Annotated in this window: 87 protein-coding genes and 2 pseudogenes (1 of these 89 running past the window's edge); 26 read left to right on the top strand and 63 right to left on the bottom strand. The window is 39.0% G+C overall.

Translation table 11 applies throughout. The features are described from left to right. Positions 1-1,459 carry the 5' portion of an AMP-dependent synthetase/ligase gene (locus ACSQ7D_RS03285; RefSeq protein WP_437135373.1) on the bottom strand. Its footprint begins 314 nt before the window's first position, so the window shows 1,459 of its 1,773 coding nt (coding positions 1-1,459); its start codon is at positions 1,457-1,459; the stop codon falls past the left edge of the window. A gap of 433 nt (positions 1,460-1,892) precedes the next feature. On the opposite strand from ACSQ7D_RS03285, the gene ACSQ7D_RS03280 reads away from it, so the two are divergent. Next, complete coding sequence (locus ACSQ7D_RS03280; protein ID WP_437135371.1) at positions 1,893-2,249, top strand: DUF6567 family protein; 357 nt, start codon at positions 1,893-1,895, stop codon at positions 2,247-2,249. A 182-nt stretch (positions 2,250-2,431) separates the two neighbouring features. Next, entirely contained in the window at positions 2,432-2,683 is a 252-nt protein-coding gene (locus ACSQ7D_RS03275; protein WP_437135369.1) for a hypothetical protein, read from the top strand. A gap of 235 nt (positions 2,684-2,918) precedes the next feature. Here the strand turns inward: ACSQ7D_RS03275 and glmS are convergent, their stop codons facing one another. The 9 genes and pseudogenes from glmS to ACSQ7D_RS03230 form a co-directional block, all read right to left on the bottom strand. Continuing rightward, positions 2,919-4,760, bottom strand: a complete 1,842-nt coding sequence (glmS, locus tag ACSQ7D_RS03270) for a glutamine--fructose-6-phosphate transaminase (isomerizing) (protein WP_437135367.1) — start codon at positions 4,758-4,760, stop codon at positions 2,919-2,921. A gap of 53 nt (positions 4,761-4,813) precedes the next feature. Beyond that, complete coding sequence (gene coaD, locus ACSQ7D_RS03265) at positions 4,814-5,266, bottom strand: pantetheine-phosphate adenylyltransferase (protein ID WP_009412969.1); 453 nt, start codon at positions 5,264-5,266, stop codon at positions 4,814-4,816. A 17-nt stretch (positions 5,267-5,283) separates the two neighbouring features. After that, entirely contained in the window at positions 5,284-6,261 is a 978-nt protein-coding gene (locus ACSQ7D_RS03260) for a D-alanine--D-alanine ligase (protein ID WP_308766469.1), read from the bottom strand. A gap of 14 nt (positions 6,262-6,275) precedes the next feature. After that, positions 6,276-7,580, bottom strand: coding sequence for a ribosome biogenesis GTPase Der (gene der, locus ACSQ7D_RS03255; protein WP_437135365.1), 1,305 nt, complete (start codon positions 7,578-7,580; stop codon positions 6,276-6,278). Between the two features lie 59 nt (positions 7,581-7,639). Beyond that, complete coding sequence (locus ACSQ7D_RS03250; protein WP_437135363.1) at positions 7,640-8,563, bottom strand: DUF4300 family protein; 924 nt, start codon at positions 8,561-8,563, stop codon at positions 7,640-7,642. Between the two features lie 4 nt (positions 8,564-8,567). Further along, positions 8,568-9,113 (bottom strand): protein adenylyltransferase Fic, encoded by a 546-nt coding sequence (fic, locus tag ACSQ7D_RS03245; protein WP_437135361.1) that lies wholly within the window; start codon positions 9,111-9,113, stop codon positions 8,568-8,570. A 2-nt stretch (positions 9,114-9,115) separates the two neighbouring features. Next, positions 9,116-9,643, bottom strand: a complete 528-nt coding sequence (locus ACSQ7D_RS03240) for a GNAT family N-acetyltransferase (protein WP_437135359.1) — start codon at positions 9,641-9,643, stop codon at positions 9,116-9,118. Positions 9,644-9,740: 97 nt separating this feature from the next. After that, positions 9,741-12,209 (bottom strand): M1 family aminopeptidase, encoded by a 2,469-nt coding sequence (locus ACSQ7D_RS03235; protein WP_437135357.1) that lies wholly within the window; start codon positions 12,207-12,209, stop codon positions 9,741-9,743. A 264-nt stretch (positions 12,210-12,473) separates the two neighbouring features. After that, a pseudogene (locus ACSQ7D_RS03230) lies at positions 12,474-12,886 on the bottom strand (carboxypeptidase-like regulatory domain-containing protein); the annotation flags it as partial. A 617-nt stretch (positions 12,887-13,503) separates the two neighbouring features. Here ACSQ7D_RS03230 and ACSQ7D_RS03225 point away from each other — a divergent pair. Next, a complete protein-coding gene (locus ACSQ7D_RS03225; RefSeq protein ID WP_437135355.1) occupies positions 13,504-14,478 on the top strand; it encodes a lytic transglycosylase domain-containing protein in 975 nt (324 codons plus the stop codon). Positions 14,479-14,494: 16 nt separating this feature from the next. Here ACSQ7D_RS03225 and murI read toward each other — a convergent pair whose 3' ends face one another. From murI to ACSQ7D_RS03195, 6 genes are all read right to left on the bottom strand, one after another. Beyond that, complete coding sequence (murI, locus tag ACSQ7D_RS03220) at positions 14,495-15,304, bottom strand: glutamate racemase (RefSeq protein WP_437135353.1); 810 nt, start codon at positions 15,302-15,304, stop codon at positions 14,495-14,497. 102 nt (positions 15,305-15,406) lie between these two features. Next, a complete protein-coding gene (locus ACSQ7D_RS03215) occupies positions 15,407-15,940 on the bottom strand; it encodes an OmpH family outer membrane protein (protein WP_016479699.1) in 534 nt (177 codons plus the stop codon). 30 nt (positions 15,941-15,970) lie between these two features. After that, the gene (locus ACSQ7D_RS03210) at positions 15,971-17,065 is read right to left on the bottom strand and encodes an OmpH family outer membrane protein (protein WP_437135351.1); all 1,095 of its coding nucleotides are present in this window, start codon (positions 17,063-17,065) and stop codon (positions 15,971-15,973) included. A gap of 69 nt (positions 17,066-17,134) precedes the next feature. Continuing rightward, the gene (locus tag ACSQ7D_RS03205; RefSeq protein WP_437135349.1) at positions 17,135-19,669 is read right to left on the bottom strand and encodes a BamA/OMP85 family outer membrane protein; all 2,535 of its coding nucleotides are present in this window, start codon (positions 19,667-19,669) and stop codon (positions 17,135-17,137) included. A gap of 4 nt (positions 19,670-19,673) precedes the next feature. After that, entirely contained in the window at positions 19,674-20,396 is a 723-nt protein-coding gene (locus tag ACSQ7D_RS03200) for an isoprenyl transferase (protein ID WP_009411260.1), read from the bottom strand. Between the two features lie 15 nt (positions 20,397-20,411). Beyond that, the gene (locus tag ACSQ7D_RS03195) at positions 20,412-21,107 is read right to left on the bottom strand and encodes a DUF6089 family protein (RefSeq protein ID WP_437135347.1); all 696 of its coding nucleotides are present in this window, start codon (positions 21,105-21,107) and stop codon (positions 20,412-20,414) included. A gap of 299 nt (positions 21,108-21,406) precedes the next feature. Here ACSQ7D_RS03195 and ACSQ7D_RS03190 point away from each other — a divergent pair, with 299 nt between their 5' ends. Continuing rightward, a complete protein-coding gene (locus ACSQ7D_RS03190; protein ID WP_437135345.1) occupies positions 21,407-21,538 on the top strand; it encodes a hypothetical protein in 132 nt (43 codons plus the stop codon). A gap of 444 nt (positions 21,539-21,982) precedes the next feature. Then, the gene (gene trxB, locus ACSQ7D_RS03185) at positions 21,983-22,924 is read left to right on the top strand and encodes a thioredoxin-disulfide reductase (RefSeq protein ID WP_128091709.1); all 942 of its coding nucleotides are present in this window, start codon (positions 21,983-21,985) and stop codon (positions 22,922-22,924) included. 111 nt (positions 22,925-23,035) lie between these two features. Here the strand turns inward: trxB and ACSQ7D_RS03180 are convergent, their stop codons facing one another. The 12 genes from ACSQ7D_RS03180 to ACSQ7D_RS03125 form a co-directional block, all read right to left on the bottom strand. Beyond that, positions 23,036-24,958, bottom strand: a complete 1,923-nt coding sequence (locus ACSQ7D_RS03180) for an LTA synthase family protein (protein ID WP_437135344.1) — start codon at positions 24,956-24,958, stop codon at positions 23,036-23,038. Positions 24,959-24,969: 11 nt separating this feature from the next. Beyond that, on the bottom strand, positions 24,970-25,272 hold the full coding sequence (locus tag ACSQ7D_RS03175; protein ID WP_009411254.1) for a hypothetical protein: 303 nt from the start codon (positions 25,270-25,272) through the stop codon (positions 24,970-24,972). Next, positions 25,260-26,030 carry a 5'/3'-nucleotidase SurE gene (gene surE / locus ACSQ7D_RS03170; RefSeq protein WP_009422604.1) on the bottom strand — a complete coding sequence of 257 codons (771 nt, stop codon included), beginning with the start codon at positions 26,028-26,030 and terminating at the stop codon, positions 25,260-25,262. Before surE ends, ACSQ7D_RS03175 begins: the two co-directional genes overlap by 13 nt. 100 nt (positions 26,031-26,130) lie before the next feature. Next, positions 26,131-28,458, bottom strand: a complete 2,328-nt coding sequence (locus ACSQ7D_RS03165) for a glycoside hydrolase family 20 protein (protein ID WP_437135343.1) — start codon at positions 28,456-28,458, stop codon at positions 26,131-26,133. A 17-nt stretch (positions 28,459-28,475) separates the two neighbouring features. Beyond that, positions 28,476-29,942 carry an aryl-sulfate sulfotransferase gene (locus tag ACSQ7D_RS03160; RefSeq protein WP_437135342.1) on the bottom strand — a complete coding sequence of 489 codons (1,467 nt, stop codon included), beginning with the start codon at positions 29,940-29,942 and terminating at the stop codon, positions 28,476-28,478. A gap of 49 nt (positions 29,943-29,991) precedes the next feature. Continuing rightward, complete coding sequence (locus ACSQ7D_RS03155) at positions 29,992-30,789, bottom strand: hypothetical protein (protein WP_437135341.1); 798 nt, start codon at positions 30,787-30,789, stop codon at positions 29,992-29,994. 584 nt (positions 30,790-31,373) lie between these two features. Beyond that, positions 31,374-32,903: a hypothetical protein gene (locus ACSQ7D_RS03150; protein WP_437135340.1), complete on the bottom strand. Its 1,530-nt coding sequence runs from the start codon at positions 32,901-32,903 to the stop codon at positions 31,374-31,376. 128 nt (positions 32,904-33,031) lie between these two features. After that, on the bottom strand, positions 33,032-34,531 hold the full coding sequence (locus tag ACSQ7D_RS03145; RefSeq protein ID WP_437135338.1) for a toxin-antitoxin system protein: 1,500 nt from the start codon (positions 34,529-34,531) through the stop codon (positions 33,032-33,034). An 18-nt stretch (positions 34,532-34,549) separates the two neighbouring features. Then, positions 34,550-36,223 carry a RagB/SusD family nutrient uptake outer membrane protein gene (locus ACSQ7D_RS03140; RefSeq protein WP_437135337.1) on the bottom strand — a complete coding sequence of 558 codons (1,674 nt, stop codon included), beginning with the start codon at positions 36,221-36,223 and terminating at the stop codon, positions 34,550-34,552. Positions 36,224-36,235: 12 nt separating this feature from the next. Then, positions 36,236-39,280: a SusC/RagA family TonB-linked outer membrane protein gene (locus tag ACSQ7D_RS03135; RefSeq protein WP_437135336.1), complete on the bottom strand. Its 3,045-nt coding sequence runs from the start codon at positions 39,278-39,280 to the stop codon at positions 36,236-36,238. A 295-nt stretch (positions 39,281-39,575) separates the two neighbouring features. Beyond that, positions 39,576-39,701 carry a FeoB-associated Cys-rich membrane protein gene (locus tag ACSQ7D_RS03130; protein WP_002675350.1) on the bottom strand — a complete coding sequence of 42 codons (126 nt, stop codon included), beginning with the start codon at positions 39,699-39,701 and terminating at the stop codon, positions 39,576-39,578. Positions 39,702-39,709: 8 nt separating this feature from the next. After that, positions 39,710-40,393 (bottom strand): SIMPL domain-containing protein, encoded by a 684-nt coding sequence (locus ACSQ7D_RS03125; RefSeq protein ID WP_308766181.1) that lies wholly within the window; start codon positions 40,391-40,393, stop codon positions 39,710-39,712. Positions 40,394-40,552: 159 nt separating this feature from the next. On the opposite strand from ACSQ7D_RS03125, the gene ACSQ7D_RS03120 reads away from it, so the two are divergent. The 3 genes from ACSQ7D_RS03120 (at position 40,553) to uvrA (ending at position 44,952) form a co-directional block, all read left to right on the top strand. Further along, positions 40,553-40,750, top strand: a complete 198-nt coding sequence (locus ACSQ7D_RS03120; RefSeq protein WP_437135335.1) for a hypothetical protein — start codon at positions 40,553-40,555, stop codon at positions 40,748-40,750. Positions 40,751-41,186: 436 nt separating this feature from the next. Continuing rightward, entirely contained in the window at positions 41,187-42,191 is a 1,005-nt protein-coding gene (locus ACSQ7D_RS03115) for a virulence RhuM family protein (RefSeq protein WP_009419174.1), read from the top strand. A gap of 4 nt (positions 42,192-42,195) precedes the next feature. After that, positions 42,196-44,952 carry an excinuclease ABC subunit UvrA gene (gene uvrA, locus ACSQ7D_RS03110; RefSeq protein WP_437135333.1) on the top strand — a complete coding sequence of 919 codons (2,757 nt, stop codon included), beginning with the start codon at positions 42,196-42,198 and terminating at the stop codon, positions 44,950-44,952. 55 nt (positions 44,953-45,007) lie between these two features. Here uvrA and ric read toward each other — a convergent pair whose 3' ends face one another. Together ric and ACSQ7D_RS03100 are read right to left on the bottom strand one after the other, a co-directional pair. Next, on the bottom strand, positions 45,008-45,733 hold the full coding sequence (gene ric / locus ACSQ7D_RS03105) for an iron-sulfur cluster repair di-iron protein (RefSeq protein ID WP_128091697.1): 726 nt from the start codon (positions 45,731-45,733) through the stop codon (positions 45,008-45,010). Positions 45,734-46,605: 872 nt separating this feature from the next. Continuing rightward, positions 46,606-48,063, bottom strand: coding sequence for a leucine-rich repeat domain-containing protein (locus ACSQ7D_RS03100; RefSeq protein ID WP_437135332.1), 1,458 nt, complete (start codon positions 48,061-48,063; stop codon positions 46,606-46,608). 274 nt (positions 48,064-48,337) lie between these two features. On the opposite strand from ACSQ7D_RS03100, the gene ACSQ7D_RS03095 reads away from it, so the two are divergent. Further along, positions 48,338-48,556, top strand: coding sequence for a hypothetical protein (locus ACSQ7D_RS03095; RefSeq protein WP_437135330.1), 219 nt, complete (start codon positions 48,338-48,340; stop codon positions 48,554-48,556). A 494-nt stretch (positions 48,557-49,050) separates the two neighbouring features. Here the strand turns inward: ACSQ7D_RS03095 and ACSQ7D_RS03090 are convergent, their stop codons facing one another. Further along, positions 49,051-61,212 carry a T9SS type B sorting domain-containing protein gene (locus ACSQ7D_RS03090; protein WP_437135328.1) on the bottom strand — a complete coding sequence of 4,054 codons (12,162 nt, stop codon included), beginning with the start codon at positions 61,210-61,212 and terminating at the stop codon, positions 49,051-49,053. Positions 61,213-62,692: 1,480 nt separating this feature from the next. Between ACSQ7D_RS03090 and murD the strand changes: the two genes are divergently transcribed. From murD to ACSQ7D_RS03040, 10 genes are all read left to right on the top strand, one after another. Beyond that, positions 62,693-64,027: a UDP-N-acetylmuramoyl-L-alanine--D-glutamate ligase gene (murD, locus tag ACSQ7D_RS03085; RefSeq protein ID WP_437135327.1), complete on the top strand. Its 1,335-nt coding sequence runs from the start codon at positions 62,693-62,695 to the stop codon at positions 64,025-64,027. Between the two features lie 2 nt (positions 64,028-64,029). After that, positions 64,030-65,259 carry an FtsW/RodA/SpoVE family cell cycle protein gene (locus tag ACSQ7D_RS03080; protein ID WP_437135326.1) on the top strand — a complete coding sequence of 410 codons (1,230 nt, stop codon included), beginning with the start codon at positions 64,030-64,032 and terminating at the stop codon, positions 65,257-65,259. Beyond that, on the top strand, positions 65,252-66,112 hold the full coding sequence (locus ACSQ7D_RS03075; RefSeq protein WP_437135325.1) for a hypothetical protein: 861 nt from the start codon (positions 65,252-65,254) through the stop codon (positions 66,110-66,112). Before ACSQ7D_RS03080 ends, ACSQ7D_RS03075 begins: the two co-directional genes overlap by 8 nt. A 2-nt stretch (positions 66,113-66,114) precedes the next feature. Next, the gene (locus tag ACSQ7D_RS03070) at positions 66,115-67,113 is read left to right on the top strand and encodes a DNA adenine methylase (RefSeq protein WP_308766752.1); all 999 of its coding nucleotides are present in this window, start codon (positions 66,115-66,117) and stop codon (positions 67,111-67,113) included. 44 nt (positions 67,114-67,157) lie between these two features. Next, positions 67,158-68,189: a ferrochelatase gene (gene hemH, locus ACSQ7D_RS03065; RefSeq protein ID WP_437135324.1), complete on the top strand. Its 1,032-nt coding sequence runs from the start codon at positions 67,158-67,160 to the stop codon at positions 68,187-68,189. A gap of 85 nt (positions 68,190-68,274) precedes the next feature. Further along, positions 68,275-68,820: a CopD family protein gene (locus ACSQ7D_RS03060; RefSeq protein ID WP_437135323.1), complete on the top strand. Its 546-nt coding sequence runs from the start codon at positions 68,275-68,277 to the stop codon at positions 68,818-68,820. Between the two features lie 175 nt (positions 68,821-68,995). Next, on the top strand, positions 68,996-70,705 hold the full coding sequence (locus ACSQ7D_RS03055; protein ID WP_437135322.1) for a 1-deoxy-D-xylulose-5-phosphate synthase: 1,710 nt from the start codon (positions 68,996-68,998) through the stop codon (positions 70,703-70,705). A 541-nt stretch (positions 70,706-71,246) separates the two neighbouring features. Further along, the gene (locus ACSQ7D_RS03050; RefSeq protein ID WP_181831709.1) at positions 71,247-72,266 is read left to right on the top strand and encodes a DUF3078 domain-containing protein; all 1,020 of its coding nucleotides are present in this window, start codon (positions 71,247-71,249) and stop codon (positions 72,264-72,266) included. A 3-nt stretch (positions 72,267-72,269) separates the two neighbouring features. After that, positions 72,270-72,863, top strand: coding sequence for a thymidine kinase (locus tag ACSQ7D_RS03045; RefSeq protein ID WP_009417664.1), 594 nt, complete (start codon positions 72,270-72,272; stop codon positions 72,861-72,863). Positions 72,864-73,006: 143 nt separating this feature from the next. Beyond that, entirely contained in the window at positions 73,007-74,290 is a 1,284-nt protein-coding gene (locus ACSQ7D_RS03040; protein ID WP_437135321.1) for an MFS transporter, read from the top strand. Positions 74,291-74,402: 112 nt separating this feature from the next. Here the strand turns inward: ACSQ7D_RS03040 and ACSQ7D_RS03035 are convergent, their stop codons facing one another. Further along, entirely contained in the window at positions 74,403-75,845 is a 1,443-nt protein-coding gene (locus ACSQ7D_RS03035; protein ID WP_437135320.1) for an arylsulfatase, read from the bottom strand. 572 nt (positions 75,846-76,417) lie between these two features. Here ACSQ7D_RS03035 and ACSQ7D_RS03030 point away from each other — a divergent pair. Next, positions 76,418-78,709: an inorganic phosphate transporter gene (locus ACSQ7D_RS03030; RefSeq protein ID WP_128091687.1), complete on the top strand. Its 2,292-nt coding sequence runs from the start codon at positions 76,418-76,420 to the stop codon at positions 78,707-78,709. Between the two features lie 67 nt (positions 78,710-78,776). Here ACSQ7D_RS03030 and ACSQ7D_RS03025 read toward each other — a convergent pair whose 3' ends face one another. Beyond that, complete coding sequence (locus ACSQ7D_RS03025; protein ID WP_002675311.1) at positions 78,777-79,967, bottom strand: phosphoglycerate kinase; 1,191 nt, start codon at positions 79,965-79,967, stop codon at positions 78,777-78,779. A gap of 187 nt (positions 79,968-80,154) precedes the next feature. Here ACSQ7D_RS03025 and miaB point away from each other — a divergent pair, with 187 nt between their 5' ends. Next, positions 80,155-81,603 carry a tRNA (N6-isopentenyl adenosine(37)-C2)-methylthiotransferase MiaB gene (miaB, locus tag ACSQ7D_RS03020; RefSeq protein ID WP_437135319.1) on the top strand — a complete coding sequence of 483 codons (1,449 nt, stop codon included), beginning with the start codon at positions 80,155-80,157 and terminating at the stop codon, positions 81,601-81,603. 76 nt (positions 81,604-81,679) lie between these two features. Here miaB and ACSQ7D_RS03015 read toward each other — a convergent pair whose 3' ends face one another. The 27 genes from ACSQ7D_RS03015 to ACSQ7D_RS02885 form a co-directional block, all read right to left on the bottom strand. Further along, positions 81,680-82,183 (bottom strand): metallophosphoesterase family protein, encoded by a 504-nt coding sequence (locus tag ACSQ7D_RS03015; RefSeq protein ID WP_437135318.1) that lies wholly within the window; start codon positions 82,181-82,183, stop codon positions 81,680-81,682. Further along, positions 82,180-82,938: a ribonuclease III gene (gene rnc, locus ACSQ7D_RS03010; RefSeq protein ID WP_437135316.1), complete on the bottom strand. Its 759-nt coding sequence runs from the start codon at positions 82,936-82,938 to the stop codon at positions 82,180-82,182. The genes ACSQ7D_RS03015 and rnc overlap by 4 nt, the downstream gene beginning before the upstream one ends. A gap of 7 nt (positions 82,939-82,945) precedes the next feature. Further along, positions 82,946-84,193 (bottom strand): beta-ketoacyl-ACP synthase II, encoded by a 1,248-nt coding sequence (gene fabF, locus ACSQ7D_RS03005; RefSeq protein ID WP_437135315.1) that lies wholly within the window; start codon positions 84,191-84,193, stop codon positions 82,946-82,948. A 97-nt stretch (positions 84,194-84,290) separates the two neighbouring features. After that, the gene (locus ACSQ7D_RS03000) at positions 84,291-84,527 is read right to left on the bottom strand and encodes an acyl carrier protein (protein WP_002675303.1); all 237 of its coding nucleotides are present in this window, start codon (positions 84,525-84,527) and stop codon (positions 84,291-84,293) included. Positions 84,528-84,702: 175 nt separating this feature from the next. Further along, the gene (locus tag ACSQ7D_RS02995) at positions 84,703-85,791 is read right to left on the bottom strand and encodes a beta-ketoacyl synthase N-terminal-like domain-containing protein (RefSeq protein ID WP_437135314.1); all 1,089 of its coding nucleotides are present in this window, start codon (positions 85,789-85,791) and stop codon (positions 84,703-84,705) included. Then, entirely contained in the window at positions 85,788-86,663 is an 876-nt protein-coding gene (locus ACSQ7D_RS02990) for a hypothetical protein (RefSeq protein ID WP_437135313.1), read from the bottom strand. The genes ACSQ7D_RS02995 and ACSQ7D_RS02990 overlap by 4 nt, the downstream gene beginning before the upstream one ends. A gap of 4 nt (positions 86,664-86,667) precedes the next feature. Next, entirely contained in the window at positions 86,668-87,525 is an 858-nt protein-coding gene (locus tag ACSQ7D_RS02985; RefSeq protein ID WP_437135311.1) for an NAD-dependent epimerase/dehydratase family protein, read from the bottom strand. Positions 87,526-87,626: 101 nt separating this feature from the next. Further along, positions 87,627-87,998: a DUF2809 domain-containing protein gene (locus ACSQ7D_RS02980; RefSeq protein WP_437135309.1), complete on the bottom strand. Its 372-nt coding sequence runs from the start codon at positions 87,996-87,998 to the stop codon at positions 87,627-87,629. Positions 87,999-88,036: 38 nt separating this feature from the next. Continuing rightward, positions 88,037-88,693 carry a DUF2461 domain-containing protein gene (locus ACSQ7D_RS02975; protein WP_437135308.1) on the bottom strand — a complete coding sequence of 219 codons (657 nt, stop codon included), beginning with the start codon at positions 88,691-88,693 and terminating at the stop codon, positions 88,037-88,039. A gap of 294 nt (positions 88,694-88,987) precedes the next feature. Next, positions 88,988-89,518 (bottom strand): hypothetical protein, encoded by a 531-nt coding sequence (locus ACSQ7D_RS02970; RefSeq protein ID WP_053581868.1) that lies wholly within the window; start codon positions 89,516-89,518, stop codon positions 88,988-88,990. Positions 89,519-89,570: 52 nt separating this feature from the next. Next, positions 89,571-90,017: a hypothetical protein gene (locus tag ACSQ7D_RS02965; protein WP_009417604.1), complete on the bottom strand. Its 447-nt coding sequence runs from the start codon at positions 90,015-90,017 to the stop codon at positions 89,571-89,573. A gap of 52 nt (positions 90,018-90,069) precedes the next feature. Continuing rightward, positions 90,070-90,513 (bottom strand): hypothetical protein, encoded by a 444-nt coding sequence (locus ACSQ7D_RS02960; protein ID WP_009417717.1) that lies wholly within the window; start codon positions 90,511-90,513, stop codon positions 90,070-90,072. A gap of 10 nt (positions 90,514-90,523) precedes the next feature. Beyond that, positions 90,524-92,146 carry a C10 family peptidase gene (locus ACSQ7D_RS02955; RefSeq protein WP_009417613.1) on the bottom strand — a complete coding sequence of 541 codons (1,623 nt, stop codon included), beginning with the start codon at positions 92,144-92,146 and terminating at the stop codon, positions 90,524-90,526. Positions 92,147-92,228: 82 nt separating this feature from the next. Then, positions 92,229-93,362 carry a clostripain-related cysteine peptidase gene (locus tag ACSQ7D_RS02950; protein WP_437135307.1) on the bottom strand — a complete coding sequence of 378 codons (1,134 nt, stop codon included), beginning with the start codon at positions 93,360-93,362 and terminating at the stop codon, positions 92,229-92,231. A gap of 15 nt (positions 93,363-93,377) precedes the next feature. Continuing rightward, positions 93,378-93,692: a hypothetical protein gene (locus tag ACSQ7D_RS02945; RefSeq protein ID WP_437135306.1), complete on the bottom strand. Its 315-nt coding sequence runs from the start codon at positions 93,690-93,692 to the stop codon at positions 93,378-93,380. Positions 93,693-93,741: 49 nt separating this feature from the next. After that, positions 93,742-94,194, bottom strand: a complete 453-nt coding sequence (locus ACSQ7D_RS02940; RefSeq protein WP_437135305.1) for a hypothetical protein — start codon at positions 94,192-94,194, stop codon at positions 93,742-93,744. A gap of 51 nt (positions 94,195-94,245) precedes the next feature. Continuing rightward, a complete protein-coding gene (locus ACSQ7D_RS02935) occupies positions 94,246-94,734 on the bottom strand; it encodes a hypothetical protein (RefSeq protein ID WP_002680322.1) in 489 nt (162 codons plus the stop codon). Next, positions 94,721-96,361, bottom strand: coding sequence for a C10 family peptidase (locus ACSQ7D_RS02930; protein ID WP_437135304.1), 1,641 nt, complete (start codon positions 96,359-96,361; stop codon positions 94,721-94,723). Before ACSQ7D_RS02930 ends, ACSQ7D_RS02935 begins: the two co-directional genes overlap by 14 nt. Positions 96,362-96,460: 99 nt before the next feature. Beyond that, positions 96,461-98,623: a TonB-dependent receptor gene (locus tag ACSQ7D_RS02925; RefSeq protein ID WP_437135303.1), complete on the bottom strand. Its 2,163-nt coding sequence runs from the start codon at positions 98,621-98,623 to the stop codon at positions 96,461-96,463. A gap of 230 nt (positions 98,624-98,853) precedes the next feature. After that, positions 98,854-100,158, bottom strand: a complete 1,305-nt coding sequence (gene brnQ / locus ACSQ7D_RS02920) for a branched-chain amino acid transport system II carrier protein (protein WP_437135302.1) — start codon at positions 100,156-100,158, stop codon at positions 98,854-98,856. Between the two features lie 39 nt (positions 100,159-100,197). Beyond that, positions 100,198-101,079, bottom strand: a complete 882-nt coding sequence (locus ACSQ7D_RS02915) for an SDR family oxidoreductase (RefSeq protein ID WP_264860896.1) — start codon at positions 101,077-101,079, stop codon at positions 100,198-100,200. Positions 101,080-101,156: 77 nt separating this feature from the next. After that, on the bottom strand, positions 101,157-101,447 hold the full coding sequence (locus tag ACSQ7D_RS02910; RefSeq protein WP_437135301.1) for a hypothetical protein: 291 nt from the start codon (positions 101,445-101,447) through the stop codon (positions 101,157-101,159). A gap of 291 nt (positions 101,448-101,738) precedes the next feature. Continuing rightward, positions 101,739-102,542, bottom strand: coding sequence for a CPBP family intramembrane glutamic endopeptidase (locus ACSQ7D_RS02905; protein WP_264853543.1), 804 nt, complete (start codon positions 102,540-102,542; stop codon positions 101,739-101,741). A gap of 591 nt (positions 102,543-103,133) precedes the next feature. Then, positions 103,134-104,306 (bottom strand): helix-turn-helix domain-containing protein, encoded by a 1,173-nt coding sequence (locus ACSQ7D_RS02900; RefSeq protein WP_264860901.1) that lies wholly within the window; start codon positions 104,304-104,306, stop codon positions 103,134-103,136. A 358-nt stretch (positions 104,307-104,664) separates the two neighbouring features. Then, positions 104,665-105,927 carry a site-specific integrase gene (locus ACSQ7D_RS02895; protein WP_009411198.1) on the bottom strand — a complete coding sequence of 421 codons (1,263 nt, stop codon included), beginning with the start codon at positions 105,925-105,927 and terminating at the stop codon, positions 104,665-104,667. Beyond that, entirely contained in the window at positions 105,924-106,373 is a 450-nt protein-coding gene (locus ACSQ7D_RS02890; RefSeq protein WP_016479749.1) for a hypothetical protein, read from the bottom strand. The genes ACSQ7D_RS02895 and ACSQ7D_RS02890 overlap by 4 nt, the downstream gene beginning before the upstream one ends. Further along, the gene (locus ACSQ7D_RS02885) at positions 106,370-106,774 is read right to left on the bottom strand and encodes a hypothetical protein (RefSeq protein ID WP_009411196.1); all 405 of its coding nucleotides are present in this window, start codon (positions 106,772-106,774) and stop codon (positions 106,370-106,372) included. Before ACSQ7D_RS02885 ends, ACSQ7D_RS02890 begins: the two co-directional genes overlap by 4 nt. Positions 106,775-106,912: 138 nt before the next feature. Between ACSQ7D_RS02885 and ACSQ7D_RS02880 the strand changes: the two genes are divergently transcribed. The 5 genes from ACSQ7D_RS02880 (at position 106,913) to ACSQ7D_RS02860 (ending at position 110,069) form a co-directional block, all read left to right on the top strand. Then, on the top strand, positions 106,913-107,155 hold the full coding sequence (locus ACSQ7D_RS02880) for a hypothetical protein (RefSeq protein ID WP_009751022.1): 243 nt from the start codon (positions 106,913-106,915) through the stop codon (positions 107,153-107,155). A 294-nt stretch (positions 107,156-107,449) separates the two neighbouring features. Beyond that, positions 107,450-107,776, top strand: coding sequence for a DUF3853 family protein (locus ACSQ7D_RS02875; protein WP_016479750.1), 327 nt, complete (start codon positions 107,450-107,452; stop codon positions 107,774-107,776). Then, positions 107,769-108,050 carry a DUF3853 family protein gene (locus ACSQ7D_RS02870; protein ID WP_016479751.1) on the top strand — a complete coding sequence of 94 codons (282 nt, stop codon included), beginning with the start codon at positions 107,769-107,771 and terminating at the stop codon, positions 108,048-108,050. Before ACSQ7D_RS02875 ends, ACSQ7D_RS02870 begins: the two co-directional genes overlap by 8 nt. 2 nt (positions 108,051-108,052) lie before the next feature. Continuing rightward, on the top strand, positions 108,053-108,742 hold the full coding sequence (locus tag ACSQ7D_RS02865; protein WP_278589544.1) for a transcriptional regulator: 690 nt from the start codon (positions 108,053-108,055) through the stop codon (positions 108,740-108,742). Next, positions 108,735-110,069 (top strand): replicative DNA helicase, encoded by a 1,335-nt coding sequence (locus ACSQ7D_RS02860; protein ID WP_278589545.1) that lies wholly within the window; start codon positions 108,735-108,737, stop codon positions 110,067-110,069. Before ACSQ7D_RS02865 ends, ACSQ7D_RS02860 begins: the two co-directional genes overlap by 8 nt. Before the next feature lie 74 nt (positions 110,070-110,143). On the opposite strand, the gene ACSQ7D_RS02855 is transcribed toward ACSQ7D_RS02860, so the two are convergent. The 3 genes and pseudogenes from ACSQ7D_RS02855 to ACSQ7D_RS02845 all read right to left on the bottom strand — a co-directional run. Further along, positions 110,144-111,268: an ankyrin repeat domain-containing protein gene (locus ACSQ7D_RS02855; protein ID WP_016479754.1), complete on the bottom strand. Its 1,125-nt coding sequence runs from the start codon at positions 111,266-111,268 to the stop codon at positions 110,144-110,146. Positions 111,269-111,283: 15 nt separating this feature from the next. Further along, complete coding sequence (locus ACSQ7D_RS02850) at positions 111,284-112,852, bottom strand: hypothetical protein (protein WP_437135300.1); 1,569 nt, start codon at positions 112,850-112,852, stop codon at positions 111,284-111,286. Between the two features lie 6 nt (positions 112,853-112,858). Then, positions 112,859-115,343: pseudogene (locus ACSQ7D_RS02845) on the bottom strand (hypothetical protein); the annotation flags it as partial.

The following is a 115,343-nucleotide window of genomic DNA, read 5'->3' as shown; positions in this document are numbered from 1 at the left end:
CGCCTACTACCATTACATTCTCGATGAAACGAGAGAGTTTCAACTGGTTTTCTATCAGCTGAGGCGATACGTACTTACCGCCTGAAGTTTTGAAGATTTCCTTCTTGCGGTCGGTGATTTTAAGGAAGCCATCAGCGTCAAGCTCGCCTATATCGCCTGTGTGGAAGAAACCATCGGTGATGTTTTGATCCGTTTGCTCGGGGTCTTTATAGTAGCCTAACATTACATTCTCGCCTTTCACAAGTATTTCACCGTCTTCAGCAATTTTTACATCTACATTCACAATAGGTTTCCCTACGGTACCTATTTTCCAATATCTACCCGATTCGCGGTTTACAGCAATGACGGGAGCGGTTTCAGTAAGTCCGTAACCTTCCATAATTTTCAGCCCTGCGGCAGAAAACACTTTCGCCAAACGCGGTGAGAGGGCAGCACTACCTGAGACAATCATCTGTATGCGTCCGCCTAAGGCTTCACGCCATTTACTAAAAATGAGTTTGCGTGCTAATTTTAGCTTGAACTGATACCAAGCCCCATTGGCTCCATAAGGTTCGTACTTGAAGCCCAAATTGAGTGCCCAAAAGAAGAGTTTGCGTTTAATGCCTTTAAGTTCTGCGCCTTTTGCGAAGATTTTGTCGTAAATCTTCTCTATGAGTCGGGGTACTACTGTAATGATATGCGGTTTTACTTCGCGTAAGTTATCACTGATTTTATCGAGAGATTCGGCAAAATAAATGCTTAGGCAATCGTACTGATACAAATAGGTGAGCATACGCTCAAACACGTGGCACACAGGCAAAAAGCTGAGAGCTGTAGAACCTTCGGTAATAGGCAAACGGTCTTGACAGTTCAGTATGTTAGAAATGATATTCCAGTGAGAGAGCATTACCCCTTTTGGACGGCTGGTAGTGCCCGAAGTGTAGATGATAGTCGCCAAATCGTCTTTCTGTATGCTATCTTTGCGCGCTTCCACTTCTGCTTGATTGCTCTCATCGGCACCTAAATCGAGGATTTCTTGCCAATGGTGGGCATAAGGTACATCGTTGAAGGTAAAAATAGTTTTTAGATGAGGCAATTTATCTTGGATAGAAGAGATTTTCTCCCATAGTTCTTTATCGGAAACGACACAGTATTTACATTCCGAATGGTTGAGGATATACTCGAAATCCTCTAAGTTGATAGTGGGATAGATAGGTACATTCTGTGCGCCTACTTGTAAAATCCCGATGTCGAGCACGTGCCATTCGGTGCGGTTAGTGCTTGAAATGACTGCTATTTTATCATTTTTTTCAATACCTAAGCGCAATAAGCCTCGGCTTACGGTATTCACTTTTTGGATATATTCAGCGGTAGAGGTTTTTTCCCACTCTCCGTTGTATTTGGTAGCAAAAGCGACCTCTAAAGGGTGTTTAGATTGTTGATAATAAGGTATATCGAATAAACGATTTACGGTATTCATTGGTTTAAATTTTTGTTACAGAGGGCAAAAGTAATAAATAATTACGAAATACGAAATACGAATGACGAAAAAAGGGAAAAACTTTATTTTTCTGGAAAAAAATTGTCTTTTATCATTTGTAATTTACAATTAATTCATACTTTTGCACCAAATAAAAACAATTGAGATATAGAAGAATAGAAAAATACACATAAGATTTAAAGAGAAAGTTGTTAATATTCCTTTTAAAAAGAATCTGGTAAATTCAATAAAAAAGCAGAGGTAAATTAACAAAAGGTTTCTCGCCCCACAAGGGCGTGAACTGTTTTTGTTACATACCTGTTTTTGGGCATACCAGAGCCTTTTTAAAAGTGTGAACAAAACATTCACGCTTTTTTTATGCTCAAAGGTTGCCCTTATTCGTTTTGTAATATTAAAATTAAATCAATAACAAATGAAAAAAATCGTATTATTCAGTGCTTTGGCACTACTGTTAGCAAGTTGTGGAGGTACAAGAGAGTTATCACACAATGTAAATAACCATACTACTCAAGTGGTATTGGCTAAAAATAACTTTAAAGTAGTAGAACACGTTAAAGGAGAAGCTTCTAATCAATATTTCCTTATAGTAGGAGGTGGAAGACGTGGCTTGGTAGAAAAAGCAAGAGCTAAAATGCTTCAAAATGCCAATTTGGTAGGCTCTTCAAAAGCCATTATCAATGAAACTGTAGAAATACATTCTTTCTTTTTCTGGTTTGGTATGCAATACACAGTAACTGTTTCAGCTGACGTAATCGAATTTACTGAATAGTAAAACACAAAAAAGAAGCTGTTCTAAAAGTTTTATTTTTATAGGGGCGTTTACAAGCGCCCCTATAAATGTGATGTAAATGAGATTGACTATCAATGATTTCAACTTTGAAAAAGCCATAGCACAACAGGGCGTGAGCTATACGGGGAACGGAAACTTTAGCAAGGTATAACGGCAGTAAGATGAACGAAGAGTGGCTCTACAGTGGGTCTACAGTGGCTCTACAGTGGGTCTACAGTGGGTCTACAGTGGCTCTACAGTGGGTCTACAGTGGGTCTACAGTGGCTCTACAGTGGGTCTACAGTGGGTCTACAGTGGGTCTACAGTGGGTCTACAGTGGGTCTACAGTGGGTCTACAGTGGGTCTACAGTGGGTCTACAGTGGGTCTACAGTGGGTCTACAGTGGGTCTACAACGAACAAAAAACGAACCTAAATAGGAAGTAAGTTAAAGCTAAGATAGAACTAAAAAGAAGGTAGTTAAGGGATTTCTATTTTTGGTAAGAGTCGTAGCGCGAAGAGCGAACAGAAACTTTGGCAAGGTATATATTACAAAAGCAATTAAAAAATAGTATTTTGTTATATCGAGCTCACTTCAAACAAAAAAAGAGTCAATTTGTATACTTACAAATTGACTCTTTTTCTAATTGACAAATTGGCAAATTACCAAATTATTCTACGGTTACTGATTTGGCTAAATTACGAGGTTGATCGACATTGCAACCGCGCTTGATAGCGATATAATAGGACAACAACTGCAAAGGTACGGATGCTAAAATAGGGGTGAGTGCCTCACTGATTTCGGGTATTTCAATCACGTGGTTTGCTAAGCCCGCCATTTGGGTATCGCCTTCGGTTACTACGGCTATAATTTTACCTTTGCGCGCCTTTATCTCTTGTGCATTGGAAACTACCTTATCATAATGTCCTTTAGACGGTGCGATGAATATCACCGGCATATTCTCATCGATAAGGGCGATAGGCCCGTGTTTCATCTCGGCAGCTGGATAGCCTTCGGCGTGAATATAGGATATTTCTTTGAGTTTTAAAGCCCCTTCCAAAGCGGTAGGGAAATTAAAACCACGACCTAAATACAAGCAGTTGGTAGCTGTTTTATAGCTTTCGGCTATCTCGGCTATCTTGTGATCGGCTGATTTGATAGTGGTTTCAAGCAACTGAGGTATGCGTTCCAATTCCTTGCAGAGGCGGTGATAGGTTTCTGTACTGAGGGTACCCTTTTTATGTCCTAAATGCAAAGCGATAAGGGTAAGCACCGTAAGTTGGGTGGTAAAGGCTTTGGTAGAAGCTACCCCTATTTCAGGGCCTGCGTGGGTGTAAGTACCTGAATGGGTGATACGCGCAATTGATGAACCTACCACATTGCAAATGCCATAGATAAAAGCCCCTTTTTCTTTCGCTAATTTGAGGGCTGCTAATGTATCGGCGGTCTCACCCGATTGTGAAATAGCGATGACTATATCCCCTTTATCAATAATTGGATTGCGATAGCGGAACTCTGAGGCGTACTCCACTTCCACAGGAATGCGCGCGTATTCTTCTAACAGATATTCACCTACCAGGCCTGCGTGCCACGAAGTGCCACACGCTACAATAACAATGCGTTTGGCATTGAGGAAGGTCTCTAAATGATTATCTATTCCTGATAGTTTGGTAGAGTGGTTGGGCAAGAGGCGACCGCGCATCGTGTCTTGGATAGACTTAGGCTGCTCGTAGATTTCTTTGAGCATAAAATGGTCGTATCCGCCTTTTTCAATGGCTTCGAGGTTGAGTTTGAGTTGTTGTACAAACGGACTCACCTGCTCATTACTACCTATTTTTATCACTTTCAACGGTTTGTTGAGGTGAATGGTAGCCATTTCGCCATCTTCTAAATATACAGCATTCTGGGTATACTCTATAAAAGGAGAGGCATCGGAGGCGATGAAGAACTCACCATCACCTACCCCTATTACCAACGGACTACCCAAGCGGGCAACGACTATTTCCTCAGGTTTGCTTTCCTCCATTACAGCAATGGCAAAAGCACCCACCACCTCGTTGAGAGCATAGCGCACGGCAGTCTCTAAATTAACGTTTTCTTTTTCTTTGAAGTATTCGATGAAGTTTACTAATACTTCGGTATCAGTATCAGAATGAAATACAAAACCCTCTTTGATGAGGTTTTGCTTGATACTTTCATAATTCTCGATAATACCGTTGTGTACAATAGCAATCTTGCCAGAGTTGGAACGGTGAGGGTGTGAATTAATATCGTTAGGCACTCCGTGGGTAGCCCAACGGGTATGCCCCATACCGCAGCCATAAGTAGGAACATTTTCTCCTGCTTTGGCTACCAAATCGGATACTTTGCCTTTGGTTTTTTCTCCGTAAAAACTCTCAGCGTTTAAGATAAAACCTGCGCTGTCGTATCCGCGATACTCTAAGCGTTTTAACCCATCAATCACGATGGGAAAGGCAGCACGTTTGCCTAAATAACCTACAATTCCACACATATTTTTAAATTTTATTATTATTTCTTCTTTTACTGAGTTCTAATTCCTAATGGCTAAACTCTCACACTTTCGGGGACTAACACCGTGTAATCACCGTGATTGCGAATAACATCGCGCACAATAGACGATGATATAAACGAAGTGCGTGCTGCCGTAAGTAAAAAGACAGTTTCTATTTGAGATAATTTGCGGTTAGTATGTGCAATAGCTTTTTCGAACTCAAAGTCGGCTGGGTTGCGCAAACCTCTGAGGATAAATTGCGCATCAATTTCTTTGCAAAAGTCTACCGTAAGTCCTTGGTAAGTAGTAACTTTTACTTTAGGTTCATCGGCAAAGGCTTTTTCGATAAACTCTTTGCGTTGTTCTACCGTAAACATATAGTTCTTATCGCCATTAACACCTATGGCAACCACAATTTCATCGAATAGGTCTAAAGCACGAGTAATAATATCGTAATGACCTAAGGTAATGGGGTCGAACGACCCTGGAAATAAAGCTCTTTTCAATGATTAACGATTAATGGTTAGTGATTCAATACTCGTTCTATTTCGCTTTCGAATAGTTCTTCAAGACTGATACCTGCTACTTTAGCTTGTTGAGGCAGTAAACTAGCTTCTGAAAGCCCTGGTGTAGTATTCATTTCGAGCAAATAAGGTGTATCGCCTACGATGATGAACTCACTTCGGCTGAAGCCTTCCATTTTCAACAATCGGTATACACGTTCCGCCAAGGCGTTAATTTTAGCAGTCATTTCGGCAGAAAGACGCGCAGGAGTAATTTCTTGCGACTTGCCGTTATACTTAGCATCATAATCGAAGAAATCATTTTCGGATACAATCTCAGTCATTGGAAGGACTTTTATTTTACCGCGATAGTTGATTACCCCGATAGAGATTTCAGTACCTTTTAAGAAACTTTCGATGAGGATTTCGTCATCTACTTCAAATGCTTTGTCTATATACATAGGCAGTTGAGCCTCTTCATATACTTTATACACTCCAAAACTACTCCCTGATTTATTAGCCTTCACAAAGCAAGGTAAGCCTACTTTGGCTACAATATCAGCAGTGTTGTAGTCTTCTCCTTTGTTGAGATAGTAAGAAGGGGCTGAAAGAATGCCAAAAGGTTTGAGTACCGATAGCATATCACGTTTGTTGAACGTAAGAGCCGAAGCATACATACTGCACCCTGTGAGCGGTAAGCCAATCAAACTGAAATAGGCTTGTAAATAACCGTCTTCACCTGGGGTGCCGTGAATGGCATTGAATACGGCATCAAAAGTAATTTTACGTCCGTTTACTGTTACCGAGAAGTCGTTTTTATCAATAGGGTGTTCGTTGTTTTGAGCATCTACGTACACCCATTTATCGCGGTCGATACGCACGGGGTAAGGTACATATTTATCTTGGTTGAGGTTTTTGGCTACTACTGCAGCACTTTTTAAAGAAACGGGAGCTTCATTAGAGTATCCTCCCATTATGATTGCTATATTCTTTTTCATTTTTTTCAATAGTATTACTTCTGACGGAAATACACATCAATTGGAACACCGTTAAAATCAAAGTTCTCACGGAGTTTGTTCTCAATAAAACGTCGGTAAGGGTCTCTTACGTACTGTGGCAAATTAGCAAAGAAAGCAAACTGTGGCATAGGTGTAGGCAACTGGGTACAGAATTTTATCTTGATGTATTTTCCTTTGATAGCAGGAGGGGGATAATTCTCAATAATAGGCAACATCACCTCGTTGAGTTTGCGAGTAGGGATACGCTTAGTGCGATTGTTGTAGACTGCTACCGCAGTTTCTATGGCTTTGTAGATGCGTTGCTTATTCAATGCCGATATAAACAAGATAGGCACATCGGTGAAAGGTTCTATTTCTTTGCGGATAGAAGCTTCGTACTGTTTAGCCGTATTGTTTTCCTTCTCTACCAAATCCCATTTGTTTACTAATATCACTATGCCTTTGCGATTGCGTTGTGCCAACCAGAAGATATTAGCATCTTGGCTTTCAAAACCACGTGTAGCATCAATCATCAAAATGCACACATCGGAGTGCTCAATGGCACGAATAGAACGCATTACCGAGTAAAACTCTAAGTCCTCTTTCACTTTGGCTTTACGGCGGATACCTGCGGTATCAACTAAGTTGAACTCAAAGCCAAAACGGTTGTACTTAGTATCGATAGCATCGCGTGTAGTGCCTGCAATATCAGTAACAATATAGCGGTCTTCGCCTATAAGAGCATTGATAAATGATGATTTACCCGCATTAGGTCTCCCTACTACGGCAAAGCGCGGTAAGGTGGTTTCTTCTTGTTGTTCTTTTACGGGCAGAAGTGCCACCAAGTCGTCTAACAATTCACCCGTACCGCTACCATTTACACTTGATAGGGTGTAGAGATGTTCAAAACCTAAGGCATAAAACTCGTGCATATCGTTGCGACGGTTGTTGCTATCTACTTTGTTTACCGCTACTAATATCGGTTTACGGCATTTACGCAACAACTCAGCCACTGATTCGTCCATACCGGTAAGTCCTTCTTCTACGTTTACCATAAAGATAATCGCATCGGCTTCGTCTATGGCTAAGGCAACTTGTTTGTTGATTTCTTTCTCGAAAGAATTGTCACCTCCCGCTAAGTAACCACCTGTATCAATAACTGAAAAAGAGACCCCGTTCCAGTCGGTTTTACCATAATGGCGGTCGCGTGTTACGCCACTTACAGCGTCCACGATAGCCTCACGGCGTTTTATCAAACGGTTAAAAAAAGTGGATTTACCTACATTCGGTCGTCCCACAATGGCTACTATAGCACTCATAATACACCTACTTATTTTTTGCAAAGATAGAAATTAATTGACAAATGACAATTATCTTCTTACAATCGCTGTTCTTTTTTATATGGATTGGGGCGATAACCGTCCATTAGCACATCGTTTTCCATTATAAACGGAATAGCATTAGGTTGCTCCCATTCTACATCATATCGGTTCATTAAGTAATCGCTGAGCTGGGTGCGATTCTCAAATTTTATTGCTTGATAGGGTTCTTGAAAAGCGAGTTTTTCTATAAAGAGCAGCTTGCCGTCAAAAGGTACTAATACCCCTACGTGTCCTACAAAAAGAGTGTTCTCCTCTGGGGTGATTTGGGAATGGAAGACTGCCGAGATAAGCGATGCCTTAGTAGGGTCGTTTTTATAACGGAAGTTGATACCGCGCTCTTTCCACGCTTGTTGCATCACCCGCAAATGGGTTTTTATATCTTTGGTATTAGTAGTGGGCACCTCGGTAAAGAGGGTAAAAAAGTTATTTTCTTCCTCAGGGGTAAAGAACTTCTTAGGAGTATTATGCAAGGACTCACGGTCTATAAAAAGCACCTCGTCTTCCTCTTTGGTAGCAAACTTTTTATCCGTAGGGAAAGAAATTAAATCACGCAAGAGGGTGAAAGAGGTAAGACGGCAATTATAGCCTTGAAACATAGGGTATTTAGCCGTCCAAATGTTTTGTATAGCAACCTCATCATACTTAGGTAGCAAGCTGTCAATAGTAACAAATCCTTTGGGTACTAAGCCTGCTTTATCACCTACTGTTTCGTTGAAAAGGGCTACACTCTCCAAAAAAGAGGCTACATTTTGCTGAGATATCCCCGCTGCTGTAAGGGCTTTTTGCACTTCATCTTGGGTAGCGGTATCTACTAAATTAGAATAAGTGAGAGTAACTGCTATTTTTTCAGTTGTTGCTTTCTTCTGTTGGCAAGAAATTGCTACCAAAGAAAGAATAGTTATCAATAGAAGTCTTTTCATTGTTTTAGTCATTACTTTCATAATAATAAGATTGCTCTATACCTTTAAAAATTACTTCACGGTCGTTTACTTTATCAGTAAGAGCAGGTTGCAACAAAAAGCGTAATTCCAAATCATTGATAGGGCTACGCTCCATTGCTTGGAGGTAAGGAGCTTTATCTATTAGTTGCCAATTCACTACTTTGCCTAAGCGTTTTTTGAGTATCAAGTCGAGCCATATACGAGTAGCTCGCCCATTGCCTTCCATAAAAGGGTGGGCAATATTCATCTCCACGTATTTGGCTACAATTTCTTCAAAAGTATTTTCAGGCATTTGGTCTATTACGGGTAGGATAGCATCCAAAAACATCGCATTGGCAAACTTAAAACCGCCCTTGCTAATATTTAGCCGACGTATCTCACCTGCAAAATCGTAAAGCTCCTCAAAAAGATAGCGATGTATCTCGCATAATCCTTTAATGGTACCTACTTCTATCTGCTCTATAGTCCCACTCTCAAAAAGACGATAGGCATTTTGCAAACTTTGTGCGTCGATTTCTTGAGTATTCATCTTCAATTTTCTCTGTTTAAAGTATATACTAAGCTTGTATGTCTCTCTCCTATAAGTGGAAACAAGAAATCTTCAAGGGTATGATGATAACCAAACCCACATTTTTCAAGTACTTGTTGTGAGGCAACATTTTCCTCATATGCACCTGCCCATAGCTGGGTAAGGTGCAACTCTTCAAAAGCATATTGTATTACCCTTAGGGTAGCTTCAGTAACATAGCCCTTACCCCAAAAGTCTTCTCCAAGCCAATAGCCTATTTCAGCTTCATTTTCGCTTACAGGAAGATTGCTCTCTCCTTGTAAAAGCAAGCCTATACTTCCTATGGGAATGTTGTTTGCTAAACAAATAGCAAAACTATGAGACTTGGTAAGGACAACCTCAATAATCTTTTGGCTCTCTTCTACACTTTTGTGAGGTAGCCAACCGCACATCTTGCCTATAATAGGATTGTGCGCTTGTGTGTATAAGGCTTCGGCATCTGTTATTTTCCAAGGACGAAGCAAAAGGCGCATTGTGTGAAGTGTTTCCATAAACTTAAATATTTTATAAATAGACTTTACCAAAGTTATCTGCCCGTGTGGCTCGCACCTTTGGCAAAGTCTATCATTAACCATTAAGCACTAACCACTACTTAAACATTTCTTTAATCTCTTCCAACATCTTAATCTGTTTCTTTACCGATTCAGTTTGGTTTAAGCCACGTTTGATAGTAATACCTTCGTCCAATACGTTTTTAAGCATCTCTTTAGCAGCAGGGTTCTCCATATCTTTAGCGATTTCTTTGAGTGATTCAGCCAATAGCTCCACGTGTGAAGTATTGTCTAAGTGCATTGCCCACTCATAGCCTTTTTTGAAGTTGACAGCTGTTTCAGGATTGTCCTTTTCAAAGAAAGGATAGTATATAAAATAAGGAAGTATCGCAGGGAGATACTGCTCCATTTGGTTGTCTACAATTACTCCTGATAATCCCGCTAATTGGTCGGTATCAAAGTCTTTAACACTTCCTTTTTCAAGTATACTCTTAGCGCGTGCGGGCTCAGTACGAGCTATCCCATTGATAGCAGCATTCTTGATAGCTCCCGAAGGAGTTCCAAGGTATTTTTCAAATAAAGAAACGTATTTGTTTTTGTATTTTGAGGTAGCTAATACCCATATCGCTGCCGATTTAGCCAAGTTCTCAGGGTCAGAAGACGCAATCTTTTCTACCATTGCCATTTCTTTGGCATTCAGTTCATAACTAGCGAGTTTTTGTAATGCTTGTATACGCACTTGGAAAAAGGGGTCTTTAAGAGCAGCGAGCAAAATATCTTTGCCGTCAGGAGCCATTGGCGCACTTACCGCTTGCATTCTGCTCTTGAGCGATTTAGCGCGTTGCATTTGGTACAAATACTCCGCCCACGTTTTTTGGTATTGCTCATCTATCAGCACCACACCTTCGGGATTGATATCTATCAGCTCTGGGGCTTTCTTCATTGGGAAAGTAAAAGTATTTTCTTTACGAGCATCTACCCAAACACTATGACGCTCTGCCTTGCCATTTCTGTAAATATCTATATCCAACGGAAACTGAAACAAGAGGTCTTCGCTTTGTGTTTGAATGATTTTTAAGGTCAATTTACCATTGCTAAACGTCTTTTCTACATTCACAGTAGGATTACCATTGCCAAAGTACCATTGGTTGAAGAACCAGTTCAAGTCTTTACCGCTCACTTTTTCTAACGAAAGACGTAATTGGTGAGCTTCCCCCGTGCCGTATTCATTCGTTTTGAGGTAATCGGTAAGCCCTGCAAAGAAAGCCTCATCACCAAGATAATTACGCAACATATGCAAGATAGCCCCGCCTTTGTTGTAAGATACCAAATCGAACATATCCTCACGTGAATCATAGCCAAAGCGCACCAAATCTTTTGCAAAATCATTGGCACGGTGTTGGTATTGAAGGGTGTTATTGCTAAGGTGGTATTCTGCGGCATCTTTGCCGTATTTGTGTAGCAACCACAAGTATTCGCTATAGTTGGCAAACGACTCGTTTACGGTGAGATTCGACCAGCTTTCGGTAGTTACTAAATCGCCAAACCAGTGGTGTGCCAACTCGTGTGCGATAATAGGCTCCCAATAGTTTTGGTCAGCCAAAGCTTCTGCGCTCTGATAAGCACTCTCGGCGTGGCTTACAGCCGTAGTGTTTTCCATTGCTCCACTCACAAAATCGCGCACTACCATTTGGGCGTATTTAGCCCACGGATAGTCATAGCCAAAACGCTCAGAGAAGAACGTAATCATCTCGGAAGTATTTCCAAATATCTGTTTTGCAACAGGCTCGTATTCCTTTTCTACATAGTATTCAATAGGCACCTTACCGCGCCAAGGCGTATCTTTTACTACGGCAAACTCTCCTGCCCCCATAAAGAAAAGATAAGGTGCGTGAGGCTTGTCCATCACCCAATAGTCGGTGCGCATATTGCCTTTCTTATCACTGCTTTTTAGCACTCCGTTAGAGAGGGTAACAAAGCTATCGGGCACTGTCATTTCTATTTCTTGAGTAGTCTTTTGGTTGGGCTTGTCGATAGTAGGGAACCAGCACGAAGAGCCTTCTGTTTCACCCTGCGTCCATACTTGGCGCATAGGCTTGTCGGCTTCTCCGTTAGGGTTGATAAAGTAAAGCCCTTTGGCATCGGTAATCGCACGACTGCCCTTATCGGTTACCTTTTCAGGCTGTGCCGTATAGCGAATGTACACGGTATAGGTCTCCCCTTTTTGGTAAGTTTTGTTGAGTTTTATTCTCAACATATCATTCTTATAGCTATAAGAAAGAGGCTGTTGCTTGCCGTTCTGCTCCAAAGCCACCTTGTGGATAAGCATAGCCTTTGCATCGAGGATAAGGCTATCGGTAGCATAAAAATAAGGAGAAGCAGTAAGCCATTCTTCGCCGTTGAGAGTTTGGTTAGTGAAGTTAAAATCTACCTTCAATTTCGTGTGCTTTAAGGCAGTTTTCTTCTCAGGAGTAGCACGATAGAGGCTTCGCCCCGAAGTATCCGTCTGTGCAAAAGTGTAGCCCGAAAGTAACAGGGCAATAATAGTAAAAAGTGTTTTTTTCATTAGCTTATTTTATTGCCTTGAAAAATATATTTCCAAGAGATAATTTCAAGTGCAAAGATATAGCTTTTTGCCATTATAGCGAAATAAAACACCAAAAAATCACAACCGTTGTACCTCTTCCAGTTCATTTACGTGTGCCTCTTTAGCTTTTCCAAATTGGTAAGTGAGGTTCAGTCTAAGCTGTCGGCTTTCGCTATTGCCGTAAGCATAAAGGTCTAAGTTAGGCAAATGGCTCTCGCTGTCCCAACGTTGGGTGTGGAAAATATCGGTAGGACTTTCGTAGCGCAAGCCATTTTGTAGGCGCTCACTGCCGTAATCCATTGCGTAATGCCCCAACTGATGATTATAACCCAAACGCAAAATACCCTTCTTCACGCTGTGTTGCAATTGGAGTTCTGTGTTCTGTCGCAGATTCCACCAATACGACACAGATAATCACCCGTACTTTCAATATAAATGCGCAACTTACGAGGAGGAGAAGTAAAGCTAAAGAGTCCGTTAGCTCCCGTAAGAGGTTCGCTTACAATAAGGTTCGTATCAGCATCTAATACTTTAATAGCTACTTTGGGAATTCCCTCAAGCGAAGCGTTATGGACGAAGCCTTTTACAGTGTATTGTGCTTGAGCAGAAAGGGTAAGCTCACAAAAAAGAGCAAGAAAGAAAATAAAACTTTTCATTAAAATATTGTTTATGGCGAATAATGGTGCAAATGTAAAATAAAAAACACACTCCATAAAAAGAATTAACTTATTTTATTGTTTTACTTTAACAAAGTTTCACATTCGTCTTTCGTCCCTCCTCATTTGTCATTTCTCCTCTTTTCCCTCGCCACACTCCCCCTTTTCCCGTCGCCACATTCCCCCTCTCCTTGGGAGAGGGCAGGGGTGAGGATTCCTCTTTCTTTCGCCTCGAAACCCCGTTTTTACCGTTTTTTGCATTGCTGTATTATACTATTAATCAATTTTTTATACACCCTTTCTATACCAATCGTCCAAGATTCGTATAAGCTTCCTATAAGCTCTCTATAAGCTAACTCCACCCTTCTCATAGCCTTTTTTCATCAAAATTCCTCTTAACCTTCTTCCGAATCTCTCCGTTTTCTTCCGAATCCTCCTAACAGTCTCAATACATCGCTTTTGCGGTACACACTTTGCCAAAGTTAATAGCCCGCCGTGCTACGACTGCCTGTGCGGCTCGCACCTCATTTTCTAATTCTCTAATTTTCTCATTTCTAACACTATTTGGTATTAAAGAATTATTTACTATCTTTGCCCCAATCTATACAAAAGAAAAAATGATGAAAAGAACGATACAATATTTGCTCACAGGTGGAGGAGTAGTTTTGCTCTCTGGTTTTTTGGTCAATGCAATGTCAGTTAAAAAAGAAGAAAACAATATCTACGAACAAGCAGAAGCCGAAGTAGCCCAGAACCCTCTTTCAGCTCAGGAAACTCATCATAAAACCGATTTCTCTAATGATTACAGAGTTTTTGCCATCGATTTACCCGAAAAATTAGACTTTGCTGGCGAAAGAGTACCTTTGGAAGACCCCGATGTACACGAGCGCTTAGACCGAGAGCTTATCGTAAATACCTATTGGCAATCCAATACTTTGTTGGTGCTCAAGCGTGCTAATAAGTACTTCCCTATCATCGAACCTATTCTCAAACGCAATAATATCCCCGATGATTTCAAATATTTAGCCATCATAGAAAGTGGACTCACCAATGCGGTATCACCCTCCGGTGCAAGTGGCTTTTGGCAACTTATGAAACCCGCCGCTCAAGAATACGGCTTAGAAGTAACCGACCAAGTAGACGAGCGTTATCACATAGAAAAAGCCACCCAAGCTGCCTGCGATTATTTAAACAAAGCCAAGCGCAGTACAGGTTCGTGGACGATGGCTGCCGCTGCTTATAATGCCGGTATCTCAGGAATGAATAAGCAAACTTCTTTTCAAGAAACTAATAATTATTATGATTTATGGCTAAGCTCCGAAACTTCACGCTATGTATTTCGTATTTTAGCCCTAAAAGAGATAATGAAGCACCCTAAGAAGTACGGCTTCATCTTCGAGAAGAAACATTTGTATAACGAACTGCCCACTTACAATGTAATGGTAGATTCTACCATTGAAAATCTCACCCAATTCGCCAAGAGCCAGAACATCACTTATAAAGACCTAAAACTATACAATCCTTGGCTACGCGATAAAAGGCTAGATAATATAGATGGCAAAGCGTATTATATCAGGATTCCCAAGAAATAGTTTTTAAGAATAAATATTAGAAAGTAGAAATTTTCAAGTGTTTGACATTCTTGGGTGCAAACTGTTGCAATACTTCTACCTTGCCATTAGCAAGCCAAAGGTGTTGTGCCTCTGCAGTAGCATCATCATTCAGTAAATGATGTTGAGAAAGTATATTGCGCGTTTGTTTAGCTACCGCATACCCCGAATCTATTACCTTTATGTGTGGAGGAATGAGCTCTTGTATTTGTGGTAACAAATAAGGGTAATGAGTGCAACCTAACACCAAATAATCAATCCCTTCGGCAACCATAGGTAAGAGGTATTTGCGTAATAATAGCGTCATTTCAGGACTCTTTATACGTCCCGCTTCTATAAGGTCTACTAGTCCCTCCCCTACTTGTTCTATAATTTCCACTTGCTCTTCTTGTTTAAGGTGCTCACTGGTTTTAGCAAAAAGGTCGCTGGCAAGTGTACTACGGGTTGCTAATACCCCTATTTTCTTAGTAACACTCTGCAAACTCGCAGGCTTTATAGCAGGTTCTATCCCTATAAAAGGTACTTCTTTATATTTATTCCTCAAATACGATATAGCATTGGTAGTACCCGTATTGCACGCTACTACTATAATTTTTGCATTATTTTCTAACAGAAAACGCGTATTGGTATCGCATAATGCAATGATTTCCTCCTTAGTCTTCTCACCATAAGGGGCATTTTTATTATCTGCTATAAACAGGGTATTCTCATTAGGCATTAATGCGTTTACTTCTTTCCAGATAGTAGTCCCCCCTACTCCAGAGTCAAACAAACCAATAGGTGCTGTACGTGATGTTGAGTGAGTCATTTTAAAATAAGGTTCTTTTCAGTTGCAAAAATAAAAAAAAGTGTTCACTTAGCGAACACTTTTCATAAGAAAAAATATCTAATAATTTTAAAAACCTACGAACTAAAATCCTAAGTCCTTTTTAACTGTACTGTAAAGGTCATCTCCTGTAGCTACAATCACGCTTGAGCCTGCACTTGAATCCAATACGTACTGAAGTCCTCTTTGCTTAGCAATTTTCTCAATAGAGCTTTTTACCTTTTTAAGCAATGGCTCTACCAATTCTTGTTGCTTTTTCTGTAAATTCTCAGCAGCAGTTTGTTGTGTTTTACGGATATTTTCTTCCATAGTTTTAATTTCCTCTGATTTTTTGAGGAATTCTGCTTCACGAGCTTTAAGTTGTGCCTCTGTAAGAGCAGCAGCTTCATTCTGATACTTTTGAGCCTTAGCTTGCAATTCTTTAATAGCTGCTTGAATATCGTTCATATATCCTTGCTCCATTTTCTTTAATTGTGACTCTATTGATTTTCTTTCAGGCATTTCTTCTAAAAGTTTTTGCACATCAATATGAGCGATTTTCACTTGTGCAGTAAGCATTGTAGTAGCTCCTAAGAATAGAGCCAATGCAATCATCAACGTTCTAATGTTTCTCATCATCTGTTTGTAATATTAGTTATTTAAAAATTTTTACTGATCTGTCGTAGGCGTTTGAGTTCTCGCCTCTTGTTGTTTTTTAAGGCGCTCGGCTTGTTCTTTTTCACGTTGCACCCTTTGTTCTTCAAGTTTCTTTTGGCGTTCAGCTATTTCCTTCTCACGCTGTTCTTTCTGTTCTTGTAACTTCTGTTGGCGTTCGGCTTGCTCTTTGTCCCGTTGTGCCTTTATAGAATCGCGCTGTTGTTGGAACTTCTGCTGACGCTCAGCTTGCTCTTTCTCGCGTTGTGCTTTAAGAGCATCGCGCTCTTGTTGGAACTTCTGTACACGTTCAGCTTGTTCTTTTTCGCGTTGCGCTTTAAGGGCATCTCGTTCTTGTTGGAACTTCTGCTGACGCTCGGCTTGCTCTTTCTCGCGTTTTGCTTTGAGCTGTTCGCGCTGTTGCTTCATTTCTTCAGTTTTGCGCAAACGTTCTTGTTCGTACTGTACTCGGCGTTGCTCACGTGCTTTTTCAGCTTCTTTACGTTTCTTAACGCGTTCTTCTACAAACTCAAAATCATAGCTTTCTTTTAAGAGCTGAGCCATATCTTTGTTCCTATCTTCGGCATTGTCTTTCTTCTTCAAGGCACGAAGCACTACTTTACTCAAGTTATGTTGCTCATTAGAGAATAACATAGTGGCGTCACTCTTTTCAAAGATAAAGTCGTATTTACGCATCTTGCCTATCTCTTGCACTATATTGAACACTTGGTCTTGGATAGGCTTAGCAAGCATAAACTTTTGGGTGATATACTCTCCTTCCTTAGCATCAAACTTCTGCTGTTTATAGGCATTCAAGTTGTATTCTAACAGAGCTATTTCTTCTTCTTTATCTTTGATAAGCTCGGGAGTAAGCAAAGCTTTCTCAGCTTCTAACTTCTCTTTTTCAGCCTTTATCTTTTCTTGGCGTTTGGCTATTTCAGCCTCCCATTGCTCTACTTGTAAGGCAAACTGCTGGCTTGCTACTTTATAATCTTCGAGGTGTGATAATATGTAATCCATATCCACATAGCCAATACGAGATGGCTTTTGTGCATAAGTAAAACAGGCACTACACAATAGTACTATAAATAACGCTTGTAGTTTGTTCATAACATTTATCAAATGTATATACTACTTTTTAGCCTTCTCTTTTCATAAAAGAAAATATCGTGCCAAAAATTAGAATTGTTGTCCAAAAATAAAGTGTGTTTGCCAGCCACTGCGGTTATTGCTATTAGCAGGGTTATCGAAACCATACCCAAAGTCAATACCCAGCATACCGAACTGTGGCATAAAGAGTCGCAATCCTAAACCTGCTGAACGCTTAATCTGGAAAGGATTAAAGTTCTCTAATCCATTGTGTACATTACCTCCTTCGGCAAATACTAAGCCATAGATAGACGCCATTGGTTTAAGAGTAATAGGATAACGCAATTCCAGAGAGAATTTGTTAAACACAGTCTCGCCATCATCGGCGGAAAGGGCATAGTTTTCATACCCGCGCATTTGTATGTTTTCACGTCCGTCCATCGAGTAATAGCCTAAGCCATCGCCTCCCATAAAGAAACGTTCAAAAGGTACTATACCGCGTTTGCTGTTATAAGCTCCCAAATAACCAAAATCAGCACCAAACTTTAATACAAATTTACTGTAAATATTGGTATACCAAGCTGAGGTAAACTTGAGCTTATAAAACTCTAACCAGTGGAAACGCTCTTGGTCTATTTGTGCTATTCTTTCAGAATCTTTATTGGTAGATGCTGTTTCACGTTCTTCAAGTAGTTTGCCATAATCTACCTTATTGAACAATGAGTAAGGAGGGGTAAGCTTCGCACTAATAGTAAAACTACTTCCTGACATTGGATAGATAGGGTTAGGACCACTTGAGTTACGCGATAACGAAATGGTATAAGCTAATGAATTAGAGTTACCATCTTTAAAAGTAAAGAGTCCTAAATTAGGATAATTCTTCAAATCATAATGCTGATAGCTTAAAGTATGAGCGATTTGGAAATAATCATCGGGAACTCTCAAACGTTTGGCTAAACCTACGCTTATTCCTGTGATATACACACGTTTACTCTTATCTACATCATAGCTCCTGTAACTATACCCGAACTGTTCGGTTCTACTGAATGACACTGAGAACTGCACAGGCTGTTTACCACCCATCCAAGGCTCGGTGAATGAAAACCCATAAGTGCGGTAGTACCTACTTATTTGGAAACTGAGTGATAGTGCTTGACCGTCGCCCATAGGCACTGGGCGATAGGCTTTGGGGTTGAACAAGTTGCGAATAGAAAAGTTATTGAATGAAAGGGCAAGTGTACCTATGAATGAGCCTCCACCATACCCTCCTTGCAACTGCACTTGGCTTGAACCTGTTTCGGTGAGTTTATATTCTATATCTACGGTTCCTGCATTAGGATCGGCATTTTTAAACTCTGGATTGATGTTTTGAGCATCGAATAGTTGCAACTGTCCTAACTCACGAACGGTACGCACTACGGCATCTTTGCTATATAGATAACCAGGACGTGTGCGCAACTCGCGATAAATTACATAGTCGTTAGTCTTTTCGTTACCTGTTACTGATATTTTATTAAAATAAGCAGGCTTCCCTTCTACCACGCGTATTTCGAAATTGATAGTATCATTTACTACTGAGGTTTCTACAGGGTGTATTTGCGAGAAGAGATAACCACTATTTTGATATAAGTTGGTTATATCTTCGGCATCGGGTTTGGTATTGTCTTGAATGCGTTTTTTGAGCAATACTCCGTTATATACATCGCCTTTTTTGATACCCAATACTTGATTGAGCACACGGTCGTTATAGACTGAGTTTCCTAAGAAGCGAATATCACCGAAATAATAACGCTTCCCTTCTTCTACTGCTATATTAAGACTTACGTTACCGTCCTTATTTTTAATAAGCGTATCGTTTACCACACGAGCATCGCGATAGCCTTTTTCTTTATAGAAATCTACGAGGTTTGTTAAATCTTCGTCGTAGTCTTTCTTAACATATTTGGAGCGTTTCCAGAAACGACCGAAACGCACTTGTTTTGTCTTTTTGAGCTTCTTGCGCAACTTGGCTGAGGTAAATTGCTGATTGCCTTCAAAAGTAATTTTATCGATTTTTACCTTATTACCTCTATCGATGTGAATGAGCATATCTACACCATTGGCATCGGTAGTATCTATTTTGGTATCGATAGTTACTTTGGTGTTGAGATAACCATCTTTTCGATATTTATTAGTGATATAGTTTTTAGTATTAGCAATAAGGCTTTCGTTTACCTTTACTCCTTTTTTAATTTCGGCATCTTTAAGGAGGGTTTCTGCTTTTTTCTGTCCGATACCTGTTACTTTTACATCGACTAATGAAGGTGTTTCTTTGATAGCTAACTCTAAGAATACGGTATCACCTTCTACGCGCTTGATATAAATATTAATATCGCTAAACAACTTATAGCCCCATAGCTTATGAATGATGGAGCTGAATTTTTCACTGGGGATTTCGATTACATCACCTACTTTCAAACCCGAAGTAGTGAGGATAGTTTGTTCGTTATAACGTTTTGCGCCAGTAACTTCAATGCCACCAATTGTATATTTTCTTCCTTTTCCTAATGATATTCTATCTTCTTCTTGTGCACTTACAAGGCTTACAAAAGCCAAGAAAGCAAGCAATAAAAATTTTTTCAGCATAGTTTTACGTAAGTTGTTCGCTTGTTTTTCCAAATCGTCTTTCTCTATTTTGATAGTTTGATAGGGCTTCTTCTAAGTGTTTTTTTGTGAAGTCAGGCCATAATACTTCAGTAAAATAGAGTTCGGCATAGGCTATTTGCCATAATAAAAAATTGCTGATGCGCTCCTCACCGCTGGTGCGGATAAGTAAGTCTACATCGGGTAAGTCGTAGGTGTATAGGTGTTTTTGTAGTGTTGTTTCGGTAATTGTATTAGCAATAAGTGTGCCTTCTTTTACTTTTGCTGCAATTTCTTTTATAGCAGTTAGGATTTCTTCACGTGCTCCATAGTTGAGGGCTAAGGTAAGGGTAAGCCCTGTATTGTTTTTGAGTTTATCGATAGAAGCAAGTAGGGCTTCGCGTGGTTTAGGAGGGAAACGGTCTAAATTGCCAATGGTTTTGAGTCTTACATTATTTTTGTGCAAATTATCAACTTCCTTTTTTAGGAACTTTACCAATAGCTCCATTAGGGCTTTTACTTCTAAGGCGGGTCGTTTCCAATTTTCGGTAGAAAAGGCAAAAAGGGTGAGGTATGGAATACGGTGTTCCACACAATATTCCACTACTTGTCGCACAGTTTGCACTCCCTTTTCGTGACCATAGGCTCTGAGCAAGCCTTGTTTTTTTGCCCAACGCCCATTACCGTCCATTATAATAGCCAGATGCTTTGGATAGTTTGTAATCTCCATTGGTTTTAAGTGAAATTATCTACAATAGCAAGGCCATTCGCCGAAGGTGTAGGTAAGGGTAAGACCTGAGAAGGCGTACCAGTCGTAACTTCTTCCTATGTTACCAAATGTAAAGGATTTTCTTTCGGGCGCACTACCATCGACGTTGTTAGTAAGGGCAAAACGGAAAGCTACTTCACCTCCTAAAACAAGCCTTCGAGTGATTTTAGCTTTAAAACCGAAAGCTACGGGCACAGCCACATCGAAGTCGCGACGTGTAGTATCGCTAGCTTCAACGGGTTTGGGAGAGGAGGGGTCGAAGTACAAATCGTCGTGCCAAAGCCCAGCTATACCTACGAACACATAGGGGGTCATAGGCATATCGAGCAAATTGCCGATTCTGTAGCTAAAGAAATTGAACTCGGTGCCTACTGCCAAATCGGTAATATCACTTGAATAAGCGAACCCTCGGTTGCGTTTACCAGGGATATCGGATTGGACGTCGTTAGCTCTAAGTTCGGACTTAGTAACCTGCACACGAACTGCCATACGTTCGTGGAAATTCCATTTATATATCCCACCAAAAGCGATTTTGTTAGGATATAAATAATAGGTTCTACCAACATCTGAAATGGGGTTGCTTCCACCTAAGAAAACACCGATTTCGTGTTGCTGTGCCGATGCCATATGCATCGCCAATAGTATCAATGTAATGTGTATAAATCTGTACATACGCTATTCTATGCAAGGCGCAAATATACGTGTTTTATATGAAATAACATTTATTATTTCCTATTTTTTTATTTTGGATTTTTAAATTAGCTACTAAAATTCTTTATACATCACTGATTATTAACACGATATAAGTATATTTATTTTTATAAAGAATTATAAGTTATCGGGAGCAATTTGTGAAAAGTGCGTAGATGAAAGGTGCTTGTGAGTAGGTAGCAAGAAGTACCTTGTGGTTGCTCTGTGAGACATCTGACGGACTTTAAATAAACTTTAAACGGCACTACAGTGGTCTTATAGTGGCTCTACAGTGGGTCTACAGTGGGTCTACAGTGGGTCTACAGTGGGTCTACAGTGGGTCTACAGTGGGTCTACAGTGGGTCTACAGTGGCTCTACAGTGGGTCTACAGTGGCTCTACAATGAAGACTAACCGAAGATCAATCGAATAGTAACTGAATACTGATTGAACTTATGGTGCTACTATCTGCTTATATCATTGGTTCTACTTTTTAGACTTATCGGGCATAAAATAAGTAACGCGAGCTCGACGTAAAATAGCGAACGAATACTCGGAGTGGGGTATGCGAGAGATTGTGTTTCAGAAATTAAACAAAATTGATTTCAAAATTAAAATAGCATCAAGACTGCGCCTTGTGAAATAACAATGCAAGATTCAACTTTGCCAAAGGTCGTAGCACGACAGGCGATTAACTTTGGCAAAGTGTATACTGCAAAAAAGACTCATCATCAGAATTATTTATCAAACTGATATTAACTTTTTATTTTGTGCATTTGCTCTAATTGACAAATTGGCAGGTTTGTAGATTGGTATTATTTTTGTAGTTTTGCACCCTAATTAAAAGAAAAAATTACTATGGCAAACATTGAAAAGATAAAATGCCTAATTATAGGCTCAGGTCCTGCGGGCTATACTGCTGCTATTTACGCTTCGCGCGCGAACCTAAGCCCTGTGCTTTACCAAGGAGAACAACCTGGTGGACAGCTCACTACTACTAACGAAGTAGAGAATTTCCCCGGATATCCTGAGGGAGTAATGGGCAGCGAAATGATGATGCAGTTAGAGCAACAAGCTAAACGCTTTGGGGCTGATATTCGCAACGGCTGGGTGACTAAGGTAGATTTTTCGGCTCACCCACACAAAGTATGGGTAGATGACCAAGAGCTCCACGCCGATGCCGTGATTATCGCTACGGGTGCTTCGGCTAAATACTTAGGGTTACCCTCCGAACAGCACTATTTGCAAACAGGAGGAGGCGTATCGGCTTGTGCTGTGTGCGACGGTTTTTTCTACCGCAATCAACACGTGGCTATTGTAGGGGCAGGCGACTCGGCTTGTGAGGAAGCGCTTTACTTAGCGAACATTTGCTCGAAAGTAACAATGCTGGTGCGTCGCGATGAGTTCCGCGCTTCACAAATTATGAAGGAACGCGTGCTCAATTCGCCAAAAATAGAAGTGCTATTTAATACTGAAACTGAAGAGATATTAGGTGACGGACAAGTAGTTACGGGCATTAAAGTGCGCAACAACAAGACAGGGGAGATAAGCGAAATAGCTATCACAGGTTTCTTTGTAGCTATCGGTCACAAACCTAATACCGATGTGTTTAAACCTTATATCGATACTGATGAGGTGGGCTATATTAAGAATGTAGCGGGCACTTCGCTCACCAATGTAGCGGGGGTGTTTGTAGCCGGTGATGCTGCTGACACGCGCTACCGCCAAGCTATTACCGCAGCAGGTTCGGGCTGTATGGCAGCGTTGGACGCAGAGAAATACCTTCTTACTCTTGAATAGCTAAGAGGTAAGAGATAAGAGATAAGAAAGCGCGATGTTTAGAATAATAAACATCGCGCTTTGCTATTTAACCTGCCAGCTATCGCTAAATTTGTTTCTTACTTTTTACCTTTATTTTAAACTAAGCTTATGGTTGATAATTCTATCCATATAATCTTGCATAAAGGCTTTTAAATCTTTAATACCTTTTTGTATTTCGGCATTGTCTTCTTTGCCCAAGAGATTGTTTTTGAGAGCACCGTCTTCTTTCTTGTACACTCCGTTTACCTTACCTGTTTCGTCGATGATATAGATGTAATTACCTTGCATCATTTGATACATAAGCGCATCGGAGATAAAAGCGCGGGGCGTTTCATCAGGAAGATTGGCAAACACACTGCGCCCCCAAGAGCGGAAAGGCTTATGGTAACCCATTAGGTCTACTAACGAAGGATAAATATCTATTTGCTGAGTAATATCTGAATTTACCCCCTTTGGCACTAAATTAGGGTTAGGGCTGTAGAACATAATTGCTGCTCCTTTGCCTGTAATAGGCTCTTTGTAAAGGTCGTAATAGATTTGGTTAGGGTGGTCATTGACAAAAGCAAAGATAGTATTGTTATACCAAGGTTGTTTTTTAGCACACTCAAAGAATTGTTTGAGAGCGTAATCGGTATAGCCAATACATTGGTGAATTTCTAAGTTGCCTTTAGGGAATTTGCCCTCATATTGCTTAGGAATTTGAAAAGGGTGGTGGGAGGAGAGTGTGAAAATAGTGCCTAAGAAAGGTTGTTTCTTTTGAGAATAAGTCCTGCACATATATTGGAAAAAAGGTTCGTCCCAAATCCCCCAGTGTCCATCGTCATCAGCATCGTTATTGTACTCATTCTTACCATAGTAATGGTCGAAACCTAAGATATTAGAAAAACCTAAGAATCCCATAGAACCATTGGGTGCTGAATGGAAGAAAGAGGTATCGTAGCCCATTTCTTTGGCGATAGACACCAAAGACTGTGTGGGTTGTTTCACATAAGGTGATGAGGTGTAAGCGACTTGAAAAGAGGGGATTCCTGCCAGCATTGACGACATTCCGTGTATTGACTGGCGACCTGTGCAATAAGCATTGTCGAGCACAAGTGAATGTTGTGCTAACGAGTCTAAGAAGGGTGTATATGATTTAAAGTTAGGAATATGAGTTTTAGTATTCATACAGCCCCAATACTCTTTGCCGAAACTTTCTAAAATAAAGAGGACGACATTGGGCTTGGTAGCTACTTCGCGGTTGTACTGCTTAATAGGTTTTAAACTCTCATTGATGTAGGCTTCATCTACAAAGTGATATTCCTTAAATCCTTTGTTCTTACCCATACTGCGAATGAGACAAAAAGGCGTGTTTAGTATCGCATCAGCCTGAGGAGCTGTATTTACGTGTCGGCTAGCATCGAGCATATTGATGGGGCGTGTATCCGAAGTAAAACCACCGCCTCGTATAGCCATCATTATCAGAGTACCAAAACCTAAGAAAAATAGAGCAGACCAACCAAAATAAGATTTCTTTTGAGCAATAGGCTCTTCGACGTTTTTCACGCGTTTATAAAGGAAAACCCAAAGAGCTATCAGTAAAAAGAAGCCTACGAACATATACCAATAGCCTCCTAAAAAGCTACTGAATATTTTCATTTTGTTGTTTTCGTGTTCTATAACTGCAAACGATGCCGAAGTAAGACGAGACTTGCTAAAAGGGTAGTATGCCATATCAATAAAATTGGTGGCATAAGCAATGGTGTTAGGTATAAAGTACGACCAAAAAACTACTTTCTGAAACTTCTTATGGGTATTTACCCACAAAGGTAGTAAACTGAGCAGTATGAACAGCAAATTAGTGTACATTATAGCACAGTTATCAAACGCCAATCCATAATAGAAAAGGTCGGATGTGTTATAATCACCCATCAGTCCGCGATTCATATAGATAAACAAACCACGTGCAATGGTATAAAATAAGTATACCAAGAAGATACGGTATAAGAAAACTACATATTCTCTGATTCTCATTGTATTTAATTTTAAGTGAATTGTAATAGCAGAATTATAAAGGCTAATACGCACGAAGCGATAAGTACACCACGTGCGCGTTCGTTTTCATAACGATTGATAAAAAAGAAGAAGATAGCAAGGTCTAACAGGGCTCCTAAGAGTATGAGTTTCCCTAAATATCTCTTGTAATAGGCATCTTGCAAGGTAGTAGCAATACTAAATTTAGAGAAGATAAGCACATAGGCTATCACCCCTATTACATTTACAACAATACCTGCTATAAAACCAATGATTTGGTCTTTGCGTTTTTGATTTATATTTAAAAATCCCATTGCTTTAACTCTTGAATATTTTGGTGAGCCGTAAGGTCAAATTGAATAGGCACTACTGAAATGTAGCCGTTTTCGAGAGCCCATTGGTCAGTATCAGTACCTTGGTCTTCATTCACAAAAGTACCTGTCATCCAGTAGTACACTCTCCCTTGCGGGTTCACACGTTTGTCAAAACTTTCTATCCAGCGCGAACGTGCTTGACGGCATACTTTTACGCCTTTTATTTCTTCCTTCTTGATATTAGGTATATTCACATTCAGCACTGTTCCTTTGGGCAACCCATTAGCGAGTACTTTTTCAGCAATACTTTTGATATAAGAGCGCGCTTGCGAAAAGTCGGCATTCCAACTGGAGTCTAATAATGAAAAACCAATAGCAGGAATGCCCTCAGTACCCGCCTCGATAGCAGCACTCATCGTTCCTGAATATATCACGTTGATAGAAGCATTGGAACCGTGATTGATACCACTCACACAGAGATCGGGCAGACGACCGTTCAACACTTCGTGTTTGGCTATTTTCACACAATCGGCAGGTGTACCACTACAAGCGTATTCGCGAGTAGCTCCGTTATGTGAGGGCATAGGGTCGCAGTACATAGTAGTATCGAGGGTAACGGCGTGCCCTTTACCGCTCTGAGGCGAATCAGGGGCTACTACCACTACTTCGCCTAATTCTTTCATTATGTCTATCAGATAACGGATACCAGGAGCGGTAATACCGTCGTCGTTTGTTACTAATATTAAAGGTTTTTGCATACTAAAAAGTAAAGACGCGTTTTGTAGTCGCGTCTTTACGATGTGCAAAAGTACACAAATTTTAAATAAAAGCAATATTACATATGAAAAATATATATTTTTACATCAGTTGGATTTCATCTACAAACAATAAGGCTGGTGTGCCTTTACCCTCGTGCCATTCAGGGATTACGGTACCTTTGAGCACTACTTTCACATAGCGAGTTTTAGTTTTAGCAAAGTTCAAACTGATAGGCACGCGCTTGATAGGGTCGGTCTTCTGGGCTATCTTCAAAGGTTGCTGAGTGATGAGCTGAAAGTTTTTTCCATCAGCAGAGCTGTAAATAGCGACTTCTGAGGCTGGGAATATCCAGTTAGGCGTATCGGACAAAGAACCTGTTTTGAGATTGCTAATTTCTTCTTCTTTACCTAAATCGATTATTGCTTCCACTCCCACTCGACCAGGAAAGCCCACCCAATGCCCATCAATATAAGAATCTTCACCTATTTGGGCATCTACTAAGGCAGTAGCCCCTCCAAAAGTGTATTTAGGGTTGGTTTCGGTGAGTAATTGTATAGGCTTGTAAGTAGCCTTATTAAATAACGACTGGTAGCTAAACACTCCACTTATGGTATCTTTATGCACAGCTACAGCTTTTAACAGCACCTCGTTGCTGAGTTTGATAGGCTGGGTATAAAGCGTTTTGGTAGCATCAGGAGTAGTGCCATCGGTGGTGTAGTACACCTTACCATCGCCTACGGTGAGGAGTTCTACCTGAATACCATCTTTCTTAGGAGCGGGCTGAATCACAGGGGTAACGCCCAAGATGTGTTTGGCATAATGATATCCCTCTTTTTGGTAGTAATTGAGTAAGTTGCCTAAACGCTTCAAAAAGTCGGCATAGTTCTTTTTCTCTGGGGCTGTCCATTGTACCTCAGCTAAGGCAGCCAAGCGAGGCAAGAGCATATACTGGGCGTGTGCAGGACTCGCGATGTACTCTGTCCACAAATTAGCTTGTGTTCCTAAGATGTATTTACCTTGTTCGGGAGTGAGTTTAGGGTCGATAGGTTCGTAGTCGTACACCTTTTTCACGGGGAGGTATTCGCCTATGGACAGTGGTTCCTTACTAGGGTCTTCGCCTTGGTTATAGTCGAAATACAAACTGTAATGCGGAGTCATAATAGCGCGGTTGTGGCGTTGTGCTGCGGCGATGCCTCCTTCGGTACCTCGCCACGACATTACAATCGCGTCTTGTGAAATGTTATCTCCCTCCAAAATCTCGTCCCAGCCTATTACCTCTCTACCTTTCTTCTTGAGGAACTGCTCTACGCGCGATACTACATAGCCTTGTAGTTTCTGTTCGGCAGTGTGTTCACCGTCGCCTTTTAAGCCCAATGCTTTAATTTTAGCCTGACATTTAGGGCACTCTTTCCAACGTGTTTTAGGACATTCATCACCTCCTATATGAATATATTTAGAGGGGAAAAGTTCGGTAATTTCGTCGAATACGCCTTCTAAGAAGTCATAAGAAGCCTCATTGCCAGCGCAAAGTACATCGTCGAACACACCCCATTTGGTACCTACTGCACAGTCCTTGCCTGTACAACCCAACTCAGGGTAAGCCGTTAGCACAGCTAAGGTATGTCCAGGGATATCTACCTCGGGAATAATCGTAATATAGCGGTCTTGGGCGTATTTTACAATCTCTTTAATCTGTTCTTGGGTGTAGAACCCACCATAAGGTTTGCCGTCGAATTGGTGGGGTTTATCTTTGAGCAAATGCCCAATAAGCGTTTCTTTGCGCGTTGAACCTACCTCAGTAAGGCGAGGGTATTTTTTGATTTCTATACGCCACCCTTGGTCATCGGTGAGGTGCCAATGGAACTTATTGAGGTTATGAAGTGCAAGTATATCAATGTACTGCTTGATAAAATCTACTGTAAAGAAATGCCTGCTCACATCAAAATGCATTCCCCGATAGGCAAAGCGGGGCGCATCGTCTATCACAGCCGTAGGGAACGCTAAGGATTTAGGTTCTGTTACGTCAATCGACTTGCGCAAGGTTTGTATGCCGTAGAACACACCTGCGGGACTTGCTCCATCAATAGTAATTTGTTCACTTGTTACGGTAAGTTGATAAGCCTCTTGGTTAGGTTTTTTAAGGTCGGTTTTAAGACGAATAACCTTTCCACTGTTCACATTAGGCTCAGTGGTAAGGGTGAGCCCTGTGATTTCTTTAAGATAAGAGGCGAGGAATTGGGCATTCCTTTGTAGTAAGGCATTACCTTGTGGATAGGTAATCACGGTTTGAGCATCGAGCTCAAAAGGTTTTTGATGGGTATAACTAATGGATTGTGGTAGCGGAATTACCTCGTAATGTATTACAGGCTCAGTGCCTTTACAAGCCATAAGACATAGTGTTACTAAACTAAATATAAGTTTTTTCATTGGTGGTGGTTTAATTTTTAATATTTAATAGTTGGGATATATTGTGCTCGATAGAAAGTAAAAGGCAACATAAAAGAACGTTTTATGGTGGGTGTTTCATTGCGGTCGGTAATGATTATTTGTTTTTTGGTACTCAACGTGATTAGTAGCAAGTCCTCACCTATAAATTGTGCATTGCTACGGTTTGATGAGGCTAAGTCTTTGGGAAGAGCTACTGCCATAGGAACTGTTACTGTTTTGCTTTGTTCATTTACTTTATACAAAATAGCTCTTGAGCCCGTATCGGAATCTGAACGCGCATTGTCAATCACTAACACCTCGTTAGGTGCTTTCGGGTTAGCACAGTGCATTCCGTGAGTAAAGTATTTTTTCTCAGGTTTTATGGTGCCATTTTCGCCTATGCGATATAGTAACTTCCCTGTTTTACTGTCAATTTTCCAAAGTTCTCCATAACGATTAAACGTCATATAGTAATTACCTTCGCTATCGTAGTTAAAGGAGTTGGCGTGTAGCCAATCTTTTTTTACCCCTTGTATTTTTATATTAGGGTCGGTAGTGGGGTCTACATAATCAAAACAACTCCATTGCTGGGTGATTTCTCCTCTTCTATTCATAATCACAAAACCATCACCCTTTACAATATCGGTAGTTGTACCGCCTTGTGCAGTGAGGTCGAAAGTTTTATCAATATAGGTTACTAATCCTATACTGCCATCGGGCATAGGGCGACACTCGTGATGCACTTCCCGTCCGTTAAGTGCGGGAACGGTGGCAAAGTCTTTTTGAAATACTACCTCACCAAAGAGGTCTATAATTTTAATACTTTTAGCATTGAAAGTATAAGGACTTCCAACAGGGTAAGCAGGATTGGTAAGAATGTAAAACTGCTGACGCTGTGCATCGTAATTTACGACCAAAGGCTCTTCGGGCACTTGCTCATACCATACTACTACTCCTTTAGTATCTGTCAGATAGATGGCTTTTGTACCATTCATACGGGCATTTGCAAAAAAATAACCGCCTATATCTTCTTTTAGGTCGTCTATCAGTAATGTTGCATTAGGAAGAAAAGCCTCCACACTTTTTGTTTTAAAGGTTTTCACTGCCGACTTATCTCCTTTCTCGGTAATGATTTGGCAACTGTATTGCGTATCGGGTTTGAGGAACAATAGCGTTTTACGTTCTATCCCTTTGCCCTGATAGATATTGGTTTGCTGTACTTGTGCCGGATGGTTCACTTCCCAATAAGCTATATGGAAGGACGTTTCCCCGCTGAAAGTAGCAGTTACTTCCGCGCGAAGGTTATTCGTCTTACTCAAAGACACCTCAAAATCGGTAAGATTACCCTGATACGGAGGGCTAAGAGAATCTTCTTTTTTAGGGGGAATAGGGTCTTCTTTTTTAGGGATAAAAGGTTCATCTTTTTTACAAGAAACTAATACCCCCCCTATGATTAAAAACAAAATAATAATCGATTTTCTCATATTTTAAATCTTTCTTGTTTCTCTATGTTATTTCAATAAGAAAAAAGCGTTAGTCTTTATCGGGATTTACAGGCTCAATAGCATTACTAAAAGGTTCATATGTCACATAATCCCACAAGGCATAATGGTCTCTGGTAGGGATACGGTCTCCTATAAAATCTATATTCTCTACACTGCAAAAGATACGAAAAGGATACTGTTGCCCATAGTTGAGCTCTTTATGAAGGTATTGCACCCCATCGATGAGCCACGTAGCAATATAATGGTTATTCTGCGGATTGATAGCTAATTTAATCTGAAAAGTATGCCATTGGTCGCTGTCTATAAGCACCTCAGCATTTTGCGCCCAAGGATTATTCTGGCTGGTCATAAACACCACTACCTGCCCCTCTTTTGCGCCCAACTTCTTCCTGCGTTTAGCATCGCCTGAGCCCACTTCAAAATCTATCTCGTGCCCCTCACTGTTATACAAGAAAGAGCCTATACTTGCCCAAGCACCTGTTTCCATCGGCGGAATGTAAGCGCGCCAAGTGTAAATACCTGCCCCGTAACGGTGTACTGTTTTTTGTTTTTTGCGTTGTTCAGTATGAGCTTTCGTCCATATTTTCAGTGCCCAACCATCTTCGGCGTAAGAATCACTTACCACTTTGGCATAAGTTTCTTTGTCCTTCCCTTGTGGGTAATCCTCGTCCTGATTACCTAATAACCAACCGTCAAGCGTTTTAAAATCCCATCGCATCACTTTGGTTTTATCAATGGTCACCTCAGGAATATCACTCGATTGTTTGCTACAGCTTACAAAAGCTGTCAAACACACTGCCATTAAAAATAGATTTACTCGTTTCATATGCTTTTATTTTTTCGTTTTTGCTTTATTTAAAATTCTCTTTTGCTTTATTGTTTCTTCGCTATTCCTTCTCCGTTTCTTCGTTCTTTCTTCGTTGTTTCTTCGTTCATTATTCGTTATTGCGTCGCCACAGTTCCCCCTTTTCCGTCATACTTCCCCTAGTGCCTATCGCCTAAGGCCTATTACCTATTCCTCTTTCTTTCGCCTCGAAACCCTGTTTTTACCGTTTTTTGCTTTGTTGTATTATATTATTAATCAATTACTTATACACCCTTTCTATACCAATCGTCCAAGATTCGTATAAGCTTCCTATAAGCTCTCTATAAGCTAACCACACCCATCTTACACCCTTTTTTCACCAAAACCTCTCTCAGCTCTCTTCCGAACTTTTCCGATATCTTCCGAAAAGCTCAAAACTCTTTATCCCAATAATTTCTCACTTTTCACTATACAAACTGGTGTGAGGGTTGTAATGAATACCGTTTTAACTAACAACAAAGCAATTCTATTAATATTCTATAAAGGTAGATAATTACAACCCCTTTACCAGCCATTTATAAAAGCAATATGTAAGTCTCGTTTTATTAGCGAGGTTTATAAGAATAAGGATATGGTTGATAAGTTACATAATCCCATAAGCCTACAACATCTTCTGTAGTAGGACGTTCTCCTAAAAAGTCTAGGTTCTCTACACTACAAAATATATGAAATAATTTTTCTTGTCCATAGTTTAGTTTTGACTTATAACGGTCTACTCCATCTATAGCCCAAGTAATGATATAGTTCTGACCATTAATAGCTTGATTTATTTCCAATCTTATCTGAAAAGTATGCCACGATCCTTTATTTCTCTCATCAACTGTAACAATCTCAGTATCGTGATGTAGTTCTGGATTATTTTGGCTTGTAATATAAGCTATCAACTGATTGTTTTTCGTTGCGTGAGCTTCTTCTCTTTTTTTAATAGTCCCTGAACCAACCTCAAAATCTACTTCGTGTTGGTCATCGTTATAAAGCCAAGAACCTACGCTCACTCTTTCACCAATATTCATTGTAGGAATGAAAACACGCCAAGTGTAAATCCCTGCACCAAACATTTGTTTTGTCTTTAATTTTTTCCGCTCTTTTGTCCCTGTATTTGTCCATATCTTCAAAGCCCTACCATCGTCGCAGCCATCTTTATAAACTGATGAACAATGGTCTACATTCTTATTAGGTTCTTGGTTGGCTAAAACCCAATCTGAAAGAGGATAAGAACCAAAGTGCCATCTGTAAGTTCCAACAGGATTATCAGGCTTAGGGTCAGGTGTAGGCTTAGGTGTAGGAACTACAGCTCCACTATTGGGCGTATACTTAACATTATCCCATACACCCGTTGTAGGAGTGGTAGCAGGTCTATCACCTACTTTTGGTAAGTTCTCTACACTACAAAAGATATTGAAAAGGTTGTCTTGACCATAATCAAGTGTTCCTTCCAATTTATCCTTTCCTTCTCTTCCGTCTACTGTAAGGATAGCGTGATAATTACCATTCACTAACTTCAATTCTATCTTAAACCTATGCCAATCTTGTTGGGTAATAGCTATCTTTTTAGTTGCCATTCCATAACCACCTAATTCTGCGATTACTTGATTATCAGTAAGTCTCATTTGAGAGCGTTCTGCATTCTTTCCTGAATAGACTTTGATAGACAATTCGTGATCGTCATCTTTGTAAAGAAAGCAATTCACACTTGTTTGGGCTCCTTTCTCCAATTTAGGAACATACAATCTCCACTCATATACTCCCGCTCCATATTGTCTTACAGTTTTGAGTTTGTTGCGTTGCAAAGTATTCACCTCTGTGTGAATAATAAGTCCACCGTTTGTACAGCCAGGGCTATGTTGTATCTTATAGCAATTAGGCTTACTGTTCTGATTGGCTTCTATCCAATCATTAGAAGGAGCATCAAACTCCCAAAACATTACCCCTTTTTGAGCTTGTTGTGCAGCATTAAGCGATTGCCCATCGCTTGATGTAGTTGTTGCGTTGCGGGTAGTTTCCTCAGAATCTATCTTACAACCAACATAGATGAACAAGGTCATCACCAATGAAAAAATAAATGTTTTTTTCATACTAAAATCATTAAGTTGTATGCTTTATTCTTAGTTTTCTTTTTAAGAAAAAGAGGCTGTCTCGTTGTTGGAGGTGAGACAGCCTCAGAAAAATCAATTTGCCATTTATAGATAAACATCGATTACTACTAATAGGCGGTATATTCAATAAAGTTAAACTTCGTTTCTAAGTGTTTTGTAAGAGCTTTATCGAGTTTAGCCCATTTCATCCAAGGTCTATTAGCAGCTGCTTCGGCTATAAAGAAGAACTTAAATTCATCTTCACCATAATTTGCAACTAAAGTTTTTAATACGTTACCATCAATAGAGTAAACAATAGTATACTTGTTATTTACTTTTTTAAGGTCGATGGTAAGTTTGTAGTCTTTGTTAGCATCTAATAAGCCAACATATTCATCTACCGCAGGTTCAGCTCCTTGTATATATAGCAATAACTGATTGGGTTTAGCTCCTAAACGAGTGCGATCCTCTTCTGAGCCTATACGAGCCATCATTAAAAAGAGGCGTTCAGTTACTTTCCCTTTTTCATCTTCTACATAATAATAAAGATTAGCTCCTGATTGGAATTGAGTACCCGCAGGAATGGTTGATACATCGGGGAAGCGGACAGACCACGTATATTTTCCATAGCCCATTTTCATACCCAACTTGTATTGTACCTTAGCAATAGTATTATCACTATCTACTCCTAACACCAATTTACCACTATCTACTTTTGCAATACCCCATTTCAACCAATCGTCGGGGAAGCTGTTGAAAGTCCATTTCTTTACTTCTCCTGTATCTGGTTCCGGTTCTGGGTCAGGTGGGTTAAGTTGATTTTGAGGTTCTGTAGGTTCCACAGAATATGGATAAGGTGTATAGGTTACATAATCCCACAAGCCATAATTATCCTTATAAGGCCAGCTATCGCCTACAAACTTCAAGTTTTCTGTACTACAAAAGATATAAAAAGGGTGCTCTTGTCCATAATTAAGTTGCTGAGTAGCACATTTCACATTATCAATAAGCCAAGTAGCAAAATACTTTCCTCCTGCTAATTTTAGGTCAATTTGGAACGTATGCCAAGCATTCTTCTTGATTTTTACCTTTTGGTGTAAAGCTGGGTTATCCTGGCTGGTAATATAAGCAATCACTTCATCATCAGCAGCTGCTAAGGCATCACGGTCTTTAGTCGTACCAGAACCTACCTCGAAGTCCAATTCGTGTTTATCGCTATTCCACAACCAAGAGCCTATGCTCACACGTTCAGTAGTTCCTAAATCAGAGATATAGGCACGCCAAGCGTAGAGTCCTGCTCCGTATTGTTTTTTAGTTTTGAGCTTTTTACGCTCTTTGGTACCTGATTTAGTGAATATCTTCACTACTTTGCCATCTTCAGCTTCAGTATTGCTTTCCACTGAAGTTTGTGAGATATTAGCCTGTTCTCCTTGACTGGCATTAAGCCAATCATTGGTATTATCAAAGTTCCACTTCACTTGCTTAGCAGTAACCAAACTGCCTTCTTGTGGAGTTCCTATCTCACTGCGTGGGTTATCGCTAAAACGCCCATCTGCATCGCTCTTGTCGCAGCTTATCATACTAAGCATCGCAACAGCCATCAGTATTGGTTTTGTATAGGTTTTCATATGAGTTTACATTTAAGATTATTGTTCTCTAAAAGAACGGTTGTTTTGTAGGTCAGGGAATTTGTTACTATACACTCCTGGTATAGGGTAATACCTACGTTTGTCATAAGGTTTAAACGGATTGCTGAACTTAGGATACACTTTCCATTCAGGACTCAAATCATAAGGATTCTTTACTACATTAGGGTCTCTTCTGGCATTTAAATTGGCTTCTTTAGTTTCCAATTTTTGTTTAACAAGATCCATATAAGCATCTAAGCGGTCTTTCCATAATCCCATACGGATAAGGTCTACACGACGGACTCCCTCCATATTAAGCTCAAACAAGCGTTCATCACACAATTTACTACGCAAATCTTCTTTGGAAGCAAAGTTTGCCAAGGTATAATTGTGGTTGCTATTTTCAAAAGCTCTCTCACGAATTTTATTAATCAAATCCACTGATTCTTGAGTAGGTCCATTGAGCTCATTAAGAATTTCAGCTTTGCAAAGCAATACATCAGCATAACGCAATAAGATGAGGTTATTAGGTGTATTATAATTATAGGTTCCTGGTTTGGTATATTTGTACTTTTTAGTATATATCGCATCATTCTCTACTATTTGCGGATTACTTTTTTCATTCCTAAGCGTTCCTACTTCATTAAGTTTAGGAGATATGTATTTTATAGGTTTTCCGTACACGTTGTCGAAGGAAGTTACAATAAGCTCTTTGAGGCGTTGGTCATCACTATTAAACTTCCAGTACAATTCCAGAGGCATATTGATATTGTTCCAGCCCATATCATATTCCCAAGGAGTGAAATACAAAGCTAAATCTGAAGAACCTGAGGGCACTTTATCACTTGCTCGTATAGCAAAGATAATCTCGTTATTATTTAAGGTTTCTGGCTTAGAAGGGTCGAACACATCAAACACTTTAGCTTGTAAGGCGTATTTACCTGAGGTTATCACTTGGTCGGCATACATTAAAGCAGCTTGCCAAGCAGCGGTAGCATCTTTACCTTCTTCACGCAAACGCCCTGCTTTACGCATATTAAGACGCATCAAATAGCCATAAGCCGCGCCTTTGGTAGGACGACCTGAAGCTCCCTCTGTTGTAGTACCCCATTCATCGGGAAGGTTATTAGTAGCAATGAGCAAATCTTGTTCTATTTGGTCATCTAATTCCTCAACAGTAGCCAAAGTAGGATTAGCATCAGCTTCGTAGTAACCGTTTGTTATCAAAGGTACTCGATAAAAAGCATTAGTAAGCTGATAGAAAGCAAAAGCGCGCAAAAAGTGGGCTTCGGCTAAGAGCTCTGGTTTTCTATCGGCGGTTTTGAAACGAGATTCGGGAATCATTGAGATATTGTCAATAGCAGTATTGGCACAACCAATCATTTGCCAGTTACCATTGTAGCATCTCGCAAGTTCTACGTTGCCAGAGAGACCATTTTCATTGTATATCTCAAAAGCAATACCATCTTTAAAACAGTCATCAGTAGACATATCGTTGATATAGAAGTTGCTTGTGTGTGTAGCCCCAAGAAGATAACGGTAAATTCCGTTTACACCTTCTTGTGCATTTTCTTCGGTAGTATAGGCGTTATTGGCATTGTAAACAGAAGTTAAATCTTCTTTGAGTTCACAAGCGGTAAACGAGAGTCCTAAAAGACCTACCAATGTATATAGTTTATAATTCGTTTTCATTATTCTTCTGCGTTAAAAAGTTAATTTCACTCCAAAGTTAATGGTTCTGTAAGCAGGATAAGAGTTCAAATCCAAACCTTGTGCAATAGCACTACTACCATTGGTACTGATATCGGGGTCGAAACCTTGGTATTTAGTGAAGGTAAGCAAGTTTTGGCCTCCTACAAACACACGCATTGTTTTAAGAGTTTTCATATTCCATTGACTGCCTGTGAAGGTATATCCTAACTCAACATTGCGCAATTTTACGAAATCGGCATCTTCTACAAAACGAGAGTTCACATAAGAACCATATTGCAATTTGGCTGTTTTTTGATAACCATTACGAGGCACACTGTTAGAAGCGTGCGCTTTTGTCCAACGGTCAGCTGAATCTGAAAGGCGGTTATTATCTTCCAAATAAATACGAGTTAAGTTAAGCATCTTGGCTCCTAATGAGGCTTCAAAGAAGAAAGAGAAGTCAAACCCTTTATAGGTAAAACTATTGTTAAGACCTATGATAGTTTTAGGGATACCAGTACCCAATACAGTACGGTCTTTTTCGTCTATTTTACCATCACCATTGAGGTCTTTAAACTTAGGGTCACCGGGTGCTGAGTTAGGCTGTGGTGCATAAGTTTCACCTTCTTGAAGGATACCATCGAACTCATAACCATAGATAGCACTGAGAGGTTCACCTTCTTTGAGCATCATATATTCTTTTTCGTCATAAGAACCGTGAGGACGTATATACTGAAAACGTGGTTTTCCATCGTTGAGTTTCAATACCTCACTGCGGTTATGAGAGAAGTTAAATGCTGTAGTCCACACAAAATCGTTTTTATTGATATTGGTAGATTTGATAGCCACTTCAAAGCCTCGGTTTTCAATCTCACCATCGTTTACCATCATTGCGGTATACTCAAAACGGCGACCGTCATTCACATAGTTAGGGAAACCTCCTGAAGGGTGAATAGGGTCAGGGTTTAACAAGTCGTGAGTGCGTTTGATATAATAATCGAAGCTGGCTTCTACTCTACCAACCACTAAATCGATACCGGCATTCCATTGTGCAGTGGTTTCCCAGCGGAGTTTTGGATTGTAGGGATTAGAAGGATACATACCTTTAGAGTTCACATCATTACCAATATACACATCGCGTACAGAGTATTGGTATTGTGACAAACCAAAGCGGATACCATCGTTACCACTAAGTCCATAGCTAGTGCGCAATTTGATACGAGAGAAAAGAGGTTTAGCAAATTTCATAAACTCTTCTTCACCTAAGTGCCAAGCGATAGACCCCGCAGGAAATATACCCCAACGATAGTCAGCTCCAAACACTGATGAACCATCGGCACGAACTGAAGCGTTGATAATATAACGGTTATTGAAGATGTATTCGGCACGACCAAAAACAGAAGCCTTTTTGATAGAGGATTCACCTGAACCTATCCAATCTAAATGTTGGGCAGCTCCAATATTTTTGAAAGAGAATACATCGGAAGCAAAACCATAGGCTTGCACTTCATCACCTTTACCTCTTTGATAAATATAGGAAGTACCTGCGGTTACTTTTACATCGTGTTTACCTTCCATTTTAGGGTGATAAGTAGCCACACCTTCTATTTGGTGTTTTACATTTTCTTCGTGACTGAGAAATGCTTGTCCTTTGTAAGACTGACCTATAGAAGTAGAACGGTCATAATACTTTTCAGTTTTTAAATGGTCATAAGCATAGGTATAACGACCATTGATAGTAAGTGAAGGCAACAAATCTATATCGGCATAGGCGGTTGCATACATTGTATTAAAATGGCGATAGAGTTGCGCTCCGCTCATTTCTTCGAACACAGCAGGACGACGGTCTTTAGTTCCAAACACATCGAAACCTTCTTTATTTTTCCAAGGTTCCAAATTAAAGATGCGGTACATAATATTTTTATCAGAAGAGACTGTACCCATATCTAAGAATTTCTTTTTAGATTTGGAAAAACTCATATTAGCCCCCGCTCTTACTTTCGGACTTATCTTGTACTGCAAATTGATACGTCCTCCATAACGATTATAATCGGTATTGAGCAGAATACCAGGTTCAGTAAGGTAGTTACCTGACATAAAAGCGGATAAGCGGTCAGTACCACCTGATACGGAAAGCTGGTGTAACACAGTGAAGGCATCGTGAGTGGTTTCTTTGAGCCAATCGGTACCTTTACCGCGATAGGTAGCTTGTTGAGCTGTCCATTTGCTATAAGCGGCGTCTTGGGTTTGTTCATATAAGCGACGGGTAAGTGCTATGGTTTCTCCAGCATCGAGCAAATCCCAAGGATTGTACATATTCTTATAAGAAGTTTGGTTAGAATACTCTACATTAAAGCTACCTTCTTTACCTTTTTTAGTAGTAATGAGGATAACCCCGTTAGCACCACGAGCTCCGTAAATAGCAGTAGTAGAGGCATCTTTTAAGATTTCGATTGATTCGATGTCGTCTATACTGATTTGCGACATATTATCTGTTTGGAATCCATCGATTACATAAAGAGGTTCGTTATCGGCACTTACTGAAGAAGCACCACGCACACGGATAGATACATTACCACCAGGCTCGAGTGAGTTTTGGCGCACTTGTACTCCTGAGGCACGACCTTTTAACATCTGTGACATATCGGCTACCACCCCTGCTTTTACATCATTGGTTTTGATGGAGGTAATAGCACCTGCTAAATCACGTACTTTGGTAACGCCATAACCTACGACCACTACTTCGTCTAACTTTCTTTGCTCTTCGGCAAGAGCAATATTCAAAGGTGAAGGTGTATTAGCGGTTACTTTTACATTTTGAGTTACATAACCCATAAATGAGACTTCTAAGGTTTGCCCTACCGATACCTCTATGGTATATTTACCGTTCATATCGGTACTGACACCCTTACTAGTTCCTTTAATTACTACCGAAGCACTCATTAGGGGCTCTTTGGTAGTAGCATCGCTGACAGTTCCACGGATAGTGCGTTGTTGCGCATAGCTCCAACTCACTAATAAGAACAACAGAACTGATAAAAATAGATTTCTTTTCATACAATGGTTGTTTGTTCGTTTGTTTTCGTATGGTTTTGATGGTTCAAAAGTACAAAATAGATGAAGAAATAGAGGTTTAAAATCGTCTATAAAAGGTTTAAAATCGTCTAATGAGTTTTAAGACATTCATAATCAAAGGCTAAAAAGAAGCTCTAAGAAAGTAATAAAAAGAAAAATAGCCTATAACAAATAGAAAAAAGATAAAAACAAAAGAATAAAAGATAAAAAAAGCCCCCAAAAAGGGGGCTGCGCAATTTAAAAATATATTACAATGCCGAGAAAAATCTCGTTATTTTTATCCACACTTACAATCAGTTCCTCCTCCACAACTTTTCTTTTTCTTTTTAAAAAAAAGTGTTTTTACGAGATAGCCTACTGCTATAACAACTAATATATAAGCGATGATTTCTTGTGTATTCATAGAAATATCTATTTATTGAGTAATTCAAAAGCTACATTTATTTGTGCTTCTACCGCTATTTTGCCTATTGCTAAGGTGTCGTCGTTAGCTTCTGCTCCGCTACTACCTAAGCTCACTTTACTGGATCTGAAAGTAGGTTGTACATCGTTAAAGTTTGATGAAAGTTCTTTAACAGCAATGGCTTTGCCTATATTTTGGTCTAAACTTACCGCATAGAGTAGTGCTTTTTTACGAGCATCTTCAATGGCAGCTACACGAGCGTCTTGTAAATGCTTTTCTTTATTCTTCACATCGAAACTTACACTGTTGATACGGTTTACGCCTGCATCGAAAATAGCGTTCATTAAACTATCGTATTTGCTAATATCTTCTAATTTGATAGTAATATTTTGTAAAACGCGGTATTTATTAATCTTGTTATAATCGTCTTTATAAAGTGAAACATAGCTGGTTTGGAAGTTTTCCTTTGGCAGTTCTTTACTCAAAGTCTCCAAGACTTTGGCTACTTCTTCACTGTTTTTTTGTCGCAAATTTTTAAGGTCAAGTCCTTCTCTTTCTATACTGATGGAGATGTTTACGACATCGGGGGTAACATATACAATGCCTTCACCCACCACTTGCACTGAAGGCGTTTGGGTTTGTGCTATTGCCATTGTCGAGAGCAATGAGAATAATAAAATGTACTGTTTCATATGTTTGTTTTTAGTTTATTATATGCAATTTATATGCCAAAGGTGCAAGGTCGCATAGGCATTAGCTAATGATTAATGGTTAATGATTAATGGTTAATGGTTAATGGTTAATGATTAATGGTGAATTTGGGAGAGGATTATACAAAGCTTATAGGATAGATGGACGAAGAGTGGTTCTACAGTGGCTCTACAGTGGCTCTACAGTGGCTCTACAGTGGCTCTACAGTGGCTCTACAGTGGCTCTACAGTGGCTCTACAGTGGCTCTACAGTGGCTCTACAGTGGCTCTACAGTGGCTCTACAGTGGGTCTACAGTGGCTCTACAGTGGCTCTACAGTGGCTCTACAATGAAGACTAACCAAAGATTAACTGAATACTAACTGAATACTGATTGAGTTTAGAATGTTACTAATAGCAATCAAGGGTTGAATTAACCTATTGATTATAAATATTCCCCTTACAATACCTTTCTCTCGCTGGTTATCTTCAAAAAAAGACCGTACAAAGCACACGAGGAGGTATAAAATTAGCAAATGAAACAGAAAATTAATTGAAGAAGCTCGGAGGCACGAGCTACAAGAAACGCATTAGCGGAGGGATTCATTTAATTCACGGATTTTAGTAACAAGTTGCTTAGGTTTTACAAAGACATTCTTCAAAAGGATACTGTAAATCAGAATTATATATAGAAATGATATTAACTTTTAATTTTGTATGTTTGCTATAGTAAGAATTTTTCCTATTAGCCTATTTGTTAATTATTTTGTACCTTTGCCCCCTCGATAGATAAAACAATGAACACACAACAAAAAATCATCATTTATAAGACCGACGACGGTAAGGTGAAAATCTCGCTTTTTGCCAAAGACGGCTCGGTATGGTTGAACCAAAATCAGCTTGCTGACCTTTTTGACACCTCTGTTCCTAATATCAGTATGCACATATCTAATATACTAAAGGATAATGAATTATCTCCAAATTCAGTTATTAAGAATTACTTAACAACTGCCTGTGATGGGAAGAATTATGAAGTTACCTTTTACAGTTTGGATATGATTCTGGCTATTGGATTCAGGGTACGCAGTAAGCGAGGAGTTCAGTTTAGGCAATGGGCTAACCAGTACTTGAAAGAATTTATGGTAAAGGGATTTGTGATGGACGATGAACGGCTGAAAAACCCCGATGGGCGACCTGATTATTTCGACGAATTACTCGCCCGTATTCGCGACATTAGAGCTTCGGAAAAACGCTTCTACCAAAAAATAAGAGACTTATTTATGCTCAGTAGCGATTATGATAAAACCGATAAGGCGACCCAGATGTTTTATGCACAAACTCAAAATAAAATTCTATACGCTATCACAGGTCAAACGGCTGCTGAACTGATTGTCAGTCGTGCTGATGCTTCGCAAAACAATATGGCACTTACCTCGTGGGAGGGAAACATTGTGAGGAAAGGGGATATTTACATAGCTAAGAATTACCTTACTGATAATGAGATTGATAGCTTAAATCGGTTTGTAATGGTATTCTTAGAATCGGCGGAATTAAGAGCTAAAAACCGACAAGACATTACTATGGATTTCTGGCGTGAGAATATCGATAGGATTATTGAATTCAACGATAAAAAAGTACTAAAAGGCAATGGCTCAGTGAGCAACGAACAAATGAAAACAATAGTGAGAAAAGTGTATGACGAGTTTGAAGTGAAACGGAAACAATATGATGCTCAGCAAGCTGACTTAGAAGATTTAAAAGAAATAGAAGAATTAGAAGCGCATATAAAACTGCTAAAATAAACAAATGAAAACCAAAGAGATACTTATAAAGGGTGCTAAATTACACAACCTTAAAAATATAACTGTAGGGATTCCTCGTAATAAGTTAGTGGTGATTACAGGACTTTCGGGCTCGGGTAAATCATCATTGGCGTTTGACACGCTTTACGCCGAAGGACAGCGCCGTTATGTGGAGAGCCTATCGTCGTACGCGCGTCAGTTTTTGGGTAAGTTAGACAAGCCCAAAGTAGATAATATCATAGGAATTGCGCCTGCCATTGCTATTCAGCAGAAAGTAAACACTTCGAACCCACGTTCTACTGTGGGCACTTCTACCGAGGTGTACGACTACTTGAAACTGCTCTTCGCTCGTATCGGAAAAACATATTCTCCTATTTCAGGTCAAGAGGTAAAAAAACATACGGTTACCGATGTGGTTGATGCGGTGATGCGCTATCCAGAAGGCACAAAACTGTTGCTTTTAGCCCCTGTGAGTATCCCCAAAGACCGTACCGTAGAGCAAGTGCTCAAACTCCTATTACAACAGGGCTATGCACGCATTCTATACAAAGAAGAAATCATTCGTCTTGAGGAAGACAATTTGCCTAAGAATCTCGACAATTTCCAATTGGTAGTAGATAGGGTGATTGTGCGTCACGACGAAGACTTTCAGCACCGTCTTGCCGATGCCGTAGACACGGCTTTCTTTGAAGGAAAGGGTGAATGCTACATTCAAGAAATGGACGGAGTGGTACAAACGCATTTCAGCAATCGGTTTGAGTTGGACGGTATCACTTTTTTAGAGCCTAACGTACACTTATTCAGCTTTAACAACCCTTATGGGGCTTGCCCAAAATGCGATGGTTATGGTGATACTATCGGACTTGATGAAGACCTTATCGTACCTAACACAGGTCTTTCGGTCTACGAGAATGCTATCTATCCTTGGCGTGGCGAGACGATGAGTTGGTTTCGTGACCAATTGGTGAATAACGCCTATAAGTTTGATTTCCCGATACACAAGCCTTGGTTTGAGCTCACCGATGAGCAGAAACAATTGGTTTGGGACGGCAACAAGTATTTCACAGGACTCACCGATTTTTTCAAAGAGTTAGAAGAAAAAAGTTACAAAATTCAAAACCGAGTACTCTTGGCGCGCTATCGCGGAAAAACGCGTTGTCACGAATGTCACGGCAAGCGTTTGCGCAAAGAAGCTAACTACGTGAAAATAGCAGGCAAAAGCATTTCGGACTTGGTAGAATTGCCTATTGAAGAACTACAAGTCTTTTTCAAAGAACTCAAACTCACCGACTATGAGCAAGAGGTAGCTAAACGATTGCTTTTAGAAATTAACAACCGCTTGCAATTCCTTGCCGATGTGGGCTTAGGTTACTTAACCCTCAACCGAAAATCAAACACGCTCTCAGGGGGGGAAAGCCAGCGCATTAACTTAGCAACCTCGTTGGGCAGTAGTTTGGTAGGCTCTATGTACATACTCGATGAGCCTAGTATTGGTTTGCACCCGCGCGATACCGAACGACTGATAAGCGTACTAAAATCCTTGCGCGACTTAGGCAATACGGTGATTGTGGTGGAGCACGACGAGGATATTATGAAAGCTGCCGACTACATCATCGATATAGGTCCTGAAGCGGGCACGCACGGTGGCGAAGTAGTAGCGACAGGCACTTACAACGAACTTCTAAAAGCCAACACCCTTACGGGGAAATACCTCAGTGGGCGCTTAACAATTGAAATACCCAAAAAGCGACGCACTTCGCCTCACTACATCACTTTGGTAGGTTGCCGTGAGAACAATCTCAAGAACATCGATGTTACTTTTCCTTTGGATATGCTCACGGTAGTTACAGGGGTATCGGGTAGTGGAAAATCTACTTTGGTGAAAAAGCTACTCTATCCTGCTATTCAGAAAGAATTAGACTTAGGGGGAGAGAAAATCGGTCAGTTTACCAAAATAGAGGGCAAATACAAGCACTTGCAAAGTGTGGAGTTTGTAGACCAAAACCCTATTGGAAAATCCACCCGTTCAAATCCTATTACCTATATTAAGGCTTACGACGATATTCGCGCTCTCTTTGCAAATCAGAAATTGGCAAAGATGCGGAATTTCCAATCCAAACACTTCTCATTCAACGTTGATGGTGGTCGTTGTGAAGTGTGTAAAGGCGAAGGTGAAGTAACCATAGAAATGCAATTTATGGCTGATGTGCACCTCACTTGTGAGGCTTGTGGAGGCAAACGCTTCAAAAAAGAAGTGCTTGAAGTGATGTACGAAGGCAAAAACATAGATGACCTGCTGAACACTACTATTGACGATGCCGTAGCCTTCTTTCAAAAGCACAAACAAACCAAAATAGCTGAAAAACTCAAACCTTTACAAGATGTAGGTTTGGGGTATGTAACACTGGGGCAGTCCTCCTCTACCCTATCGGGTGGGGAAGCCCAACGGATAAAATTAGCGTCGTTTCTATCGAAATCGGACAGTAAAGAAAAGGTGCTTTTCATCTTCGATGAGCCTACCACCGGTTTGCACTTTCACGACATTCGAAAGCTCTTAGACTCGCTGCAAGCTCTTATAGAAAAAGGGCATTCAGTAATTATTATAGAGCACAATGTAGAGATGATAAAATCGGCTGACTACGTGATAGATTTAGGCTTAGAAGGCGGTGCTAAGGGAGGCAAGCTCGTAGCGACAGGCACGCCCGAAGAAATCGCTAAAAACAAAAAGAGCTACACAGGAAAATACTTAAAACTGAAATAAAAAAGAGTTCGGCATTCTTACCGAACTCTTTTTTATTGATAATCCTAATAATAAACTACGCTTGACGAAGTTGCTTTTCCAAAGCAATAGCTTTAGGGAAAAGAATATTGTTTTCGAGGTGAATATGACGATTTAAATCGGTTTCAAACTCTTGCAACATTTGATACGTTACCTTGTAAGTATTACAAGCGTCGGCAGGAGGCGTATAGTTATTGGTAAGCTTTACTATTTCCTCGAAACGCTCACCTTCTGCACTGTGTTCGTGCATCATCATTGCGATAGGGTTCTCTACCGTACCGAAAGGTATATCGCCAAGAGGTTGCCCTGATTGTTGTGCTTTTACAAGGCTTTCGATAAAAGGGAAAAGCACTCCTTCTTCTTTTTTAAAATGCGACTCGAGGTCACGAGCACTCTCATTAAAAATACGATTGATTTCAAAAAGCTCAGGGTGACGCTCGCCGTGCACACGACATAGCTTATCGAGGAACTGCAAAAGCATAGGGGTTTTGTCGTGCACGTATTGATGATGAATGCGCACAATATAGTTAGCAAGCAAGTCGAGAGGCCAATCGCGTACATCGACCTCGTTGCTATTGCCTTTGGGGAGCGCTTCTAACTCGCTAATAAGCGCGTTTTTCTCTACTTCTTTTTTCTCACAGGCTTCGTCGATAGTACGACCGCCTTTGCAGCAAAAATCAATACCGTGTTTTTTAAATATAGCGGCAGTGCGAAAATCGTCGGCTACGATTTCGCCAATGGTTTTGTTTGTTGTTATACTCATAATGATTTAATTTGAGAGGGCAAAGGTACGAAAAGTATCCGGATAATAAAAGTGTATTATATCTTTTTTATTTATTATACAAATACTATACCTTAGAAATAAGGTAGTTTCCGCTTTTAACATTCCTTTTACATTAACAAATATTTAAGACCTTTATTTTAACATTAAGAAAATGTTTGAATCCTTTTATCGTTCTAAAATGAATAAAGGAAAGGGTAGCACAATAGCTTTTTTATAAGGATTTTGGACATTTTAAAGAAGATAATATTGTCTTAAAATGGCAAAAGTAAAATTTTAACATTCATTGCGTTATTCTCGGGATTTTAACATTTTCTTTGCGTTTTATCTGTTAAAAACGATTTTTTAACAGATAAAACGCAGTGTTTTTAAAGATTTAGTGTGTAATTATTAACAGTAAAATAAGAATTTCAGCGACAATAGTTATATTTTTTTGCATATTTTTTTGAATATTTTTTGGTAGTTACATTTTTTAACGTATCTTTGTGCCATCAAAAAAGATAAGAGACTTTTTCATAACCAACAACAAAGAAATAAACAAACTACAAGTTGTGTATAAAAACAAGAATGTAATTGTAAACAAAAAGTTTTTTTCATAATTTTTATTTTTAAGTTTTCTTTTTTATTATTAAATTCAAGAGGCTTCTAAGGGGTTAGAAGCCTCTTTTTATTTAAGCCGGCCGTAGCACGGCAGGCACTTTAAACTAAAAAGAGTGAAACTATGCCTCAGAAAGTAGTAGCACGGCGGGCAATTGATTTCAGAATTGGAGTGCTTGAAAGATTATACATAAAAAACCGTTATAAGCTATACTTATAACGGTTTTTTTATAACTATTATTTTAAATATTTAATTCTTATGGGATAGGAAATGGTGTATAACCATTATTTTGCAAACCTCTGAAATTAGAGGTTAATTCACCACTCCAAACTGTTTTATAGGCTTGTATACTTGAAGCTGGAACATATAGTACTAAGTTTTGAGCAGTTCTTATACCTCCAAAACTACTATCAACAGCAGGAGGAGTTGTAGCTCTACAAGTTACTTTTACAAGGCTTGTACCTGAAAAAGCAGCTCTTCCTATTTTCTGTAAAGTAGCAGGAAGGTCTACTTCTTTTAATTGTGTATTTACATCGAAAGCTCGTTGTCCTATAATTTTAACTTTAGGCATTTCTACTTTGGCTAATTTAATAGCACCTTGGAAAGCGTTCAACTCTATTTCTTCTACATTATTTAAGTTGATACTTTCCATCACGCTTTGATCTTTAAAGGCTTCTGTAGCTATTTTCTTCACATTTGCAGGGATTATAACTGCTCCTGTGAGTGTTACTCCGGCTTTCACGCCTTTAAGTACATCTCCTTCGATAATAAAGTTAGAGGTATCTACTTTGCTTACTGTAATAGTTAGGCTAAGTTCACGACCTTTACCGTTATCACCATCGCTATTAGTGAGTTTAAATGTAAAAGTACCCTCTTTTTTACCTGTTACTTTTATACCTGTAAAATTACCATTAGAAAGTTCTTTTCCTACACCGTCTAATTCTTTTGCATACTCAACAGTGGCAATATCATTATTTACACCTTCGAAAGTAAAGGCATTGTTATAGATATTGGTTAAATCAATACGTTTGGTTTGCCCAACTCCTACTTCACCGCTTTGTACTGCAAGGAAAGGAGCTCGTACGTGTACAATAAAACTTCCTTTAGGGAATCCCTTCTTTTTGTCGTTCTCACCTGCGGTATCTTCAAAGTATACTTCACCGGTTAGTCCCTCGCCTATTCCTGTTACAAAGAATCTGTTTCCATCTTTGCGAACTTGTGCTAAAGCAGTGGAAGTAGATTTGATATTTACTTTATCTATAGTACCATTATATTTCTTTAGCAAATTGGTAACTTCTACTTCTACGTCTCTATCAACAAATACGGTTTTACCCAAAACGGCTATACCTCTATCTGTTTTCATTTCGTCTTTTACAGTTACATTGATATAGGCAACTCCACCAGTTTTACTTTCTATTTTCACACGGGTTTCGCCTACTTTACCGCCTACTTTTTTGCTAGAAATAATAACATTAATATCTTTTCCCATATTAGCGATAGCCACGTCTACATCTTCAGATTCGGGCTTTAGGATACCGTCGGGGGCAGTTACTTTCACGGTTGTTTGCCCTCCTAAGTTAAGGGTCACAGCCGTTTTCTCTAATATGATATTAGAGTCTCCCTCTTTATCGTCTTTTTTGCAGCTAAACAGGGTTGCTGAAGCCAACACTAATAAAGCTAACATCATTAGTCTAGTTTTCATTGCTAAATACATTTAATTAAATTTCGCTACAAAAATAGGTATTTTTACAATACAAAACAAACTTTTAGAGATATTATTATCTACTATTTTGTGTTATTTGTAACATTATATATTTAAACATCTGACAATCAAGTGATATTATAAGAATTTTATTAGAGTAAAATTATTGTTTAATAAGAGAAGTATAGGTTAAACGCACGAGGGTTTCTTTAAAGAAAATCAAACAAATAGGTAAAAGTCTTTCAATTGACAATTGATAATTGATAATTGACAATTGATAAATGTGATGTGTACGGAGCTACAGTGGCTCTACAGTGGCTCTACAGTGGCTCTACAGTGGCTCTACAGTGGCTCTACAGTGGCTCTACAGTGGCTCTATAGTGGCTCTACAGTGGGTCTACAGTGGCTCTACAGTGGCTCTACAGTGGCTCTACAGTGGCTCTACAGTGGCTCTACAGTGGCTCTACAGTGGCTCTACAATAGCTCTACAATAACGATTAATTAAATTATAATCGAACATTAATTGAGTTTATAGTGTTTTAAGTTAATGCGAGATTGGTGTAAGAAAAAAATGTAGCTTACGCTACAGAAATCTTACAAATCTTAAAATAATCAAACAAATAGGTAGCAAGCCTGGAAGTCTCGCGCAAATTTCACGGATTACTCAGCTAAAGCTGAGGAATTTCACGGAACAGTAATGAATAAATTGTAACTGATGTTAATTATGATGCATAAGATAGGGGATAAAACTGATAACACCAAAATAAGCCAATAATACCAGAAGTGAGGAAATGAGAGAATGAAGAAATTAGCAAATGGGGAGTGTGTATAAGATAAAAATAAAAGGCAAAAGGTAATAAATAAAGTGAAGGAAAATACAATGACCATTATAGCTGGGATAGCAATAAAATTTTTAAGAAATGAAAAAGGGCTACCCTTAACGGATAGCCCTTTCGAAATAAATATTAATTAATGTATAACCTATGAAGCAAACAAATCTTAACGATATAGTGTGAAGTTACCGTTGAAGGTACGAGTATCGTGTTCGTCGCTAAGTTCTACGAGGTACCAATAGTCGCCTGTTGGCATATCTCTACCGTCGTACTTACCATCCCATTCTTCGCCTGCTCTAAGCGTTTTGAGACGACGACCGTAGCGGTCGTAAATAGTAGTACGAATGAACGGATACTTATCTACCCTGCGTGGTGCCCACGTATCGTAGTTGCCATCGCCGTCAGGAGTAAAGAAGTTCGGTATGAATACATCGAAGTATTCTTCATAGAACGTTTTGGAGAACGTACAGCCTGCTGCATCGTGTACTACTACATCTACAATTTTGAGTTTCTTACCGCTCACTGGATCGGTGTATTCACGGTCGTTCATTCTCAATTCGTAGACGTTATTGGTATCGTAATCCTCGCCATTGAATTCATAACGATAAGGTTTCACACCGTTTACACCTTCTACTTGTAGTGTATTGATAACGGTAGTAGGTGATTTCACGATATTGTTCAACTGGCGATACTCTACCACAGTTACTAATTTGGTAGCCATTTGAGTACATTGTTTAATAGCTCCGGTAACTGAATGGACATCGGTATAGATAATCTCTAAGGTTTGAGTTGCTATACTCATATTAAACCTGTTCTGGTCGATATAGCCGACATTCAAACCGTTGTTACGCGAGAAGGTTTGTGGTGTAGTAGCTCCGTTGAGTTTGTAGGTTATCTTATTGAAATCTACTTCGTCTTTGAAGCGTACTTCTATCCAAGTTGTGAAGTCGTTATTATCACAACTGAAGCCTTGCTCGGTAGTTGGGTCGAGGTCAGGAGCTGAGTAAACGCTGAACTTATAAGTAGGTGACATCACACAGCCGTTGGTTGTACTGCTTACGCTATCGGTCACCACAATCTCGTAATCGCCTTCGGTTAAGTTAGAAGCGCGGATTACGGTTGCTGATGAGGTAGCATAATCGGTATGTGCAGGAACGTTAGAGCCTTCTTTCATTATAGCGATGTCGTAGTTAGGACGACCGCCATCAACGGTGAACTCTATCCAAGCGTCGTTACCTTTGTGGCATACGAGCAAGTTAGAATCGGTTACTTTCACTACGATAGGCTTAGGTTCTTTTACTTCCAATTGTCGAACGATGAGGTTACAACCCCAAGTATCCCAAATTTCAACGGTGTACATACCAGGGAGCAAGTTGCTAAAGGTAGTACCCGATTGAGTATTGGCATTAAAGTTAGAATCTACAATGGTATAGTAGTAACTGCCTGAGCCACCTCTAACGCTTGCTGGGTCGATAGTAATCTCACCATCGTGGTCACCTTGACAGGTAACATCACGAGTTACAGAAACAGTAGCGGTAATTGGGTCGGGTGATTTCAAGCCTACTTGAGTAGTACCTGAAACTACTGAACAGCCCCACGCATCGGTAACGGTAACGGTATAGGTTACTACACCACCAGGAGTACCCGTAGATACTAAGCCTGTGAACAAGGCACTATCGCCATTGAGAGCTATAATTTTCCGACCTGTAATAGCACCGCCTTGGATATTGACAGTATAAGGAGCCCAACCACCTGATACGGTTACAAGTATCTCACCAAGATTATTATCGCAAGTTACGCTGTGTGTTTCCTTAGCAAAAGCAGTTATAGGAGCTTCGGCTTGTACTATCTCGAAGGTAGTTTCGGCTTTACAGCCTGAAATAGCCGAGATAGCTTCTACCTTGTACTTGCTTGCTGGCAAGCCTGCGTGTACTATGGTAGCACCTGTAGAGTTACCCGTAATAGGAGTACCTACTGGCAACGGATAGATTGTATAGCTAAATCCGTTAGCCACTTGGTCGCCGTCAGAAAGGCGGGTATCGGTAAGTTCTAAGGTAATAGAACCCGTACCGCCGTAGCAAGTTACCCTTTGTGGGTTCTTAGCTTCTAACAACAAGGTGTTAGGATCGAGCACGGTATAGTTGGTACTTACCTCGCAACCCGTAATCATATTCTTAGCTCTTATCACATAAGCGTAAGGTTCAGTAAGGGTGAATGTATAAGTGAGTGAGTTAAGCGTTACTGGAGGTATTACGGTAATAGTACCCCAACCTACTTTGCTCACTGAGTACTCGATAGGTTCGCCACTGTATACGGTGGTAGTGCTGAGGGTTACAGAGATGTTTTCATCTACATTACAAGTCTTCGCTTGTAACTGAGTAGCGGTAAGACTGCTCATCATAAGTGTAGGTGAAATAGTCACTGCGGTAGTAGTTGCACTACAACCATTGGTATCGTACACCTGTGCATAATAACTATTAGCAGTAGTTAAATAGCTTGGTAAGGTGTAACTATAAGAGGTTACTCCCGGAGTTACTTGCTGTTGATAGAGCAAGGTACCTGAGGCAAGCTCTCGGTATTCAATACGTGTATAAGACTCAGTACCACCTGTTACATTATTCAAATCGAAAAGCAATTGTGGATTAGTAACTTCACCGGTATCAGCATCGCAAGTGTACTCTTTTTTGCTAAGGGCATTGGTAGTTGAGATTACATCAGGAGAGGTAACCGTTACTTCAATGGTTGATGAACAAACTTGTGCACTTACAGCTGTAATACGGTAGGTAGCACCACCTAAGATAGCTGCTCCTGATGGTACGTTATTAAAGGTTACATAATTACCATTTAGAACCTGAGTAACACCTGGTACTGCCACACCTGCATTATCGGTGATTGTGAAGGCATATGGAATACCATCAACAGGGTTTGCTTTTATACGTACGGTAGCAGTTTCGGCATAGCAAGTAGGTGTAGTAACCGAAAGGACTTCGAGTCTAGGTATTTCAGGAGGTCTTACTACGAAGTCTAACGACTTAGCACATTCGGCAGGAGTACCCCAAGTAGCTGCATCATAGATATTGATGAGGTAGCTACCTATACCACCATTGGTTATTACACTATGTGCATTACCTGTAACATTAGCCCCTGTAACCACTGGCACAGCACGTTCGTTGGCAGTACCTTTGTTAATCACACGGTAAAGACTAAACTTATAAGTACCTGAACCACCTGTGATATTAGTTACATTGATAGTTACTGTATTAGTAGCACCACAAGGCAACAATGGCAAGTGACTTGCATCAAACTTAATCATCTCGTGTACTCTAAATGTAGTACTAGTTTCGCAACCATTAGCATCTTTAAATGAGATGCTGTACGGATTTGGATTTGGTGCTAAGCGTATTGGTAAAACAGTTTCAGTAGCTACTGTTATGTTTTGCCAATTCACAATACCGTCTATCTTGTATTGATGTTGACCAATACCTATGCTGTTAAATTTCACTCTAATAGGATAATCGGTATTATCGCTACAAGCGTCATCGACAGTAATTGAGGCAACAGAAGGTTGAGAATCGACGGTTACGGTAACTGTGTTTTCTCTCAAACAGCCAGAAGTATCTCTGACGAATACTTTCCAAACACCTGCTTCTACGTCTTTTGATTCGTTATCAGTAGAAGTAGTGAGGGCATTATCTAAGGCAGTACCAGTAGGTGCTGGCGATACAGTAGTATTGTGATAGTAATACTGATAAGGGGCTGTACCACCTGCGGCATCTACTACTATCTTACCGAGACCTTGTGGTTGCGGTGCTTGACAGTTTGCCTTACGGGTAACCGTAGCAGTCATTGTCAATAAAGACGCTGACTTACCTATGGTAAAGTTGGTAGTACCTTGTGTACAGTTAGTACCACCCTCAGTAAAGAGGACAAAATATCTACCTGCTGGAACATTTTCTATTACTACATCTTGACCTACTGCGGGAGCTGCTGTGAGTGCAAAGCTTCCGTTAGCTACAGCAGTTCCTAATGACGGATAAGTAGGTGTATAGCGGAATACCTGATAGGTAATATTATTATTTGTCCAGTTCTTCAAGTGAACAAACACTTTACCGTCATTGGCATCGGCACAAGTAGTAGAAGCAACACCTGTGATAGTAGCTTCTAAAGGCGATCGTGTAGGTACAGGTATATTAGCTTCTTTGATAAAGGTACACTTGCTATTTGCATCGTACACGATAAAGGTATAGGTTACGCCTGGTGTAACACCTGTAAAGGTGTAAGTAGAGGCGTTTTTAACACTACCATCGGACAAGAGAGTAGGTACCACAGCACCACCGTGGAACCAAGTATCGGTACCACCAAGAGGGTTATTAGTTATTTCTTGTACACTGGTAGTGGCTCCATAAGGAGGAGTAATACCTTCACGATATACGGCGATGTATTGGTTAGCACCAATAGTTCCACCTGACTTATCGTACACTGAGATAGCTATTTCACCGGAGTTGGCTATACAACCTATGGTGGCTGTACCTCGTGCGTCTAAGCCATTAGCATCGGATTTTACAACAAAGTCATAAGTATACTTACAAGACTTAGCATCTTCTACCACTATTTGGTAGTTACCAATGTCTAAGTTCATAAAGGTTTCTCTTGAACCAGTAGCTACATTAGTACGAGTAGCATTCACCACGCCGTTCTTATTTAAAGTAACAGTGAATGGTGCAGTACCTCCTTTATTCACCCAAGCGCTTGCCTGAGCTTTCTGAGTACCCGTAGTAGAGCACTCAAGGTCAGTATGGGTAACAGAGACTACCATTGCAGGTACTTCGGTAACAGTAAGACCTAATGGGTCGGATTTACAGTTTGAAGCATCTACAATTGTAAGAGTATAGATTCCTTTTGCCAATCCTGTAATATCACCTACTGGACGTGTAACGGTGGTAAGACCATTATTAAACTCTATAGTATAAGGAGCTACTCCTCCTGAAATATTGGCATTGTTGAAGAGTATCTTACCTGAATTAACGCCTGCGCAGTTAATACCTTCAACAGTAGGCGTAACTACAAAAGCAGGAGCATCTTTCTTGATTTCTTGTTTAGGTGAAATCACTTCGCAATAGTCACCATTAGTCATTTGGTAACGTATCTTAAAGTAGTAATCACCTGGTATCTTAGTTTTGAAAGTATAAGTATTACCAGACTGGCTAATAGCAATACCTGTAGGGGCTGCTACTGTAAAGTTGGCAGTAGGTGAATTGCTCCACAAGAACTGACGAGCACCCCCTGCTTTACCACCAGAGTAAGTAATATCATACTCAGCTTCGCTATTAGGTACACAAGTTAAAGCTGCTTTAGAGATCACTTGCATACGCAATGGGTTGTCTATAGTATAAGAAGTGCTTGTACGACAGTCGGCACCATCTTTTACTTCAAAGTTATAAACACCAGCCGATAGGTTTTCGTAAATGATAAAGTTCGTAGCACTGGACTCAAAAGTTGCGCCTCCGTCTTTACTAAACTGATAACTACCATTGCCATTTATTACCTTCACTTGCAAACGACCTGTAGCACCACCTTTAAAGCAAGGTTCTAAGTCTACTACTTCTATTTGCAATGGCTTAGGCGCTGGCACATCAAGAGTAGCCGTCATTGTACAACCATTGTTATCCTCTACTTCAATTACATAAGTACCTACCTGTAAGTTAAAGTCAGCTTCGTTATTTACAGCCGGTTTCGATTGTGATGGTGTAGCACCTGTTATAGGAGTAAAGCGGAATGTTTTATAAGGTCTTGCACCTCCTTCGGCAGTAAAGCGTACTGTAGCAAAGTTATTGAAGCAAGACAACGGAGCTGTAACCGTTGCTGTAACCGTTAAAGGTACTGGCTTGTTAATAGTATAGTTAAAGGCTGTTTGGCAACTGTGTTCATTAGCTTTGCGCACCAATAACGTACCATTATTTACTGCTGGAATTCCTGTGAGAGTAGCCACCCCTTGAGCAGGATTAAGCTGTGTAAGGGTAACACTCGTCCAAGTAGTAGTACCCGCTATTTGATATTCTACTACAAATGTAGAAGGTGGATTATCAACTGTTAAGAAGATAGAACCATCATTCTTACCACATTTTTCATCGTAGGTAGTACCACGTGCTTTAAAGCCTTTGTTATTGTCAATCTTCACTGAAAGACCTTCAGCACGCACTTGGCATATCTTAGTAGGTTGTGTAATCACAATATCGTCAACTGCTAAATCACTACCCACAGTAGAAGCGGCTGCTATATTTCTAATCTCAAATATATAAGCATTAGAAGTTATATCAGTAGTTGCAAAGGTTACTTTCTTATTGAGCCAAGCTCCTGTACGAGGAAGTTCACCTAATGACCTTTCAACGTATTGTGCTGGGTTACCAGGATTGTACAAGCGTACTACCAAGTTAGGGTTAGTACCACCTATATAGGTAACAGGTAATAAGTTGAACAAGTTCACTGATACACTCATTTCTTGACCGGCTACTACGTCTCTAATCGTGCGCTTGTAAACAATACCATTATCATTATCAGGGCTACTTCCGTTGATTGCTAAATAGCGACCATCGGTTACTCCCGAAGCGTCTGACGGTGGTGTAGATACCCAGTAAGTTCCTGTAGTAGGTACTTGGCGAGTAATCATATACTGGTTATCGCCCAAAGTAGTACCGTTGGCATTACAAGTAATAAATACCGACTCGGAGTCGCAAGTATTCTTACCTTTACCAAAGTCTTCTTTAAACAACACATTAGGAGTTGTGCCCGTAGCTGTCTTCGGTGTATACCGCACATAAACACTATAAATACCTGGGTCTAATGTAAAGACATTAGAAGTACGTGTTTCGCTGAGGGTACCATCGTCTTTAACAATGTCGTATTCGTAGTTACCTGCTGGGTTAGTAGTTACCGTAAAGGTACCTTTACCCTCACAGTCATAAGTAACAGTAGAAGCACTTACGGTAGCAGGTACTATTGGTTTTATGGTAATAGGTATTTCAAGAGTACATTTATTACTATCGCGTACATATACCACACTTGCTGTAGAGCCTACACGCAAAATAGGCACGGTAGTAAACGACACATTATTAGTACTAAACTCATAACCTGTACCAGTACCTCCTGACACATTGTTAATATGTACTATATACTCTTTGGTAGGTGTTGAAGTATCACAAGAGATATCCTCAGCCACTCCTGCATAAGCACGCAAAGTGCTTTCTATATCTTTAATTACAATATTGCGGTTCCTATAAGTACATATATTAGTAGTAGATAACTGTATTTTTATTTCCACTTCATACTTACCAGCTTCCAAGTTATTGAAGAAACCTGTAGAGTTGGTACCCATATTTTGTACTCGTGCTCCTGTGTCGTCTAACTTGTAAAGAGTAGACTTCACGTTTTGCTGTGTATTATAAGTAATAGACACCTGTCCGGAGTTATTAGCAAAGCCACACAGGATATCGCGAGTTTTGATTGTATAGCCTAAGAGTCCTTCTGGATAAATATCCACAGGGGCAGTAAGAGCATAAGCTGAGTTGGCATCTTTGGCAATGAACACATATCTACCAGGTTGGTCTATATGTATATCACGCTCTACAAAGCTACTACCGGCAGGTATGGTAGCTATGAAAGCTGAGGCAGGTACATCGGAGTAGTCAGTATAGCCGTTTTGTACTACGCCGTCAATACTCCAAATAGCAAACTGATAAGGATTCTTACCTCCATCGGCTTCAAAGCGAGTAGTAAGTGAGTTACAGTTCTTCCAAGCCTTAGGAGTTACTTTGGCAGTAAGTGTAGTTTGCTTTTCTATTCTTTGTATAAAAGTTGCCTTACAAGTGCTTGGCAAAGCTGGTGAAGTAACCTCAACAGTATAGGTATCAGGGGCTATGGTTATAGGCACTCGATATTCTGAATTAGTAGTAATCACAAAAGCTTGTCCGTTTTGGTTCACTACATTGCCTGCTGAGTTTTTCAACACATATTTATAAGCAAGACCTGCCGTAGCCATACGTATAGTAATGAAACCTTGCTGATAGCTGGTTACATTGGCAAAGTCTATTATTTCACCTGAAAGTGAATTGGTAAATACATCAAAATAGAAGTATTTCTCACAGTTGTTATCCTTGTCTGACACACGCAAGCGGAAATGACCTTGTGCGTTGGCAACAAAAGTATTGTTGCTATGTACATCTTCCCAAGCGCTATCATCTAAGTTCGGACAGTTCAAGCTTGATGGCGAAGAGCCTGCTTTTAGCTTTTGCCACATTATATTGCTGTCGCGGAAGTTCACCACTATATTACGTGAAGGTTGATTACACAAGATAAAGTGACTTACCCATAAGTTGTTACCCGCACACACATCTCCTCCGTTAGCTTGAGGTTTGATAGGGTCTGGTAGGTCTTTGCTCAATGTCAATTTTATCTCTTCAGTGGTTGTGTAAGTAACGTTGCCACACACTGCTATCTTTTCTACTTTATAAGTAGCAGGGTCGCTTACCTCTATATAGTTATGATTTAGCGGATTAGGTTGTTGCACACCGTTCTTATACCAGTTATAGCTTACAAATCCTTCTATAGCAGTAAGGCGTGTATTGGTGCCCGCACAAGCAATCTCAGTACGTGAACACTCTTGTGTAGATATCGCAATAGTTTTAGAGCCTGTGCTAGTTTGCTCAGGAATAGTACAAGCTGCCGTTCCTCCTGAGTAAGTTAAAGAGTAAGTAGCTTGTAACACATTCATACAAGGCTTACCGATTACTGAACACTCTCCTTTTAGAGTAAGAGGAATGAGTATGGTACGCACATTACCCCCTGCTGTAAGTGTTTGCTTAGGCAGTGTAAAAGTAATCACATTACCCGATTTAGTAAAGGTAGGCTTGTAGATAGTAAGGGTAGCCCCTGTAACATCAGGAGTACCTATGGTAATGTTAGGGTGATTAGGCAAAGTAACCTCCAAGGTCGACGATACTACCCCTGCAGTTCCTTTATTTCTATAAGTAATGCGATAGTTGAAGTTCTCAGTAAGTGATAAATCGCGGTTGATAGGCGTTCCTGTACCATCTACAAAATCATTGGTAACCTCCATATCTACGGCACGCGATTTTACTACCACGTTAAAAGTACAAGTAGCTGCATTACCTGAGGTATCCTTAAACACATAGGTTACCGAGGTCGTTCCTATCGGGAAACGCTCTCCACTTTGGTGAGTCTGACTCCAAGAGCCTATACGGCAGTTATCGGTTGCCGTTACCACTCCCCAGTGTGCTATTCCGTAACACTGGTTAGCTACTGCATTTACTTCAATATTTTGCGATGGACAACCTGTAATCACAGGAGGTATGGCGTCAGGAGCAAAGTTTACAGTGATAGTATGACTGCCCGAGTTAGTAGTACACAACCCGAGGTCTTTCAAACTGTAACGCACCACATACTGGGTATTGCGTGTTACCGTATCACTAATAGTTTGTTCACTACCCAAGAAAGTTTCAGTAGCATCAGTCTCTATACGGAACCACTCTATATTGAAGAGTTGAGCCGAACCGCCAAAGGTAAGGTCTACCACATCACCATTACAAGGGTTCGTGCTTCTTGCTACATAGGTAACTCCTGGTGAAGTATAGTTATTTGCCGTTACCAAAGCCGAATCAGGGTAATCACCACAAGCGTGAGAAGTGGTCACAGCATAAGTACCGTCTGGTACGTTCTTAAATACGTACCCCGTAGCAGTAGAAGTAGCTCCAAATACTGGCGATTTAGTTTCTACTCCTGTAACGGTATTCTTAATACTGAATTGTAATGGATAACGGATATACTCAGGATTGGTAACGTTCACCGCTATAAGTCCTGTTCCCGATGCCGCACTACACGAAGTACCTACCACATCGCGTTTGAGTTCTCCCGTAGGGCTCACGGTTAAGTACACACGACTGACGTGAAAAGCTCCTGTCCCATCATTCACTGGGTCAGAAGGTTTATGAGTGTCAGGAGAAGGGATTACACTATACAAATTCATACTATTAGCTGGATCAGTAAAGTACTGTTCCCTCTGTGAAGCTTTCCCTACACTCCATAGTTGTTTTATACGTGCGTAATAGAAATAAGTAGACTGTAACAGATACTCTCCTGCTGATAAGTTATTAAAGGAGTGTGAACGGTCGTTACTTCTACCTACTACTTGGTCATAGCCTGTAGTAGTCTTTTTTAATAAAGTATATTGTGCGTAACGAAGTGTTCCTACTGGAGTCGCCTCTATTTCATACGAAATTTTTGCTGCTCCCACACATCCTTGCTCTACTCTCACCTCATCTTTGTCATACTGCATTGGGGTGTTTAAGTCGAAGTCCTTGGTAGCTTCATTGCCACAGCGGTCTTTAATAGTAATACTATATCTACCTTGTGGAAGGTCTCCAAACTCAAAACGATACGTTTCATTAGCGGTATCAGGGTTTCTCACCTCTTTTACTATAGGAAAAGTATACGTTACTTTGTGTAGGGGTTCAAAAGGTAAAGCGGTTTGGAAGTCAAATGTACGAGTAGTACCACTGTGCCCATCGTCTAAATAATCAACAGTCACAGTGATAGGGTAATTAAATTGGTTTCCTGCTACCCATTTGCGTATAGATACAGTACCTTTAAATATCCCTCTATTAATTTCTATCCCGTCAAAACGCTCATCTATCTTATTAGGCAAAGGAGCCATATTTACAATACGCTCCGGCTCATAACACTGAGTAATCCCTACAGTTTTAAACTTCACCTTATAGTAGCCATCAGGTTGTGAAGCTAAATCGGCATACAAACTACCGTTGTTGTTTATCCAAGTATAGTCAGTCCCTGGCGTAAGAAGTAGCCATTTAGCAGGGTTGCCTATTTCTGACTGTGTATAAGTAGCATTCCAACTGGGGTCGCCTGTACCTGTATATTTGTATATTTCAAAGTAAAATCCTTTGGCTCCTGCTGCTGATGGATTTTTTACCCAGTCTGCTGGAGTAAAGTTCTGCCAGTTGTAGAACCCAAAGTACATCTTATCAGAAGCAACATCTGGGTTAGGCAATTCTATTTTTTTCCAATTAGCCTCTACGTACAGATACTTAGCTGAAGAACCACTGGGGCAAGGATTAGCAGGGTCAGCGTTTAGGTCTGAACGGTTCACTGCTAATATCGCTGTCGAACCTGCTCTGTCCATATATATAAATGGGTCGTGCGAGTTCGTAGGGTTCAATTTGTTCTTTACAACATCTACTAAGTCCTTATCAAGTTTGAACTTCTTAACTATAGGTGTTTTCCCTAACTTAATAGTCAGTTCAATAATATCTCCTTCTTGAAAATGTACTCCAGCTATATCATTGGTAATAAAAGAATAAGCACTGGATTTTTGTGGGCGAGCTCCTGTGCGATAAGAAGAGGTAATATCATAGGTATTTTTATAATTCCCGGCTGAGTCATAGTGTTTTATAACAGCGGTGCCAGGTTTCCCTTTAATTTCATTCTCTAAACTTTGTTGTATACCTACATTGTCTTTTCGTTTTATACGAAATGAAAAATTAAACTTACAATCAGCTCCTACGCGTATGCCTGAATTCTCATTGTCGAGTTCAAACTCCATACAGTCAATATTCAATGAAGAAGCCGCTACTGAAAAAGTAGTTTTATTGGTTTCCCCACAATTCGGAGTTCCATTCATTGTATCTTCTACGGTAAGCTCATAACCACTTCCTGTAGTAATTGGTTTAGCATCAGTTCCTTGAATAGTGATTTCCAAGTCTTGCCCCGCAACAGCATTATGAGTGGCATTATACAGCTCAGTACCCCCTTTGGTAAGGCGCACTTTAAAAGGTCCTTTGGCTCCTTTCTGTATTCTGAAAACCACGCTACCGTCATTACCATTCCCTGTACAAGACGGCGGTACCGATTTAAAACTTTTAAAAGTTGGTGGTACGTACGAAGAAGTAACCGTTACCACTTTAGGTAAAGTAGATTTCTGGTTATTAGCTACATTCACCATTGTAACAGTATACGTACCCGCTTTAAGCGTAGTAAACTCGTGTTCATTTTTACCCGTCACTCCTATTTCCATAGGCCAGGTACGACCGCTCGGGTCACCAGGTACATCGAGTTTTACCTGCAACTTGGTACCTACAGGCCCCATAGTAGTAGGAAGTGTTACCTTAATCTTCCCATCTGAGGCACATTGCCCTGGTGTTGTGGAAACATTAAAGTTGTTTAAGTTCAGCGGTGTTTGAGCCGAAAGCCCGAAGACCGTCATTACTATAAAAACAATTGTTAGAAAAAACTTTCTCATAATGCTATATATGCTATTTTGAAACAATAGTATCACTATACTTTAATGCACAAAAGTATATATTTTTCTCGAAACAGCAAAACCCTTTTATTGCGAATGTTAAAACAAATGTTGCTCTTCTACCCCTTCCCTACCCCGCTCTTTCAACGGAAAAACCTTACACAACTATAACATTATTAATTACATACAACTGTGAAAAAGAAAAACAATCTACCCTTTTAGTCCGCTATTTTTTAGCTATATTTTAACTTTTTGTATACAAAAATTTAACATTTCCGAGACGCTATTTTGGTAAAAAACACCCTCTTTTTTCACCTCCTTTACACAGATAATTGGAAGTTTTTACACAAAAACTTTTATCACCTTATTTATATTATGTATTCTATCTCAAATTCATCTTCGTTTAATGTTTATCCAATCTATATAGTTCAATGCTTATCCAATGAGCCCTACACCTTGCCAAAGTTTCTATTCACCCGTCGTGCTACGACCTTTAGCAAAGTTGAAAATCACTCACCCATACTCTCTTAGAGTTACCCGTAGTAGCCGAGTAAGTAAATAAAGAGAGAAGTTTTTGTGAGTCTCTCCAACTAATTTCCAAATTTTCTAATCCTCTTTTTCCAGCACATTCCCTCTAAACTCCTCCATAAAATTTACTAATCTCCAAATTTTCTAATTTGCTAATTCCCCTTTCCATCACACTCCTCCCCATTTTCTCATTTCCAAATTTGCTAATCCTCTAATTATCCCTTCTCCTTTCTGTCGCTACATTCCCCCTCTCCTTGGGAGAAGTCTCCGAATAGGAGAGTATGTGAACGGGGTGAGGATTCTTTTTCTTTCGCCTCGAAACCCCGTTTTTACCGTTTTTTGTATCGCTGTATTATATTATGAATCAACTTTTTATATACCCTTTCTATATCAATCGTCCAAGATTCGTATAAGCTTCCTATAAGCTCTCTATAAGCTAACCACACCCTCCTTACACCCTTTTTTCATCAAAAACTCTCCCTCCTATCTTCCGAACTTCTCCGTTTTCTTCCGAATCCTCCTAACAGTCCCCAACACATCGCTTTTTCATCTTAAACTTTGCCAAAGTTAATTATTAGCATTATTAGCATCTACCCCATTTTCTCATTTTCTCATTTTCTCATTTTCTCATTTTCTCATTTTCTCATTTTCTCATTTTCTCATTTTCTCATTTTCTCATTTTCTCATTTTCTCATTTTCTCATTTTCTCATTTTCTCATTTCCTCATTTTCTCATTTCCTCATTTCCTCATTTCCTCATTTCCTCATTTCCTCATTTCCTCATTTCCTCATTTCCTCATTTCCTCATTTCCTCATTTCCTCATTTCCTCATTTCCTCATTTCCTCATTTCTGTCATTATTTATTTTTTTTCGCTTTCTCCCTTGCTAATTCCTATTTGTTTTGTACCTTTGCCCAAAAATAATAAGCACCTCAACAAAACGAGGTTTTATCAATGAAACGTTTAGTAATATTAGGAGGTGGTGAAAGTGGTGTAGGAACTGCCATTCTCGGTAAACAAAAAGGCTGGGAAGTATTCCTTTCCGATAAAGGCTCCCTAAAACCTCACTACCGCGAAACTCTTAACAAAGAAGGCATTCAGTGGGAAGAAGGCACACACACCGAAGAGAAAATTCTCTCAGCCGATGTGATTATGAAAAGCCCAGGTATCCCGGATAAAGCTCCTATCATCAAAAAAGCCCACGAAAAAGGCATTGCTGTGATTTCTGAAATAGAATTTGCAAGCCAATATACCGATAGCCTCATTGTAGGTATTACAGGTAGTAATGGTAAAACCACTACCACCTTACTCACCCATCACATTTTCAAAGAAGCGGGATTGCAAGTGGGACTTGGCGGAAACATAGGTTATAGTTTCGCCGAATTAGTAGCTACCGAAAATCCACCGTACTATGTACTCGAAATCAGTAGTTTTCAGTTGGACGGCATAGAGCATTTCGCCCCCCATATCGCCGTGTTGCTTAACATAACTCCTGACCATCTCGATAGGTACGACTATAAGTTCGAAAACTATATCGACTCTAAATTCCGTATCGCGATGAACCAAACTGAAAATGATTACCTTATCTATGATGCCGACGACGAGGTAATTACACAGTGGCTCAGCACCCATACTATAAAATCTAAACTCATACCTTTTTCTATAGAGAAAGAACTCCCACAAGGAGCTTTCTTAAAAGATAATAAAATATACATTATGTTAGAGAATCAAACTACTGAAATCGACGTTGAAGAAATTAGCCTTCGTGGCAAGCACAACATTAAAAATACAATGGCAGCAAGTGTAGCTGCTCGCTTGGTAAATATCCGCAACAACTCATTGCGCGAAAGTCTCAAAGGCTTTAAAGGTGCTCCCCACCGCCTCGAAGAGGTGAAAGTAGTAGATGGCGTTACTTACGTAAACGACTCCAAAGCTACTAACGTAAATTCAGTATTCTACGCTCTCGACACCATTAAAACTCCTATCGTGTGGATAGTTGGCGGACAAGACAAAGGCAACGACTATAACTCTCTTTTGCCTTATGTACACGAAAAAGTAAGAGCTATTGTATGCCTCGGAGTCGATAATTCCCCTATTATTCAATCGTTTCACAACACAATAGGCACGCTTGTCGAAACCCGCTCAATGGACGAAGCTGTAAAATTAGCACAAGGTTTTGCTCAAGAAGGCGATACAGTACTATTATCCCCCGCTTGCGCCAGCTTCGACCTCTTTAAAAACTACGAAGAACGCGGAGACCTCTTTAAAGCAGCCGTTCAGAAACTGTAATAATGCGCGAATGGATAGCCTCACATATCAAAGGCGATAAAACCCTTTGGGCGCTTATACTCGTCTTTACCCTCTTCTCCTTCTTGGCGGTGTACAGCACCAGTACCAACTTAGTGTATGTAGTGGGTAAGGGGACTCCTTTTGGCTACCTCATCAAGCACTTGGTGTTTGTAGGGGTTGGCTATCTCACTCTTTATATCGTGCATCGTACACCTTATCGTTTTTTCCGTCCTGCTTCTAAACTGGGGCTCATCTTAGCGGTGCTCCTGCTCATCTTTGCAAACCTTTCAGGAAGCACCATCGAAGGGGCAAACGCCAGCCGATGGCTCAGCGTAGGAGGTTTCTCTTTTCAGCCCTCCACCTTTGCAATGGTAATGCTGATGGCTTATGTAGCTTCTTATTTAGCTAAAAACTACGGCAAAAAACTCTCTTTCAAAGAAACTATCTTACCCCTGTGGATGCCCGTAGGAGTGATTGCAGCCTTAGTGCTTCTTTCTAACCTATCCACCGCAATGCTAATCCTCAGCTCAGTGCTGATGCTCACTTTCTTGGGTCGTTTCCCAATGAAACATATCTTTTCAGCTATAGGCATTGCTATTGTTTTCCTTGCACTTTTCTTATTAGTAGTAAAAGCCTTCCCCGATGCTTTCCCCAATAGAGTAGATACTTGGATGAGTCGTATCGAATCGTTTATGGGAGGCGAGGACAACAAAGAAGGCTATCAGATAGAGCGCTCCAAAATGGCTATTGCCAAAGGAGGTATAATGGGACAAGGAGCAGGAAAAAGCACAATGAAAAACTTCCTCCCCCAAAGTTCCTCCGACTTTATTTATGCTATCATCACCGAAGAATATGGCTCATTAGGAGCTATCGTTATAATGGTGCTTTACATACTACTGCTCATTCGCATTGTAGTCATTTCACAAAAAGCACCTACCCTCTACGGACAGTTATTAGTATTAGGCTTAGGTTTCCCAATACTCTTGCAAGCAATCATTAATATGGGAGTAGCAGTAGAACTCTTTCCCGTAACGGGGCAGAACCTACCTCTTATCAGTAGTGGGGGTACATCACTATGGATGACGTGCTTAGCCTTAGGGTGTATTCTCTCCGTAAGTGCCCAAAAGCGCAAAGACGGTAAGATGGAGAAAGACAAACCCGAAGCCGACGTAGAGGAAGAACTCGCTGAAAGCGCTCTCAGACAAATGAAGAAAAACACCAACAATGAATGATATTAGGGATATAAAAAGGACTATTAATCAAGATATTGTTAAGAAGATTTTTAGCAATAAAGCTAATGCTGTTGCTTTTCTGGAATTATATGATGGCTATGAGAGGAGAGCACTCATCAAACAATCATCTAACGAGTTGTTTAGTGAGATTGTAAAGATATGGAATTACAATGATGCAAAAGACAAAATAAGACATATATTTAAGTCCTTACCTAAGTTTCAAAACGGATTAAACGGAGAAGAGAATATTGCTATTCTGTTAGAAGAATGGCGTACATTAGGATTGGGCAAACTCAATTGGCCTTTTTCTCAAGGTCAGTTCGATAGTTTTGTACAAACACTTAATACAGAAAACAATACACGTTCAGAGAAAGATGAAAAAGTAAAATTAGCTGCTGTAAAGTACAGACGTATAAAGGAACTTAATACCGAGCGCAACGACTTTTTAGAGACTTTAGTTTTTCTGAAAAACGACAATATCATACCCACTCTTTCGCATATTCGTGGGGTTGATTTCTTTATCGATGGCGTAAGCTACGACCAAAAAGTATCGCGTAGTCCTACCAATGAATTTAAAAGAGATTTCGGTGAGCATTGGAAAACAACAGCTATTGAGCACCCTGAAAAAGTAGCCGAATATCTGTACAAGTACCAAGATGAAGGTAGATTCGGGGCAAACCCTCGATTACTGATAGTCTATTTAGATGAAGATATTTCACCTATTAGAATACAACAAATCATAGAAAATACGAACTTAGTAACACCTTTCACTATCTCTTTTGATTTTAATCATAAAGTTATAGGATTGAAAACCTATAGAACAGAAGCTTTTGTAATACTCTTGCATAACTAAAAATGAACTATATAGGCTCAAAATACAAACTATTGCCCTTTATTAAGCAAACTATTTATAGTGTTGCAGGTAAAGACCTATCTAAAAAAGTATTTTGCGACCTTTTTGCTGGCACAGGAACCGTAGGAAGAGGGTTTAAGACCAATGTAAAGCAAGTTATCAGTAATGATATAGAGTATTATAGCTATGTGCTAAACAAAAACTATATAGAAAATCACATCACTTTCAACTATTGGGAACATCTCTCAGAACTCAATTTACTAAAAGGTACTGAGGGTTTTATATTCAATGAATATTCTGAAAATGGTGTTGCAGGCAGGAATTACTTCAAAGAAAACAACGGCAAACGCATTGATGCTATACGCCAAAAAATTGAACTTTGGAAAAAAGAAAATCATATCACTGAAAACGTGTACTTTTTTTTATTAGCTTCTTTGCTTGAAAATGCTGATAAGGTAGCCAACACTGCTTCGGTGTATGGGGCCTTCTTAAAGCATATCAAAAAAACAGCTCAGAAAGATTTGTACCTTGAGCCCGCTCTCTTTGTGGAAAACGAAAATGACCACTTGGTGTTTAATGAAGATAGCAACACCCTTATTACCAAAATCAATGGGGATATTCTCTATCTCGACCCTCCTTACAATCATCGAGAATATGGGGCTAATTATCATCTGCTCAACACTATTGCCAAATACGATACTTTTGCTCCACAAGGGAAAACAGGCTTGCGTCCTTATCACAAATCTAACTATTGTAAAAGAACTAAGGTAGTAGAAACTTTTGATGAATTAATTAAGAATGCTCAATTTGAATATATATTTCTCAGTTATAACAACGAAGGACTAATGTCTCTCGAACAAATAAGAAATACTATGCAAAAATATGGAAAATATGACCTACAAAGTACTCAATACAATCGTTTTAAAGCAGATAAGGAAGAAAATAGACAACATAAAACCAACAGCACTACCGAATATATTCACATTTTAGAAAAACGATGAATGATATCCTCTTTTTTCACTTTTAACTTTTCACTTAACTAAAAATGCCCAAAGGAGTATTACTTGTAAATTTAGGATCACCCGATTCCTTTGCAATAAAAGACATCAAACGATATCTAAAAGAATTTTTAATGGACGAACGCGTCATCGACCTGCCTTACCTATTGCGCTATGCTTTGGTACACGGGGTTATTCTCAATACGCGTCCACCTAAAACCAGTAAAGCCTATCAGAAAATATGGTGGAGCGAAGGTTCTCCTCTCATTGTCATTAGTCGTTGGCTTACTGAAAAAGTACAGCGCAAAGTCTCTGTCCCCGTAGTATTAGCAATGCGCTATGGCAACCCAAATATCGCCAATGCATTAAAAGAATTACACAGCAAAGGAGTTGATGAAGTACTCCTCATTCCTCTTTATCCTCAATACGCAATGGCTACTACCGAAACCATTGAAGTCCTCACCGAAAAACTCATCAAAACCTCTTATCCTAATATGCGCCTCACCAAGTTTCCTGCTTTCTTCCATCGCCCCGAGTATATCGAGGCTTTAGCGCAGGTAGTGCGCGCTCATTTAGGAACAGCTCCTTTCGACCATTTGCTCTTTTCTTATCACGGTGTACCCGAGCGCCATCTCTACAAAACCACACCTACCTCTGCACACAAACACATTGTAGAAGGTGTAACTTGTTGCGACCCTTACAGCGAAGAAGGAAGGCACTGCTACCGCAGTCATTGTTTTGAGACTACTCGCTTATTGGCAGAAAAGTTAGGATTAGAAAAAGGAAAATACTCACAAGCGTTTCAATCGCGTTTGGGGAAGGATAAGTGGATTACCCCTTTCACTTCCGATAAAATTATAGAACTTGCCCGAAATGGTGTAAAGAAATTAGCAGTCATCGCTCCTGCCTTTGTCGCCGATTGCGTAGAAACTCTCGAAGAAATAGAAATAGTAGGAGGTAAATCTTTCCGCAAAAATGGTGGCGAAAATTTTAAAATGATTCCCTGCCTCAACGACTCCGACCTATGGGTACAAGCTCTCTCCTCTTGGATTAATGAAGAGACAAGAGATGAAAGATAAGATTAAAACTTTTCGGACGACTTCTTTCTTTATTTTAGCTAATTAATTCCTATCTTTGTAATCTGAAACGCTTAAAATATTTCTAATGACCGATTACCTTATTGCTAAAAGCATACATATCATCTTTGTAGTGAGCTATTTCGCAGGGCTCTTTTATATGGTGCGACTATTTATCTATCACACCGAAGCGTTGGAAAAAGATGACTCCGAACGCTCAATTCTCCACAAACAATTCAGCTTTATGGAAGAGCGCTTGTGGAACATCATTACCGTGCCGGCGCTGGTGCTGATGACTCTTAGCGGACTCTATATGCTATACGACGGTGGCGAGTGGACGCTTATTAAACAAGGATGGTTTCACGTCAAACTGCTATTCGTCGTCTTTTTGTTTGTATATCATTACTATTCTTGGCGCATAATGAAACGACTCCAAGCGGGTCGCGCCTCTCTTACTTCGGTGCAACTGCGAATGCTCAACGAAGTAGCGACAATTATCCTCTTTGTGGTGGTTTTTGCCGTGATACTAAAAGGCTTATTCATTACCTATTGGTATTTTTCTTTAATAGCTTTTGTAGCAATGGGGGCTCTGATAATGTTAGTAGTGAAATTGGTCAATAAAGGAAAGAATTAGCATATTTGAAAATTAACATTTTAGTCAATGAGTGCGTCGCAAACTCAGCCAAAGTTTCAAATACAAGCTACACTTCTTTTTTAATTGTTTGATTTAAATAGATTTGTTTGATTTCTAAGGCACAAACCTTATCCTTTTTAACTTTTTTGTTGAATTTATATAGCGTAAGCTTAATATGCAACAACTAAAAAATACTCCTATAACCTCTCTTCCTGCTCTGGCACAACAAATCCGCAACCGCATTATAGAGGTTATTGCTACACGAGGTGGGCACTTAGGTGCAAGTCTCGGAGTGGTAGAGCTTACTATTGCATTGCACTATGTGTTCGATACTCCTCACGATATACTAGTATGGGACGTAGGGCACCAGAGTTATGCTCATAAAATCCTCACCGGTAGAAACGAGGATTTTACACATATACGCGAGCGTGGAGGTATCAGTGGTTTTCCTAAACGTGCAGAAAGTCAGTACGATGCTTTTGGTACGGGACACTCATCTACCTCTCTTTCTGCTGTCTTGGGTATGGCAATGGCATCGGCTTTGGCAGGCGATAAAGAGCGACAACATATAGCCGTGATAGGCGATGCTTCTATTGTGAGTGGTATGGCTTTCGAGGCACTGAACTATGCAGGCACCACCGATGCCAATATGCTCATTATACTGAACGACAATGCAATGGCTATCGACTCCACCGTAGGAGCGTTCTCTCATTACCTTGCCCAACTGAAAACCGAACACGCTACCCGCAGTGCTTTTTTTAGTGCTTTGGGGATTACCTACAAAGGCGTAGTAGACGGACACAACCTCCCCGCGCTTATCACGGCACTTAAAGCCGAAAAGCGAGCCCGTGGAGTGCGCCTCCTACACGTTGTCACCACCAAAGGTAAAGGATATCCCAAAGCCGAAGCCTCACAAGTATTCTTCCATTCCCCTTCACAATTCGATAAAATCACAGGCAACCCTCTGCCTGAAAACTCTGCTCTCCCTGCTAAATATCAAGACGTAGTAGGGCAAACCCTCACCGAGCTCGCCCAGCAGAACCCCAAGATAGTTGTCATCACCCCTGCGATGAGTAGTGGTAGCGGACTCACGGCTATGCAAAAGGCATTTCCCGATAGGGTAATGGACGTCGGTATTGCCGAACAACACGCGGTTACCTTTGCTGCCGGTTGGGCTACACAAGGTTTTATACCTTACTGTGTGGTGTATTCCACATTTTTACAGCGCGCTTACGACCAGCTTATCCACGATGTAGCCCTCCAAAACCTGCCCGTAGTATTCTGTATAGACCGTGCAGGACTCGTAGGCGAAGACGGTGCCACCCATCACGGAGTGTTTGATATGGCATTCTTGCGCCCTATTCCTAATCTCATTATCGCTTCACCGCGTAATGCTACCGAGTTGCGCAATTTGCTCTATACCGCTCAGCAATCGCTCGAGCACCCCTTTGCCATTCGTTATCCTCGTGGTCGTTGTGCACAAACCGATTGGCAACAACCTTTTCAACAGCTAATTATAGGCAAAGGCGAACAGCTAAAAGAAGGTAGCCAGATAGCCGTACTCACCATTGGCGCCATTGCCGAAAATGTACAACAACAGCTCAATCAAACTGCTGAACCCGAAAAATATGCCCATTACGATGCCCGTTTTCTCAAACCTTTGGACGAGGCAATGCTACATCATATCTTCCGTTCCTATAAGAAAGTAATCACAGTAGAAGAAGGATGCACAGGCGGTTTAGGTAGTATTGTAGCCGAATTTGCTACCCAGCACAGCTATACCACTCCGCTGAAAATCATCACCCTTCCTGATAGTTTTATTCCTCACGGCAAAGTAGAGATGCTCAAAGAAGAGTTTTTAAAAATTAGAGATTTAGCAGATTGACAAAATAAGCCAATATGTGAAAGAACAAAAACTGCTTTTTCTTCAACCATTTCACGTTTTTAACACTTTTTCCTCAACAGTTTTAAAAGCTCTTTCTTCCTATTGACATTCAACTAACTAACACCTTTCCTTCGTCTTAGGTTCGTCTTTCCTTCGTCTTAGGTTCGCTCTTCCTTCGGTTAAGCTTCGGTGAAGAGACAAGTATGATAAATCATTTATTTAACTGAATAATAAAATTTTAACTCTTTTTAGAGTGTAAGAGACTATGTTGTATTTTTCTTTTTAATAATTGAAGAAAATACATACATTTAACAAACATTAAGATTTTTTCAGCAATCTGTCAAGCTTCCAATTTGTCAATCTGATAATTACTTCTCATTCTATACCTCTCCCCTACTATTACATTTTCATTACGCTTTGTCTGTCAAGCACTCACCAGCTATATTCATTCCATTTTACATTTATTAGTTCATTTGCTAATTGCCAAATTAGCAAATTATCATTACCTTTGCACCCTGAAATATTTAGCACGATTCTCTGTATGAAAAAACTCATTGTTCTACTGTTTCTTACCTCCTTTACCGCTTTTGGGCAAGTGCGCAAAGCAAGAACGTACGAAGCCCCTGTAAAGTCCGATACGGTAAAGGTAATGAAAGATACCGAAGCGTTAAAGTTCACTTTCAACCGTTTTAAATTAGCACAACAAAAATGGTTCAAATTCAATCAAGTGAGCCTTAATATGAGCGAGGTAGCTTTTTCTAATTGGAGTGCAGGAGGAGAAAGTTCTATTTCGGGGATATTTAATGCCAAATTCCGTCGTCGTTATACCGAACGCACTTTCTTTTGGGACAACGAATTAGAAATCAACTACGGTATTAACGCTCAAAAAGGGCGCGAAGTGCGCAAAACCGATGATAAACTCTCTCTCATCTCATCGTTTGGCTATCGAGGCGACTCACAATCGTTTTGGTATTACACAGCACGCTATCAGTTTCTTTCACAAATCAGCAACGGGTACAACTATCCCGATGTAGAAAAGCCTATCTCCAAATTCTTTGCCCCTGCTTATATCACCTTTGGTTTGGGTACTGAATATGCTCCTTCAAAGATAAAATTTAGTATCTTCCTTTCGCCTATCACGCTTAAAACTACTGCTGTACTCGACCAACGTTTAGCCGATGAAGGTGCTTTCGGGGTAGAAAAAGCCCAGCGTGCTCCTGACGGTACTATTCTGAAGAAAGGTAAGCGTACCCATAACGAACTCGGTTTTTCAGTGTCCGGTCGCTGGGACGAGAAAGTGATGGAGAATATGATACTCAATACTTCCTTTAACTTCTATGGCGATTATCTTAAAAACTTCGGAAATATAGATGTAGATTGGGAAACTAATCTCAACTTGAAGGTAAATAGCTACGTGCAAGCGCGTATAGGGGTACATATCAAATACGACGATGATGTGAAGTTCTTTTCTTACAAAACACCTAATGGCGAAGTGCACAACTATGGAGCACGCACTCAATTCAAGCAAGTATTAGGGGTAGGAATATTATATACTTTTTAAGTGATGTTTTTAGAGAATACAGTAAACGACAACGAAAAGACAGGCTGGATAGAAGTAATATGCGGGTCGATGTTCTCAGGAAAAACCGAAGAACTGATTCGCCGATTACGTCGTGCCCAATTTGCAAAACAGAAGGTAGAGATATTTAAACCCAGTTTCGACACGCGTTATGATGATACCAATATCGTATCGCACAACGCCAATGAAATTCCTTCTACACCCGTAGAAGCTGCCGCCAGCATTATGCTTCTTGCCGATGGTTGCGATGTGGTGGGTATAGACGAAGCACAGTTTTTCGACGACGAGATAGTACACGTGTGCAATGAGCTCGCCAATCGCGGGGTACGTGTAATCGTAGCAGGACTCGATATGGACTATAAAGGAAAGCCTTTCGGACCTATGCCCTTCTTGATGGCTACTGCTGAGTATGTTACTAAGGTACACGCTGTTTGTACACGTACCGGTAACCTCGCCAATTATAGTTTTCGCAAAGTTTCTAACGACCAGCAACGCTTGTTAGGAGAAGCCGATAGCTATGAGCCTCTCAGTCGCGCTGCCTTCTATAAAGCAATGAATGCTAAGAAAACAAAAGAATAATAACCGCACTTAAAGTACTTAATTGATAAGTTATTTTAGTATATTTAGGGTATTTTCAAACTTGCTAATCTGCTAACTTGCCAATTTGTAATTATTTTGTACTTTTGTCTGATTTTTAAAATGAAGTAATATAAACAACCATTATGAAAAAGAAAAATCCTATTACTTGGGTGCCTACCACCTATTTCGCTATGGGGCTTCCCTTTGTGATGCTTTCATTAGTTTTTCCTATTATCTTCAAAGGATTAGGTATTCCTGACGACCAGAACGCTTTTTGGACTTCTTTACTCATCTTACCTTGGTCATTAAAACCTATTATCAGTGTAATAATGGAGCTCTATGGTACTAAAAAACAATATATTGTCATTACCGAATTAGTATCAGCAGCTTTATTCGGTTGTATTGTCTTTTCGTTACCTCTGCCCAACTTTTTCACTGTGTGTTTAGCCTTATTAGGAGTGATTGCCCTTAGCGGTTCTACTCACGATATTGCAGGTGACGGAATGTATATGGAACAATTGGACACAGCTACCCAAAGTGTATATTCTGGCTGGCAAGGTGCTTTCTACAACTTAGCAAAAGTGCTTGCCAATGGTGGTCTTATCTTCTTAGCAGGTTGGCTGGTAAAAGCAAAAGGTATGAGTGTAATTGCTTCTTGGCAACTGATTCTTAGTATTTGTGCTACTATTTTAGGTCTCGTAGGTCTATATCACCTTTATGCTTTGCCAAAAGATACTAAACCTCAGCAAGCCGGTGATTTTAATGTAAAAATGAAAGAACTATGGGGTATTTTTGTAGCTTTCTTCCGAAAGAAATATATTTTTTATTATTTGTTTTTTATCTTCTTATACCGTTTTGCAGAAGGATTAGCTATGAAGATAGCTCCTCTTTTCCTCATTGCTAAAACTGATAAAGGAGGCTTAGGTCTCACCGAACAAGAATATGGCTTAGTATACGGTACTGCGGGAGTTATTGCCTTTATTATAGGCTCTATTTCAGCTGGCTATTTCGTCTCTCGTGTAGGGTTGCGCAAAGCTCTTTTCACTTTGGCGTGTGCTTTTAATATTCCATTTGTGGTTTACTTGCTCTTTGCTTATTTCCAACCCTCTCACTTGCCTACTATCGCTTTGGGAATTGTAGGTGAGTACTTTGGTTATGGTTTCGGTTTTGTAGGTCTTACCCTCTTTATGATGCAACAAATAGCTCCTGGTAAATACCAAATGGCTCACTATGCTTTCGCCAATAGCCTGATGAACTTAGGAGTGATGGTTCCTGGTATGATTAGTGGTTTTCTAAGTAAATATTTAGGATATCAACACTTCTTCTTATTGGTAATGATTTGCACTATTCCTGCACTATTAATCACTTGGAAAGTGCCTTTTACTTATGACTCCAAGCAGAATAAAATAGATGAAAAAGCTCATTAAACCTACTTCTTAGAGCATTTTTAAAGTCTATAATATCAATACTTAAAAGCCTTTACCTAAATACTGATTAGGTAAAGGCTTTTAAGTTATCTTTCTTCCTCCTTAGTAAGTTTTATTTCTTTGTCTCCCAATCAAAAGGAAAGAGCTCTGAGCGTGTATGGCTTTGTTCCATAAATCGCTCTATTTTCTTCACTATCTTAGGATATTTCTCGGCGAGGTTGTGCTGTTCAGCAGGGTCAGTAGTAAGGTCGTACAACTCAATAGGAGCCTTTTTATCTTTATTCACGTTTAGGCGTACTCCTTTCCAGTTTTTATAACGCACTGCTTGTCTACCTCCCATTTCGTGAAACTCCCAATAAAGGTATTTATGCTGTTGCTGTTGTTTCTTCCCTAAAAGCGTAGGTAAAAACGACACCTGATGCCTATTAGGCACATACTTCTGATGCGTAATCTCAGCAAAGGTAGGCATCATATCCCAAAAAGCCCCTATGTGGTCGCTTACGCTACCTGCCTTTATCTTACCTTTCCAATACACAATGTAAGGGGTACGTATACCACCTTCGTACAAGTCGCGTTTAATACCTCTCAATCCTGCCGAGGAGTTGAAGAACTTAGGGTCAGCACCACCTTCGCGATGTGCCCCATTGTCGCTCGCAAAGATGATAAGGGTATCCTCATCAAGCCCTTTAACTTTAAGGAGCTTGCGTATTTCTCCCAAATACTTGTCTAACCGACTCACCATAGCCGCATAAGTGGCATAAGTATGCGGTTGCGACATATAACCTGCCCAGCCAAAAGGTTTAGGAGTAATCTTGTCGTAATCCACCCCTTTATAAGGTTTCTTGGGGAGATATTCGTACGAAGCGTAAATACTGTCGTGAGGCACTACTAATTCGGCGTGTGGGAGTGTATAAGTAAGCCACATAAAGAAAGGCTTTTCAGCTGTTTGTTTGCCTATATAATCCAATATTTTTTCTTGTATGAGGTCTTCGCCATAAACCTCTTGGCGCTCATAATTTCCGTTTTCGGGAATGAGCACCTTTTCATTGTCGCGCCACAAGAAAGCAGGATAACGGCGATGAGCGCGGAACTGCGAGTTATAACCAAAAAAAGTATCAAACCCTTGTTTTAGCGGATTCCCTTCGGAAGGAACGATACCCAAACCCCATTTACCAAAACAACCCGTATTATAGCCTGCTTTCTTAAAAAGTTGTGCTACCGATGGGTCGTTAGCAAGTAAAGGTGCTTGCCCATCTACTGGCTCACGCACTTCTTCATTACCGCGTATGTGCGTTTCACCCGTAGTTTGCCCTGTAATAAACGAAGCGCGAGAGGGCGCGCACACAGATGTACCTGTATAAAACTGAGTAAACTTCATTCCTTCATCAGCGAGTTTGCTGAGTTGGGGTGTTTTGATAATCTGCTGACCGTAAGGCTCTATATCGCCGTAACCTAAATCGTCAGCCAAAATAAAGATAACATTAGGAAGTTTTTCTTGTGCGTTGACTCCTATGGTGCATAAGGAAGCTAAAAAGCTGAATAGTAAATGTTTCATAATAGTTAATAATGAGTTATAAATGGTTAATCATTAATGGGACAAAGATACAAAACAATTTACAATTAGCAATAAAATAGATTATCAAACTCACATTAATCAACGTTAGTTCCATATGATCATCACCACAACTCCCCTTGCGTCTCTATTATCCCTCTCCTGCGAGTCTCTCTCAGACATCTGATAACTCCGCTTTGCTCGCTACACTTCCCCTTTTCCGTCACACTCCCTCCTAGTGCCTATGGCCTAAGTCCTAGTACCTATTCCTTTTTCTTTCGCCTCGAAACCCCGTTTTTACCATTTTTAGCCTTGTTATATTATATTCTGAATCAACTATTTATATACCCTTTCTATACCAATCGTCCAAGATTCGTATAAGCTTCCTATAAGCTCTCTATAAGCTAACCATACCCATTTTACCTCTTACTTTTTACTTTTTACCTGCACCACCTCTTCCGGTATCTTTCGGTATCTTATGATACTCCAAAAAATCCAATTACTAAAACCTAACCCCCATTTTGCTAATTAAAAAAATGTTTCGTACTTTTGCCCCATAAAACTGATATAGTGTTATGGAACAGGTGTACATCTTTATGCTGTTCGTGTTCTTGGTGCTCGCCGTTATCGATTTGGTGGTGGGTGTGAGTAACGATGCAGCTAACTTTCTTAACTCTGCCGTAGGCTCCAAAGTAGCCACCATTCGCACCATTATGATAGTCGCCAGCGTGGGGGTAGCTATTGGTGCCGTCTTTTCTAGCGGAATGATGGAAATCGCACGTAAAGGCATCTTTAACCCTCAGCTCTTCTATTTCGATGAGGTTATGGTTATCTTTATGTCGGTTATTCTTGCCGATATCCTCCTCTTCGACCTCTTCAACTCTATCGGTCTACCTACTTCCACAACCGTTTCTATCGTATTCGAACTCTTGGGCGCTGCGATGTGTGTCGCCACTATCAAAACGTTTATGAGTGACGAATCGCTTTTTAACGCTTTCAACTATATCAATACAAGCGAAGCAGGCAAAATTATCACCGGTATTTTCACCTCGGTAGCCATCGCCTTTACAGTCGGTACGATTGTACAATACTTAGCCCGATTAGTATTCTCATTTAAATATCAAGAAAATGTAAAATATGTAGGAGGCGTGTTCGGCGGGCTCTCGCTTACAGGGCTTTCCTACTTCATTATCTTTAAAGGACTCAAAGATGTCGCTTTCATTCCTAAAGAAGCCATTGCGTGGATAGACACGAATATAGTGCCACTACTCATAGGCTGTTTTATTTTCTATTCGGTGCTCTCACAAGTGCTTATCCGTATGAAAGTAAATATTTTTAGGGTAATTATCCTCAGCGGTACTTTTGCTTTGGCAATGGCTTTTGCGGGTAACGACTTAGTGAACTTCATAGGGGTACCCGTAGCGGCTTATCAGTCGTATGATATATGGCATAATTCAGGAGTAGCTCACGACGGCTTGCTAATGGGTGCTTTAGCCGATGGGCAAATCTCTACTCCTACCGCCTTGCTATTGTTCACTGGTTTTGTGATGATTCTCACCCTTTGGTTTTCCAAAAAAGCACGTCACGTAATTGATACAGGCGTCAATCTATCTCGTCAAAACGAAGGAGGTGAAGAGAAGTTTTCTTCTAACTTCTTATCGCGATTCTTGGTGCGTATTACAGTGATTTGTGCCAATGCCGTGAACTTCATAATGCCAAAGTCGATTAGCAACAAAATAGATCACCGTTTTGAAAAACCTGAACCTGACCCTAATGTAAAAGAAGAAGACCTTCCTGCTTTCGACCTTGTGCGTGCTGCTATCAACCTCGTGGTATCCAGTAGTTTAATTGCCATTGGTACTTCCTTTAAGCTCCCGCTTTCTACTACTTATGTAACCTTTATGGTGGCAATGGGTTCTTCCCTTGCCGATAGAGCTTGGGGGCGCGATAGTGCCGTATATCGCGTGGCAGGGGTACTGAACGTAATCGGCGGTTGGTTTTTAACGGCTATTGTTGCCTTTATCGGGGCATTTTTAGTAGCAGGCATATTGTATTACGGAAGCGTGATTGGGCTTATTGTGATGATAATGGTAGTAGGCTTTGTGCTCATTCGCAACGCAATTATCTACCGCAATAAACAGAAAGCCAAAGCACAAGGCAAACGCTTTGAGCGCGCCGACTTGGCTACCATTGGCGGTGTCATCAAAGAAAGCTCTAACTATGTATCCGAAACGATTTTCCGCATCGACCAGCTTTATAGCAAAGTGGTGAAGAATCTCGGCACTCAAGATTTAGGCAAACTCACCAAAAACAAAAAGAATGCTAAAAAGCTCGAAAAAGAACTCGATGAGCTGAAAGGTAATGTATACTACTTTATCAAATCGCTGAATGAAAGTTCGGTGGCGTCCAGCAAGTTCTATATCCTTATTTTGGACTGTTTGCAGGATATGGCACAATGTCTCACGGCTATCACACTCAATAGTTATGAACACGTAAACAACAATCACAAGAACCTCAAATTTAATCAGCTACGTGACTTAAAATACATTTCCGATAAGATGGAAGATGTGTTTAAGGCAGAAGCCGAAATATTCAAAGGTTCAGACTATAACAAGTTACACGTAATTTTTGAAGATTGTAAGGTGTTGAAAAATGAAGTGTCAAAGATGGTACAAAAACAAATCGACCGTATTCGCACTACCGAAACCAGTCATAAAACTACTAAATTATATTTTAGTATTTTATTAGAAACCAATGCGCTTATCCGTGCTAATAACAACCTGCTAATGCAGTTCGATGAATACCAAAAACAGCAAAATAAGAAGAAGAAAATGAACCTTATCACCCAAGTAACAGGGAAGAAATAATGAAGATATAAAAAAGAGGTAACTAAGTTAATTTTTAGTTACCTCTTTTTCTTTTTTTATATTTTAACTATTCGTTAATAGCTGCAATACCAGGGAGTACCAATCCTTCAAGGCTTTCAAGCATCGCTCCACCACCGGTAGAAACATAACTTACTTTATGCTCAAAACCAAATTGTTTTACAGCAGCTACCGAGTCACCTCCTCCTACAAGTGAGAAAGCACCTTTTTTAGTAGCTTCAGCCACGTAATCACCTACGGCAATGGTACCTTTTGCGAAGTTAGGCATTTCAAATACTCCGATAGGACCATTCCACAAAATAGTTTTCGATTTAAGCAATACCGACTTGATGTTTTCAAGAGTCTTAGGTCCTGCGTCCAATCCTTCCCAACCATCGGGAATAGCATTTACAGGTACTACTTGTGTTTTGGCGTTGTTATCGAAAGCGTCAGCAGCTACTACGTCTATAGGCAAGTGTACTTCTACTCCTTTAGCTTTGGCTTTGGCAAGGATATCGAGTGCAAGGTCAAGTTTATCATCTTCGCAGATAGAACTACCTACTTTTCCGCCTTGTGCTTTGATGAAAGTATAAGCCATACCCCCACCTATGATAAGGTGGTTTACTTTATCTAAGATATTTTCGATAATAGTGATTTTAGAAGAAACTTTTGAACCACCAAGGATAGCAGTTACAGGCTTTTCACCGTTCTTCATCACTTTATCAATACTTTCAATCTCCTTAGCGAGGAGGTAACCAAAGCATTTGTGGTTAGGGAAGAATTTCGCTACAATAGTAGTCGAAGCGTGAGCGCGGTGAGCGGTACCAAAAGCGTCGTTCACATAGATATCGCCGAGTTTAGCAAGCTGTTTAGAGAATGCTTCATCTCCTTTTTCTTCTTCGTTATGAAAACGCAAGTTTTCAAGTAATACCACACTACCAGCAGGAGCAGCTGCTACCGCTTTTTCGGCTACTTCACCTACGCAATCATCTACAAAAATCACTTTTTTACCTAATACTTTTTCCACTTCACTTACGATGTGACGCAAAGAATACTTGTCGTTGCGTTCCCCTTTAGGGCGACCTAAGTGGCTCATAAGTACTGCGGTTCCTCCATCTTTGAGAATTTTCTCGATAGTAGGTTTCGCAGCCTCAATACGAGTGTTATCAGTTACTTTAAAATTTTCGTCCAATGGCACATTAAAGTCCACGCGAATAAGGGCTTTCTTGCCCGCAAAATTAAAATTGTCTATGGTTTTCATATATCTAAAACTACAATAATTTTATTCAAGCCTCAAAGGTACAACAAAAAAGTGATATACACAAAACTTTTTGGCAATAATTTTATTTCGCCAATTGCCCTTAATGGTAGAATTGGCACACTGACAAATTGGCTAATTGCCAAATTATCTTTATCTTTGCGCCCTCAATTCAGAAACTCAAACCTCTATGGCTAAAGAAATAGACGAAAGTAAGCAAGGGCAAAGCCTTGTTTTACAAGCTGATAACAACAATTCTAAAAAACTATATATCGAGAGTTACGGTTGCCAAATGAATTTCTCCGACAGTGAAATTGTAGCTTCTATTCTCTCCAAAGCGGGATATAATACCACTGATACTGTTGATGATGCCGATTTGGTGCTTATCAACACCTGCTCAGTGCGCGAAAAGGCAGAACAGACTATTCGCAAGCGTTTGGAGCAGTTTAATGTGTACAAACGCAAGAAACCCTCTATGAAAGTGGGCGTATTGGGCTGTATGGCCGAAAGGGTAAAACACGCCTTCCTCGAAGAAGAAAAAATAGTGGATATGGTGGTAGGTCCTGATGCTTATAAGGATTTACCTAACCTACTTGAAGAAGTGGAAGAAGGTCGTGAAGCGGTAAATGTGATTCTCTCTAAGGACGAAACCTATGCCGATATTGCACCTATCCGTCTCAATAGCAACGGTGTAACAGCTTTTGTATCGATTACGCGCGGTTGTGACAATATGTGTACTTTCTGCATTGTACCTTTCACTCGCGGACGTGAGCGCAGTCGTGATCCTTATTCTATCCTCAACGAAATCGCCGACCTCCAAGCGCGTGGTTTCAAAGAGGTTACCCTACTGGGACAGAATGTGGATAGTTACCTTTGGTATGGAGGCGGGCTCAAAAAGGATTTCAGCAAAGCAAGTGAGATGCAACAAGCCACCGCTATCAACTTCGCTAAACTCCTCGATATGGTGGCAACAGCTCAGCCTGAAATGCGTATCCGCTTTTCTACCTCCAATCCCCAGGATATGACCCTTGATGTGATTGATACGATGGCAAAACACCTTAACATTTGCAAGTATATCCACCTGCCCGTACAGAGCGGTAGCAATCGCATCTTGAAAGCGATGAACCGCCTCCATACTCGCGAAGAATATTTCGCGCTGATAGACAGCATACGCGAACGCATTCCTGAGTGTGCTATTTCGCAGGATATGATTGCTGGTTTCCCCACCGAAACTGAAGAAGACCACCAAGATACGCTTTCGCTAATGGAATATGTAAAATATGATTTTGGGTTTATGTTTGCTTATTCGGAGCGTCCTGGTACATTAGCAGCACGCAAAATAGAAGATGATGTACCCGAAGAAGTAAAGAAACGCCGTCTTGCTGAGATTATCGACTTGCAACAAAAACACAGCTTGTACCGCACTCAAGCACAAATAGGCAAAACGGTAGAAGTGCTTATAGAGGGAAACTCTAAAAAATCGGATAAAGAGTGGATGGGGCGCAATAGTCAGAATACCGTAGTAGTATTCCCCAAAGAAGATTATAAAATAGGCGATTTTGTAATGGTAAAAATTACAGATTGTACTTCTACTACCCTAATAGGAAAAGCAGTGAAAATTAGTAATGAAAGACAATAGAGAAGAAACAAAATAGGCTACCTAGTTAAGGGACAGCCTATTTTATATTACTTTTAGTTGTGATAATATTAGCAACTTAATTACCTGTTGCGTTACGAGCTAACTCTATAATCTCTAAGTTTTTAATCTCTCCTGCTTCTATCTCAAAACGAAGCATCGTACGCACGGTTTGCCAACCATAAAGACCAGCAGCTCCTGGGTTGAGGTGTAACAACTGAAACTGTTTATCGTATTGCACTTTTAGAATATGTGAATGCCCCGAAATGAAGAGTTTAGGAGGGCAAGTTAGGATTTCTTGTTTTGCCAACGGACTGTATTTATTAGGGTAACCACCTATGTGTATCATCAGTACCTCCACGCCCTCACAAGCAAACCGATTTACTTCAGGGAATTGTTGTCGTATCTCTATGCCATCGATATTACCATAAACCCCTCGCAAAGGTTTTACGGCTTGTAACGCCTCTATCACTGCCAGATTACCAAAATCGCCACAATGCCACACTTCGTCTGCCTCGCTGGCGTAGTGCAATATGCGATCGTCTATATACGAATGAGTATCGGAGAGGAGAAGGATTTTCATTGTACGTCCAATTTGTGATGTTGTTTACCCTGAATCTTATAGCAAACGCGTTTGGCAGCAATCTCTTCAGCTTTTTTCTTAGACGTAGAACGCGCCCGAGTTACCGAAAAGCCTTGTACGTGCACTTTAGCAACGAAAAACTTAGTCTCAGAACAATCTTCTATATCTTCTTCAGCTTCAAAAGCAAAGTCTAACTTATGTTTTTGACACCATTCTATCAGCAAACTCTTATGGCTAATAATCTTTCCTTCTAAATTCTTGATATTGATATACGGCAAAATAAGCTCACGCTCGATGAACTTAAAACAAGCCTTATAACCTCTGTCCAAATAAATTGCTCCTATAAGTGCTTCAAAGAGGTTACCAGTGATATTATTACCTAACTGTCGCGGAGTAAGTTTAGTGCGCAAGAAGTCCAAGAGCCTCATATCCTTACCAAGCTGGTTGAGGTTACGGCGTTCTACGATTTTAGAGCGCATTTTGGTAAGATAGCCTTCATCTTGTTCAGGAGCATTGGTAAAAATATAGTCAGCTATCACGGCACCGAGAATCGCATCACCTAGAAATTCAAGGCGTTCATAACTCTTACGCGTTGCTTTTTGGAATTGGTAAGAAGGGTGTGTAAAAGCCTCGCTGTAATACGATAAGTTTTTAGGAGGGAATCCTAAAAGTTCTTTGATTTTAGTATAAAAAATCCCGTCTTTCTTCTTAGGAATAAGACGGGGAAAAGTTAATATTTTCTTTAAGCTGAACACTTATAGTTTATATCTTTTTGAATAATAAGCACGCATTGTGTCCACCGAAACCAAAGGTGTTGCTCATCGCTACTTTCACGTCGCGATGTTGCGCTTTGTTGAAGGTGAAGTTGAGGCGTTGATCTATTTTTTCATCGGGATGTTCAAAGTTGATAGTAGGAGGAACGATGCCGTGTTTGATAGCGAGGATAGATGCTACTGCTTCTATCGCTCCCGCAGCTCCTAGCAAGTGCCCCGTCATCGATTTAGTAGAGTTGATATTGATATCGTAAGCGTGCTCACCAAATACATCCAATACTGCCTTAGATTCAGCGATGTCTCCTAATGGAGTAGAGGTACCGTGCATATTGATAGCATCTACTTCGTTCACTGATACTCCTGCGTCTTTAAGACAGTTAATCATCACGTTTTTAGCACCAAGCCCTTCAGGGTGAGGTGCCGTCATATGGTAAGCATCAGCAGAGAGACCTCCTCCTGCTAATTCGCAGTATATAGTAGCCCCACGAGCCACTGCGTGATTGTACTCTTCAAGCACTACCGCCCCTGCTCCTTCGCCTAATACAAAACCATCGCGATTGGCATCAAACGGACGAGAAGCTTTGGCAGGGTCTTCATTGAAAGTAGAAAGAGCGTGCAAGGCGTTGAATCCACCGATCCCTGCAATAGTAACCGCTGCTTCCGAGCCACCTGATACCATCATATCAGCATAGCCAAAACGAATGTAGTTTAACGCATCTATCATAGCATTAGCTGCAGAGGCACACGCTGAGACTGTAGTGAAGTTAGGCCCCCTAAAACCATAGCGTATAGAAATCACTCCTGCTGCGATATCGGCTATCATTTTAGGTATAAAGAATGGATTAAAGCGTGGCGTACCATCGCCTTCGTTGAAGTTGATTACCTCATTTTGGAAAGTTTCTAACCCCCCAATACCTGAGCCCCAAATTACCCCTATGCGGTCTTTATCAAGCGTATCCATATCAAGATGAGCGTCTTTTACGGCTTCATCAGCAACCACTAAGGCATATTGAGCAAATTTATCGAGCTTACGTGCTTCTTTTTTGTCTATAAAATCCTCGACATTAAAGTTTTTTACTTCGCAAGCAAACTTTGTCTTAAACTTTGAAGCATCGAAATGGGTAATAGGCGCAGCACCGCTCTTGCCGGCTACGAGTCCTTCCCAAAACTCTTGGGCGGTATTACCTATAGGGGTAAGAGCCCCTATACCTGTAACTACAACACGTCTTTTCTCCATATTAGTTTCAACTTTTTAGCATTTAGGTTTAGAGCAAAAAGCATTAAGCAGTAAGCTACCAAGTGTATACGTTGATAGCCTACTGCCTATGAGCCAATTATTGTTTAGCGTCTTCAATATATTTGATTGCTTGACCTACAGTTGCAATGTTTTCAGCTTGGTCATCTGGAATTTGAATATCAAATTCTTTTTCAAACTCCATAATCAATTCAACAGTGTCTAATGAATCAGCTCCTAAGTCGTTAGTGAAGCTCGCTTCTGCGGTTACTTCATTTTCGTCTACGCCTAATTTATCAACGATAATGGCTTTAACTCTTGATGCAATGTCTGACATAATTTTCTTTTTTTATAATTTGATAATAATTACTGCCGGCAAAAGTAACACTTTTTTTTTGAAACACAATCTTTTTCGTACAAATATTCTTATTTTTTACTTTCAAAAAGTACAAACCTACTTATTATCATAGATTTATCATTTTATAAATATACTACTTTTTACTTTGCTTTTTTCACTTTTTCACTATCACACTTATTCCATTTCCGCCAAATCCTACCGCATTAATTAATATATGTTCGAATTTATCGGGGACAGATTCCGGGTAACTAAGGTAAGGCACTCTTTCAAAACGGTTATTCTGTAACATTCGTATTGCCATTGCGAGGTTGAGCGCCCCACTCGCCCCATAGGTATGTCCGTGTTGCCATTTATTATTGGTAAGTAGAGGTTTTTCTCCGCCAAAAACTACTTCTATAGCGTTGAGTTCAGCTTGGTCACCTTTGATAGTACCGGTACAATGAGTTACAATCGCATCTATCTTAGGGTTCCCAGCGCTTGTCAAAGCACGACGCATAGCATCTTGCAAGCACTGTCCGTTTTTAGAGAGCGATACACTATGAGTTAGCTTTTCGGTAGCAAAACCTATACCCACTATATAAGCTAAGGCGTTAGGTCGTTCTCCTTTTTCTAAACAGAAACAACCTGCCCCTTCCCCTAACACCATTGTGCTTTGTTTTTTGCTCATATCCATCGCCCTGCAAGGATAAGGCAACGGCAGACTACTGTATATTTTCAGAGCTTTCACTTGTGCAATAGTAAAAGGGGTAAGAGGTGCCTCGCTACCACCTACCAAGAAGCGGTCTTCCATATCACTTTCCAGCCACGCAATGGCATTGGCGACACCGTGTAAAGCGGTAGAGCAAGTAATGGAATGTGAGAGCTCAAAACCCTCATTGCTCAAATCCTGCGCTACCCAAGTGCTGATATTGCCTAAAGTAGTAGTAGGCGAAGCTAAGGTTTGGCAACTGCCTTCTTTCAGAAAATGACTAAAATGCTCTTCAAACAACATTGTTGCTCCTCGCGACGACCCTATATTGATGCCAAAACGAACTCCTTGCCAGCCTGCTTGTGCAACAGCTCTTCGTGCAGTATGTAAGGCATAAAGAACGGTGGGGTCTAAGGGTTCATAAGCAGAATTAGAAGCTCTGAGTTGTTCTATAAGTTTTTGGTCACGGTCAGAAAGTCGCCCTTGTGGGGTATTATTGTGAAGGGAGAGCGCCTCAGCTACGAGGGTACTCGCCCCTGTAATAGCTATTTTCATTCATAAATAATTTTCCATTTTCTACCCTTGGTCATTTTCTGCCAGAGTTTTTGCCAAAAGTTCATTCGTTTATAGGCTAATTTTTCAGCTCCCATACATTCAGGGTTTACTTTTGTCGAAAGAGCTACCAACGTTTCAAAACTTTTACCTTTGTTTTTTTCTAAAAACTGTGTTATAATCTCTCTAAACTCTTTAAAGTACCAATAATGGTGAATATGAGGTTCGGCTTCATAAATAGTTCCTTTTTGTGAGAGGAGTACCGTAAAAGCGAACTGTTCTGTTACGTGGTTGTTTATAAAAGAGTGTAAGAAATCGGTAAAAGCCAAAGCCTGTTCTACAATGGGTTTATCATTTGCCGAAAGTCCTATGATTCCTGCGTTATACATCTTTTGTTGTGGGGAAACTACTATCGGAGGGTCGATGTCAATGGTGTTTTGATGCTCTCGAAGATAGCTTGCTAAGGCTTTGAAATGCCTCAGATGACTACCAAAGATACTCCCTTCTTGTAAACTCATCACAGGGGTGCCTCGCTGTATCTTTTCTTCCAAGAAGGTAATGTTCTGCTTGAAATAAACATCACTGTCTAAGTATAAGAATGTTTCGTTGGGGAAACGCTGCATAGCATCGCGTAACACTTCTATCTTTACTCTGTGTACAAAGTCAATAGTCCCTCGCCACTGCTTTACTTGTGCAGGAGTGACGCTTACATAAGTGATTTCGGGAGGAAGCACCTGTTGAAAATGAGCTACATTATCGGTGTATATCACGATTTTGTTCTCATTAGCTTGGTGATGCTGGTAGTAAGAAAGTACCGCAAAGGTTACCTCGTTCAAAAAAGCTTCCCCTCCGTGTGCAAAAAATAAAATAGTCATTTTATTACCTGTTACCTGTTAGTTGTTCAATATATTCTTTAATATGCTTCTTCGCTTGCCAGCCCAAGGCTTCTGTTTTTTGGGTAATAACTTCAGCAGTCATACGGTTACCTTTGCGCTCCGGTAGCATTTGTATCTCGCCCCCAAAGAGCTGAGCAATTTCTAAAACTGTATAAGTCTCCGGACTGCCGATACCATAACCGTCACCTTTACCTTTTTCACCTACCAAGAGTAAGCCCGCTACTATATCATCTATATGCGTAAAATTGCGCTGTTGAGTACCTGGGGCTACTACTGTTAGGGGCTCACCTTTCCTCTTTTTCTCTTTAAAGAGTGCTATAAGTGTCGCATATTTTCCCGTATTAATTTCGCGTTTGCCATAAACATTATAGAAATACACAATGGCATAGTTGAGCCCATACCACATACCGTAGTTCTTGATAAGCTCTGTATTCGACGATTTGCTCCAAGCATACGGACTTTGGTCTTTCCCTAAACCGCCGTCACCAAACTTGGTGCTACTGCCCGCATACACAAGTTTAGACCCGTGTTTTCTGCAGAACTCTAATACTTTCAGCGTACCTATTTTGTTAAACAACAATACCTTGTCGATATCCTCAAAACTCTGTTCCACCCGTGAGTATTCACCTAAGTGATAAATAATATCAGATGAAAAACTGATAAGCTCGAAGATATGTTCGGTACTTCCTTCGATATATTGCACCCCTTCCACGTGATTTTCACGCTTACCGGTAAAATAATTGTCTAACGAATAGACCTCGTTGTTAGGGTCTTTGGCAAGAGCTTCACAAAGATTAGAACCTACAAATCCTGCCCCCCCCGTTACTAATATTTTCTTCATTTATCCTAATAATACAACCTTAGTTCAATATAATATTATCCCAATTTTACAATTGCTTTGCGTTACATTACATAGGGGCAAAATAACCTTTCACCCTCATTTTATTTATTCTTACTTGTGAATTGCAAAATAAGACAACCAATGGCGTAACACACCACATCTGCCCACGAAAAGTGATTGCCTAAGAAGATATACCCCAAGCTTCCTCTCGTGAAGCCCAAATAAGTAGCCACACCCAAGTACTGCATCACTTCTATGGCTACCGCAAAGGCAAATATACCCCAGATGAGTTTATCTTTATGCTTCACTTTCACGAACGAAAGCACTAAGTAGTACAGCAATATCACCACCAGTACATCGACTATATAGCCTCTGATAAAGCCCATACTGCTAAACACTGTCGCAATAAGCAGTTCTGCCCCCAACAGTGCCAACGCCCATATAAAGTACTTTTTGTTAAATGTTAGTTTCATATCACACTTACCTAACTGTTGCTAGCTTTACCTCTTAGCTAAAACAAACTTTCTCCATTCAAATCCGTCGTCAAAGCTTCCGTCATAAAGTCTAAAAACGGACGCATTGCCAAAAGTCCCTGCACTACTTTCTTATCAAAGTCCTTCGCTGTGGCTTCTTGTCGTGTATAGTCGTGTTTTAAGAGAAACTGCTTTTTGCGCAAATAGGCAATCATCGGGTCGTCTTTCTCAAAACCTTTGGGGGCAGTCTTCACCTCGTCACCCCATAGTTTCCCGTCAAACTCTTTCTTTATCCCCTCACTATTCATCACTTTTTGAAAATCCCCAGCATTGAGAGAGATTTCCTGACGCATACGCAATAAATCTTCTTTGTTAGGGTCGAAAAATCCTCCCCCTATAAACGTCTCTTGCGGACTAATATGCACGTAATACCCACCGCGGTAGTGCGGTTGTTTGCGTTGTATATAGCAACCGAAGTGCGTCTTGTAAGGTGTTTTGTCTTTAGAAAAGCGCAAATCGCGATAGATGCGGTATATTTTCAGTGGCGCAAGGGTGTCGTGCTCAGCAAGCCCAGTATAAATATAATTGAAAAGCAATGTAGCTTCTAATTTAGCACATTCATAAGCCTCCTTATGAGCATCGAACCACTCTTTATTATTGTTTTTAGCGAGGTCTGTAAGAAAAGAAAAAATCATAATACTAATTACAAATGACAAATAATCAATAAGGATATCTTTGTTGTTAGAAGTGCAAAGATAGTAAATAATTGCAAATAGAAGACAATTAAATAACGATTTTTTAGTTTAGAGATTTTTACTAAAATTAAGAAATCATATAGTTTCCCCTTAAAAATTTTGAACTTATAAAAGTATGAAATTCAATGTTTTATATAGCCTTTGTATAGCTATCTTCCAAGATTCGTATAAGCTTCCTATAAGCTCTCTATAAGCTAAGCATATCTACCCTATATATAAAAAGTCTTAAAATTTTCAGATTTTCACACTTACCCCCACTTTAAACCAACGTACATTACCTAAAGCCGCTTGACCGTTGATTCCTACTTTTTTGAAGATGAAGTAACGGAAGCCTAAGTGAGCGTTCCAAGCTATAAAATTATTTTCGTGATTGTTTCTAAGACTAATATCATAAGTAGGAGGTGTTATCACACAGCCAGTGTTGCCTGCATTTTCGTAAGGGTCATTGCTTTGCCAAATAAAATAGCCTCCTGAAAGTCCTGCATACCAATCGATAGTAGCACGTTTGCCAAAGTGAAAATCGGCAGTGAGTTCGGGTAGAAAAGAAGTAATGTACTTATCGTTGAAGTTAAAACTTTGACTATTGAACTGAGCACCCACCGAAAACAATGGAGCAAAAGCATAGTGTATTTCTCCAGCATAACCAACTCCTGCATTACCTATTGATGTTTGCACATCAATAAATACATCGCCTTTGGTGTAGGCTTCTTGAGCGCTTATTTGCAATGCAAAAAGCAATAGAATAAAGAGTAAGAAGTTTTTCATATTGATTATTTTTTTATCCTTTGGCAAAGAACTCCCTGCCAAAGGGTTAAGGTTATTTCACTAAGATAAAATCGTTGTTTTTCACCCCGTTGATATACATTTCTTGAAAGTAAGCATATCCACATTTACCTATATATCCTAAAAACTCTATTTTATAAATCTTAGCCTTATTTTTAAGATAAAGTGTTTCTGTTTTTCCTGTATATAGAAATATTGCACTCTCAGTTGCTACTTCGGCATAATCTTTATTTTTAGATTTATTAGTAAACAAGGTACGATATTTCTTCTCAGTGTTATTCTCTGTGATTTGGTAGAAATACACATTTTCTTTATCAGCCTCTCCTTTGTCGCTTAAGAAATCTTGATATTCAGAAGCTGATTTAGCTATAAATAATTGAAAATTAGGAGGTGGAAGCATACATTCGTTTTGTATCTCTGAAGACTTTTCACAAGATAAAAAACTAATGAGTAATGATATTAAGAATAATATTCTTTTCATAATACTTATTTTATTACCCTTTGGCAGGGAGTACCCTGCCAAAGGGCTAAGGTTATTTTGCTAAGTAAGGTACTTCTATTTTAGTGCCATCTACACAAATTTCATTAGTAACTGCATACTCCCCACATTCACCACTTTTCATATAACCATTTACTTCTATTTTATAGGTTTTAGAAGCGTTTTGAAGGTAGAGGGTTTCTGTTTTTCCTGTATATACATCGTTTGTGAACCAAAGTTGGGTTGTTACTACTAAATAATCATTATTAGCAGTATAGTACAACCTAACATCATACGGTTTCTTTGTGCTATTCACTTGTTTGTAGAATGCAATATGAGCCCTGTCAATCTCTCCTTTTTGATTGAGAAAATCCTTGTATAACTCAGATGATTTATTTATGAGTAAATAGAATTCAGGAGGAGGAGTTGAACAATCTAAATCTCTTTTGCAATAGGTTAATGTTATTAACATTATTGCTAAAAATAAAAACTTTTTCATAGGACAATGATTATTTAATATACATAGTTTTTATGTCGTATTGGTAATTCCCTTCGGAACCTGATTTATAAGTATTTGAGGAACTGTGACGTTCTTTAGTGTCAAAAATACCAGCGTGATACCAACCTGTACTACCACTATAGCCATAAGTACTACCTCCCCAACCGAAATTATTATGTATTAATTCTATAGACTTAGAATCCGTTTGAACAACTACTTTTGTAGTTTTTTCTAAGCCTCTCCATATAGGACATTCAATATAATAGGTAATTCTTTCATTCTGATATACATACCCATCAAGTAACCAAGCGTGTCCACCATCGTAGGTGTTGTAGAAGTTTATGCCTAAAAGGCGATGTTCTTTCTTTTTACTTTTGCCCCTTATATAAACAGGATTGTTATTTACTATTTGTTGAACAACTAAGTCATTGTTATAATCACTTTGCTGAGCTACTATATACCCTAATTCTATAAAGGTTTCAATAGCTTTTACTATATTTGAACCACTACTACCACAGCCATAATCCATATTCAAGAGATCACCATCACCTAAATAAGCTAACAAGTGTTGAATATCTTCTACAGCAGTTGGGTTACTTCCCACGCTATAGTTATCAATAGAAGAAAACATAGCGCCAGCATCCACTTTGGTCATATCGTTCCAATGCATTGTTCTACCTTTGAAAACAGCTGGTTTTTTATAATAGGCTAACATTTGTCCTACAGCTACAGCTACACAGCCTACTGGAGCTTCTTCATTTTTAGTGCATTTTACTGGTACTTTATCATTATAATCTCTACTTTGTTCCCATAGCGTTTTTATTAATGGAGCTTTAACTACATTTGTTTTCAATCCGGTAGATTCTGTTTTTAGCAGTACCCCTCTATGGTCATCTTCGTCTTGCTTTTCATCCAGACCTGTTGAAATACGTCTAGGTCCCACATAAGCACAAGTACGAAGAAGGTCAGGAGTGCCTTTGCTCATTATCCTTTTCCCGTTTTCATCAAAGTAGCCTTCTTTAATCAGTTCTGCTTGTCGTTCTTTAGAAAGCTGTTTGAAGATAGCTTCTTCGGCTTCGGTAGCGAGTTTTTCTTTATTAGCTTCAAAGGTGGCACGCTGTTCTTCTATATACGCCTGCATATAGCTAAAGAGTATCGCTTGTCCTGGGTTACTAATAGTGTCGCCTAAATGTCCGTAAGAGTTATAAGCTAATACACTAGGGATACGCCTATCTGCTGAGGTAATTACATAGCCTTGGTTGTTGGTAAAGTTTACAATGTAGACATCGGCTTGTTCGGGCTTTGCGTTGCCTTTGGTGGGTACGTAAGGCTTGCGAGTGTCGCCTTTTACTACCTCAATCGAGCCAATTTTTAAGGGAGCCTTGGTAACAATACCCTCTACTTCACGCATTTGTATTGCGGTAGCGAGAGCAGTTTCTTGGGCTTCTTCTGCCGAAATATGGGTTTGCCCTGTGAGAGCTACCCAGCCTAAAAGTCCGTTGTCAGAAGCCTTCGTTTCAGTACTGGGTAATACTGAAATATCAGTGTCGGTTGCGAACGGGGCGTCTGCCTCTTCGCGTTGGCAGGAAAAGAAGAGTCCTGCTACAATAAAAATAGGTAAAAACTTTTTCATATAAGGTTTGTTTTTTGAATTACGCAACAAAAGTAGGGAAAAATTAGCAAATTAACAAATTTGAGAATTAGAAAATTATAAGCTATTTATACGAGAAATGAAACCTTGTAGTTCTATACCACGACAATTGTTTGTAATAGTTATTCAGCGTTTCATTCTTGCCGAACAAATAAACACTCAGTCCGTTGCAATGTATAAGCGCAATATTAGCAAATCTCGGTGTGTGTCTTTCAACCTTACAGAGTTGTTGCCAAATAGGTTCCATCTCTCCCTTAACATTGCTCTCCAAAAGCACTTGTTTTAAGTCAAACAAATATTTTTCGTTATTCCTACTGTATTGTTGCAAATGGGCTAAAGACAACTCAGAAGTGCTGAGTTGTTTGCAGAAAGAAGCTAATGCCTCCAACTGCTCACTATCTACCAAAGTAACCGTAGCCGACTGTCGTGCACCCTCCAAAACATTGTAATAGTTGTAGTAAGCTTCGGTTGCTTTTTCTAATTGTAATTTCCCTATAAGGTAAGGCAATAGGTGGTGATAAGGAAACCCATCAGCAAGAATTTCGGCAGGCGAAGCAATAAAGTAACGAGCAGAATGTCGTAATTCATAGAGCACCTCTACCGACCCCATAAAGCAAGCGTCGAAAAGGATATATTCAAACCGATAAGGACTTAAAACTTCGGCAAGGTCAGGAAGCTCCATAGCCCCCTCTCGCGGACTCATATCTTCCCCAAACGATTTTACGACCACCCCTGATTTGTTTTCGGTTTCTATATGATAACCTTCCGGCAACCACGCATTCCCGTGCGACCAAAGCACAAGTCCTTTATAACGATTGTCGCCTTTGTAATAGCTCAAAGCATCTCTCAACACATTGCTCATTACGGTTTTATCAGTTGAATTTTGTTCGGGGTAAGAAGCGATGATTTTAGAGGCTATTATCTCGGTGGTATCGTGTACAATTTCTAAAAGTATAGGGTGTGAAGGCAAAGCGGTAGAAGTATTGCTATCGATATACAGCAAGAGTTTGTCTCTTCCGTTAGGTACAAACCCGCGTTCTATTTCGTTGAGGTCTTTTAAGGCATAGGGAGCGAGGTCGTTATCAGCAACCATATACACGAGGGTGATTTCGTGAGGAGGTAAAGGCTCAGGAGTTGGGCCATCTTTTTGGCAAGAAAGTAACCCCAAGCCAATAAGAAGCAAAGAGTAATAACGCATAGTTTAACAAAATGGTTAATGAGTAATGTAGATTTTTCCTTTAGGGCAGATTTCAATAGTAAGCTCAGCCGTACTGCCTTGTATCTGTACCGTGCTTTCTAATCGTAGGCGTGAAGCCGTAATCCCAACTACTTTATAAGTACCTTTATGCAATGTAAATGCCTTAGAAACGGTATTAGGTGATAGTTTTTCAGAAAAATGCTCGTCTACTGAAACGGTTACTGCTTCAAAATAGCGGTTTTGAATACGAAGGGTATAGTTTTCGGGCTCTATGGCTTCTTTAGAGCAAGATAGGGCAACGACTGCAAATAGATATATAAGATAACGCATAGAAAAATGGTAAAAACCTCTGGCAGGGTTACTGCCAGAGGAGTTAAGGTTATTTTATTAAGATAAAATCGTTGTTTTTCACACCGTCTATATACATTTCTTGGAAATGAGCAGAACAGCATTCTCCGATAGTACCTAAAAACTCTATTTTGTAGGTTTTAGCCTTATTTTTAAGGTAAAGAGTTTCTGTTTTTCCTGTATATAGAAATATTGCACTCTCAGTTGCTACCTCAGCATAATCTTTATTTTTAGAATTATCAGTAAGTAGCAAAGTGTGGTATTTTTTTTCAGTATTATTTACTATTTGATAGAAATACACATTATCTCTATCACCTTCCCCTTTATTGTTCAAAAAATCTTGATACTCAGGAGCAGATTTAGGTATAAACAAGTGAAAAAAAGGAGGAGGAGAACAGCAAGGAGCTGGTGTTTCATCTTCTTTTGTGTTTTGGTTACAAGCTAATACAATGAATAGCGTTGTAAAGAATACGAGATTTTTCATAACATACTTTTTATACCCTTTGGCAGAGGACTCCCTGGCAAAGGGTTAAGGTTATTTTGTATTATCTATTAGATAAGTATGATCACTAATGAGGTTGAGCTCTATTTTTTTATGGTTGAAATACAGCTCTGATAAATAAGCATTATCTCCACAACCTGTACTATCATAATAATCTCCCTTTACTTGTAAAGTATCTGTTTTTTTATCATACTCCAAATAAAAAGTCTCTAACTTCCCTGTATAAAATTCTTTTAATTTTTTCCCTCCGTTACTTATTTTTATATTTTTATTAGCCATAGGAGAATAACTAATTTTCACCTTTTTATTATCTATCAGTTTATATAAAAAGGCTGAGCTTTCTGTATTTTCAAAACTTTTTAGTAATTCTCTATTATCGTTTACAGCATTATTTACAATAATAATACATAAAGAAGGAGGTACATTCATACAATCTTTTCCATTATCACAAGAAAGAAATAAGCTTAATAGTATTGTAAAAATTAAAATCTTTTTCATAGCTTTACTATTATCGATTAACATATATTATTTTTTTATCATGCTCATAATTCCCTTCTGAGTCTGATTTAAAAGTGTTTGAGCTAAATTTTCTTCCATCCTTAGCATTAAAAACACCCACATTGTACCAGCCTGTCCCGTTATAGCCTTTTATAGTTCCAAAACCTTTTGTATTTCCTCCCCAACCAAAATTGTTATGAAATAGATAAAGAGATTCTATTGAATAACTTTCACTTGATGTAATAGCATCTATCTCCTCACAACTTACAACACTATAAGTTGTCGCATTACGTTCCATTACCACATAACCATCTATAAGCCAAGCATGACCATTATAAGTATTATATATATTGAATCCTAAAAAATTATAACTTTTTTCTATAGCCCGCCCTCTTATATAAACAGGGTGATTCCTTTTTATTAAATCAGTAACTAAATTCCCATCATAATTTGTTTGTCTTACAGGATACCCTAAACCAGCAAGCGTTGTTGCAGCTCTATATATAGTACTTCCGCTTCCCCCACATCCATAGTTCATATTTAGGTAATCACCATCTCCTAAATGCGCTAAAAGGTATTGTATATCTTCTTTTGCAGTAGAGTTATATCCTACGCTATAGTTGTCAATAGTAGAAAACATATCGCCTACATCTACTTTAGTCATATCATCCCAATGCATTTTTCTACCTTTAAAATCGGCTGGTTTTTTATAATATGCCATAAATTGTCCTACCGCAGTAGCCACACACCCTACAGGAGCTTGATCATTACCACATTGCATAGAAACTTTATCATTATAAGTTCCTATTTGATCCCAAAGAGTCTTTATTAAAGGTGCTTTTAGATATTTAGTTTGCCATTCTCCATATTTAGTATATCCCTTATCCATATATTCAGGATCTCTATCTTTTTTGTGACAAAACCATTCCCAATACTCTTCATGAGAATTAAATCCTTCCCTGGGAAATGAATCATCACCATAATAATCATAGTATTTTGTTTTCACTCTCTTTCCTTTCCTATCAAAGAGACCTCGTAAGATGAGCTCTTCTTGTTGTTCTTTAGAGAGAGCTTTAAACAGTTTCTCCTCAGCCTCAGTAGCCAATCTCTCTTTATTAGCTTCAAAAGCGGCACGTTGTTCTTCTATGTACTCCTGCATATAGCTAAAAAGTATCGCTTGTCCTGGGTTGCTAATAGTGTCACCTAAATGTCCGTAGGAGTTGTAGGCTAATACGCCAGGAACACGGCGGTCGGCTGAGGTAATTACATAGCCTTGGTTATTAGCAAAGTTTACAATGTACACATCGGCTTGTTCGGGTTTTGCGTTGCCTTTAGTAGGTACGTAAGGCTTGCGAGTGTCGCCTTTTACTACCTCAATCGAGCCAATTTTTAAGGGAGCTTTGGTAACAATACCTTCTACTTCACGCATTTGCATAGCGGTAGCGAGAGCGGTTTCTTGGGCTTCCTCCGCCGAAATATGGGTTTGCCCTGTGAGAGCTACCCAACCTAAAAGTCCGTTGTCGGAAGCCTTCGTTTCAGTACTGGGTAATACTGAAATATCGGTGTCGGTTGCGAACGGGGCGTCTGCCTCTTCGCGTTGGCAGGAAAAGAAGAGTCCTGCAATGGTAAAAATAAATAGATGTTTTTTCATATAGGGTTAGTTTTTAGGATTACGCGACAAAGATAATAAAAGAAATGGAAACTTCAAAACAAAGTAACAAAAACTATAGCAGACTTTATCTTTTATCTCCTAAAAACTGAGCGTTATCCCCGCTAAGTAATTGGCTTCGGCAGCGGGAATATACACCATTCCGTAGCCGTTATCGCCGTAAGGAGTGTATTTGGTATTGAAAATATTATTACCCATTACTGAAAACAATACCGATTTGAAAGTGCTTTTAGGCTTCCATTCGTATTGCAAACTGAGGTTATTCACAAAATAAGCATCGAGCTTTGCTCCCTCACGTTCGGTGTTATCTACATATTGTGCGCCCACATATTTAGAAATTAACCCTATTTGAAAGCCATCAATAGGCATAAAAGTAATGGTATTACCGAGCACTATATCAGGAGAATACGAAATGCGAGTATCACCCCAGCTAATAGTACGAGTCGCAACCTCAGCATCTTGACTCTTATAATCTCTGTTTATATTTTTGCTAAAAGCTACGTTAGGCGACCACAACCAACGCTCTGAGAGTTGCACTATCGCATCGGCTTCAATTCCTGCACGATAGCTCTTACCTACATTCTCACGGATAGGATAACCAGTACTGTTAAGTTTCCCTGAAAGCACTAATTGGTCTTCATACCCCATATAATAACCATTGAGATTTAAACGTACTTTGGGGGTGGTGAGTCGCCAACCGAGTTCGATATCGTTGAGCTTCTCGGCTATCGGTTTTTTAGCATTAGGGTCGTCCTGTAAAGCTTCGTAATAACTCTTGTAATCGGAGCGGTTAGGCTCTTTGGTAGCACGAGCATAAGAGAGGTAAAGGTCGTTATGTGTATTCAAGAAGAAGGTAATACCCGCCTTAGGGTTGAAGCTGTTAAGGCTTTCGTCTATCTGATATTTATTCGCCTTATACCCTACGTGACGGAATTGTACATCGGCAAACAGGCTCCATTTAGGGGCAAATTGCCAAGTGAGTTTGCCATAACCCGCTGCTTCTTCTTTGGTATTGAGTCCTTCGTAGCTATAACGATTGCCATACACAAAAGGCGCTTTTTCTGCCCATAGCAAATCTTTGTAATGCGACCCTTCATAGCGATTGAGCAATCCTCCAAAGAGCAGTTGCACGCCGTCTTTCTGATAGTTTGCCGAAAAAGTAGTACCCCAGAAATCGTTGTTCAATCCTTGTTGGTGAATGATGTATGCCTTTTGCTCCTTGCCTGCCCCGTCGAGCACTTTGGGCAATCCTACCTTAGAATATTTTTTCTTCTCATAGTTCTCCCAATAGCCTTTACCTTTGGTGTAGTGGAAGGAAAGTTGCGTATGCCACGCCGTATTCCACTGTTGTGTCCAGTGCAATTGCGCGTGGTCTTGCTGATAGTTATCAGTTTCGTTTTCATAGAAACGTTTGTTACCAGCGGTATCTTTGTATTCACCCGCAGGATTATAACGGCGATTGCTATTCAAAGTTTCTTTATCTACTCCCAGATAAGTGAGATAGACACTTTGTTTGCCTCCAAATACCAATCCTTTGATGAGCGTACCCCCGTGGCTATAAGCGCCTTGTAAGAAGTACGATTTAAGGTCGGAGGAAGCGCGGTCACGATACCCATCACTCTTGATAACAGAAAAGCGTCCGCTGAGCTCAAAACGGTCGTTGAGTTTTCCGGTGGAAAGTTTAAGACTGTGTTTGTGAGTATTATAACTGCCGTAAAAGTTAGCGAGCTCTCCTGATGCCTGCTCTTGTACAGCATCGGTGAGAACGTTTAGGCTGGCGCCAAAAGCTCCTGCTCCATTAGAAGAAGTACCTACCCCGCGTTGCAATTGTATGCTCTCGGCAGAAGAAGCAAAGTCGGAGAGATTGTACCAAAATACCCCTTGTGATTCGGAGTCGTTGAGCGGTACGCCGTTGATAGTAACATTAGTACGGTACAAATCGCTCCCTCGTACAAACATATTGCTACTACCGAAGCCCGAACCATCTTCGGAATAGCTCACTACATTAGGTAACTGACCTAACAACAAAGGCAATTGTTGACCGAAATTTTTGGTCTTGATTTCCTCCTTAGAGAGGTTAGAAAAGGTTACGGGAAGTTTTCTGGTAGCCCTCACGGACGATACTAATACTTCGTCTAACTGAATGGGCTTAGGTGAAGGGACGATAGAGTCAGGCTCTATTGTCTGTTGTGCCATTGCCGATGTAGTAAGGCAAATAGCAGTGTACAAAAGTACATTTTTCATTGTAAAATAAATATTTACAAATAAAAGAGGCTATTATTTGGTGTGTTAATAAAATAAAAAAGCCTGTTTATGCTACCCAAAAGCAAAAACAAGCTCCAATTGCTTAGTTTCATTCCTTCAACGGGATTATCCGTTCAAGTTCAATGGGTATAATCTCAGCCTGTTACAGCACCCCTTATGAGACGGCGCAAAAGTACAAATAAATATCAAAACCGCAAATAATACGCTAATTATTTCTTCTGAAAGCCTTTTATGAAAGCTGTAATAATAAAAGTTAGCAAGGCAGGTAAAAACCATTCTAAACCGTAATCGCTCAAAGGTAATAGGCTTTTAATTTCATAAAGCTTATCAAAGGGAAGTCCTAATGTTTGACAGCTATCAATAGTGGAAATAATAGCAGTGACCAATACGCTTAAAATATAGGGTAATTTGCTATTTACAAAGCGGTCGAAGAATAAAACGGTTATAATGAGAGTAGAGACTATGGGGTATATAAATAGCAGAATATAAATCGCATAATTGATAATATTATCCACCGTGTTAATTGATAATACTACTGAAATGAGCGTACAGACTATAGCACCTACTTTGTACGGGATGCGTTGGTGAGTTACTTCTTCAAAGAACAAGCCCACTGCCGATGTAAGAGCAATAGCCGTGGTAAGACAAGCAAAACCAATAGCTAAGGCAACAGTGATAGTACCCCATTTCCCTAAAACAGAATGAGAAATGTGCAACAAAAGCTCAGTGCGTTGTACACTATCAGTTAAAGGATAATCGGTAGTGGCGCCTAAGTAGATAAGCCCTCCATAAATAAACAACAAACAGAGCGTAGAAAGCATTCCAGCCGCAAAAGTAACAGAAACACGGTCATTGCGTGAGGTATAGCCACTATCTATTACTGCTGCAATAACAATACCTGCAAAGATAACCGAAGCCAGCAAATCCATTGTTTGGTAGCCTTCTAAGAAACCTAAGGAAAAACTTTCGGTGGCGGTAAATGCCGTAGAGGTAATACTATCAGGGGGAAAGCATACGCCTAAAACAATAAGCAGTACTAAAACTATCAGCAGAAAAGGAGTGAGAAACCTGCCTATAATGCTTACAATCTTGGATTTCGATATAGATAATGCAGTTACAACGGCAAAGAATAAAACGATAAACCACACCTTAGGAAAAGCAGGTAATAAGGGTTGTATGCCTACTTCAAAAGTAGTAGCAGCGGTGCGTGGGATAGCTACCAAAGGACCTATGCATAAAATAACTAATAACGTAAGGATTTTAATGAGCCAAGGGTGCGTTTTCTTTCCTAAATCAGTAAAGTGAGTGCCCGTTTTAGCCACCATTAACACCCCTAAAAAAGGAGCTAAAATAGCGGTGATAAAAAAGCCTAACAACGCCATACCCCATTCCCCTTCCGTTCTTAAACCTATGAACGGAGGTAATATAAGATTACCCGCCCCAAAGAACATCGCAAATAAAGCGAAGCCTACGGTGGTAATAGTTTTCCATTTGCTTTTACGAATATGATGCATAGAGGTAGAGAATAACTTTGCAAAAATAGTAATTTTATACTACAAATGCAAATATTTATTTCGAAGTTCCTCAAAAAATACCTTCAACCTATGTTTTCCTACCTTCATTGGCGCAACCGAATCCATTGCCATTACGGTGAAAACGAATTCTATAGTGCCGTAAGCACTTTTAGACAAGAGATATTTGCCTATTTTCAAAACGGACTTCCGTACCCAATCAGGCAAAAAACCGACCTTCACAGGCTTATGTAACACCTCGAAAGCCAAAGTAGCGATTTCATATTGGGTGAACACCTCAGCCCCTCCTACATTCACTTCCTTTTCGGAGCTCTCTAATTGCGCTACACACACCTCGGCTAAATCCTCGCCGTGAATAGGATTCATAGCGTATTGCCCTTTGCCAAACAGGCGCACTTTACCTTCTTTTGCCATTGAAAAGATGGTAGCTATATCGCTGTAAAAAGCCGATGGACGCACGATACAGTAGTCCATTCCACTGGTCTTAAGGGTATCTACAAAACGCTCTTTGGCAGCCCCGATGGCAATAGGACGTAGTGCTTCGCCGTTTAATACGGAAATATATACGAACTTACGTACCCCTGAGCGCAGTGCTTCGTCAAGCAAGTTCTTGTTAGCTGCATAATCTACTTGCTCGTAGGTGAGTTTGTCTTTCTGCCGAGTAATTCCGACAGTGGAAATCACTTGGGTAACCCCCTCGCACACACCGAGTAAAGTATTGGGTTTTGTTACCTCAGCCTCGACTACTTCTAATAGCGGGTGGGTAAGTAAGGCGGGTGCTATTTTCGACTTATTGCGCACTATAATGCGGGTAGGGTATTCTTTTTTTAAGAGTTCAGCTAATATAAACTGACCTAAATAACCAGTCGCTCCGGCTAATAATATTTTTTCTGATGATTTCATACTGTTTTAATAAATTGATTTAAGACTTTCAACTTAGCTAATGTTTAAACTTTGGCTAAATTTGCGACGAAAAATAACTAATCAAACACAATTTTTCCTACGATTTTAGCACCTTCATACACGTTGAGCTCGTGAAGTTCGTCTAAGATATAAGCGGGGGCGTGACCGACAAGAAACCTCACTTGGCACAAAGCACTGTATTCACTCTCCTTCATAGGCTCTTCAAATTCAATAATAATGCTCCAATTTGGTTGAGGCAATTGCTTGATGTAAGTGGTGGCATAATAGACCTCACCGGTAGGAGGGTGTTGCCGTCCGCCTTCTTCTTTGGTAAGAAAATGAATGATACCTGTTTTTGATTTCTTCATAGTCAGAATACAATTTGGTTTAACAAAAGTACTTCTTTATTTACTAACCGGCAAATAAAATAACAAATAACGAATGACGAATGACAAATAGATATACCTTAACTATACACTAAACGAATTTAAGGTGGGTCTTCAGTGGCTCTACAGTGGCTCTACAGTGGCTCTACAGTGGGTCTACAGTGGGTCTACAGTGGGTCTACAAGGGTCACTAATGATACATTCACCGAACACTAGCTGAATATCAACGATTTCTTACCTTTGAGAATTGGCTTTTTCGGTAGAATGAAGGTTTTACCTACTAAAAAACAATTTTCTTTCTTTTATGAGGATATACCCCACGAGTAAGGCGAATAAGCCTGTTTGTATCAGTTTGCTATCGGGGTGGGTGGCGAAGATTTCGTTGGAAACATTGGCTACCAAATGGAACAATATGGCTACCAGCACGTTGCGTCCCGATTTGTAATACAGCCAGTTGATGATAAACACAAAGGCAAACAGACTTACAAAAAAGTTGGCTGTATAGAGCCACCCCTCAGCTTGTACATTGCTTTGGTAGTAGTCTTTTATGAAGAACAAGGGCAAATGCCACAACCCCCAATAGACGGTAAAGATGAGCGATGAGGTGAACAAGTTCCACCTACTGCGCAAGGCATCAGTGCCATAAGTATGCCAAGCCAATTCTTCGACCACTGGCGCCAAACAGAGCACAAACCAAGCTTTGAAAGGTGCTGAACTGAAACTGGGCTGTCCCGAAATGTAAAACTGGTCGAGACTATGCCCTAAATCAAGCGAAAGTAGCTGTGCCACGACAATGGAAAGGGGTGGAAATAAGAGAGTTATCCAAAAATAGCGGTTGGTGAGCAAATTTCTGCCAATAAAACGCGCTTTGAGGTCGGATAAGAGCTCCTTATTGCGTGCAAAGAGGTAGGTAGCCACGCCCATAGGAGCAAATAAGCCTGCCAATTCAAAAAAGCCTGTCCAAAAAGCATTAGGTGCTTTTGGCTGGTGGCTCCAATAAGCCACCACAAACCACAATACCCAAGGAATCACAAGGGAAAGGGTAAAAAACAAAATAGGGTGATTATACTTTTTCATTTTATTTAAGAGTTAAACTCAATTTATGAGAAAGCCCCCGTTCCCCCGAAGGGGGACAATCTGCAAAAGTGAGCATTTTTTAAAATAAAGACAATGTTTAGCCTCTCACAATAATCGCTTTCACGGCTTGCCTCCTCTCCTTCGGAGAGGGGGAACGGGGGTGAGGCCTTTACTTTCAAAATTCTATTTTATAACTGATATTAGGGATAACCAAAGTAGCTTTGCTGAGCTCTATTTGTCTGCTTTGGTCATAAATAGAATAGTACCCCTAAGTGTTTGGGTAATATCTTGTGCGTGTGCTACAAGCAGAAGCACTAAAAAAAGAACGATGCTCAAAAAGGTTTTCATTGCGTAATACGTTTAAAATTCTGGGGCAAAGGTATGGTGGAAAACAAGGTGCATCGCCCAAGCGTGAGGGAATGGACGTAATTGTAATGAACAATTGATAATTGACAATTGACAAATGGTAGTGACGCAAGGGGTTAGGGAAGTTTTGTTCGTGGGAAGAATTGTGCGGGGCGGACAGGTAGGAGGAAGTGAAAAGAGGGGGTAGCGTGAGAGTTTGGACGTGCTAAACTATGCTTCTCGCACCTAATTTACAAATTCACTCGGTGTTTTACCTGTAATCTTCTTGAAAACTTGGTTGAAAGAGGACTTAGAGTTAAAGCCCGCTTCATAGGCAAGCCCCAAAAGATTAAAATTCTTATCAATGTCTTTCTTTGCCAAGGTGATAAACTCTTCGACACGATAGCTGTTCACAAAGTCATAAAAATTCTTTTCTTCGTATTGGTTGATAATTTGTGAAAGGTGGTTAGGAAGTACACCTAACATTTCAGCTAATTGAGCTAAAGAGAGTTTAGGTTCGAGATAAGGTTTTTCGGTAGTCATTAGTGTGAGCAGCTGTTGGTGTAAGCTGGTTGCGTCCTCGGCTTTCAAACCGGATTTGCGGTATTCAGGAGTTTTGGAGAATGAAGAAGGTTCGATATTGTCTGACCTATGAGAATTGTCAGACAAGACTAAATTCTTTATAAAAGGCTTTTGTTTTTCAACACTAAAAATTCCCTGATGCCGTATGCCCCAGAAGCCAATAAGCCCTATAAGTAAGACAAAGAGTGCTAAGAAAATAAGTTCTATATTAACTCCTATCTCTATTTCTAAGAGAAATTGCACTATATATCCCACTATCATCACTGAGAAAATCAGCCCGAACCCGATGAGCAACAGTCGTAGCCATTGCAAACTAATACCTTCGTTATAGCCAAAATTATCGCCTATTACCCGCTCATACTGATTGATTTTCTGATAAGCCAATACAATATATACCACACTCACGGTCACAAAAGCTACAAACGAAGTTGTAAATAACCATTGATAGGGGCTATGGTAATCGGCTTGGTCTATCATTGCTTTTTCAGTCGCCGAATAGCCAAAAAGAAAAGGAAACATCACAACGTAGGTGAGCAAAAAAGGTAAAAAGTGCAAGCTATCGCGCCAATGAAAATGTTGGTCTTCACGTGAACACACCAATACGTACAAATATACAAAAGGAGCAAACAAAAGCGGAAAAGGGTGCGTCGCTCCTACTAAATGAGGATATTTCTCCCAATAGCCCAAATAATGCAGGTAGTAATTCAGCAGATAAATACCAATGCACACCAACCATATCCCCAATACCTTATCCGATAAGGCTTGAGGGCGTTTGGCAAAGAGCAATACAGAGAGGAAAAAGCAAAGGAAAATGCCGATAGTAAAGAGCGTATTCATTATTATCTTTGTTGTTATTAAAGGCGCAAATATAAAGATAATACAAGAAAACGCCAATAACTTTACTACTTAATGATAAATAAATGAAAAAATATAACAAATATAGTGAATAAGGCACCTAAAATGAATAAAAAAACGAGAGCTAAATAAAAGTGTTTTTCTATTTAGTTCTCGTTCTATAATGAGATTATAATGTGGAGTCGGAGAGAATCACATTAAGTACCAATAAATAACAAAAAAGTACAAAGATATTGATTTTAAACAGTTTATATAAAATAAAACACCAACAAAAACTAATAAAGACTAATAGAGAACACCGCTTTTAGTCCCTGATTTTAGTAGTAGGGACAAATGAACCTTATAATAGATTGAACTTTGCCATAGCATTAGCTTTTGTTTCATCAGCTACATCAATATAGGGTTTCATTGTTTTGTAATCACTATGTCCTGTCCATTTCATAACTACTTGAGGGGGTATACCTAAAGACAGTGCATTACAAATAAATGTACGTCTTCCTGCGTGAGTACTCAATAATGCATACTTAGGAATTACCTCATCAAAGCGTTTGCTTCCTATGTAATAAGTCTCTCGAATAGGTTCATCAATACCCGCTAATTGAGCTAATTCTTTTAAGTAGTCATTCATTCTTTGATTTGTGATAACAGGTAAAGCTCGTTCTTTTTTATCTTGGTAGTCTTTGTATTTATCTAGTATTTTTTTACTATGTTCATTCAATTCTATTGTCAAACTATCATTAGTTTTCACAGTAGTTATTTCTATGAATTTATCTTTTACATCACTCCTTTTCAAGTTTTCCACATCCGAATACCGTAACCCAGTAAAACATTGAAATAAGAATACATCACGTACTTTTTCAAGATAACTATTTTCTTTTGGAATTTCAAACTCTCTAAATTGTTTAAATTCTGAAGGAGTCAAGAAAATAATCTTCTTTTGTGTAGTCTTTAACTTAGGTTTGAAGTTTTCAAAGAAAATATTTGTATTATATCCTTTCTTATTACTCCAACGTAAAAACCATTTTACAAAAGATATATTTTTTAAAACAGAAGAATTTTTTTGCTTCAATTCTTCTTGTAAATAATTAAGATATTCTACTAATTTCTCTTCAGTGAATTTTTCAAAAGTAAGTTCAGGGTCAAAGTTAAATAAATGATTTTTTATAACGTGAAGTTTCTTTTTAGTAGCAACTGTCCATTGATTAAAAGCTCCCTCCTCAGCCATAAAATCATCATAATATTGAAAGAATGATTTTTCTAATACTACTTTCTTCTCCCTACCAATATTAGAATTAAAAACAGATTGAAATTGTTCTTTAGTAGGTACTATTTTCTGAACCTCAAAGTATTTAATTGTATCTTCGCAGGCTTGTTCAAATAGTTGTAGCTTTCTGTTGATAACACTAGCGGGAATTTTCTTCTTCCCGTGAGTAGTATTAGCTTTGCAGCGTTGCGTTTCATTACTCCATTTTTCTACCTCTATGCGATAACCTAAATTAAAGGCAACAATATTACCTTCCCACTTTATACGATAGCGGGTACGAGCATCAAGTTTGTCTTTTTCCTTATCTAATAGGAATTGAGAATGGTACTTTAAGTTCATTTTTGATTTTCTTTTATAGCTATCAAAATTGTTTTAGCTTTCCAACCATTTTCCGTTTTTATATATTGTATATTTCCTTCTATATTTAAAACCTCATCTTTGTATACAAGCCTAAAAAGACCTCCATTGGAATAGAAATCACCATTATTATCTATTACTTCTAGAAAACTATTTTTTGCACTATTAAGAAATGGCATAAGCTGAATATTTCCAGCCTTTAAAAATTGTATTTTCCCTATAAACTTTATAGAGTAATAGGGAATATCATTTTTCACTTTCTTAACTCCATCTTCTTTTTCAAACGAAGTTAGTTTAGCTTTTTCTTTACTTTCTTTAAAGATGGTTTTAGCCAAATCTTCTTGTGCTTTCTCTGTGCTAATTTGAGAATAAGCAATAACGTTTAGTAAAAATGCTAAAAATAAAAGTACTACATTTTTGAATTTCATTTTTGAGTATTTTTTAAAATTTCCAACAATGTACTCATTTGTTCTTGACTTGTTTTAAGTCGTTCGGTAAGTTCCTTATGTTGTTCTATTATTTTAGAAACATCTTCATTTGAAATAGAAATTGTTACATTTCCACCAGTGATATTATTACCGACGAAGCTATTTTTTGATTTGACATTAGAATTATCAATGACTACAGTCCCTTTTTTTAGCATTTCTCCTTCTCCTAATAACAACCACAAAGGTTCTATTTCAGGATAAGACTTTAATATTTTAACTAAATTATCAGTTCCCACGCTTTTATTTTTATCTAAAAATCCGTTAGAAAGCCCAACTTCTCTATAAAAAGCCAACTTACTAATTCCTTTATATTCAATAAATTGTAAAATTCTCTCCACCATAGCGAAAAATATTTTATTAGTTTTTTATCTAATTTTCTTTTGTATTTAGTTTTTAATCTATATATTTGCAGCCGAAATACAAATCTATTTAGGTTTAAAATGCAATTACTAAATAATTGGCAAATATATAAATAAAAAATGAAAGTAAGTAAAATTATCATCGAAAAAATTTTGAACGACAACAATTTTAGCATTGAGTTAGCTAAAAGGCTAGGTAACCAACAGCAATCAGTATTAGGATTGGCACGCAGAAACAGTCGTAATTTGACTCTTTGGGAAGCTGTTCTATTTTACAAAGAACAAGGCTTCACCGAAGAGCAAATCTTCCACGATTTTAGTTCTGAAAAACCTGTAATTGTAGGCAAAGAGCTAAGCAATTAAGGTTAGATTAAAAACAATAAACTATCCAAGAATCAATTGTGCAATAAATTTAGAAGTAAAGCTACTTTTAAAGGTCGTAATGTTTTTGTACAACAAGAGTATAGATATTGTTGGTGAAATTTACTTAGGTAAAATTCCGAATACAATGGTATCTCATCTTATTGATAGAGCACAAAGAGCCCGTGATCAATACAAAAATAATGAATTAGGATGGATTGATTTTATTCGGCATCTTGACAGAGAAAACTGTCAAACATTAGCTGAATATGTGTTTAACAAAAAAATAACACCTTTATGAAAATAACACATAACACAGAAGTAACAGTAAGAGAACAACTTATTGAAATACAATCAAAAATAGTAAATATATTAGCTTTTTTATCCTCTGACACAGAGGAAACAGAAACTATTGAAGTAAGTTCTTTTTCTAAAGATAAATCTTTAGAAAAGAAATACGTATATGGTTTAAAAGGTCTTGCATCCATATTGGGATGTTCTAAATCACACGCACAAAACATTAAAAATTCTGGAATATTAGATAAGGCTATTATTCAGAATGGGCGCAAAATAATAGTTGATGTCGAAATGGCTATAACTCTATTCCAAAAACGTTATGAATAACTTAGATCCCAATACACCTCTATTTAAGCTTACCTTACAAGAGTTAAAATCTGAACTTATAGTAGAAATTCAGAATCAATTCTCGACTCTATTCCCTAAGAAAAAATACGAGTATGGTATAAAAGGGTTAGCTAAAATATTAGGTTGTTCACGTGCAAAAGCAAGTAAAATTAAAAACTCAGGCATCATAGATGAGGCTATATTTCAGAATGGAAAAATAATTGTTATTGACATAGAAAAAGCCTTAGAACTCTTGAATAAGAATAAAGAATAGCAATGGAATATCTTGAACTAATAAAGAAATATTGGAGAATGAATGAGGAATTTCCTCAAAGCTATTCTATTACTTGTATGTATCTTTTTCTATTAGAAACTTGGGACAAAAACAATAAAGAAGATTTCGAAATATCGGATTATGATATTTCAAAAAAACTGATAATCACAAGAGTTTCCGTTAGAAAAAATAGAAAAAAACTTAGAGATTTAGGCCTTATCAACTATCAAATTAGTAAAGGGTTTCCTACGATATACAAAATCATATCTGACTATATTATTCGTAAAGGAAAAGAAGTTGTTTCTATCGCAGAAAAAGAAAAAACAGTAGATAAGAAATCTATAGCCCCTGCTATTCCTGTTATACCTTTGGTTCAAGAACCTATACCAGTAGCCTCTCCTTCTTTGAAATCTAAGGAAAAACAAACTCCTATGATACCTTTTAACATTCCTTCTTTTGAAGAATTTATGAACTTTGCTAAAACTTTAGATATTTATGAAGAAGGGTTAGATGTACACTTAAAAATAAAATATGAAACTTGGAAAGATGATGGCTGGGTAAGTGGGTATAACAAACCTATTGTAAATTGGAAGCAGACTCTTAAAAACACTATGCCTTATCTAAGGTCAAACAATAAAAATATCTTTAATGTTCCAAAAATAAACAGACCTAAATCTACTTACAATGAATGAAAACATCGATATAGATATAGAGAAATACGTGCTAGGTAATCTTGTGAGTGAGTCCCAACTCATTGCACAATACTATAATATGCTGAGTGTTTATCTTTTTTCTGCACCACAACATCAAGCTATTTACGAAACTATTGTGCGAGTTTGGAAACAATACGGCACTGTAGATTTGATACTATTAGGAAAAGAATTTGAGAAGAAGAAACTAAATTCATACACTGTTTACTGTATTGATTTGGCTAATTTTGCGATTTCATCTGCTAATATAGAGTACCATATAATGCTTTTGGTACAAGAATCTGTAAAACGGGATTTTATCAATAAATTCTCCCTACTTCTCAGTATGGCTCAAAAGAAAGATAATGATATATTCGACATACGAGATAAGGCTTTTGAATGCTTTAATAACCTTTTTATTGATAAGTTTATTGAAAATAACCGTCAAACGCGTGAGTTCCCTGAATTAGTAGAGGCAGTGCAAAAGAATTTTGAGAGTATTCATCAAGGGAAGCTCACAGGATTACAAAGTTCTCTAACTATTATCAATAAAGTATTTGGAGGTTGGCAGAAATCTAATCTTACCATTGTTGCAGGTCGCCCTGGTATGGGGAAAACTACTTTTTTAGTACAACAAATTGTAGATATGGTAGCTCAAGGATATTCGGTAGGGGTATTTTCGTTGGAAATGTCGGCAGAACAGATTGCCTCTAAAATTATTACTAATTATACTGATATTCCTAATTCTTCCATTCTTCGCAAAGGACTTAAAGACGAGGAAGTGTATCGCTATATCTCTCTGAAAGACAATCTTACCCAAATGAAAATACATATAGATGACACTTCGTCTATTTCAATTGAAAATCTTAAAATGAAGGCAAAATCAATGGCTCTTCGCTATCATATCAATATATTGTTTGTTGATTATCTACAGCTTATTACCTATCCCAAATCTGGTAATAGAGAGCAGGAGATTTCCTTTATTTCTCGCAGTTTGAAAGGACTTGCAAAAGAACTCGATATCCCTGTGATTGCTCTTTCTCAGCTGTCACGAAATGTAGAGCAGCGCACAGACAAGCGTCCTTTTCTTTCTGACTTAAGAGACTCTGGCGCTATTGAACAAGATGCCGATGAAGTGGTATTCCTCTATCGCCCTGAATATTACGGTATTGACCATTGGGATAAGGAATACAATAATGAAAGTACTAAAAATGAGGTAGAAATTATCATTTCCAAGAACCGACACGGGGGCATTCTCTCTGAGCGTTGTGTTGTGAGTATGGCTACTTCAAAGTTTAGAGATTTAAAAAAGAAAATTAACCTAATGTAGAACATTTTAATACGATGAAAGTAGTAGCGCAAAGAGTGAGATACTTTTTTTGTGTAATGGCAAACAAATTAGTTTTATTCTCTGTTATATTCTTCGAAAGGGGTATTGTTTAAATTATCCACCTTCTGTTCCTCACCATTCTTATCTACCCATATTTTTTTAACAGCTAATATGTTATTCGTTTCTGGGTCAATAGCAAAAGTAGTATACCTAAATAATACAGGTATTGAGGAATAGTTTTCTTTTATTGTAAAAGTATTGTTCTCAAAAGTAATCCCCATAAAACCCTTTGCTTCAGTATCAGAACCAGCGTTAGATTCTTTATAGGCACTATATAACAACACATCGTTTATAAACTCTTTAAAAGTGCCTTTTTCACTAAGCCTTATTCTTGTTACAAAATAAGATCCTCTATTTAAATTGTTTTTAGGTTGGTAGATGAGTATGGAGTCGTCTATGCCATCACCATTTAAATCTTTTTTCTTTGAATAGACAATTTTATCTATGCTATTATCTCCAAATACTAAATCTCGCCATTTACCTCCTCTTTTAACAAATACATCAGCAAGAGAATACCTATCTGTTCTATCAGAATCACTTAAATCGGCATTTGCTTTGATGAGTAGTTTAGCCATTTCGTAGTTGTTCTTTTCATAAGCTATCAACAGAGGTGATTCCCAAAAATAGTCTTGTGGATAAGGTAGCGGTACACTTTCGGGGGAAGCTCCTTTTTGTAATAAATAACTTACTACTGGTAGGCTGTTGGATTTACAAGCTATGATAAGAGGGCTTGATTGAAGAATATATTTACTTCCTGGTACGTAATAATCACCTTCTCCAAGTTTTGATCGTCCAAAAACATCTTCAAAAATATATTTTACCAAGGGCAAGTTGCCACTTTCAAGGGCTACTAGAAAAGAATCGAATTTCTCCTCTCCTTTTTGTTTTGCTGAATATTTATCAGCACCTTTGGCAAGAAGTGTTTTCACGGCTTCTAAATCACCTTTTTTGCAAGCTAACCCCAATTGAGTGTATTGAAAACCATCTTCATTAAAGCAAAAATCATCGATATTAGAAGTATCTTCTTCCACAGTTTCAGTAACTGTAGTGGTGGCTACACTATTGTCATACAGAACTTGCTGTTGTTGGCAAGTACTTAACAACAGAAATGAGTATAATATGAGAAAAGTTGTTTTCATTTCAAAAGTCAAAAATTAGAATAATTTTAGTGTTTTAGGGTCATAATTTTCAAAAGAGACTTTTCCATTTTTTTTTTGTAAATAGATTGAATCATAATACTCATTGTCATATCCATCATCAGAAATATTCGAATATTCTAATTTGTAAAGAAAAATATTATTCGTTTTACTATCTACAAAAAAAGTAGTATATTTTAATAGGTCTGAGGATACATTTTCTTCTATAGTGAAAAAATGCCCTTTAAAAGAGATATTTCTAAATCCTTCCTCACTTGTAATGTTGTTACTAAGCATCTTAGTATTAAAAAATAGCTTTTCTCTATCTTTATCACTTAAAACTATTTTTATTGTTGCAAAAAGATCATTTTCTGGATTATAAACAATAATTCCATCCTCAATGCCATCTTTGTTTATATCTACCTTTTTTGAAAAAATAATATCATTATTTTTAGAATGAGGGATTATAGTACGTGTATATTCCCAAACTTTTTTAAAATCTGGAATATTATAGTATTCTTTTTTCTTAAACTCTTCTTCATAAATATCTCCACTGCTTTCTGTTTCTAATATGTAAAAATACTTAAATCCCATATCTATAGGTTTCCCTATCTTCTCAGCATAATAACACAATTTTCCTAATATCTCAGCCTTTTGCGAAAAAGGTAAATTTTTATCATTTACAAGAAAATGAATATATGAAGATATTGCTTTTAAATATTCTTTTTGTTTTTCTATAGGAGATTGCTTAATAATGTCTATCATTTGATTGTGGAAAAACAACTTTCCATCACAGCCTTGGTACCAAAAAACTTTCCCAAATTGTGATATCTCTCCCCGTAATTGTTTTTCTAAAACATATTTATTTAACTCTTTATCCTCTACATAACCAAATGTCAAGACCAATGAAGTTAAGAAGAACTCATCGTTAAGACAAAGCCAGCGAAAACTTGAGCGATTATCATTAAATAGATATTTATTACGATGTACTAACTTGTCTATATTTTCCTTGCGTTGCTTTGAATTGACAATATCTTTCCAGTAATAGATTTTTAAATCCTTATCTTTTCTATTCTGTATTACAGAATCTTCAAACTTTACAAATTGGGGATATTTTGAATAATCAAACAATTCAGGAACACTATATAAATCTGAAATAAATAAACCTCTTTTGAAAATATAAGTGCTGTATAAGCCAGAGTCTTCATTCCTTAAAAACATAAGCTCTTTCGAACATTTATCAGAGAAATTAATTAATAAGAAATTTTTATCTGATGTATAATTGATAATTCTTCCAAAGATATTGTTTATTTTTGAGGCAAATTCTTCCTCTGTAGGCTTAATATATCCTTTTTTTTCTAACTCTTTGTCTATTATTTCTTCAATAGCTTCCAAATCACTTAAAGAATATTCATATATAGGATAGTCTGTTTCGTACATTTCTCCCATAGCTCCTGTTTTTAATTGATTTTTTAGAGTACTGAGAAAAATCTTATTTTCAAAATTCCCCTCTGTCATCTCATCAGAAGGTGCTTGAGAATTACATTTCCCAAATAATAAAAAAATCAAAATTAGTATGCCCTTCATATTTTTTTAGTTACTTCTTGTTGTTGATTCATCATCTATATCAGCTTCATCAGCCATTATTTTCAAATTATATTCTTCCTTTGTAGGTTCATAACTTGGTGGAATAACAAACCAATCTATTTCAGATTTCTCAAATTTTGAAATTTTTACCATTCTTGCACCTTCTACTCCTCCTTGATTACCTCCTAAACAGTAGTAATATTTTCCATCAGAACTCTCTCCCACAACAAATGTTATATGACCTCTTCCTCCAATATGACTACCATTTGATTCTGCTAGATCATTTTCTCCCCAATCAATAACAGCTGCCGCTCCATATATAGGTCTGTCTAATTGCTTCCAAAATTGCCACATCGCAGCCCTACACGATAGAGGAGGTGGAGTATATCCTGCTTGAGCAAAAACCCAACTTGCAAAAGCTCCGCACCAATCATTTTGTTCATCCCAACCTTTACCGTTTGAGGAAGCATTAAAATAATCATTAATTCGAGGATTATTCTCTTTACCTGCAATAGCTTTTTGTCCAATTTCAGAAATTGCAAAAGGCATCCACGGTGCCTTCCCTTTACTATGCCCCCATAAGCACTCATTTGTTTTAAAAGTTTTAGAACTTTTGTTTTTAAAGAAAATTGTTTTTTCTTCATGGTTTTTACTTTTACCAAATTTGGTATTTTTCCCTATTAGTTTACACACTTCTTTAATTTGTTGATCACTACTAGCCCAATTAGCTTTTCTATTGGCTTCTTTAGCTGCAAAATATCCCATAGATGTGAGAACTGCTAACTCTCTATTTTCACGAACTTGATCTGCTCCACTATCTGTTAAAATACTTTTTCCCCATAGTTTTTCAATTTTGTTATTTACCATTTTAAAGTTATCTTTAAAAGTTAGTTGTATCAAACCACTTCCTCTAAATCGCCAACCATCTCCAGAGGCTTCATTTCCATTGCCATACCTATTAGCGTATACAAAATTAGCAATATTTTGATCTCGAGGATTGCTTTTAATTAATTCGCTTGCTTTTTGGGATAACTCTTTACTTTTGAAAACACGGTTTTTTTTATCACGAAATTCTGCTTTTGGGTCTACAAGTGGAACAAATTCATTATTAACCATTTTCCCTTTAAAAAATCTACTTGGGAAGACTTCATACAAACGTTTTTCTGTATAATCCTTCATATTTTCCCCAGATTTTATATGCAATTTAAATCCTGTTTCTATTGCTGCTTGGGCAAAGAAGTGTGCTTTATTCCAACAAGTATCCATTTGTAGCTCTTTCATATATTTTGTATAAGTATCGGCTACAGTTTTTAATGTATCTTCTTCTACATCTGGGAAAAGCTCTCTTAGTTGTGCTACAGTAACGGGTGCTGTACATCTCGGGCAAGAATGTCCTTCTTCCTCTAGTTCAACTCTTTCAACTTTTCCTATGCCTAAGAGCCCACCAACTTTCACAGTGGCTTTATTTTCTGCTAATTTAGTTAGCTGAGGATAAGAATGTAATATTAGAGAATACCTTTCTTTTATAAAAGCTCCTTTTTCGTTACCTTCTTTCCCTTTAATCTTAAATACAGCAATTATATATCCTTTAATCCATTTGTATTTAGAAGTATCTAACTCTACTAAAAGCTCTCCTTTATCATTTATTTTTCCTTTAGCGGAATGGAATGGTTCCCCTTTTATGTTATGGGTCTTAATTTCACTCCAAGGTTTCCAAGTTAGTTCATTCTGCGTTGTATTTTTAGAATAATGAAATTTATCTCTTGTAAAAAACAATACTTCAACTTCTCTGTTTTTCATATTAGTTGCATATATCTTTAAATGTGCAACTTTTCCAGATTCTATAAATTTTCGTTTTTCAGTATCATCTGAATTACAGAAATAGGCTTCTACTATATCTCCTTTATTTGTAATTGTAAGGAGATTATTTTCAAATTCTTCATTTAAAGATTCTTTAAGGAGTTTATTATCAATAGGTTTTACTTTGAAAAATATTTGGAAATCCTTTCTATTTCTGTCTTCCTCCTTCTTCTCTTCCTCTGTTTTTCCTTTAAACACTTTTTTTACTGAGTAATGGAAAGTAAATTCTTTACTACCTACAGGAACTGTTATTTTTTCGGAGGTAAAAATGGGGTTCTTTTTATCTTTAGCATCATATACTTCTACAACAACTTCTTCTCCATCTAACCCTAAATGTTTTATATAAGCATACATTTCTTGGTCATATCCTGCTGTTGCTAAGATATTACCACTGCTTCCATCTTTGTCTATCCAATGAGGTGAAGAAATTGTAGGACGGACAATATTAATTTTTTTCTTTATTGTTTTTTTATTAATACTACAAATAACTTCAAATTCACCTTCAGCTAAAGGTGTAATTTTCATTGTTCTTGGATCTTTTGGGGAGCCGAGCCCCATTCCTTTTATTTGGAAATGTTTCTCAAAAGGTTTATGCTCAATACCATTTTCATCTATATAGCTAAAAGGAATA

The organism is Capnocytophaga sp. G1920 (genome assembly GCF_051417515.1).
The sequence above is the reverse complement of the archived record's forward strand: the minus strand, read 5'-3'. Positions and strand labels throughout refer to the sequence as shown.

What these genes read in the sequence shown, in the direction of transcription:
- ACSQ7D_RS03235 (WP_437135357.1), bottom strand. Translation starts at nt 12,209, where the DNA reads ATGAAAAAAACACTTTTTACTATTATTGCCCTGTTACTTTCGGGCTAC.
- ACSQ7D_RS03095 (WP_437135330.1), top strand. Translation starts at nt 48,338, where the DNA reads ATGTGTACGGAGCTACAGTGGCTCTACAGTGGCTCTACAGTGGCTCTA.
- surE (WP_009422604.1), bottom strand. Translation starts at nt 26,030, where the DNA reads ATGCAAAAACCTTTAATATTAGTAACAAACGACGACGGTATTACCGCT.
- ACSQ7D_RS02970 (WP_053581868.1), bottom strand. Translation starts at nt 89,518, where the DNA reads ATGAAAAACTTCTTACTCTTTATTCTATTGCTTTTTGCATTGCAAATA.
- brnQ (WP_437135302.1), bottom strand. Translation starts at nt 100,158, where the DNA reads ATGCATCATATTCGTAAAAGCAAATGGAAAACTATTACCACCGTAGGC.
- ACSQ7D_RS03240 (WP_437135359.1), bottom strand. Translation starts at nt 9,643, where the DNA reads ATGGAAACACTTCACACAATGCGCCTTTTGCTTCGTCCTTGGAAAATA.
- ACSQ7D_RS03150 (WP_437135340.1), bottom strand. Translation starts at nt 32,903, where the DNA reads ATGAAAAAAACATTTATTTTTTCATTGGTGATGACCTTGTTCATCTAT.
- ACSQ7D_RS03200 (WP_009411260.1), bottom strand. Translation starts at nt 20,396, where the DNA reads ATGGAGATTACAAACTATCCAAAGCATCTGGCTATTATAATGGACGGT.
- ACSQ7D_RS03140 (WP_437135337.1), bottom strand. Translation starts at nt 36,223, where the DNA reads ATGAAAACGAATTATAAACTATATACATTGGTAGGTCTTTTAGGACTC.
- ACSQ7D_RS03025 (WP_002675311.1), bottom strand. Translation starts at nt 79,967, where the DNA reads ATGAAAACCATAGACAATTTTAATTTTGCGGGCAAGAAAGCCCTTATT.
- ACSQ7D_RS03280 (WP_437135371.1), top strand. Translation starts at nt 1,893, where the DNA reads ATGAAAAAAATCGTATTATTCAGTGCTTTGGCACTACTGTTAGCAAGT.
- ACSQ7D_RS02975 (WP_437135308.1), bottom strand. Translation starts at nt 88,693, where the DNA reads ATGATTTTTTCTTTTCTTACAGACCTCGCTAAAAACAATAATAAAGAG.
- ACSQ7D_RS03225 (WP_437135355.1), top strand. Translation starts at nt 13,504, where the DNA reads ATGATGAAAAGAACGATACAATATTTGCTCACAGGTGGAGGAGTAGTT.
- ACSQ7D_RS03045 (WP_009417664.1), top strand. Translation starts at nt 72,270, where the DNA reads ATGTTTTTAGAGAATACAGTAAACGACAACGAAAAGACAGGCTGGATA.
- ACSQ7D_RS02950 (WP_437135307.1), bottom strand. Translation starts at nt 93,362, where the DNA reads ATGCGTTATTACTCTTTGCTTCTTATTGGCTTGGGGTTACTTTCTTGC.
- ACSQ7D_RS02955 (WP_009417613.1), bottom strand. Translation starts at nt 92,146, where the DNA reads ATGAAAAAGTTTTTACCTATTTTTATTGTAGCAGGACTCTTCTTTTCC.
- ACSQ7D_RS02980 (WP_437135309.1), bottom strand. Translation starts at nt 87,998, where the DNA reads ATGAAACTAACATTTAACAAAAAGTACTTTATATGGGCGTTGGCACTG.
- ACSQ7D_RS02880 (WP_009751022.1), top strand. Translation starts at nt 106,913, where the DNA reads ATGAAAGTAAGTAAAATTATCATCGAAAAAATTTTGAACGACAACAAT.
- ACSQ7D_RS03180 (WP_437135344.1), bottom strand. Translation starts at nt 24,958, where the DNA reads ATGAGAATCAGAGAATATGTAGTTTTCTTATACCGTATCTTCTTGGTA.
- ACSQ7D_RS02945 (WP_437135306.1), bottom strand. Translation starts at nt 93,692, where the DNA reads ATGCGTTATCTTATATATCTATTTGCAGTCGTTGCCCTATCTTGCTCT.
- ACSQ7D_RS02990 (WP_437135313.1), bottom strand. Translation starts at nt 86,663, where the DNA reads ATGACTATTTTATTTTTTGCACACGGAGGGGAAGCTTTTTTGAACGAG.
- ACSQ7D_RS03275 (WP_437135369.1), top strand. Translation starts at nt 2,432, where the DNA reads ATGAACGAAGAGTGGCTCTACAGTGGGTCTACAGTGGCTCTACAGTGG.
- hemH (WP_437135324.1), top strand. Translation starts at nt 67,158, where the DNA reads ATGCCCAAAGGAGTATTACTTGTAAATTTAGGATCACCCGATTCCTTT.
- ric (WP_128091697.1), bottom strand. Translation starts at nt 45,733, where the DNA reads ATGAGTATAACAACAAACAAAACCATTGGCGAAATCGTAGCCGACGAT.
- ACSQ7D_RS02995 (WP_437135314.1), bottom strand. Translation starts at nt 85,791, where the DNA reads ATGAAAATAGCTATTACAGGGGCGAGTACCCTCGTAGCTGAGGCGCTC.
- ACSQ7D_RS02910 (WP_437135301.1), bottom strand. Translation starts at nt 101,447, where the DNA reads ATGAAGAAATCAAAAACAGGTATCATTCATTTTCTTACCAAAGAAGAA.
- ACSQ7D_RS03195 (WP_437135347.1), bottom strand. Translation starts at nt 21,107, where the DNA reads ATGTACAGATTTATACACATTACATTGATACTATTGGCGATGCATATG.
- ACSQ7D_RS02885 (WP_009411196.1), bottom strand. Translation starts at nt 106,774, where the DNA reads ATGGTGGAGAGAATTTTACAATTTATTGAATATAAAGGAATTAGTAAG.
- ACSQ7D_RS03030 (WP_128091687.1), top strand. Translation starts at nt 76,418, where the DNA reads ATGGAACAGGTGTACATCTTTATGCTGTTCGTGTTCTTGGTGCTCGCC.
- ACSQ7D_RS03100 (WP_437135332.1), bottom strand. Translation starts at nt 48,063, where the DNA reads ATGTATTTAGCAATGAAAACTAGACTAATGATGTTAGCTTTATTAGTG.
- ACSQ7D_RS02865 (WP_278589544.1), top strand. Translation starts at nt 108,053, where the DNA reads ATGGAATATCTTGAACTAATAAAGAAATATTGGAGAATGAATGAGGAA.
- ACSQ7D_RS03165 (WP_437135343.1), bottom strand. Translation starts at nt 28,458, where the DNA reads ATGAAAAAACTTATATTTAGTTTAGTAACACTATGTCTTATGGCTTGT.
- ACSQ7D_RS02850 (WP_437135300.1), bottom strand. Translation starts at nt 112,852, where the DNA reads ATGAAGGGCATACTAATTTTGATTTTTTTATTATTTGGGAAATGTAAT.
- ACSQ7D_RS02915 (WP_264860896.1), bottom strand. Translation starts at nt 101,079, where the DNA reads ATGAAATCATCAGAAAAAATATTATTAGCCGGAGCGACTGGTTATTTA.
- ACSQ7D_RS02875 (WP_016479750.1), top strand. Translation starts at nt 107,450, where the DNA reads ATGAAAATAACACATAACACAGAAGTAACAGTAAGAGAACAACTTATT.
- ACSQ7D_RS03000 (WP_002675303.1), bottom strand. Translation starts at nt 84,527, where the DNA reads ATGTCAGACATTGCATCAAGAGTTAAAGCCATTATCGTTGATAAATTA.
- murI (WP_437135353.1), bottom strand. Translation starts at nt 15,304, where the DNA reads ATGACTCACTCAACATCACGTACAGCACCTATTGGTTTGTTTGACTCT.
- miaB (WP_437135319.1), top strand. Translation starts at nt 80,155, where the DNA reads ATGGCTAAAGAAATAGACGAAAGTAAGCAAGGGCAAAGCCTTGTTTTA.
- ACSQ7D_RS02905 (WP_264853543.1), bottom strand. Translation starts at nt 102,542, where the DNA reads ATGAAAAAGTATAATCACCCTATTTTGTTTTTTACCCTTTCCCTTGTG.
- fic (WP_437135361.1), bottom strand. Translation starts at nt 9,113, where the DNA reads ATGAATACTCAAGAAATCGACGCACAAAGTTTGCAAAATGCCTATCGT.
- ACSQ7D_RS02960 (WP_009417717.1), bottom strand. Translation starts at nt 90,513, where the DNA reads ATGAAAAAGTTTTTATTTTTAGCAATAATGTTAATAACATTAACCTAT.
- ACSQ7D_RS03015 (WP_437135318.1), bottom strand. Translation starts at nt 82,183, where the DNA reads ATGAAAATCCTTCTCCTCTCCGATACTCATTCGTATATAGACGATCGC.
- murD (WP_437135327.1), top strand. Translation starts at nt 62,693, where the DNA reads ATGAAACGTTTAGTAATATTAGGAGGTGGTGAAAGTGGTGTAGGAACT.
- ACSQ7D_RS03210 (WP_437135351.1), bottom strand. Translation starts at nt 17,065, where the DNA reads ATGAACAAACTACAAGCGTTATTTATAGTACTATTGTGTAGTGCCTGT.
- ACSQ7D_RS03175 (WP_009411254.1), bottom strand. Translation starts at nt 25,272, where the DNA reads ATGGGATTTTTAAATATAAATCAAAAACGCAAAGACCAAATCATTGGT.
- ACSQ7D_RS03160 (WP_437135342.1), bottom strand. Translation starts at nt 29,942, where the DNA reads ATGAGAAAATCGATTATTATTTTGTTTTTAATCATAGGGGGGGTATTA.
- ACSQ7D_RS03215 (WP_016479699.1), bottom strand. Translation starts at nt 15,940, where the DNA reads ATGATGAGAAACATTAGAACGTTGATGATTGCATTGGCTCTATTCTTA.
- ACSQ7D_RS03135 (WP_437135336.1), bottom strand. Translation starts at nt 39,280, where the DNA reads ATGAAAAGAAATCTATTTTTATCAGTTCTGTTGTTCTTATTAGTGAGT.
- ACSQ7D_RS02870 (WP_016479751.1), top strand. Translation starts at nt 107,769, where the DNA reads ATGAATAACTTAGATCCCAATACACCTCTATTTAAGCTTACCTTACAA.
- der (WP_437135365.1), bottom strand. Translation starts at nt 7,580, where the DNA reads ATGAGTGCTATAGTAGCCATTGTGGGACGACCGAATGTAGGTAAATCC.
- ACSQ7D_RS03075 (WP_437135325.1), top strand. Translation starts at nt 65,252, where the DNA reads ATGAATGATATTAGGGATATAAAAAGGACTATTAATCAAGATATTGTT.
- ACSQ7D_RS03090 (WP_437135328.1), bottom strand. Translation starts at nt 61,212, where the DNA reads ATGAGAAAGTTTTTTCTAACAATTGTTTTTATAGTAATGACGGTCTTC.
- ACSQ7D_RS03115 (WP_009419174.1), top strand. Translation starts at nt 41,187, where the DNA reads ATGAACACACAACAAAAAATCATCATTTATAAGACCGACGACGGTAAG.
- ACSQ7D_RS03035 (WP_437135320.1), bottom strand. Translation starts at nt 75,845, where the DNA reads ATGAAACATTTACTATTCAGCTTTTTAGCTTCCTTATGCACCATAGGA.
- ACSQ7D_RS03080 (WP_437135326.1), top strand. Translation starts at nt 64,030, where the DNA reads ATGCGCGAATGGATAGCCTCACATATCAAAGGCGATAAAACCCTTTGG.
- ACSQ7D_RS03260 (WP_308766469.1), bottom strand. Translation starts at nt 6,261, where the DNA reads ATGAAAAAGAATATAGCAATCATAATGGGAGGATACTCTAATGAAGCT.
- ACSQ7D_RS03055 (WP_437135322.1), top strand. Translation starts at nt 68,996, where the DNA reads ATGCAACAACTAAAAAATACTCCTATAACCTCTCTTCCTGCTCTGGCA.
- ACSQ7D_RS03120 (WP_437135335.1), top strand. Translation starts at nt 40,553, where the DNA reads ATGGACGAAGAGTGGTTCTACAGTGGCTCTACAGTGGCTCTACAGTGG.
- ACSQ7D_RS03205 (WP_437135349.1), bottom strand. Translation starts at nt 19,669, where the DNA reads ATGCTGAAAAAATTTTTATTGCTTGCTTTCTTGGCTTTTGTAAGCCTT.
- fabF (WP_437135315.1), bottom strand. Translation starts at nt 84,193, where the DNA reads ATGGAGAAAAGACGTGTTGTAGTTACAGGTATAGGGGCTCTTACCCCT.
- ACSQ7D_RS03145 (WP_437135338.1), bottom strand. Translation starts at nt 34,531, where the DNA reads ATGAAAACCTATACAAAACCAATACTGATGGCTGTTGCGATGCTTAGT.
- ACSQ7D_RS02935 (WP_002680322.1), bottom strand. Translation starts at nt 94,734, where the DNA reads ATGTTAATCGATAATAGTAAAGCTATGAAAAAGATTTTAATTTTTACA.
- ACSQ7D_RS03130 (WP_002675350.1), bottom strand. Translation starts at nt 39,701, where the DNA reads ATGAATACACAAGAAATCATCGCTTATATATTAGTTGTTATAGCAGTA.
- ACSQ7D_RS02930 (WP_437135304.1), bottom strand. Translation starts at nt 96,361, where the DNA reads ATGAAAAAACATCTATTTATTTTTACCATTGCAGGACTCTTCTTTTCC.
- ACSQ7D_RS02900 (WP_264860901.1), bottom strand. Translation starts at nt 104,306, where the DNA reads ATGAATACGCTCTTTACTATCGGCATTTTCCTTTGCTTTTTCCTCTCT.
- ACSQ7D_RS02965 (WP_009417604.1), bottom strand. Translation starts at nt 90,017, where the DNA reads ATGAAAAGAATATTATTCTTAATATCATTACTCATTAGTTTTTTATCT.
- ACSQ7D_RS02985 (WP_437135311.1), bottom strand. Translation starts at nt 87,525, where the DNA reads ATGAAGAAAATATTAGTAACGGGGGGGGCAGGATTTGTAGGTTCTAAT.
- ACSQ7D_RS02890 (WP_016479749.1), bottom strand. Translation starts at nt 106,373, where the DNA reads ATGAAATTCAAAAATGTAGTACTTTTATTTTTAGCATTTTTACTAAAC.
- ACSQ7D_RS03050 (WP_181831709.1), top strand. Translation starts at nt 71,247, where the DNA reads ATGAAAAAACTCATTGTTCTACTGTTTCTTACCTCCTTTACCGCTTTT.
- ACSQ7D_RS03040 (WP_437135321.1), top strand. Translation starts at nt 73,007, where the DNA reads ATGAAAAAGAAAAATCCTATTACTTGGGTGCCTACCACCTATTTCGCT.
- trxB (WP_128091709.1), top strand. Translation starts at nt 21,983, where the DNA reads ATGGCAAACATTGAAAAGATAAAATGCCTAATTATAGGCTCAGGTCCT.
- ACSQ7D_RS03125 (WP_308766181.1), bottom strand. Translation starts at nt 40,393, where the DNA reads ATGAAACAGTACATTTTATTATTCTCATTGCTCTCGACAATGGCAATA.
- ACSQ7D_RS03070 (WP_308766752.1), top strand. Translation starts at nt 66,115, where the DNA reads ATGAACTATATAGGCTCAAAATACAAACTATTGCCCTTTATTAAGCAA.
- ACSQ7D_RS02895 (WP_009411198.1), bottom strand. Translation starts at nt 105,927, where the DNA reads ATGAACTTAAAGTACCATTCTCAATTCCTATTAGATAAGGAAAAAGAC.
- ACSQ7D_RS03250 (WP_437135363.1), bottom strand. Translation starts at nt 8,563, where the DNA reads ATGAAAAGACTTCTATTGATAACTATTCTTTCTTTGGTAGCAATTTCT.
- ACSQ7D_RS02925 (WP_437135303.1), bottom strand. Translation starts at nt 98,623, where the DNA reads ATGAAAAATGTACTTTTGTACACTGCTATTTGCCTTACTACATCGGCA.
- glmS (WP_437135367.1), bottom strand. Translation starts at nt 4,760, where the DNA reads ATGTGTGGAATTGTAGGTTATTTAGGCAAACGTGCTGCCTTTCCCATC.
- ACSQ7D_RS02860 (WP_278589545.1), top strand. Translation starts at nt 108,735, where the DNA reads ATGAATGAAAACATCGATATAGATATAGAGAAATACGTGCTAGGTAAT.
- ACSQ7D_RS02940 (WP_437135305.1), bottom strand. Translation starts at nt 94,194, where the DNA reads ATGAAAAATCTCGTATTCTTTACAACGCTATTCATTGTATTAGCTTGT.
- uvrA (WP_437135333.1), top strand. Translation starts at nt 42,196, where the DNA reads ATGAAAACCAAAGAGATACTTATAAAGGGTGCTAAATTACACAACCTT.
- ACSQ7D_RS03155 (WP_437135341.1), bottom strand. Translation starts at nt 30,789, where the DNA reads ATGAAACGAGTAAATCTATTTTTAATGGCAGTGTGTTTGACAGCTTTT.
- ACSQ7D_RS02855 (WP_016479754.1), bottom strand. Translation starts at nt 111,268, where the DNA reads ATGAAAACAACTTTTCTCATATTATACTCATTTCTGTTGTTAAGTACT.
- ACSQ7D_RS03060 (WP_437135323.1), top strand. Translation starts at nt 68,275, where the DNA reads ATGACCGATTACCTTATTGCTAAAAGCATACATATCATCTTTGTAGTG.